Source organism: Actinotalea soli, assembly GCF_017565425.1.
Lineage (GTDB): Bacteria > Actinomycetota > Actinomycetes > Actinomycetales > Cellulomonadaceae > Actinotalea > Actinotalea soli.
Window position 1 is genome coordinate 336552 of the sequence record NZ_JAGEMK010000003.1, and the last position, 114168, is coordinate 450719.

A 114168-nucleotide genomic window follows, 5' to 3' on the forward strand; every position below is an offset into this window, starting at 1 on the left:
AGATGTCTGCGATGACGCTCCCGATGGTGGGGGCGAGCAGCGGCGCCGCGGCGATGACGAGCATGAGCCGCGAGATGATGCGCGCGGCCTCGGCCCCGGAGTACCGGTCCCGCACGACAGCCATCGCCACGACCGTGGCCCCGGCGCTGACCAGACCCTGCAGCACCCGCAGGGTCGCGAGCTGCTCGATCGACGTCGCGACGACGCACAGCAGCGAGATCACCACGTGCAGGGAGACGCCGATGAGCACCGGGCGACGGCGCCCCACCCGGTCCGAGAACGGCCCGACCAGCAGCTGCCCGAGGGCCGCGCCGATGAGCATCCCGGTGATGGTGAACTGGGCGCCGGCCTCCGAGGTCCCCAGGTCACGGGCCACCTCGGGCAGCGAGGGCAGGTACATGTCGGTCGTGACGGCCGGCAGGAGGGTCAGCGAGCCGATGAGCAGCACGAAGAGCGCGGTCCGCTCGCGCGGGGGCCCGACGGGGGCAGGCTCGGGGGTCGTAGGTCGCACTGCTCCATCATGCCATCAAATCGATTCGACCGTCGTGGTGATCCCCGCCACGCCGGTCGTCACGCGTGTGTCGGCGGGCCGCGGGATGCTGGACCCATGTGCGGACGCTACGCCTCGTTCCGCGAGGCCCAGGACCTCGCCGACACCTTCGACATCGCCCCCGGCGCGGTCGCGGAGGACGCCGCCGGGCTGCCCCCGTCCTGGAACCTCGCCCCGACCGACCCGGTGCGGATCGTGGTCGAGCGCGCACCGCGCCCGGAGCCAGGGGACGGCGCCTCCGAGGCCCCGCCCGAGGTCGAGCGGTCGCTGCGACTGGCCAGGTGGGGCCTCGTCCCGGGCTGGGCCAAGGACCCCTCGGTCGGGGCCCGGATGATCAACGCCCGCAGCGAGTCCCTGGTCGACAAGCCCGCCTTCCGCAAGGCCCTCGCGGTGCGGCGCTGCCTGGTCCCTGCCGAGGGCTACTACGAGTGGCAGCAGCCCCCCGCGGGGTCACCGCGTCGCACGCCCAAGCAGCCGTTCTGGATCCACCCCGCGCAGGACGAGCCGATGGCCTTCGCAGGGCTCTACGAGTTCTGGCGGGATCGCACCCGCGCCGACGACGACCCGGACCGGTGGCTCGTCACCACGACCATCGTGACCGCGTCCGCCGAGGGAGACCTCGCCGCGATCCACGACCGTCGGCCCGTGGTGCTGCCCCGCAGCGCGTGGGACCAGTGGCTGTCCCCGGCCCGGCAGGACCCCGAGGGGGCGGTCGCCCTCCTGGGCCGGACGCCCCCTCCCCTGCTGCCGACCGCGATCTCGACCGCGGTCAACAAGGTCGGCACCGACGGACCCGAGCTTCTCGCCCCCGTCGAGCCGGCGGGCTGACCACGCCCCCGAGGACGAGACGCCCTGGGGCTAGGCCTCGTCGAGGAGCACGGGCCGCAGCACGCCCAGCCCGGGGACCTCGCGACCCTCGAGCACCGTCCGGGTGTAGCGCGGGCCGGCCGCGAGGAGCACCGCCGTCGCCTCGTCGAGGAGGACGGTGCCCGGCTGCGCCTCGTCGGTCAGCCGGGCCGCGAGGTTGACCGAGGGGCCGAACACGTCCCCGAAGCGGGACAGCACCCGGCCCCACACCATGCCGACCCGCACGGGGGACTCCGTGCCCCGGAAGGCGTGGGCGAGACCGACGGCCACGCGTGCCCCGGTCACCGCGTCGTCGGCGACGAAGAGCACCGCGTCACCGATGGTCTTGACCACCCTGCCCCCGGCCGCGGTGACGACGTCTCGCGCCCGGGCCTCGAACTGCTGGACGAACTCGGCCAGCTCGTGCGGCCCGAGCTCGGCCGTCCGGCGGGTGAAGGACACCACGTCCGCGAAGCCCACCGCCCGTGCGAGCGGGAGCTCGTCCTCCCCCGGCCCCTCGACCCGGGCCGAGCCGAACTCTGCCGCGAACCGGCCGGCGATCGCCGCGAGCTGGCGACGCCAGGCATGGATCAGCTGGTCCTCGAGCACGGGCACGATGTCTCCGAGCCTGTCGAGCAGCGCCAGGCGGGCGCTCACGTCGTCCAGGCCGTGCCGCTCGGCGAGCTGCTCGACCAAGGCCTCGACCTGCCACAGCACGAGCCGGTCGGTGGTGTGCCCGATGGCCCGGACCAGGGACACCGCGGTGCGCGGAGAGACCTCGTACCGACCCGCGACCTCGTGGAGCCGCCGCAGGGCCTGGGCGTCGGCCTCGGTGTAGGCAACGGCCTCGGCCTCGCCCGTCGGCAGCCCCAGCGTGTGCCAGAAGAGCCGGGCCTCCTCGACGCTGGTCCCCGCCTGCTCGGCCATGGCCGTCAGGGTCAGGGTGCGCGGCCCGCCCAGCAGCCGGTCCTCGAGCTCCGAGATCGTCGACGAGAGCCCCGCCCCCCGGGCGTCCTGGGTGTGGTCCGCGTCACTCACGCCGCCAGGCTAGTTCACCCCGCCGGCTCACCCGGGCGAGCGGACGTGGTGCACGTCCCCCGCCAGCACCACCCGGCGCCGCCCCCCTCTGTCGATCACCTCGAGGGCCCCGTCCCCGGCGAGGCCGCTCGCGGTGCCCTCGAGGCTCTCCCCCCCGGGGAGGTCCACCACGACGGGCTCACCCAGGGTCGAGCAGACTGCCGCGCAGTCGCTCGCGAGCTGCTCGTGCCCGCCCGCCCGCCACCGCGCGTCGATCGCGAGGAGCCTCCCGACCACCGCCCCGAGGAGGTGCGCCCGGTCAACGCCGCGGCCCCCGGCGAGCGCCACCGAGGACGCGCTCGGCACGGGGAGCTCGTCGCGGGTCTGGTCGACGTTGATGCCGATCCCCACGACCACCGCGGGCCCGGCCGGGGTCGTGACCAGCTCGCTGAGGATCCCCGCGACCTTGCGCCGAGCCCCCCATCCGGCCTCCGGAGGCAGCCCCGGCACCTCGACCAGCACGTCGTTGGGCCACTTGACGGTCGCGACCACGCCGACCTCGCGCAGCGCCTGGACCACCGCGAGGCCGGTGAGCAGCGGCACCCAGCCCCACCGCTCGACCGGCCCGGTGGGTCGGAGCACCATCGAGAAGGTCAGGGCCGCGGCCCGCGGCGTGGTCCAGGTCCGTCCGGAACGACCGCGGCCCGCCTCCTGGTGGTCGGCCACGAGCACCGCGTGGTCGGGCCACGCGTGGGGCTGCGCGGCGAGCCCCGCGACCAGGTCCGCCGAGGTCGAGGCCGCCCGGTCGACCACCTCGACGCGCCCGGCCCCGAGGGCCAGCAGCATCTCGGTGACGGTGCTCGCGTCGAGGGGAGGACGCCCCGAGCCGCCGTCGGGCCCGTCGGAGACGGCTGGCCCGTCAGGGCCGTCAGGGCCGTCAGGGCCGGGCTCGGGGTGGGTGCTCATGCCGCCCACGGTAGCCAGCACGCAGCCCGCGGGCGCGACCTGAGGACCGGTGTTGTGGGAAGCCCTGCACTGCAGGGCCACGACACGGTCGGGTGCCGCACCCGGCATGTCGGGACCCGACAACTACCCTCGTCCACGTGACCGACGCACAGACCCCAGCCACGCCCGCGGACCGCGGGCCCGGGGCCGGCCCGACCGGCACCGCCGCCAAGCTCGCCGACCTCGAGGCCCGGACCGCCGCCGCCGTCGACGAGCACGAGGAGGCCGCACGCGCCAAGCAGCACCCCCGCGGCAAGAAGACCGCCCGCGAACGCATCGCGGCCCTGCTCGACGAGGGCAGCTTCGTCGAGCTGGACGCCTTCGTCCTGCACCGCTCGACGAACTTCGGCCTCGACGCCCGGCGCGTCCCGGGCGACGGCGTCGTCACCGGTCACGGCACGATCGACGGTCGCCAGGTCGCCGTCTACAGCCAGGACTTCACCGTCTTCGGCGGATCCCTCGGCGAGATGCACGGCCACAAGATCACCAAGGTGATGGACCTCGCCCTGCGCACCGGGGTCCCCCTGATCGGGATCCTCGACGGCGGCGGCGCCCGCATCCAGGAGGGGGTCGCGGCCCTCACCCAGTTCGCCGAGATCTTCCGTCGCAACGTCGCGGCCTCCGGGGTGATCCCGCAGATCTCGCTCATCCTCGGCCCGAGCGCGGGCGGGGCGGTCTACTCCCCCGCCCTGACGGACTTCATCGTCATGGCCGACGGGACCTCGAACATGTTCATCACCGGCCCCGACGTGATCCGTGCGGTCACCGGCGAGGAGGTGGGCTTCGAGGAGCTCGGCGGCGGCCACACGCACAACGCGACCTCGGGGGTCGCGCACTACCTGGGCACCGACGAGGACGACGCGATCGACTACGTCAAGGCCCTCGTGGGCTACCTCCCGTCGAACAACCTCGCCGATCCCCCGCTGTGGGAGGAGGAGCACGGCGAGCTCGAGGTCACCGACCTCGACCGTGAGCTCGACGCCGCCGTGCCTGACGCGGACTCCCAGCCCTACGACATGCGCGCCGTCGTCGAGCACGTGCTGGACCATGGTGAGCTGCTCGAGGTGCAGCCCCTGTACGCGCAGAACGTCCTGGTGGGCTTCGGCCACGTCGAGGGGCACCCGGTGGGCGTGGTCGCGAACCAGCCCCTGCACATGGCCGGGACCCTCGACATCAACGCCGCCGAGAAGGCCGCGCGCTTCGTCCGGACCTGCGACGCCTTCAACATCCCGGTGCTGACCTTCGTCGACGTGCCGGGGTTCCTGCCCGGGACGGACCAGGAGTGGAACGGGATCATCCGGCGCGGGGCCAAGCTCATCTATGCCTACGCCGAGGCCACCGTCCCGCTCGTCACCGTCATCACGCGCAAGGCCTACGGCGGGGCGTACATCGTCATGGGGTCCAAGCAGCTCGGGGCCGACGTCAACCTGGCGTGGCCCACCGCCCAGATCGCCGTGATGGGCGCCGGCGGCGCGGTCAACATCCTGCAGCGCGGCGCCCTCAAGAAGGTCGCCGAGGCGGGCGGGGACGTCGAGGCCGAGCGGGCCCGCCTGACCCAGGAGTACGAGGACGCGATCGTCAACCCCTACGACGCGGCCCAGCGTGGCTACGTCGACGCCGTCATCGCCCCCTCCGAGACCCGGCTGCAGGTCCTGCGCGCCCTGCGCGCGCTGCGGACCAAGCGGGCCAGCCTGCCCGCCAAGAAGCACGGGAACATCCCGCTGTGAGCCCCGACGTCCGCGTCGTGCGCGGCGCCCCCGACGACGACGAGCTCGCAGCCCTCGTCGCGGGGCTCGCCGCGGGGGGGCAGCCCGGGGCCGCGGACTCCGGGGCCGACGTCGTCGCGGCGCGGACGGTCCACGAGGCGGCGGCGCGGCGGCGCTGGCGGGACCACGCGGCACCGCACCCGGGACCTCCGCGACCCGGTCCGGACGCCTGGCGGTGGAGCCTTCGCGGCTGAACGCACGGGCCTCGCCACGCGCGGACCGACCAGGGGGTCCCGCTGACGCCCGGATTGTCCTATTCTCTGCCCATGTCCACACCGAGCGCCGCGGCCTTCGCCCCCACGGCCTCCGGCCACCTCCCCGACACCACCTCCTCCGCGCCGAGCACGCCCCCGGCGATCACGTCGGTCGCCGGCTGGCAGCCCGGGATGCCCCCGCTGCAGCACGTCCTGGCCGACGACGTCCGCTTCGCCCGCTTCCGCACCACCCCCGAGGGCGGCTACGTGCAGGAGGACGTCGACGCCTTCCTCGACCAGGTCGAGGGCACCCTGCGCCGGTGGGAGGAGCAGCACGCCTCGCCCGGGGGCGCGACGGGGACCTCGAGCGGACCGGGCGCCCACGGCGACCCTGCTGCCACCGCGGGCCCGGTCTCGCGCCCGGCCGGGACCTCGGGGCTGACGCGGGTCGTGAGCGGTCCGGGCTACGCCGAGGAGGAGGTCGACACCCTGCTCGAGCACGCCGCGGTCGCCCTCGAGCTGCTGCGCCAGGGCGTGGCCCCCGAGATGACCGCGGCGATGGTCGACGCGGCTCGGTTCCGGACGACCTGGAACTCGGGCTACGACCAGCGCGAGGTCGACGTCCTGCTCGACCAGGTGGCCGCCGTCCTCCGCGGCTGACCGAGACCCCGAGGGTCGGCCTCCCGCTGCACCTAGGCTCTAGGCCCATGAACTCTGCGCGCCCCACCCGCACCCCCAGCGCGATCGACGCGATCGCCGACGCCTACGTCACCACCGCGGCCCGCCTCAACCCCCTGGCGGCCACCGCGATGGGCCTCGACGGCTACGACCACCTCATGGTGGACCTCTCCCCGGCGGGCTGGCAGGCCCAGGCCGACGCGGCCCGTGCGGTGCTGGCCGAGCTCGACGAGCAGACCCCCGTCGACGAGGTCGACCGCGTGACCCTCGCCGCGATGCGTGAGCGGCTGGGCCTCGAGCTCGAGCTGCACGAGGCCGACGAGCTGCTCGGCGCCCTCAACAACATCGCCTCCCCCGTGCAGGAGCTCCGCGACGTCTTCGACCTCATGCCCACCTCGACCCCTCGACACTGGGAGAACGTCGCGGCCCGCCTGCACGCCCTGCCGGGGGCCGTGGCGGGGGTCGTCGAGTCGCTCCGTCTCGCGGCCTCCCGCGGACGGGTCGCGGCCGTGCGTCAGGTCGACGAGTGCGTGCGCCAGTGCGAGGAGCTCGCCGGGGCCGGGTCCTTCTTCACCGAGCTCGTGACGAGCGACGCCCTCGAGCAGGCCCTCGAGGGGGCCGCCCAGGGCGAGACCCTGCGCGACGAGCTCGCCGCCGGGGCCGGCGCGGCCCGCGAGGCCTACGCGACCCTCGGAGCCTTCCTGCGCGAGGAGCTCCGCCCGCAGGCCCCCGAGGCCGACGGCGTGGGCCGCGAGCGCTACTCCCTGTGGTCGCGCTACTTCCTCGGGGCCACGGTCGACCTCGAGGAGACCTACGCCTGGGGCCTGGCCGAGCTCGACCGGGTGATCGCCGAGCAGGAGGCCGTCGCAGCCCAGGTCGCCGGCCCCGGGGCGAGCCTCGAGCAGGCCATCGCGGTCCTGGACGCCGACCCCAGCCGCGTCCTGGACAGCACCGAGGCGCTGCAGGCCTGGATGCAGTCCACCTCCGACGCCGCCCTGCACGCCCTCGACGGGGTGCACTTCGACATCCCCGAGGCGCTGCACGCCCTCGAGTGCCGGATCGCCCCGACCCAGACCGGCGGGATCTACTACACCGGCCCCTCGGACGACTTCTCCCGGCCAGGCCGGATGTGGTGGTCGGTGCCGGCCGACGTCACGAGCTTCACCACCTGGCGCGAGAAGACGACCGTCTACCACGAGGGGGTCCCGGGGCATCACCTGCAGATCGCCCAGGCGGTCCACGAGCGGGACAGGCTCAACCGCTGGCGCCGGCTCGCCTGCTGGGTCTCGGGCCACGGCGAGGGCTGGGCCCTCTACGCCGAGCGGCTCATGGCGGACCTGGGCTTCCTCGACGACGCCGGCGACCGCCTCGGCATGCTCGACGGCCAGCGCATGCGCGCGGCCCGCGTGGTGCTCGACATCGGCGTGCACCTGGGGCTGCCGCGCCCCGAACGCTGGGGCGGGGGCACGTGGGACCACGACACCGCCTGGGAGTTCCTGGTCGCGAACGTGGCCATGCCCGAGGCCTTCCTGCGCTTCGAGCTGACCCGCTACCTGGGCTGGCCGGGACAGGCGCCCGCGTACAAGATCGGCCAGCGGCTGTGGGAGACCGCCCGCGACGAGGCCGCCGAGGCCGCGAGGGCGCGCGGCGAGGCCCACGACCTCAAGGCCTTCCACGCCCGCGCGCTGGGCCTGGGCTCGGTCGGTCTCGACGTGCTGCGTGAGGCACTGCGCGCGCCCCGCTGATCCTGGCGCGCGCCCGAGGACCGTGCCCACCGGCCGGCCCTCGCCCAGCGACGGGGTGGCTGACCGGCCGGTCGGACCACCCCGTCGCAGGACGTAGGATGACTCCGCCATGCGCAACCCCTGGAACCTCTCCGCACGCCTGCACGTCGATCTGCGACGTCAGGCGAGCGCGTCGTGTCCGGGTGCCCCGGCCGTCCGGCCCGCCTGAGCGACCCCCGCTCGCGAGCCCGCCCGACGGCCTTCCCGCACCCTCGACACGACCCCGGAAGGTCCACCATGGCTTCGCCCCGCTCTCGTCTGCGCCTGCCCTCCTTCGGCGTGCAGATCCTCGTCGCCCTCGTCCTGGGCATCGGCCTCGGGCTGCTCGCCCGAGCGATCCAGGTCCCTGACGCGCCCGACAACGGGCTGACCGTCACGCTCCAGACCATCGGCAGCTCGTTCGTCCAGCTCCTGCGTGCCCTGGTCCCACCGCTGATCCTCACCGCGATCATCGCCTCGATCGCCAACCTCGGGAAGGTCACCAACGCGGCACGGCTCGCGGGCCGCACGCTGCTCTGGTTCGGGATCACCGCCCTGGCCTCGGTCGCGATCGGCATCACCCTGGGCCTGGTGCTGCGCCCCGGCCTGAGCACCACCCTGTCCCCCGAGTCGGCGGCGCCTCCCGCCCGCACCGGCTCCTGGCTCGACTTCATCACCGGCCTGCTGCCCGCGAACTTCCTCGGCCTGAGCGCGAGCACGACCCTCCAGACCGGCGACGACGGCACGATCACCGGCGCCGGGACCGGGCTCACCTTCAACGCCCTCCAGCTCGTCGTGATCGCCCTCGTCGTGGGCTTCGCGGCCCTCAAGGTCGGTCCGGCCGCCGAGCCCTTCCTGTCCTTCAACCGCTCGGTCCTCGCCGTGGTGCAGAAGGTCCTGTGGTGGCTGATCCGCCTGGCCCCTCTCGGCACCCTCGGCCTCCTGGGCAACGCCGTGGCCACCTACGGCTGGGAGTCCCTCGCCCCGCTGGGGACCTTCACCCTCGCGATGTACCTGGGCCTGGCCCTCGTGCTGTTCGTCCTCTACCCCGTGGTCCTCACGGCGAACGGCCTGTCCCCGATCCGCTGGTTCGCCGGTGCCTGGCCGGCCATCCAGCTGGGCTTCGTCTCGCGCTCCTCCCTCGGCACGCTGCCGGTGACCGAGCGGGTCACGGTGCGGAACCTGGGAGTGCCCCGCGAGTACGCCTCCTTCGCGGTGCCCTTCGGAGCGACCACCAAGATGGACGGCTGCGCCGCGGTCTACCCGGCCCTCGCGGCGATCTTCGTGGCCCAGTTCTTCGGCCTCGAGCTCACGGTCTGGGACTACCTGCTCATCGCCTTCGTCTCGGTGGCCGGATCGGCCGCGACCGCCGGGCTCACCGGCGCGCTGGTCATGCTCACGCTGACGCTGTCGACCCTGGGACTCCCGCTCGAGGGGGTCGGGCTGCTCCTCGCGATCGACCCGATCCTCGACATGGGGCGCACCGCGGTCAACGTCGCCGGGCAGACGCTGGTCCCGACGGTCGTGGCCAAGCGCGAGGGCATCCTCGACCAGGCCGCCTTCGCGGCGTCCAACGCCGCGGACCCGTTCGCCGAGGAGGACGATGCCGAGGTGCACCAGAGGACCGGGGACGAGCCCCCGGCCGAGCACGAGACGACCGCCGAGGCGCAGACCGGCCGCTGAGGTCAGGCCCGGTCCGGGCACGCGGGGAGGTCCTCCGGGCGCTAGCCTGCCGCGGGTGACCTCCCTGCTGCTCGCCTCTGCCTCCCCGGCCCGTCTCGAGACCCTTCGCCGCGCCGGCATCGACCCGCACGTCCAGGTCTCCGGGGTCGACGAGGACCTCGTCCTGGCCGAGGCCGCCCGGCGGTTCGGGTCCCTCGAGGTCGCCGACGCCGTGCTCGTCCTCGCCCAGGCCAAGGCACAGGCCGTGACAGCCCGCATCGAGGAGCTCGGGCTGCCCGAGGACGTCCTGGTGCTCGGCTGCGACTCCTTGCTCGAGCTCGACGGCGAGCCGTGGGGCAAGCCGACCGACGCCGCGGACGCGGTGAGCCGCTGGCAGCGCATGCGGGGCCGCAGCGGCGTGCTGCACACCGGGCACTGGCTGGTCGACACGCGCCCCGGCACGGAGGAGGGCGGTCAGGGCACGGGGGCGACCATCGGCACGACGGCCTCGACCACCGTGCACTTCGCCGACCTCACCGACGAGGAGGTCCGCGCCTACGTGGCCACCGGCGAGCCCCTCGCCGTCGCCGGCGCCTTCACGGTCGACGGCCTGGGCGGGCCCTTCGTGGACCGGGTGGACGGCGACCACCACAACGTGGTCGGACTGAGCCTCCCGGTGCTCCGCAGCCTGCTCGCCGAGGTGGGCCTGACGGTGCCCGACCTGTGGCGCAGCACAACGCCAGCCCCCTGACCAGCCCTCTGAGAGCTCCTGAGACCGGCCGCGCTGGGGAACTCGACAAAGCGCAGCGCACCCGCGTTGCCGATTCGACCAAACCTGGGAACCGCCCCGAGCCATGGGTGATCCCCCGGGCCCGGTGACGTTACGGTGAGCCGTGCCCGAGATCCGCAAGGTCCTCATCGCCAACCGCGGCGAGATCGCCGTCCGCATCGCCAGAGCGTGCGCCGACGCGCGCATCGCGAGCGTCGCGGTCTACGCCGACCCCGACCGCGAGTCCCTCCACGTACGCCTGGCCGACGAGGCCTTCGCGCTCGGCGGGAACCGCGCTGCCGAGACCTACCTCGACGTGGCGAAGCTGCTCGAGGTGGCCCGGCGCAGCGGCGCTGACGCCGTCCACCCGGGGTACGGCTTCCTCGCCGAGAACGCCGGGTTCGCCCAGGCGGTCCTCGACGCCGGCCTGGTCTGGATCGGACCGCCGCCGTCGGCGATCGACGCCCTGGGCGACAAGGTGAGCGCGCGGCACATCGCCCAGCGGGCGGGCGCGCCCCTCGTGGCCGGCACGCCGGATCCCGTGACCGGGGCCGAGGAGGTCGAGGCCTTCGCGGCCACGCACGGCCTGCCCATCGCGATCAAGGCCGCCTTCGGCGGCGGAGGGCGCGGCCTCAAGGTCGCCCGCGAGGCGGACGAGATCACCGAGATGTACGACTCGGCCGTCCGCGAGGCCGTGGCGGCCTTCGGCCGGGGCGAGTGCTTCGTCGAGCGCTACCTCGACTCCCCGCGCCACGTCGAGACGCAGTGCCTCGCCGACGCCCACGGGACCGTCGTCGTGGTCTCCACCCGGGACTGCTCGCTCCAGCGGCGCCACCAGAAGCTCGTCGAGGAGGCACCTGCCCCGTTCCTGACTCCCGAGCAGGAGCAGCTGCTCACCGAGTCCTCGATCGCGATCCTGCGCGAGGCAGGCTACGTGGGGGCGGGGACCTGCGAGTTCCTGGTCGCGGCCGACGGCACGGTCTCCTTCCTCGAGGTGAACACCCGCCTGCAGGTCGAGCACCCGGTGACCGAGGAGGTCACGGGGATCGACCTGGTGCGCGAGCAGCTGCGGATCGCCTCGGGTGAGCCCCTCGGCTACGAGAGCACCACGGTGCGTGGTCACTCGATCGAGTTCCGGATCAACGGCGAGGACCCTGCCGCGGGCTTCCTCCCGGCCCCGGGTCGGATCAGCAGGCTCCGCTTCCCGGCGGGCCCTGGCGTGCGCGTCGACAGCGGGGTGGTCGAGGGGGACACGGTCTCCGGGGCCTTCGACTCGATGATCGCCAAGCTCGTCGTGACCGGCGCCACCCGCACCCAGGCCATCGAACGTGCCCGCCGGGCGCTCGCCGAGCTCGAGATCGTCGGGCTGCCCACCGTGGTCCCCTTCCACCGGGCGGTGCTCGACGCCCCGGCCTTCGCCCCGGCCGACCCGGACCAGCCCTTCAGCGTGCACACCCGCTGGATCGAGACCTCCTTCACCGAGGAGCTCGCCGCCCTGGGCCGGACCACCGGCACCGCGGGCGCCACCGAGGAGCCGGCGGCCGAGGAGGCCGTGACCGAGCGCGTCGTGGTCGAGGTCGGCGGCAAGCGGATCGAGGTCGTGCTGCCCGCGGGCCTGGGCGGACTGGGCGGCGGCCGCGGACGTCCTGCGCCCGCGCGGTCCTCCCGGGCGCGGCGCACCAGCACCCGGAGCGCGGCGAGCGCCAACGGCACGACCCTGGCCTCCCCCATGCAGGGCACGATCGTCAAGGTCGCGGTGGCCGAGGGCGCCGAGGTCGCCGAGGGGGACCTGGTCGTCGTCCTCGAGGCGATGAAGATGGAGCAGCCCCTCGTCGCGCACCGCGCCGGCACCGTGCAGAGCCTCGCGGCCGGCGTCGGGGCGAGCGTCAGCGCCGGCACCGCGATCTGCGAGATCGTCGGCTGAGGTGAGCGGGCCACCGCGCCAGGGCACGCACCGTCAGCCCGGCGACGGCTGGCTCGACTGCGCCTGCGGCGCGCAGCACTGGGGCCTGCTCGGTGCGGCGGGCCTGCTCCTGCACCGCCGCACCGCCGCGGGGGCGCAGGTGGTCCTGCAGCACCGGGCGACGTGGAGCCACCACGGCGGCACCTGGGGCATCCCCGGGGGCGCGCTGGCCCCAGGGGAGACCGCCGTCGAGGGGGCCGTCCGCGAGGCGACCGAGGAGGCCGGGGTCGACCCCGAGGCCCTCGAGGTGCTGGCCACCCGGGTCCTGGACCACGGCACCTGGGCCTACACGACGGTGGTGGCACGGGCCACCGGCGTGCAGAACCCTCGCGCGACAGACCCCGAGAGCCTCGAGGTCCGGTGGGTCGACGTCGAGGAGGTCGCCACGCGCCCGCTGCTCCCGGCCTTCGCCGAGGCCTGGCCGGCGCTGCGGGCGCTGCTCGACTGAGCCGCCTCGGGGCTCAGGCCCCGGGCCCGCCGCTACGCCCGGCGCTGGTGCAGCACCCGCGCGACCTCCGCGATCGAGCCCGAGAGGGACGGGTACACCGTGAAGGACTGCGCGACGTCGTCGGCGGTCAGCCGGTGGCTCACCGCAAGGGTCAGCGGGAAGATCAGCTCCCCGGCCCGCGGCGCGACCACCACGCCGCCGAGCACGATGCCCGTGGTGGCGTGGGCGAAGATCTTGACGAACCCGTCCTTGATCCCGAGCATCTTGGCGCGCGGGTTCCGGGCCAGCGCGAGGGAGGTCGAGACGTACCGCACCCCGGACTCCTCGAGGGAGGCCTGGGAGGCACCGACCGTGGCGATCTCGGGGGCGGTGAAGATGTTGGCCGCGACCGTCTCGAGGTCCAGCGGCACGACGGCGTCGCCCAGGGCGTGCGCCATCGCGATGCGCCCCTGCATGGCCGCGACCGAGGCCAGCGGCAGCACCCCGGTGCAGTCCCCGGCCGCGTAGACACCGCGCACGCTCGTCCGCGAGACGCGGTCGACGTCGACGTGGCCCCGCTCGGTCAGCCGCACCCCGGCCTCGACCAGTCCGATGCCCTGCGTGCTCGGCACCGAACCCACGGCCATGAGGCAGTGCGACCCGGTCACGACCTCGCCGCCCTCGAGGGTGACCTCGACCCCGGTGGCGGTGCGCCGGGCGGACACCGCACGGGACTGCCCCTTGACCACCATGCCGCGATCCCGGAAGACGTCCTCGATGACCTGCGCGGCGTCGGCGTCCTCCCCCGGGAGCACGCGGTCCCGGGAGGAGATCAGCACGACCTCCGAGCCGAGGGACCGGTAGGCCCCGGCGAACTCGGCCCCGGTGACCCCCGAGCCCACGACGATGAGGCGCTCGGGCAGCGTGTCGAGCCCGTAGAGCTGGGTCCAGGTGAGGATGCGCTCGCCATCGGGCTCGGCCTCGGGCAGGGTCCGCGGGGTCGAGCCGGTCGCCAGGAGCACGACGTCGGCGTCACAGCGGCGCTCCGGGGCCTCCCCGTCGCTCGGGGTGATGACCACGCACTGGGGCCCGTCGAGGCGACCTGTGCCGTCGACGACGTCGACCCCCTCGTCGACCAGACGGGTCCGGATGTCTGCGGACTGCGCGCGGGCCAGGCGCACCACCCGCTCGTTGACCTGGTCGAGGAGCACCTGGTGCCCGCTCGCCGGGCTGTCGGCGTGCTGCCCCAGGCTGCGGATGCCGAGCTCGGGGGCGCGGTCCGCGATGGTCATCCACTCAGCGGTCGCGATCAGCGTCTTGGAGGGCACCACGTCGGTCAGCACCGTGGCCCCGCCCAGCCCTTGACGCTCGACGAGGGTGACGTCGGCACCGGCACGGCGCGCCACCAGGGCGGCCTCGTAGCCCCCGGGGCCGCCTCCGACGACCACCACCCGCGGGGAGCGCCTGCCGTCCGGGACCTCGGGGGTGGTGGGGGGCTCGGCCAGGCCAGGGGTCGTCGCAGTCACCCGGCCATTGTGCCGTGGGTGGCCAGCCGGTGCTCCGCGGGGCCGATAGCCTCGGGGCATGAGCGCTCACGGAGGAGCCGGCACCCCGGCGATCGACGACCCGACCACCGATCCCCTCGAGGTGGCCCGCGAGGCCGCGGCGACGATCGCCGAGCGGACGGGGGTGACCCAGCACGACGTCGCCCTGGTGCTCGGCTCCGGCTGGGGCGCCGCCGCCGAGCTGCTCGGCGAGACCGTCGCCGAGATCCCGAGCCACGAGATCCCCGGCTTCAGCCGGCCCGCGGTGGCAGGTCACGTCGCGACGACCCGGTCCGTCCGCCTCGCCGGGACCGACCGGCACGCCCTCGTCCTCGGCTCGCGCACCCACCTCTACGAAGGCCTCGGCGTGCGCCGCGTCGTCCACGGCGTGCGGACGGCCGCCGCCGCCGGGGCCCGGTGCGTGGTCCTGACCAACGGGTGCGGCGGCCTGCATCCTGACTGGGCACCGGGCACCCCGGTGCTCATCCGCGACCACCTCAACCTCACGGCCACCTCGCCCCTCGAGGGCGCGACCTTCGTGGACCTCACCGACCTGTACGCCCAGCGCCTGCGGGACGTGGCCCGTGAGGTCGATCCCAGCCTCCCCGAGGGGGTCTACGCCCAGTTCCGCGGCCCCCACTACGAGACCCCGGCCGAGGTCACCATGGCCGGCCGCCTCGGTGCGGACCTGGTCGGGATGTCCACGACGATCGAGGCCATCGCGGCCCGGCACGTCGGGCTCGAGGTGCTCGGCATCTCCCTGGTGACCAACCAGGCGGCCGGCATCAGTCCGGTGCCGCTGTCCCACGCCGAGGTGATCGAGGCCGGTCAGGCGGCTGCGCCGCGGATCAGCCGACTGCTCGCCGACATCACGGGGAGGATCTGACCGTGGCAGACCTGATGGACCCCGACCTGACCGCGACCGTCGAGGCGTGGATCACCGATGACCCGGACCCTCGGACCGCGGAGCACCTCCGTGAGCTCCTCGCCGTCGCGCAGGACGAGGACCCCGAGGACCGCGCGCTGCGCGACGTGGCCCGTGCCGAGCTCGCCGACCGCTTCCGGGGCACCCTCGAGTTCGGCACCGCGGGTCTGCGCGGGGCCCTGGGTGGCGGGCCGAACCGGATGAACAGAGCCGTCGTGATCCGGGCGGCGGCCGGGCTCGTCCGCTACCTCACCGACGCCCTGCCGCCACGGTCGCCCGAGCACGGCTTCGACGTCGCCGGCCCGCGCGTCGTCATCGGGTACGACGCACGCCACAACTCCGACGTCTTCGCCCGGGACACCGCCGCCGTCGTGACCGCCGCGGGGGGGCACGCCCTGCTGCTGCCCGATCCGCTGCCCACCCCCGTGCTGGCCTTCGCCGTGCGGCACCTGGGGGCCGACGCCGGCGTCATGGTCACCGCGAGCCACAACCCGCCGCAGGACAACGGCTACAAGGTCTACCTGGGCGGGCGGGTCGTGACCGACAGCGGTCAGGGGGCCCAGATCGTGCAGCCCTACGACGCCGAGATCGCCGCCCGCATCGCCGCGATCCCCTCGGTGGCCTCCGTGCCGCGCACCGAGAGCGGGTGGACCGTCCTCGGCGAGGAGATCCTCGAGGCGTACCTGGGCGCCGTCGGCGCCCTGGCCGAGCCCGAGACCCCCCGCGAGCTGCGGGTGGTCCTGACCCCCCTGCACGGGGTCGGCGGACGGGTCGCCGAGCTCGTGCTGCGGGGGGCAGGGTTCAGCGACCTGCACGTGGTGCCCGAGCAGGCCGTTCCCGACCCGACCTTCCCGACCGTGGCCTTCCCCAACCCCGAGGAGCCCGGGGCGATCGACCTGGCTCTCGCCCTGGCCCACGAGCTCGACGCCGACGTGGTGCTCGCCAACGACCCCGACGCGGACCGGTGCGCGGTCGCGCTGCGGGACGCACGGACCATGACCCACGCGGGCCCCGGGGACGCACGGGCCGAGGGGTGGCGCATGCTGCACGGGGACGAGGTCGGCGCCCTGCTCGGGGAGGAGGTCGCCCGACGGGTCGCCGGCACGTCCCACGACGGAGGGGTCCTCGCGAGCTCGATCGTCTCCTCGCGCCTGCTCGGCAAGATCGCCGCGGCCCACGGCCTGACCCACCGGGCGACCCTCACGGGGTTCAAGTGGATCTCCCGGGTCGAGGGCCTGGTCTTCGGCTACGAGGAGGCCCTCGGGTACTGCGTGGACCCGGCCCAGGTCCGCGACAAGGACGGCCTGAGCGCCGCCCTCCTGCTCGCCCAGCTCGCCGCGAGGGTCCGCGCCGAGGGCCGCACCCTGGTCGACCTCCTCGACGACCTCGCCCGAGAGCACGGCCTGCACCTCACCGACCAGGTCTCGGCGCGGTTCTCCGACCTCGGGCAGATCCCCGCGACCATGGCCCGGGTCCGCGAGCAGCCCCCGGCGACCCTCGCCGGGTCCCCCGTGGTCGAGACCACCGACCTGTCCCTGGGGAGCCTCGACGGTCCCGAGGGCCTGCCGCCCACCGACGGGCTGCGCCTGGTCGCCGAGGACGGCACCCGCGTGATCATCCGGCCGAGCGGCACCGAGCCCAAGGTCAAGTGCTACCTCGAGGTGATCGTGCCGATCCCGACCGGGCGGGACGGCGAGCCGTCCGACCTGGTCGGGGAGGCCCGGCGCACGGCCCGGGAGCGGCTCGACGCCGTCCGCGCAGACGTCACGGCAGTCCTCGGGCTCGCGGGATGAGCGGCAGCCCGAGGCGCGCGGCGCGGGGTGAGGTGCGAGGAGCTCGGCGCCGCCGCTAGGAGCTCGGCGCCGCCTCGCCCTCGTCGGCGGAGGAGCGCTCGCGGAGCCGCTGCTCCTCGCGACGCACCTCGGCGAAGCTCGCCCGCTCGCGCCGCAGCCATCCAGGCGGGTCGGCCATGAGCGCGTCGAGCTCGGCGGTCGTCAGCGGATCGGTCATGCCGGCACGGGCGAGCCCGCTCGTCGACACCCGCAGCCGCGCCGCGACGACCTGGCGCGGGTGAGGGCCCTCCTTGCGCAGGGCGCTCAACCAGGCCGGAGGGTTCTGCTGCAGCTCGTCCAGCTCGTCGCGGCTGATCACGCCGGCCTGGAACTCCTCAGGGGTCGCGGGCAGGTAGACCCCGAGCTTGGCCGCCGCCGTCGCGGGCTTCATGGTCTGGGGCTTCCGGTTCCGCCGGGGCGCGCTGTCGCTCACCCGCCCAGGATAGGTGCCCGCGCGGCTACCCTGGCCCCAGCCTCACCGGTCCCGCCTCAGATCCTCGCGGCTCGGGTCACGCGAGGGACACGGACGGGACCGGGACGGTCCGGACAGGGGGATGGACGTGGTGGAGGACGGCGACGGGACGACCCAGGCACCAGCGCCCGCGGCCTTCCGGCTCGCGATGGTGCCAGGCACCACCCCCGGTCGCTGGTTGCGGACCTGGGGCGAGCGCAGCGACCTCCCGGTCGAGCTGGTCCACGTCGAGGTCGCCGACCAGCTCACGGCCCTGCGCGAGGGCCTGGCCGACGCCGCCCTGGTCCGGCTGCACGAGCGCCCCGAGGACCTCAGCGCGATCCCGCTCTACACCGAGACCTCGGTCGTGGTGGTCCCCCGCGACCACCTCGTGACCGCGGCCGAGGAGGTCACCGCGCAGGACCTCACCGAGGAGACGCGCCTGGTCCCCGCGGACGACGTGCTCGCCTGGACGGACGGACCGGGCGAGCCGAGCCTGCTCCCGACGCCGCCGAGCACCGCCGAGGCCGTCGAGCTCGTCGCAGCGGGGGTCGGGGTCCTCGTGGTGCCGCAGTCCCTCGCCCGCCTGCACCAGCGGCGCGACCTCGCCTCCCGGCCCGTCGCGGACGCCCCCACCTCGACGGTGCAGCTCGCCTGGTGCACCGACCGCACCACCGAGGAGGTCGAGACCTTCGTGGGGATCGTGCGCGGGCGCACCGCGAACAGCTCGCGCGGACCCCGCCCCACCAGCTCGGACGAAGGCCCCAGCACGCCGGCCACGGGTCGGGGCAGCGCCTCGGCCGGCCGAGGGAGACGCGCCGCGACGACCCGCCGGGGCGGTGCGGGCCGGTCGGGCGGGACCACGGGCCGACGCCGGTCACGCTAGCCCGGGAGCGGAGCACGCACCGCTCCACACCCGCGGCCCGGGACGGGCGGCCGCGGACGGTCCGTCGTCGTCAGTACCCCGAGGTCGCGGCACCGTCCTCGACGGCGGGCTCGTCGAGCCCGTCGAGCACGGCTGCGGTGCCCGAGAGGCCGAGGCGCGTCGCACCGGCGGCGATCATCTCGCGGGCCGCCGCCCCGGTCCGGACCCCTCCCGAGGCCTTGACCCCGAGGCGCCCACCCACGGTCTGGGCCATGAGCCGCACGGCGTGAGCCGAGGCGCCCCCGGCAGGGTGGAACCCGGTCGAGGTCTTGACGAAGTCCGCCCCCGCGGCCTCGGCGGCACGGCAGGTGCCCACGATCTGCTCGTCGCTGAGGGCCGCCGACTCGATGATGACCTTGAGCACGACGGGCGCGGGTGCCGCGGCGCGGACTGCGGCCACGTCGCGCTCGACGGCGGCGAAGTCCCCGGCCCGGGCCGCGCCCAGATCGATCACCATGTCCACCTCGTGCGCGCCGTCGGTGACGGCGCGAGCAGCCTCGGCGGCCTTGACCTCGCTGTGGTGCTTGCCCGACGGGAACCCGCACACCGTCGCGACGAGCACCGGCCCCGCGTCGACCGGCAGCATCGAGGGCGAGACGCAGATCGAGTAGACGCCCAGGGCCTGGGCCTCGGCCACGAGGGCCTCGACGTCGGCCTGCGTCGTCTCGGGCTTGAGGAGGGTGTGGTCGACCATGCGGGCGACCGCTGCACGGTCCAGGGGGGTGGGGGTGGTCATGCGCGGTGCCGTCCGTTCGAGGTGGTGTAGGCGGGCAGGAGGACGTCCTCGACGAGAGCCTCGCGCTCGTCGTGGTGGATGAAGGCGTTCCAGGCGGCTGTGAGCGTCGCGTCACGCAGGTCGACCAAGGACCAGCCCGCCTCCTCGACGAGGCGGGTCATCTCCCGGGTCATCGAGGTGGCTGACATCAGCCGGTTGTCCGTGTTGACGGTGACCGCGAAGCCGAGGTGCGCGAGCAGGGTGATCGGGTGATCGGCGACCGAGGAGGCCACGCCGGTCTGGAGGTTGGAGGTCGGGCAGAGCTCGAGGGGCACCTGCTGATCACGCACCCAGTGCGCGACCTGGCCCAGCCGGGTCTCCGCGATCCCGCTCGGGTCCTCGGCCGTGGGCTCCCCCGGCGTCAGGTCCTCGACGAGCCGCGCGCCGTGCCCCAGGCGCAGGGCGCCGGCGAGGTGCAGGGCGTCGGCGACCGACTCGACCCCCGCCGCCTCACCGGCGTGCACGGTCACGGGGAAGCTCGCCGCGCGCAGCATCCGGAAGGCGCGCTCGTGGCGCCCGGCCGGGTGCCCCGACTCCGCCCCGGCCAGGTCGAACCCGACCACCCCCCGCTCCCGGTTGGCCAGCGCCAGCTCGGCGACCTCCCGGCTGCGGTCGGCGTGCCGCATGGCGGTGAGGAGCTGGCCGACGCGGATGCTGCGCCCCTGCTCGGCGGCCAGCGCGACTCCCTCGTCGATGCCGGCGCCGACCGCGTCGACCACCTGCTGCAGGCTGAGACCTCCAGCGAGGTGCTGCTCGGGTGCGTAGCGCTGCTCGGCGTACACCACGCCGTCCTCAGCCAGGTCGACCACGGCCTCGCGGGCGACGCGCCGGAGGTTCTCCGCGGTCTGCATCACGGCCACCGTGTGCGCGAAGGTCTCCAGGTACCGCTCGAGGGACCCTGCGCTCGCGGTGGCCTCGAACCACGCGCCCAGCTCGGGGGCGTCCGCAGCCGGGAGCGGATGGCCGATCTCTGCGGCCAGCTCGAGCACCGTGCCCGGGCGGAGCCCTCCGTCGAGGTGGTCGTGCAGGACCACCTTCGGCAGTGCGGCGATCTCCTCGGCGGTGGGCGGGGCTGCTGCACGACTCATGGGCACCACGCTACTGCCCGTCGGGCGGGGGCCGGGCCCCGCTGCGACTCCCTCGCCGCAGCGCGGCCCCGTCCCGGTCAGCTCTCGGGGTACTCGTCCGCGTCGTCCTCGGCCAGCACCTGCGCCTGGTCGACGACGTCGGGCTCGTCGGCCTCGCCGCGCAGGTCGGGCCGGGGAGCGGCGGGCTGGTGCTCAGGCTCGACCGGGACCGTCGTCCGGCTCGGGTCGGGGACCTCGGAGCTCTCCGGGGGGACCAGGCCCGCGTCGGCCCAGGTGCTGTCGCCGGGGGTCGTGCTCATGATGGCTCCCTTCACTCGCTCGAGCCTCCATCGTGACGCCGCGGCACCGGGCCCGCCAACGCTGGGCCTAGCGGGGCAGGACGACCCAGGCGCTGTGCCGCCACCCGCCGAGGGCTGCGCTGCCGAGGGCGTCCGCGACGAGACGCGCCCCGGTCGCCGGGCAGGTCCTCCCGCCCGCCGGCTCCCAGACGACGGGGCCCTGCGGCGCGGGCAGGACGAGGACGACGTGCCGCGGCAGCACCGGGGCCGGGCCACGCACCGCCGACCGTCCCCCGCTGTAGAGCAGGACGGGGCCCCCGGCGTCCAGGGCGTGCGCAGCCTGCTGCAGACCCACCGACCCCGTGCCGGTGACGGGCCGGTGGGCGAACCGCAGGCCTACCCACCGCGCGACCGCGGCGGCCCCCCAGGGCGGGGTGCCCCACCGTCGGGGCCAGGGCGGCGTCGGGGGCCGAGCAGTCGTGGTCGCCCGGTGCGCGGCGCGGTGCAGGGCGGCTGCCCGGGCGGTGACCGTGCGGCGGGCGAGCCCGTCCAGCTCCTCCGCGGTGGCCCGCGCGAGCTCAGGGGGCAGGTGCGGTCGACCTCCGGGTTCGACGAGCAGCGTGCCGCTGGCGAGCCACAGCGCGAGCGCAGGGTCCCCGGTGGCCGCGAGCATGGTGAGGACCGCCGAGCCGCAGGTCGTCCCGTCCTGCTGACGCAGGGCAGGGCCGATCCGCAGCGGGTCGAGCACCGCGGCCTGGGTCTGCCGCCCGAGGCCCGACCACACGGAGGCGAGCCCCTCGACCGCCCCGACCGACGCCCCGGCAGCGAGCATGCGGTGGACCAGCCCTCGCGCGGCGGGCGGCAGGCGCTCCTCGGCCGTGTCGACCTGCTCCCGCTGGTCGGCGGGGAGCAGGGCCCGCCGCCGCGCCCCCGTCAGGACCGGCAGGTCCGGCCGGGCGGGGCGTGCGGCGGGCGAGCCCATGCGACCTCAGTCGGGGACGACGCGGTCGATGATGAGGGGCCTCTCCGGGGCGCGCGATCCCTCGGGCAGGATGGTCACCGCGTGGGCGAGCGCCTCGCGGGCCCGCTCGAAGCGCTCCGGGGTGTCGGTGTGCAGGGTCATGATCGGCTGGCCGGCCCGCACGACCGCCCCGGGCTTGGCGTGCATCTCGACCCCGGCACCGGCCTGCACCTGGTCCTCCTTGCGGGCACGGCCGGCACCCAGTCGCCAGGCTGCGACGCCCACCGCGAGGGCGTCGAGCTCGGCCATGACGCCGTCAGCCGGGGCCAGGACCTGCTCGGTCTCCCGGGCCGTGGGCAGCGCGGCGTCAGGGTCTCCGCCCTGGGCCGCGATCATGCGGCGCCAGGCGTCCATGGCCCGCCCGTCCTGCAGCGCGTCGGCCGGGTCGACGTCGGTCCGTCCGGCGCCGGCGAGCATCTCGCGGGCCAGGGCGAGGGTCAGCTCGACGACGTCGGCCGGTCCGCCCCCCGCGAGGACCTCGACCGACTCGCGGACCTCGAGGCCGTTGCCGGCCGTGAGCCCGAGGGGGGTCGACATGTCGGTGAGCAGCGCGACGGTCCGGACCCCGGCGTCGGCCCCCAGGGCGACCATGGTGCGGGCGAGCTCCGAGGCCTGCTCGACGTCCTTCATGAACGCCCCCGAGCCGACCTTGACGTCCAGGACGAGGGTGTCGGTGCCCTCGGCGATCTTCTTGCTCATGATCGAGCTCGCGATGAGCGGGATGGCCTCGACCGTCCCCGTCACGTCACGCAGCGCGTAGAGCTTGCGGTCGGCGGGGGCGAGCCCCGAGCCCGCCTGGCAGATGACCGCGCCGACGTCCTCGAGCTGGCGCATCATCTCCTCGTTGCTCAGGGCCGCGCGCCAGCCGGGGATCGCCTCGAGCTTGTCGAGGGTGCCCCCGGTGTGGCCGAGCCCTCGGCCCGAGAGCTGGGGCACCGCCACGCCGCAGGCCGCGACGAGCGGGGCCAGGGGCAGGGTGATCTTGTCCCCCACGCCACCCGTCGAGTGCTTGTCGGCGGTCGGCCGGCTCAGCCCCGAGAAGTCCATCCGCTCGCCCGAGGCGATCATCGCGCTGGTCCAGCGGGAGATCTCCGCGCGGTCCATCCCGTTGAGGAGGATCGCCATGGCGAGGGAGGCCATCTGCTCGTCGGCGACCACGCCGCGGGTGTAGGCGTCGATCACCCAGTCGATCTGGCCGTCGGTGAGCCGGGCGCGGTCCCGCTTGGCGTGGATCACGTCGACGGCGTCGAAGAGCTCGGGGGTCGTGCTGGTCATGAGGGGCCTCTCAGGCTCGTTCAAGCAGGTCGTCCGGGCCGAAGGCGTCCGGCAGGACCTCGGTCATGGGCTTGATGCCGCTCACGGTGTCCACCAGGAGCGCGGCGCCCCCGTGCTCCCACAGCAGCTGGCGGCACCGGCCGCAGGGCATCAGGGCGTTGCCGTGGCCGTCCACGCACGCGAAGGCGACGAGGCGGCCGCCCCCCGAGCCGTGCAGAGCGCCGATGAGGCTGCACTCGGCGCAGAGGCCGACCCCGTAGGAGGCGTTCTCCACGTTGCACCCGACGACCACCCGACCGTCGTCGACGAGGGCCGCGGCGCCGACCGGGAAGCGGGAGTACGGCGCGTACGCCGTGCTCATCGCCTCCCGGGCGGCGGCCCGCAGGGCGTCCCAGTCCACCGTGGCGGCAGGGTCGGTCATGAGGTGCTCCCGTCAGGACTTGGCATAGTGCGTGCCGTTCGCGGCCGGGGGGCGTACCCGACCCACCAGGCCGGCGACGGCGAAGATGGTCACGAGGTAGGGCGTCATCAGCATGAACTGGCTGGGGATCCCGGTACCGACGATCCCGAGGGAGATGCGCAGCTGCTCGGCGAAGCCGAAGAGCAGCGCCGCCCCCAGGGCACCCTTGGGGCTCCACCTGCCGAAGATCATCGCGGCGAGGGCGATGTACCCCTTGCCCGCCGTCATCTCCTTGCCGAAGGCCAGCCCGGCGCCGATCGTGAAGAAGGCGCCACCCAGGCCCGCGATGGCCCCACCGAGCAGCACGTTCTTGAACCGTGTCGCGTTGACCTTGATCCCGACGGTGTCCGCAGCGCGCGGGTGCTCCCCGACGGCCCGGACCCGCAGGCCCCACTTGGACCGGAAGAGGGCGATGTTCGCGACGATCACCGCGGCATACATCAGGTAGACGATGAGGTTCTGCCGGAAGAGCACCGGGCCGAGCACGGGGATCTCGGAGAGCAGGGGGATCGCGATGCGCTGCAGGCCGGGGGGCTGGTTCCAGCTCGAGGCGTTGACCGTGAGGACCGTCGAGTACAGGAAGCCGGTCACTCCGACCACCAGCACGTTGAGCACCACGCCGACGATGATCTGGTTGACCGCGTAGGTGATCGTGAAGACCGCGAGCAGCAGGGCCACGAGCACCCCGGCGATCGGGGCGGCGATCAGGCCCGCGTAGACGTTCCCGCTGAGCGAAGCCGCGACCGCGGCGAGGAACGCCCCCGCCAGCAGCTGGCCCTCGATCGCGATGTTGATGACGCCCACCCGCTCGCACATCACGCCCGAGAGCGCACCGAAGACGAGCGGTACCGCCAGGAAGAGCGTGCCCTGGAGCAGGCCCGTGAAGGGGATGCTCTCCCCTGCGACCGCCCAGGTCAGGAACGCCAGGACGAAGGCGGCGGCGAAGGTGCCGGCGACCCAGCCGGGGGTGCGCCGCCCCTCCTTGGCCCGGAGCGCCGCGAAGGCCGCCAGGCCGAGGCAGACGAGGGCCAGGACGATCGCCGTCAGACGGGAGGGGACCCCGATCGGCGTGATCTGGAAGAGGTCCGTCCGGGTCGAGACGCTGAAGGTCGAGGAGCCTGGCTGACCGAGCAGGCCGAAGACGACGAGGGCGAAGAGGCCCAGGACCGCGTAGGTGATGGGAGCCTTGCGGGAGCCTGGCGTGGACCCGCCGACGGCGCCCTGGCTGGCAGCCCCTTGGGTGGGTGCGGTGACGGTGCTCATGCCTGCGCCTCCTTGACGGCCGCGGGGCGCGCGGACCGGGGCCTGCTGTTCGGTGCGGGTAGCCGGAAGATCGCCCGGACCAGCGGCGGTGCCGCGATGAGCAGGACGATCACCGACTGGACCACCAGGACGATGTCGATGGGGGTGCCGGTGCGTGCCTGCATGGTCACGCCGCCGGCCCGCAGGGCCCCGAAGAGGAGCCCGGCGAAGAAGACCCCGATCGGGCGCGAACGGCCGAGCAGGGCCACCGTGATCGCGTCGAAGCCGAAGCTCGCCGCGATGCCCGCGGTGAGGTACTTCTCGGTGCCCATCACCTGCGCCGTGCCCGCGAGGCCCGCGAGGCCGCCGGCCACGATCATGACGAGGACGTAGGCCCACTCGACCTTGATCCCCGCGGTCCGTGCGGCGTGCGGGTTGAGCCCGACCGCCCGGAACCGGAAGCCGACGGTGCTGCGGTTGAGCAGCCACCAGACGAAGGCCGTGGCCGCGATGGCGACGAGGAACCCGGCGTGCAGCCGGAAGCCCGAGCCGAGGAGCAGCGGGTACAGGGCCGTGTCGTCGAGCAGCGGGCTGACCGGGTTGGACGAGCCGGGGCGCTGGAAGGCGGGGGTGATCAGCAGGTAGGAGATCAGGTAGACGGCGATGTAGTTGAGCATGATCGTGACGATCACCTCGTGCGCGCCGGTGCGTGCCCGCAGGAAGCCCGGGATCGCCCCCCAGAGGGCGCCGCCGAGGATGCCCGCGAGGACCGCGACGACCACGTGCACGCCGACCGGCAGGTGCCAGGTGAAGCCGACCCAGGCCGCGAAGGTCGCGCCCATGATGATCTGGCCCTGGGCGCCGATGTTGAACAGGCTCGCGCGGAAGGCGAGGGCCACGCCGAGACCCGCGAGGATCAGCGGGGTCGAGACCGTGAGGGTCTCGGTGACCGAGCGGATGGACCGCGTGAAGGTCGCCGACTGACCGTCGAAGACGGCCCCGTGGAACAGGGCGACGTAGGCCTCGGAGACTGCGCTCCACGCGGCGCCGATGAAGTCGGTCGGCCGGGCGAAGAGGTAGCCCGCGGCCTCCTGCACCTGCTCGTCGGCTGCCGCGATGAGCACACCGCCGACCGCGAGGGCGACGACGAGGGCGAGCAGCGACAGCAGCCACGAGCTCGAGAGGATCTCGTGGACGAGGTTCGCCGAGCGGTCCTCCTCGGACCGTCCGACATGCCCGGGCTGACCGGACCCCGTCTGCGCCGGGGCCGCCTGCTCGGCCGAGGTCTGGGCGGTGCCCTCCCGCGCGGCTCCGGGTCGTGGCGCTCCCGGCATGGGCTCCCCCGCGTTCTGGTGGTCCTCGGGGGTGCTCACAGCACTCCTCCCTGCTCGGTGCCTGCTGCTGTGGTCTCGGTGCGGTGCACGGCTGCCTGGGCGACGGCCTCGTCGACGGGGACGCCGGCCATCATCAGGCCGAGGACGTCGCGGTCCGTGCTCCCCGGGACGAGACCGACGATGCGACCGCGGTACATCACGAGGATCCGGTCGGCCAGGGCCACGACCTCGTCGAGCTCGGTCGAGACGATGATCACGGGGGTGCCGTTGTCGCGCTCGGTCACGATGCGCTCGTGCACGAACTCGATGGACCCGACGTCGAGCCCGCGGGTCGGCTGGCTCGCGATGAAGAGCTCGAGGGGCCGGGAGAGCTCTCGGGCGAGGACGACCTTCTGCTGGTTGCCCCCCGAGAGGTTGGCGGCCGCGAGCTCGACCCCCGTGGTGCGGATGTCGAACTCCTGCACGCGGCGCTCGGCGTTCTCACGGATCACCCGCGGGCGCATCGACCAGCCCTGGGCGTAGGGCTGCTTGTCGTGCAGGTCGAGGACCAGGTTCTCGGCGATCGAGAACTCCTTGACCAGTCCGTCCTTGCTGCGGTCCTCGGGGACGAACCCGACCCCGGCCTCGAGGACCTGGTCGACGGTGCGCCCGACCAGCTGCGTGCCACGGAGCTCGATCGAGCCGTGGACGTGCGCCTGCAGGCCGAGGATCGCCTCGGTGAGCTCGGTCTGACCGTTGCCCTGGACCCCCGCGACCGCGAGGATCTCGCCGGAGGCGACGTCGAAGCTGATGCCGTCCACCACGCGCTGCCCGGTGGCCGAGCGCACGACGAGGTCACGGACCTGGAGGCGGACGTCGCCGGCCCGGGCCGGGGACTTCGCGACGCCGAGGGAGACCGCCCGGCCGACCATGAGCGAGGCGAGCTCGGTCTCGGCGGCATCGGGCCGTGCCGAGCCGACGACCGCACCGCGGCGGATCACCGTGATCCGGTCGGCCACGGCGCGGACCTCGCGCAGCTTGTGGGTGATGAAGACGATGGAGGTGCCCGCGGCCTTGAGCTGGCGCATGATGCCGATGAGCTCGTCGGTCTCCTGCGGGGTCAGCACCGCGGTCGGCTCGTCGAGGATGAGGACCTTGGCGTCGCGGCTCAGCGCCTTGATGATCTCGACCCGCTGCTGGACACCGACGGGAAGGTCCTCGACGAGGGCGTCGGGGTCGACGTCGAAGCCGAAGCGGTCGGAGATCTCCCGGACCAGACGCCGGGCCTCGGCCAGGTCGAGCAGCCCGCCACCGCGGGTCGGCTCGTGGCCGAGCACGACGTTCTCGGCCACGGTGAAGACCGGGACGAGCATGAAGTGCTGGTGCACCATGCCGATGCCCGCGGCCATCGCGTCCCCGGGGCCGGCGAAGGTCCTGGCCGTCCCGTCGACGAGGATCTCGCCCTCGTCGGGGTCGTAGAGGCCGTAGAGCACGTTCATCAAGGTGCTCTTGCCCGCCCCGTTCTCGCCGAGGAGTGCGTGGATCTCGCCCGGCTCGATCACCAGGTCGATGTGGTCGTTGGCCACGAGCGGTCCGAACCGCTTCGTGATACCGCGAAGCTCGAGCTTCACCGGTGGGTCCTCCTCAGCAGGGGCCGCTGTCGGTACGCCGTCGTACCTCGGCGACAGGATATCCACGCCGCGGTGGCGGGCCGGGGACCCCCGACCCGCCACCTGGCGTCGTGCACGTGCTAGCCGCGATGTGCGGCAGGCGTCACGGGGTCGACTGCGACTCCACGACGATCTCACCAGCGATGATCTGCGCCTGGATCTCCTCGAGCTCAGACTTCAGCTCGGCCGAGACGCTGCTGTCCAGGTCGTGGAACGGTGCGAGGGCGACGCCCTCGTTCTCGAGCGTGCCGACGTAGGCCTCGTTGCTGAAGTTGCCCTGGACCGACTCGTTGATGACGTCGAAGACGGCCGGGCCCATCTGCTTGAGCACCGAGGTCAGGATGATGTCGGCGTACTCGGGCGAGGTGTCGAACCAGTCGGAGTCGACGCCGATGAAGGCGACGTCCCCGGCCTCCTGGGCGGCCGAGGCCGCGCCACCGCCGACCGGGCCGGCGACCGGCATGATCACGTCGGCACCGGCGTCGATGAAGGCGTTCGCCACGTTCTGACCCGCGGCGATGTCCTCGAAGTTGCCCGTGAACTCGCCGGACTGCTCGTCCTTGTTCCAGCCGAGCACCGTGACCTCGGCGCCCTTGACCTCGTTGTAGTGCGCGACCCCGTCGACGAAGCCGTCCATGAAGATGGTGACGGGCGGGATGGCCATGCCACCGAAGGTCGCCACGGTGCCCGTGGTCGAGTAGCCCGCGGCGAGGTAGCCCGCGAGGAAGGCGGCCTCGGCCGTGTTGAAGACGATGGGCTTGACGTTCGGCAGGTCGATCGACTGGTCGTCGATGATCGCGAAGGTCGCGTCCGGGTTGGCCTCGGCGGCCTCGCCCGTGGCCCCGGCCAGCAGGAAGCCGACCGTCACGGTCAGGTCGCAGGCCTGGTTGACCATCGAGTCGATGTTCGGGACGAAGTCGGTCTCGGCGGTCGACTCGGCCTGGGCGGTCTCGATGCCGAGGGACTCCTGGGCGAGCTGGAGCCCCTCGTACCCGGCCTGGTTGAACGAGCGGTCGTCGAAGCCGCCCTGGTCGGAGACGATGCAGCCCTTGAAGTCGATCTCGTCGACCGTCTCCTCCTCGCCGCCCGCCGTGGTCTCTTCGGGCTCGTCCTCGGGGGCAGCACCGCAGGCCGCCAGGGCCAGAGCCGAAGCGGTGACCAGCACCGCTGCTCGAGTCGCAATCTTCACGTCGTCACTCCTGTTTCATCCGTCGACGCCGGGGCTGACCAGGACAGATCGCGGCGCACCCGTGACGCGTCGTCGCGATCCGGGGGCAGCCCGCACCTGACCAGCGGCTGTGGGTCGAACAGTAGCCGGGCGTCGTGTCGCGGGTGTTACCGACGCGTAGCACGGCCCCTGTTGTTACGCATTCGGAATGTTCCGAGGCACGGCGTCGGTCGAGCCGGCGAGCAGCGCGGTGCGCGCGAGCAGCCTCGCCCCGACCCCGATGGCCCGCTCGTCGACCTCGAAGTCGCCCTGGTGGATGTCGAAGGTCCGTCCCCCGGGGGTGCGGGTGCCCAGGCGTGCCATCGCCCCGGGGGCGCGGGTCAGCAGCCACGCGAAGTCCTCCCCGCCCAGGGACTGCTCGGTCAGCGTGACCGCGTCAGGACCCAGCACCTCGCGCGCAGCGGCGTCGAGCAACCGGGTCGAGGCCGCGTCGTTCTCGACCGGAGGCACCCCGCGGTGGTGGTGCACCTCGACCTGCACGTCGTAGGCCGCGACCGCGTGGTGCACCGCATCGCGGAGCACGCGGGCGGCGTCCTCCCACGAGCGGCCCTCGAGGCAGCGCAGCGTGCCGCGCAGGGTCCCGCTGCCGGGGATCACGTTGTGGGCCGAGCCGGACTGCACGAGCCCCCACGTGAGGTTGACCCCGGCCCGGGGGTCGAGCCGGCGCCCCAGGACGGCCGGCACCTGGGTGATGACCTGCCCGAGGGCGAAGACCACGTCGCCGGTCAGGTGCGGGCGGGAGGTGTGCCCTCCTGCCGCGGTGAGGACGACCGTCACGGCGTCCGAGGCCGAGGTGATCGGTCCGATCCGCGAACCGATCTGCCCGACGTCGAGCTTGGGGTCGCAGTGCACCGCGAAGACCTGGGCCACGCCGTCCATCGCCCCCGCCTCGACGGCGTCCAGGGCGCCCCCGGGCTGGACCTCCTCGGCGGCCTGGAACAGCAGCCGCACCCCCGTGGGCAGCTCACCGGCCTCGGCGGCCTCGGCCAGGACCAGGCCCGCGCCGAGGACGGCCGCGGTGTGGACGTCGTGCCCGCAGGCGTGGGCGACCCCCGGGACGGTCGAGCGCCAGGGCTCGGTGCACTCGTCGGGGATGGGCAGCGCGTCGAGGTCGGCCCGCAGCGCGATGCGTCGACGACCGGTGGTGACCGCCCCCGGTCCGATGTCGCAGATCAGACCGGTCCCGGGCAGCCGCTGCGGCTCGAGGCCCGCGGCACGCAGCCGGTCCAGCACCAGATCGGTCGTGCGTCGCTCGGTCCGTCCCACCTCGGGGTGGGCGTGGATGTCGCGGCGCAGGGCCACGAGCTCGTCGTCGAGGGCGTCGACACGCGCGTTGACGCGGTCGGCGGTCATGGTCCTGGCGTCGTCGAGCACCCCCCGAGACTAGGCGCCCCCGGCGCGGACCGTCGTCAGAGCAGGTCCTCGCGACCCCGCTCGCGCACGGCGTCGACCACGGAGCGCAGCTCCTGGGCCCGGGCCCGCGTCGTCACGAGCAGCGCGTCCGGCGTGTCGACCACCACGACGTCGTCGAGCCCGAGGACCGTCACGACGCGACCGCTGCCGGCCACGACGACCCCGCCCTCGGCGTCGAGGCTGACCACGTCCGCGGCGTCACCGAGGACCCTCGGCCCGGTGCCGCGCTCGGGCAGCAGCGTCGAGAGCGAGGCGAAGTCACCCACGTCGTCCCAGGCGAAGTCCCCGGGCACGACCGCGACCCCTCCGGCCGCGGCGACGGGCTCGGCGATCGCGTGGTCGATGGCGATCTTCTCGAGGGTGGGCCAGGTCTCGGCCAGCAGGCGTCCTCGTCGGTCGGAGTCCCAGCCCGAGGCGATCCGGAGCAGCCCCTCGTGAAGGGCGGGCCGCTGCTCGGCCAGGTGGTCCAGCAGCACCTGGGCCCGGGTGACGAACATCCCGGCGTTCCAGCGGTACTCCCCCGTCGCGAGGTACGCGGCCGCGGTCTCGGCGTCGGGCTTCTCGGTGAAGCCGCGCACGTGCCGGGCCGACGGCGCCCCGGCCACGCCCAGGGGCTCCCCCGCTCGGACGTACCCGAAGGCCGTCGACGGGCCCGTGGCCCGGATGCCGACCGTCACCACGTACCCCGCCCGGGCAGCGACGACAGCCTCGCGCACCGCGGCGGCGAACCCCGGACCCTGGTCGACGACCTGGTCGGCGGCGAAGGACCCCAGGACGACGTCGCCCTCCCGTTCGAGCAGCACGGCGGCGGCCAGGCCGATCGCCGCCATCGAGTCCCGGGGAGAGGGCTCGGCGAGGACCGCGGAGGCGTCGAGGCCGGGCAGCTGGGCCAGGACGGCCTCGCGGTGCCGCTGGCCGGTGACGACCACCACCCCCCCGGGACCGGTCAAGGGCTCGAGCCGGTCGACCGTCGCCTGGAGCAGGGTGCGCCCCGAGCCGGTGAGGTCGTGCAGGAACTTGGGCGCGCCGGCCCGGGACAACGGCCACAGTCTCGTCCCGGCACCACCGGCGGGGACGACGGCCCGGAAGCCGAGGGCAGGGTCGGTGGCGTCGGCGGAGGCCTCGCGGGGGGTCATGCCGAGGCATCCTGCCACCGGGACGTCACGGGCCCAGCAGCCTGTGGGATTGGTCACAATGCATGCCGCGGAGGGACCGAAGACCCATGCCCACCACGGCGGGGACGCCCGGGGCAGTTAGAGTCGAGACGTACAGTGACATGACCCGGGAGACGCAGACGTCTCCTCGACCTGCCGGGAGGACCCCCAGTGCCCGAAGCGCCGGCTGGCACGCTCTACCGCGGCCGCGAGGGGATGTGGTCCTGGGTCGCCCACCGGGTGACCGGGTTCCTGATCTTCTTCTTCCTGCTCGTCCACGTGGCCGACACGTCCTTGGTCCGGGTCTCTCCCGAGGCCTACAACGTCGTCATCGGCGCCTACAAGAACCCCGTCATGGGTCTGGCCGAGGCCGGCCTGGTCGCCGCCATCGTCTTCCACGCCTTCAACGGCATCCGGGTGATGCTCGTCGACTTCTGGTCCTCGGGTCCGCGCTACCAGCGCGTCATGCTGTGGATCGTGCTCGGCCTCGTCGTCGTGACGATGGCCGCCTTCCTGCCCCGCCACCTCATGAACGTGTTCGGAGGGGGGCACTGATGAGCGACACCACGACGGCTCCCGAGCTCGCGGCGCCCCGCGCCCCGCGCAACCGCAGGTCGACGAGGACCAACTACGAGCTCTACGGCTGGCTCTTCATGCGAGCGTCCGGCGTGCTGCTGCTCGTGCTGATCTTCGGCCACCTCTACATGAACCTCATGGTCGGGGACGGCATCAACGCGATCGACTTCGCGTTCGTCGGCGGCAAGTGGTCCTCGCCCCTGTGGCAGACCTGGGACCTGCTGATGCTGTGGCTCGCGATGATCCACGGCACCAACGGGGTCCGCACGATCATCAACGACTACGCCGAACGCAGCGGGACCCGCGTGGTGCTCAAGAGCGCCCTCTACCTGGCGTTCACCATCACCGTCGTGCTCGGCACCCTGGTGATCTTCACCTTCGACCCGTGCCCGGTCGGCGCGGATCCCGAGCTGCTCGCCTCGATCTGCTTCCCCTGAGCACCGGTGCCCCTGGCCCTGAGATGCCCCCGCTGACCTACCCGATCGACGAAGGACTGATCCCCTGATGCAGACCCACCAGTACGACGTCGTCATCGTCGGCGCGGGGGGCGCGGGGATGCGAGCAGCGCTGGAGTCCTCCACGCGCGCCCGCACCGCGGTGCTGACCAAGCTCTACCCCACGCGGTCCCACACCGGCGCGGCCCAGGGCGGCATGTGCGCAGCCCTCGCCAACGTCGAGGAGGACAACTGGGAGTGGCACACCTTCGACACCGTCAAGGGCGGCGACTACCTGGTCGACCAGGACGCCGCGGAGGTCATGGCCAAGGAGGCCATCGAGGCGGTCCTGGACCTCGAGCGGATGGGCCTGCCCTTCAACCGCACCCCCGAGGGTCGCATCGACCAGCGACGGTTCGGCGGCCACACGCGCAACCACGGCGAGGCGGCCGTCCGCCGCTCCTGCTACGCCGCGGACCGCACCGGCCACATGATCCTGCAGACGCTGTACCAGCAGTGCGTCAAGCAGGAGGTCTCGTTCTTCAACGAGTTCTACGTGCTGGACGTCCTGCTCACCGAGGACCTCTCGACCGGGGAGGTCCCCGAGGGCACCCCCGTCCGGGCCTCGTGCGTGGTCGCCTACGAGCTCGCCACGGGCGAGATCCACGTGTTCCGGGCCAAGTCGGTGGTCTTCGCGACCGGTGGTGCGGGCAAGATCTTCAAGACCACCTCGAACGCCCACACCCTCACCGGGGACGGCATGGCCCTGGCCCTGCGCCGGGGCATCCCCCTCGAGGACATGGAGTTCTTCCAGTTCCACCCGACAGGCCTGGCCGGGCTCGGCATCCTGCTGTCTGAGGCCGCCCGCGGCGAGGGCGGGATCCTGCGGAACAGCGAGGGCGAACGCTTCATGGAGCGCTACGCCCCGACCATCAAGGACCTCGCCCCGCGGGACATGGTCGCCCGGGCGATGGCCAACGAGGTCAGGGAGGGACGCGGGTGCGGTCCCGAGAAGGACTACGTCCTGCTCGACCTGACCCACCTCGAGCCGGCCCACATCGACGCCAAGCTCCCGGACATCACCGAGTTCGCCCGCACCTACCTCGGCGTCGAGCCCTACACCGAGCCGGTGCCCGTCTACCCGACGGCCCACTACGCGATGGGCGGGGTGCCGACGACCATCGACGCCGAGGTGCTGCGCAACCCGACGGACGTGGTCGGCGGGCTCTTCGCCGCCGGCGAGGTCGCCTGCGTCTCGGTGCACGGCGCCAACCGGCTGGGGACCAACTCGCTGCTCGACATCAACGTCTTCGGCAAGCGGGCCGGCATCGCCGCCGCGGCCTACGCCGCGACCGCCGACTGGGTCGACCTGCCCGAGGACCCGACGGCCCTCGTGATCGGGGAGATCGAGCGGATGCGGGACAAGGCCGCGGGCGAACGGGTCGCCGACGTGCGCCGTGAGCTGCAGGAGACGATGGACGCCAACGCCCAGGTCTTCCGCACCGCCGAGTCCCTCGAGAAGGCTCGGGACGACGTCCGTGCCCTCAAGAAGCGCTACCTCTCGGTGAGCGTCCAGGACAAGGGGCGGCGCTTCAACACCGACCTGCTCGAGGCCATCGAGCTCGGCTTCCTCCTCGACCTCGCCGAGGTCGTCGTCGCCGGGGCCCTGGCTCGTGAGGAGTCGCGAGGAGGCCACTTCCGTGAGGACTTCCCCACCCGCGACGACGAGAAGTTCCTGCACCACACCATGGCTTACCTGCGCCGGGGCGCGACCCCTGACGAGACCGAGGTCACCCTCGGGACCAAGCCGGTGACCATGACCCGCTACCAGCCGATGGAGCGTAAGTACTGATGACCGCAGTCCTGGAGAACTCCGCAGCGCCCGACGCCACGCCCGAGGTGGGCGCCGTGCCGAGCTTCGACGTCACCCTGCGCATCCGCCGCTTCAACCCCGAGGCGAGCGAGGCTGCGGCCTACTGGGAGGAGTTCACGGTCACGGCCTACGGCACGGACCGCGTGCTCGACGCCATGCACAAGATCAAGTGGGAGGTCGACGGCTCGTTGACGTTCCGTCGGTCCTGCGCCCACGGCATCTGCGGCTCGGACGCGATGCGCATCAACGGGCGCAACCGCCTGGCCTGCAAGGCCCTGCTGAAAGACCTCGACCCGAGCAAGCCGATCACCATCGAGCCCATCAAGGGCCTGCCCGTGGTCAAGGACCTCGTCGTCGACATGGAGCCGTTCTTCGCCTCCTACCGCGAGATCATGCCCTTCCTCATCACGAGCGGGAACGCCCCCTCGGCCGAGCGGCTGCAGTCCGCCGAGCAGCGTGAGCGCTACGACGACACCACCAAGTGCATCCTGTGCGCGGCGTGCACCTCGGCCTGCCCGGTCTTCTGGAACGACGGCCAGTACTTCGGGCCCGCGGCGATCGTCAACGCCCACCGCTTCATCTTCGACAGCCGCGACGAGGGTGCCGAGCAGCGCCTCGAGATCCTCAACGACAAGGAGGGCGTGTGGCGCTGCCGCACGGTCTTCAACTGCACCGAGGCGTGCCCACGGGGCATCGAGGTCACCAAGGCGATCCAGGAGGTCAAGCGGGCGATGATCACCCGCGCCTTCTGAGCTCCCTCAGCACCCCCTGAAGGGCCCGTCAGCAGCCGCTGACGGGCCCTTCAGCGCTCCGCGGCGAGGCGGAAGGACCGCACCGGTCGCCACACGCCGTCATCGCCGTGCTCGTAGACCTGGATGCTGTCCACCTGGAACGAGGCGTCGAAGCCCGCGAGGTCCTCGAAGGCCTTGTCCAGGGCCTCCTCGGGGACGTCGTGGGCCACCGTGACGTGCGGGTGGTAGTTGAAGCGGGTGTCCTGGGCCAGCGGGCCCGAGCGGACGGCGCTCTCGAGCTGCTCGCACTCCGCGATCCCCTGCACCACCTGGACGAAGACCACGGCCGAGACGGGGCGGAAGGTCCCCGTGCCACGCAGGTGCACCGTGAACGGCGCGTGCCGCTTCGCGACGTCGGTCAGGTGGTGCCCGACGACCTCGAGCTCCTCGGGGTCCACGACCGTCGGTCCCAGCAGGGTCACGTGGGGCGGGATGTCCTGCGCGAGGGGATCGCCGCAGGCCGCGCGGGCACGCTGCAGCGCAGGGCCGTAGGGCGGCGGGACCTCGAGGGCGATCCCGATCCGCACCTGGCCCTGAGCGCGCTCCGGAAGCCTCACGCGCGGGCACCCCGGGCCGGCAGCAGCCCGATCCGGTCGTACACCCGGGCCAGGGTGCCCCGGGCGACGGTCCGGGCCTTCTCCGCCCCCTCGGCGAGCACGTCGTCCAGGGCGTCGGGGTCGTCCAGGTACCCGTGCACCTTCTCCTGGAAGGGGGTCACGAAGGCCACGACGAGGTCGGCGAGGTCGACCTTGAGGTCGCCGTAGCCCTTGCCCTGGTACTGCTCCACGAGGGTCTCGACGGGCGTGCCGCTCAGGGCCGAGTGGATCGTCAGCAGGTTCGCGATGCCCGGCTTCGCCTCGCGGTCGAACCGGATCTCCCGCTCGGTGTCCGTGACCGCCGAGCGGATCCGCTTGGCGATGGTCTTGGGCGGGTCGAGCAGGTCCACCAGGCCGTTGGGGGTCGAGGTCGACTTGCTCATCTTCGCCGTCGGGTCCTGCAGGTCGTAGATCTTCGCCGTCTCCCGCACGATGTGGGACTCGGGGACCACGAAGGTCTCGCCGAACCGGCTGTTGAGGCGCTGCGCGAGGTCACGGGTGATCTCGAGGTGCTGCCGCTGGTCCTCGCCGACCGGGACCAGGGCGGCGTCGTAGAGCAGGATGTCGGCGGCCATGAGCACCGGGTACGTGAAGAGCCCGACCGTGGTGCCCTCAGCCCCCTGCTTGGCGGACTTGTCCTTGAACTGCGTCATGCGCGAGGCCTCGCCGAAGCCCGTGTGGCACGAGAGCACCCAGGCGAGCTCGGTGTGCTCGGGCACGTGGCTCTGCACGAAGAGCACCGAGCGGCCGGGGTCGACGCCCGCGGCCAGGTACTGCGCGGCGGTGCGGCGGGTGCGCTCGCGCAGGGCGGTCGGGTCCGGCCCGACGGTGAGCGCGTGCAGGTCCACGACCGTGTAGTAGGCGTCGTAGTCGTCCTGCAGGGCCACCCAGCTCGTCAGTGCGCCGAGGTAGTTGCCCAGGTGGAGCGAGTCCGAGGTGGGCTGCATCCCGGAGAGGATGCGTGGCCGTGCCGAGGTCGAGTGCGCCGCGTTGGACATGCAGAGCATTCTGACAGGTCCGGGCCGAGCTCCAGGACACGGCCGGGCTCAGGTGGCCTCGTCGTCGAAGGGGGCGCCTGCGTCGCTCGGGACCTCCTCCTGGGGGTGGCCCGCCGTCACGGCCGCGCCGGCACCGACGGCCGCGGCGGCGCCGGCCGACCTCGAGCCGTGCCCCCAGGGCCGGGGCTGGGCGGGGGGCGCGGGGTCGTCGAGGAGCGCCTCGCGGACGATCCGGCGCGGGTCGTAGCGCCGCGGGTCGAGGGAGGCCCAGTCGACGTCCTCGGCCTCCTCGCCCAGCTCGGCGGCGACGCGCTCCTTGGCCGTGCCGACGAAGCCGCGCGCCGACCGGACCCAGGTCCCGAGCTGCTCGGCGTAGCGCGGCAGCCGCTCCGGGCCCACCACCAGGAGACCGACGACGAGGAGGACGACGAGCTCCGCCCCGTTGATCCCGAACACCGCGTCAGCCTAACCCCGTCACGCCGTCACCCTCCGGACAGCTCGGAGAGCACCACGCGGACCTCGCGCGCCTCGTCCTCCGAGCGCAGGGTCAGGACGACGGCGTCGCCCGGGGCCTTGGCGCGGATCGCCACGATCAGCTCGTCGGCCTCGGTGACGGGTCGTCCGTCGATCGCGAGGATCACGTCCCCCGGCTGGATCCCCGCGCGGTCGGCGGGGCCGTCGGGGGTCACCGGCTCCTGACCCTGCTGGGCCTCGGTCGAGACCTGGACCCCCTCCCCCGTGTACCGCGAGTCGAGGAGCACGCCGATCACGGGGTACGTCGCCGTCCCGGTCTCGATGAGCTCCTCGGCGGTCCGGCGTGCCTGGTTGGAGGGGATCGCGAAGCCGAGGCCGATGCTGCCCCCGGTGGCGCTCAGGCCGGGGGGCTGGGCGATCGCCGAGTTGATGCCGATGACCTCCCCGGTCGCGTCGACCAGCGGGCCTCCCGAGTTGCCCGGGTTGATCGCGGCGTCGGTCTGGATCGCGTTGATGAAGGCGGTCTCCTCCGCGTCACCGGCCGAGACCGGCCGGTTGAGGGCGCTCACGATGCCCGTCGTCACGGTCCCGCGCAGGCCGAGCGGCGCACCGATCGCCACCACCGGGTCACCCACCACCACGGCGTCCGAGTCGGCGAGGGCGAGGGGCGTGAGGCCCTGGAGGTCGACCTTGAGCACGGCGAGGTCGTACTCGCTGGTCCGACCCACGAGCTCGGCCGGGTGCTCGCTGCCGTCGGAGAAGAGCACCGCGATCTGCGCCCCGCCCTCAGCCGCGGCACTCACCACATGGTTGTTGGTGAGGATGTACCCGTCCTCGCGCAGCACGAACCCCGAGCCGGTGCCGGCCCCCGCGGAGCCGCGCACCTCGATCGACACGACCGACGGGAGCACCTGGCTGGCGATGTCCGCCACCCCGGTCAGCTCGGGGGCGCGCTCCCCGTTCGCCGAGACGGGCAGGGGGACGTCGCGCGGGGCCGCGTCGAGCGCGAGCTGCTGGAAGCCCCAGCTGCCCAGGGCCCCCGCGACCAGTGCGAGCACCACCACGAGGACGACCGCGCCAGCACCCAGCCCACGGCTGGCCTGCTCGCGGGGACGAGGCTGGGGACGGCCCCAGCTGTCGAGCGGCGGCATCGGCGCACCCGGGACGCCCTCCTCGGGGGCGTCCCGCGTGCCGGACTGCTGCCACGTGGTGCTCGCCCAGCCGGTGCTCGTCGCCGGGCCCGGCGACGCCTGCCCGGCCGGCGCTGCTGGGCTCGACAGCGGTGCAGGGGCCGGCCCGCGCGCGGGCTCCTCCTGCCGGGGGTAGCCCGACGGCGGGGCGAAAGGGTTGTTCTCGGTGCTCACGGGTTCCATGCTCCTGCCACGGTGCGCCACCCGCGCGAGATGCGGGCCGGGACGCCGGAATCGTAGGTGCGGTCGGGGTGCGCGGCGATGAGGAGGTTGACGTCGGCCTCGGGCACCTCGGCGACCACCGAGATCACGGTGTCCCCCGACTGCCAGACCCCGTGCCAGGGCGAGGTGGACAGCACATGGACCTCGCGCCCCTCGACCTCGACCACCCGTGTCCCCGCCAGGGCCGCCGCGTCGAGGAGACCGTGCTGCTGGGTCAGCACCACGGTGCCGCGGCTCCCCCGGAGGTCGAGCTCGAGCTCCCGCGCGCCGTCCTCCTCGACCCTGAGGTCGGTGACCTGGTAGCCCTCGGGCAGCCCGACCGGGCAGGTCCAGCCGTGCTCGCGCATCCATGCCAGGACGCCGTCCACCGAGTCGACGGCGTCGAGGCTCCCGGGCTGCTGGCCCCCGGCTCCCGAGGAGACGGGCACCACGCCGCCGGTCGAGCCCGGACCGGAGGGGGCCTGGGCCAGGAGCGTGAGTGCTGCCGCGCGGTGGGTCTCCGGGGTCACCGTGGGCTGCTCCCCGAGGGAGAAGAGACCCGCGGCGACGACCCCGACCCCCAGCGCGGCGGCGCCCAGCACCCGGCCGGGGACACCACGTCGGCGTCCGAGGGTGCCGTCGAGGCACCCGGGCGGCATCCCCGGTCCGTGGGACCCGGGAAGGGGGATCGAGTCGTCGGTCAGGCGCGCGGCCGACCGGGGTGCTGCCCGTCGGTGGTCGGCGCGGGTGGGGCCCGGCGCGCTGTCCGTGCGGTCCGCCGCCCCGAGGGCCACCAGACGTGCCGTGAGGCCGGGGGCGACCGGGACGTCCATCGCCGCGGCCAGGGCGCGGTGCGCGGCGCGGGCCGCGGCGAGCTCGGCCGCGCACTCGGGGCACCCCGCCACGTGGGACATGGCCTGGTCGGTCTCGGCAGCGCTCAGCTGCCCGTCGGCGAGGGCGCTCACCCGTGTGCCGAGGTGCGTCATCGCGCACCTCGCGAGGTGGGCTCGAGCTCGACGGGCTCGACGGCGGCCGGGTGCGGGTCGCGGTGCGCGAGGGTCGTGCGGAGCTGGGCCCGGGCCCGGTGGATCCTGGACCGCACGGTGCCGAGCTTGATGCCCAGGGTGGCGGCGATCTCCTCGTAGGACAGCCCCTCGATGTCGCACAGGACGACGGCGGCGCGGTACTCGGGGGACAGCAGGTCCAGGGCCCGTTGGACGTCCTGGTCGAGGTTCGCGTGCTCGAACCCACGCTCAGGGGTACCCGGGCCGGCCGGTCCGGCGACGCCGTCGGCGTCGTCCCCGAGGGGATCCATGCGGATGCGTCGGCGACGGCGCACCTGGTCCAGGAAGAGGTTCGTCGTGATGCGGTGCAGCCATCCCTCGAAGGTCCCCGGGGTGTAGCTCGACAAGGACCGGAAGACCCGGACGAAGGTCTCCTGGGTGAGGTCCTCGGCGTCGTGCTGGTTGCCGGTGAGCCGGTAGGCGAGGCGGTACACCCGGGCAGAGTGCTCGGTGACGATCTGCTCCCACGACGGCGGGACGTACGGCTCGTCGGGACCGACGACCGGACGGACGTCGTCCTCGGCCCGAGGCTCGGGTGCCGCGGCACGGGGGGTGCGCAGTGGCCGCACGCGTGCTCCCTCCCTCGCCGGACGGTCGTCCTCGCCGCACCGTGCGACGAGACCCATCCTCCCAGACCCAGAACGCGTGGCGCGGTCGGCGTGTTCCAGCCCGGCGGTAGCATCGGGGCACGTCGATCGCACCTGCCCCGGGAGGGACACCATCTCCACCGACAAGTCCGCGAGCTGGGCCTTCAGCGAGGACTTCCTCCCCTCTGACGACGTCCTGCTCCGCGCCACGGACCGCGCGGCCCAGCTGGGGTGCACCCCGGTGTCGACCGGTACCGGGGCGCTGCTGCAGCTTCTCGCCTCGGCCCTGCGCGCCTCGACGGTCGTGGAGATCGGGACCGGGGCCGGGGTCTCCGGGCTGTGGCTGCTGCGCGGCATGACCCCCGACGGAGTGCTCACGAGCATCGACAGCGAGGCCGAGCACCAGCGGGCCGCGAAGCAGGCGTTCACCGAGGACGGGGTCCGGCCCACGCGGGCACGCACGATCACCGGCCGCGCCCTCGACGTCCTGCCGCGCCTGACCGACGGGGCCTACGACCTGGTCCTGGCGGACGGGGACCCGCTCGAGCTGCCCGAGCACGTCCGGCAGGGCCTCCGCCTGCTGCGTCCGGGGGGAGTCCTGGCGATCGCGCACGCCCTGCACCACGACCGGCTGCCCGACCCTGCCCGCCGGGACGAGGTGACCACGACGCTGCGGGAGGTGGTCCGCGGCCTCCGCGACGACGAACGGGTCATGCCCGCCCTGGTGCCGAGCGGAGACGGACTGCTGCTCGCCTCGCGTCGCTGACCCCTCGAGCCACGAGGGTCGGGGTGCCGCCGACCGAGACCGCGAGAGGGGCTCAGCGCAGCTGGGACAACCAGCGGAGCAGGACCCTCGTGCCGAAGCCGGTGGCCCCTTCGGGGACCTCGTGGGAGGCCGCAGCCGCCCGGGCCGGTCCTGCGACGTCGAGGTGCGCCCAGCGTCGGCGCCCGACGAACTCCCGGAGGAAGAGCGCCGCGGTGATCGATCCACCGCCGATCGTGGGGTCGCTCGGCACGTGGCGCAGGTCGGCGACGGTCGAGGCCGTCGCCGGGAGGTAGTCCTCGACGAGGGGCATGCGCCACAGGCGCTCGCCGCTCTCCAGGCCGGCCTGGACGAGGGCCGACGCGAGGCGCTCGTCCGGGCTGTAGAGGGCGCCGTGCTGGCGGCCGAGGCCCAGGGTGGCGGCTCCGGTGAGGGTCGCGACGTCGATCAGGACGTCAGGGTCGAGGTCGCGGTCGGCGTGGGCCAGGGCGTCAGCCAGGACGAGGCGCCCCTCGGCGTCGGTGTTCGCGATCTCCACCGTGGTGCCGCCGTACAGGCGCAGCACGTCCCCGGGCCGGTAGGACGAGGCACCCACGGCGTTCTCGGCGAGGGGCAGCAGAGCCGTCACGCGGTGGCGGACCCCCGCCGCGGCGGCTCCGAGCACGGTGGCCAGGGCGACCGCCGAGCCTGCCATGTCGGTCTTCATCGCGACCATGGACTCGCGTGGCTTGATCGAGATGCCACCCGTGTCGTAGGTGATGCCCTTGCCCACCAGGACGACGTGCCGGGGCAGCGCCCCGGAGCGCGACCCCTCGGGCCGCGGCTCGTAGCGGACGGTCACGAGGCGCGGCCCCGAGTCGGAACCCGCACCGACCGCCACCAGTCCCCCGAAGCCGCGGGCCACGAGCTCCTCGGGGCCGAGGACCTCGACCTCGAGGCCGGCCGCAGCCCCCAGGGCCACGGCCTGCTCGGCCATCCACGCAGGGTTCTTGGTCGAGGAGGGCGTGACGGTCAGCACCCGCGCGGTCCAGGTGGCCGCGGCCACCTGGCGTGCGGAGTCGATCGCTGACTCGGCGTACCTCCCGAGCAGGACGAGAGCCCTCGCGGCCGCGGGGCCTGACGCCCGGTCCGTGACCCGGGGGTGCCTGTACGCGCCGAGCAGGTAGCCCTCGACCAGGGCCCGCACGCCGACCGCACCGGCGTCGGCGCCGACGGTCGTGACGACCCGTCCGAGCCCTCGGGTCGACCGGGCGATCGCCGCGCCGGCGCGGCGCAGCGCCACCGGGGATCCGTCCCCCAGGCCGACGAGGAGCACACGAGAAGGAAGATCCGACCACGGGAGGTCGGCTCCGCCGCCGATCGCCCGCGGCAGCGGCAGGACGTGGGCCTCCCCCGCCGTCCCGCGCACGCCGAGACGCTCGGCGATCTCCGCGAGGTCGATGCCGTAGCGGACCGCCGCGTCGACGGTCCCGCTGCGTGGCTGCACGCCGTCCTCGCCCTCGGCCGCCGGCGCGACCGGCAGGACCAGGGCGTCGACGTCGGGCTCGGTCAGCAACGTGCTCGTCGCGACGACTCCGCGGGCGGCCTCGACACGAGGCAGCTCGGGGGGCCAGGGCGCGGTCACGTCGGCCTCGGCCGACCGGCGACGGTGGGATCCGGGCACAACGCTCCTTCGACGCTCGGGGTACGACCCTCGTGCAGAGGTGGCGCGCTCAGCTCACGACGGAGCCGAGGGCCTCCCCGAGCTCGCGGGCCTCGGTCGCGTTGAGCTCGACGACCAGGCGACCTCCACCCTCGAGGGGCACGCGCATCACGATGCCACGACCCTCCTTGGTGACCTCGAGCGGCCCGTCACCGGTCCTCGGCTTCATCGCAGCCATCGGTGAATCCTCCCCGTCCGTCCTTGCCCGCCCCCAGGTCGGCCTGTTCCGGGCGCCGCTCCGGCACGGGCCGGGCGCCGTCACCGGGCCTCGAGAGGACGGATGTCCGAGATCAGTCTAGTTCACCACGCGGGCTCCTCGGTCTCACGGCGGCCAGCCCGAGGGCGGCACCAGTCGCCAGAGCAGGGCCACCCAGGCGACCTGGGCCACGACGCCGGCCGTCACGAGGCCCGCCAGGGCCAGCCGGCGCGCCCAGGGTCTGCCCAGGTCGAGGACCACGAGAGCCACCATGACCGCGACCGGGAACGCCAGGAGAGAGAACCGCACCAGGCTCGTGCCGGGCTCGACGACCACGAGCAGGTAGGCGGCGTAGGCCCCTGTCCACGCGCTGAGCTCCGGCCCCACCCGTCGCGCCGGCCGCGAGGCCAGGGCCAGCCCCACCACCAGGACGAGCCCGCCGAGGAGGACGGGGCCGAACCCGCCCAGCAGCCAGGTGGCCACGTCGATCCAGGGCAGGACGGGCAGCACCTCCTGCCGGGCCCGCCAGGCCGCCTGGGTGAGCACGTACGCCTCGCGCTCGCCCGTGGCGAGCCCCACCCAGGTGGGCCAGAGGACCCCCGCGAGGGCAGCGGCCAGCGCGAGGACCAGCAGCCGCCACCGGTCTCGGGGCGAGAAGCCGGTCACCCCGTCGGGCACGAGGGTGACCGACCCCGGCACCGGACCGCTCGTCGGCGACCCGTGCGGCGGCACCTGCGCCGTCCAGGACCGGGCCCTCCAGGAGCGCGCCGCCCGGTACCGCACCAGGGCGTGCACGACCACCACGACGAGCACGGGCAGGGCGACCGCCCGGGTCAGACCCAGGGCCAGCACCAGCGGGACCGCGAGCAGGTAGCGGTGGCTCAGCACGCACCAGAGCACGGCGGCGAGGAGCAGCAGCGCGAGGGACTCGGTGTAGGCCACCTGGAGCACGGGCGAGGCTGCCGCGGTGCTGAGGAGCATCACGGCGACCAGACCCGCCCGCGTGGCCCTGGGCGAGTCCACGGCGGGCCCACCGCTCCCCGTGGGCCTGGTCAGGGCCAGCACGACGACCCGGTGCACGACGAGCACCGCTGCGGCACCGAGGACCAGGGCCAGGGTCGGTGCGAGCACCTGCCACGGCAGGCCGGTGAGGGCGGACCCGGCCCGGACCAGGGTCGGGAAGAGGGGGAAGAACGCCCAGGCGTTCTGCAGCACCCGGCCGTCCTCGCCGCGGGGCAGACCCTCGGGATAACCGCCCTCGGCGATCTGCCGGTACCAGCTCCCGTCCCACATGAGCCCCGCGTACTCGAGGTAGGACGGCGCCGCGCCGGTCCACGGGTTCGTGGCCTGCGTCCTGGCCACCGCGGCGAGCACCCCGGCGCTGAGGAGGCGGGCGAGCCCGTGCACCACGAGGACCTGCACCCACCACGGCCAGGTGCGCGGCCGCAGCAGCCCGGCGGGCCGTCCCGGGGCGGGCCCGACCGGAGGCGGCTGCGTCACACCAGACCGCGCACGGCTCGCGCCGGGGGCAGGTCGCCCCGCAGCACCGCGACCATCTCCACGAGGCGACGGGTCGGGCGCACGTCGTGGGTGCGGAAGACCGTGGCCCCCTGCCAGGCGGCCACGGCCGTCGCCGCGAGGGTGCCCTCGAGCCGCTCCTCGACGGGCAGGTCGAGGGACTCCCCCACGAAGTCCTTGCGGCTCAGCGCCATGAGCACCGGGTGCCCGAGGGCGACCAGCCGCTCGGTCCGACGGGTCAGGTGGACCGAGTGCCAGGTGTTCTTGCCGAAGTCGTGGGTCGGGTCGACGAGCACCGAGGCCGGGTCGACCCCGGCGGCGACGGCCCGCGCAGCGCCGGCTCCCACCGTCGCGAGGACGTCCTCGAGCACGCCGTCCAGCGGGTCCTCGGCCTCGGGCCCCGCCGGGTAGGCGGGCCGGAGCGGGTCGGTGCGTGGGGCCAGTCCTCCGGTGTGCGAGCACACGACCCCCACGCCGTTCCGGCCGGCGACCTCGACGAGGCGAGGATCGTGCCCGGCCCAGGTGTCGTTGATCAGGTCGGCCCCGGCCGCGACGACCTCCTCTGCCACCTCCGCGCGCCAGGTGTCGACGCTGATGGGCAGGTCAGGGAAGGCGGCGCGCACCGCGAGGACCACCGGCAGGACCCGGTCGAGCTCCTCGGCCACCTCCACGACGGCGCCACGACCCGCCCGCACCCCGCCGATGTCGACGAGGTCCGCACCCGCCTCGGCAGCCTGCTCGACGGCCCGCAGCGCCGACTCGTCGTCGGCCGAGCGCGCCGCGGGGTAGAAGGAGTCCGGCGTGCGGTTCACCACAGCCATCACCGCGGGCCGGCCCGGGGCGAGGACCCGGCCGCGCAGGCGCAGCGGGACGCCCTGGGCCGGCACGCCGACCCGCGTGCTCATCCCAGCTCTGAGGCCCGCTCGGCCTCCTGCTCGGCCGCGGCGTTCTCGGTGACCGCGGCCTCCTCCTCGGCACGCAGCTCCGCACCCCGCTGGCACACGAGGCGGACGGCCTCGGCCGGGTCGTCGACCAGCTCGATGAGGTCGAGGTCCCGCGCGCTGATCGTGCCCTGGTCGAGCACGGGGCCCCGCAGCCAGTCGAGCAGGCCCTGCCAGTAGGAGCGGCCGACCAGGACGATCGGGAACTCGGTCACCTTGTGCGTCTGCACCAGGGTGAGCGACTCGAAGAGCTCGTCGAAGGTGCCGAAACCCCCGGGCAGGACGACGAAGCCCTGCGAGTACTTGACGAAGCACGTCTTCCGGGCGAAGAAGTACCGGAAGTTGACGCCGAGGTCGACCCATCGGTTCATGCCCTGCTCGAACGGCAGCTCGATGCCCAGCCCGACCGACAGGCCGCCGGCCTCCTTGGCGCCACGGTTGGCGGCCTCCATGATGCCTGGCCCACCGCCCGTGATCACCGCGTAGCCGGCCTCGACGAGACCGCGGGCGACCTCGCTGCCGATCCGGTACTCGGGCTGGTCCGGCTTGGTGCGGGCCGAGCCGAAGACGCTCACCGCCGGGCCCACCTCGGCCAGGGCCCCGAACCCCTCCACGAACTCGCTCTGGATCCGCATGACCCGCCACGGGTCCGCGTGCACCCAGTCGGCCCCGCCACCGCGGGCGAGGAGGTTCTGGTCGCTCGTCGTCCGTGGGACCTGCCCGCCGCGCAGCAGCACCGGCCCCCGCCGGTACCCGTGGTGCTGCTCGCGCTCGACGTCACGGTCCTGCTGCGTCCCTGCGTTCCCCTGGTCAGCTGTCATGGCTCGACTCTAGGAGGTCAACCAGGCCTCGAGCCCCTCGAAGCACGCCGTCACGTCCTGCACGGGGCACCGCTCGTCGTCGGCGTGGGCCAGGCTGGGGTCGCCGGGACCGAAGTTGACCGCCGGCACCCCCAGGGCGGAGAAGCGCGCGACGTCGGTCCACCCCTCCTTGGCCGCCGGCGCACGACCCGTGAGGTCGGCGACCGCCGCGGCGAATCGGGCCGCGGCGGGATGGTCGAGTCCGGGCCTCGCCCCCGGGGCCAGGTCGGTCACGGTGACCTCGAACCCTGCGAAGACCTCACGCACGTGCGCCTCGGCCTGCTCGGGGCTCGAGGCCGGGGCGAAGCGGTAGTTGACCGTCACCACGCACTCGTCCGGGATGACGTTCCCCGCGATGCCCCCACGGATGCCGACCGCGTTGAGGCCCTCGCGGTAGTCGAGCCCGTCGACCGTGACGGTGCGCGGGCGGTAGTCGGCGAGCCTGCTGAGGACCGGGGCCGCGCCGTGGATCGCGTTGACCCCGAGCCACGCCCGGCCGGAGTGCGCCGCCCGGCCCGTGGTGCGGACCTCGGCGCGCAGCGTGCCGTTGCACCCGCCCTCGATCGCCGCGCGGGTCGGCTCGCAGAGCACCGCGAAGTCGGCGGCGAGCCAGTCGGGGTGGTCCCGCACGAGGCGTCCCAACCCGTTCCTCTCGGCCTCGACCTCTTCCTGGTCGTAGAACACCCACGTGACGTCGCGGACCGGCGCGGTGACCCGTGCCGCGAGGGCGAGCTGGACGGCCACCCCGCCCTTCATGTCGACGGTGCCGCGCCCCCAGAGCTCGACCGTGCCGTCGGTCTCGCGGAGCTCGGTCGGGAGGTTGTCGGCGATCGGGACCGTGTCGAGGTGCCCGGCGACCACGACCCGCTCGGGGTGGCCGACGGAGGTGCGCGCGACCACCGCGTTGCCGTCCCGCAGCACCTCGAGGTGGTCGTACCCGCGCAGGGCGGCCTCGACCAGGTCAGCGAGCGGCCCTTCGTCGCCGCTCACCGAGGGCAGGTCGCACAGGGCCCGGGTCAGGTCGACCAGGTCCCCGTGGAGGTCGAGGGGCGGGTGCGCGGGCACGGTGCGGGAGGAGGTGCTGGTCACGCGCAGGACCCTACGCCCGCGACGTCTCGGAGTGCAGGACACCGGAGGCGTGGCCCGTAGGCTGGACCGCATGACGCAGCGCACCGCCTGGGCCCACGGACTCGCGACGGTCACCGGCACCGCCGGTCCGGGAACCACCCTCGACGTCTGGTTCCCCGAGCCTCGCCTGGGGGACGGTCCCGGGACCGAGCACGACGCCGAGCGGGACCGGTTGGTCGAGCTCGAGCGCCCGGACCCCGCCCGCGGTGTGCGGACGACGGTGGTCACGACCGTGATCGACCTCGACGCCGCGCCGGCCGACACCGCCGACGCGTACCTGCGGCTCCACCTGCTGTCCCACCGCCTCGTCGCCCCCCACGGGCAGAACCTCGACGGCCTCTTCGGCGTCCTGCCCAACGTGGTCTGGACCGACCGTGGGCCCTGCGCGGTCGACGGCTTCGAGCAGACCCGTCTGCGTCTGCGCGCCGAGCACGGGGTCGCCCCGACCGTGCACGGCGTCGACAAGTTCCCGCGCATGGTCGACTACGTGCTGCCCACCGGCGTCCGCGTGGCCGACGCCGACCGCGTCCGGCTCGGCGCGCACCTCGCCGAGGGCACCACGGTCATGCACGAGGGCTTCGTGAACTTCAACGCCGGGACCCTGGGCACCTCGATGGTCGAGGGACGCATCTCTGCCGGGGTGGTGGTGGGAGACGGCAGCGACATCGGCGGCGGTGCCTCGATCATGGGCACCCTCTCGGGAGGCGGGAAGGTCACCATCTCGGTCGGCCGGCGCTCGCTCCTGGGTGCCAACGCCGGGCTCGGGATCCCCCTCGGCGACGACTGCGTCGTCGAGGCGGGCCTGTACGTCACGGCCGGCACCAAGGTGACCCTGGTCGGGGCCGAGCCGACGGTGGTCGCGGCCCGGGAGCTCGCTGGCACCGACGGGCTGCTCTTCCGCCGCAACTCGGTGACCGGCGCCGTCGAGGTGCTGCGCCGTGACGGCACCGGCGTGACCCTCAACGCGGCGCTGCACGCCAACTGAGCAGCCCGTCGAGATCGATGACCCACCACTCCCCCGCGTCCCGGCGCCGTCGTGCGCAGCGACGCCGGCGCACCCTTGTGCGGGTGACCCTCGGCACCGCGGTCTTCGGAGGCCTCGTGGCGCTGGCCGGCATCGGCGTCTCGGCGGGCCTGGGCGCCCTGACGGGGGACGCGCAGGAGCCGGTGCGTTGCGCAGCCTCCGCCGAGGGCACCTCGTGGTACCTGGCCACCGACCAGGCCGAGACGGCTGCCCTGCTGACGGCGACGGCCGTGCGGCGCGACCTGCCTGCCCGCGCCGCGACGATCGCGATCGCCACGGGGCTGCAGGAGTCCAAGCTGCGCAACATCGACTACGGGGACCGCGACTCGGTCGGCATCTTCCAGCAGCGCCCGTCCCAGGGCTGGGGCACCGTCGAGCAGATCATGGACCCGGTGTACTCGACGGGGGCCTTCTACGACGGACTCGTGACCGTCGACGGGTACCAGGAGATGGCGGTGACCGAGGCGGCCCAGGCCGTCCAGCGCTCAGGGTTCCCCGACGCGTACGCCCAGCACGAGGTGAGGTCGCGGGCCTGGGCCTCGGCCCTCACCGGGTACTCCCCGGCCGCGCTCACGTGCACGCTGCCCGAGCCCGAGGCCACCGGGGACCCTGACCTCCTCGCGGCTCGCGTCGAGCGCGACTACGCGGGACTGCTCACGACCACCGCCGAGGCGCAGACCGTGAGCATCTCCGTCGCCGGCTCGGCCCTCGAGGTCGCGGTCGACGAGGCGGGGACCGAGAGGCTCGGCTGGGGAGTCGCCCAGTGGTCCGTCGCCCTCGCCGACGCGCACGAGGTCACCGAGGTGTCCTACGGCGACCAGACCTGGAGCCGCGGGACGGCACAGTGGCAGACCGCCGAGGATCCCGTCCCCGCCGGACTGGTGCGCGTGACCCTCGCTGACTGAGGGCCTCGCCCTCAGCGCTGCTCGGCAGCGACGTAGTCGCGGCTGGTGGGACCCGTGTAGATCTGACGGGGGCGGCCGATCTTCGTGGCCGGGTCCTGCATCATCTCTCGCCACTGCGCGATCCACCCGGGCATGCGACCCACGGCGAAGAGCGGTGTGAACATGGAGGTCGAGAAGCCCATGGCCTTGTAGAGCAGCCCCGTGTAGAAGTCCACGTTCGGGTAGAGCTTGCGCTCGATGAAGTACTCGTCGTTGAGGGCGATCTCCTCGAGCCGCATCGCGATGTCGAGCATCTCGTCGCGCTTGCCGAGCTTGGACAGCACCTCGTCGGCGGCCTTCTTGACGATGGCGGCGCGCGGGTCGTAGTTCTTGTAGACGCGGTGGCCGAAGCCCATCAGCCGGACGCCGTCCTCCTTGTTCTTGACCTTGGTCATGAACTCGGTGGCGTCACCGCCGCTGGCCTGGATCTGGGTGAGCATCTGCAGCACGGCCTCGTTGGCCCCGCCGTGCAGCGGGCCGGACAGCGCGTTGATCCCCGCCGAGACGGAGGCGTAGAGGTTGGCGTGGCTCGAGCCGACGATCCGCACGGTCGAGGTCGAGCAGTTCTGCTCGTGGTCCGCGTGCAGCAGCAGCAGGACGTCGAGGGCCTTGACCATCACCGGGTCGACCTCGTACGGGGTGCCGTTGGGCTGGAAGGCCATCCGCAGGAAGTCACCCACGTAGCCCTTGCCGCGGTCCGGCCCGATCATCTCCTGGCCGAGGGCCCGACGATGGGCGTAGGCCGCGATCGTGGGCGCCTTGGCCAGGAGGAGCACCGAGGCGAGCTCGACGGTCTCGGGGTCGAACGGGTCCACGCTCTCGGGGTAGTACCCGGGCAGCGCCGACACGGCGGAGGAGAGCACCGCCATCGGGTGCGCATTCGTCGGGAAGGCACCGATCAGGGCCTTGAAGTTGTCGTGCAGGTGGGTGTGCCGCTCGATCCGCTCGATCCATCCGGAGAGCGCGTCGGAGGACGGGAGCTCTCCGTGGGTCAGCAGGTAGGCCACCTCGAGGAAGGAGGACTGCTCGGCGAGCTGCTCGATCGGGTAGCCGCGGTAGCGGAGGATCCCCGCGTCACCGTCGATGTAGGTGATCTCCGACTCGCACGAGGCGGTGTTCATGAACCCGGGGTCCACGGTGACGAGGCCGGTCTCCTTGAGGAGCGACGAGACGACGATGCCGTCGTTGCCCTCGCTCGCCCGCACGACCGGCAGGTCCAGGGACCGCTCGGCCACAGACAGGGTGACTGCCTGGGTCTGGGACTGCGTCATGCTTCCTCCTTGCAGGACCCAAGCCCGGCGGTCACCTGGCTGGTCCGGTGCGAGCTCGTGGGCGTCGTCGGCCATCGCTGACGGTACCCGTGCGCGGACGCCCCGACCCAATCGAGCCAGGGCGGAACGTCCCATTTCGTCAGTGATCCGTGTCACACCGGAACATCGACTCCATCTCCCGAGGAGCCCACGGATTCGCCAAGGATAGATCAAGACGCGCCCTTGGCAAGGGGGTCTGGGCCACGACGTCCAGGCCACGCACCGATCGGGGTCGCCGGGCTGCCGGGGCTCAGGCGCCGGCGAGCCGTGCCGCTGCCCGGGCGACGGCGTCGTCGGACGCCGTCAGGGCGACACGGACGTGCCGCGCGGCCGCAGGGCCGTAGAAGGCTCCGGGGGCCACGAGGATCCCGAGCTCGGCGAGGTCGGCCACGGTCTGCCAGCAGTCCTGCCCGAGCCCTGGCGCACGGACCCAGAGGTACAGACCGGCCGGTGAGGGGTCCACCTCGAGGCCTGCGGCCTCGAACCCCGCCAGCAGGCTCGCGCGGCGTCGGCGGTAGCGCTCGTGCTGCTCGGCCACGTGCTCGTCGTCGCCCAGTGCCGCGACCATGGCCGCCTGGACCGGCGCAGGCACGATCATGCCGGCGTGCTTGCGCACCTCGAGCAGGCGGCTTACCAGGACCGGGTCACCCGCGACGAAGGCTGCGCGGTAGCCCGCCAGGTTGGACTGCTTGGACAGCGAGTGCACCGCGAGCAGCCCGTCGTGGCTGCCCCGGGCGACCGCGGGGTCGAGCACGCTCGGCACCCCGGTCGAGAGCCAGGGCTCCTCCCAGGGGAGCAGCGCGTAGCACTCGTCGCTCGCGACGACGGCGCCGATCCGCCGGGCAGCCTCGACCACGCGGCGCAGCTCGCCGACGTCGCGCACCTGCCCGTGCGGGTTGCCCGGGGAGTTGAGCCAGACCAGGCGCACGTCCTCGCGGCCTGCCCACACCTCCACGTCGTCGGCGGGCAGGGGGGTCGCGCCCGCGAGCCGGGCCCCCACGTCGTAGGTCGGGTAGGCGATCTCAGGGTGGACGACGACGTCACCGGGCCCGAGGCCGAGGAGGGACGGCAGCAGGGCCACGAGCTCCTTGGAGCCGACGGTCGGCAGGACGGCTGACGGGTCCAGGTCAGGCACGGCCCGGCGGCGGGCGAACCACCCGGCCACGGCCTCACGCAGGGCCGGGGTGCCGTGGGTGGTGGGGTAGCCCGGGGCGTTCGCCGCGGCCGCGAGGGCGTCGCGCACGACCGCAGGGGTCGGGTCGACGGGGGTCCCGACCGAGAGGTCGACGATCCCGTCAGGGTGGGCCCGCGCCCGCTCGGTGACGGGGCCCAGCGAGTCCCACGGGAAGTCGGGCAAGGCCCCTGCGAGCAGTCCCACCCGCTACCCGCCGACGCGTCGGGAGGTTCGGGCGCCGTCCTGCCGCCCGCTCACGCGGTGCCGGCCTGCGGGGGCAGGGCCGCGATGATCGGGTGGTCGCTGTCGATCTCGCCGAGCTTGGCCGCGCCACCGGGCGAACCGAGCACGTCGAAGAACTCGACGTTCGCCTTGTAGTACTCGCTCCACTGCTCGGGGACGTCGTCCTCGTAGTAGATCGCCTCGACGGGGCAGACCGGCTCGCAGGCTCCGCAGTCCACGCACTCGTCAGGCTGGATGTACAGCGAGCGCTTCCCCTCGTAGATGCAGTCGACCGGACACTCCTCGATGCACGCCTTGTCCTTGACGTCCACGCAGGGCTGGGCGATCACGTAGGTCACGAGCGGGTCCCTCCAGGTGCCGAGAGCACGCCATCGGCGTGCGCACCTAGTATCCCTCAGGTGAGCCCGTCCGCGACGCCAGGTCCAGAACCCCGGCGCCGGCCGCCCTGGACGACGTGGGAGGTCGGCCAGCGCGTGGTGGTCAGACGGCGGCTCGCCACGGGCGGCTTCACCGACGTCCTGGGCGATCTGGTGCAGTGCGCACCCGACGCCCTGGTGGTCCGGACCCGCCGGGGTGAGGTCCGGGTCCCGACCGACGAGATCGCCCTGGGCAAGCTGGTCCCGCCTCCTCCCGCGCCCCGGCACCCGCGCGGGACCTGAGGGCTCAGGGGAAGGCCTCGGAGGTCAGCCTTCCTCCTCGGGCGCCGCCTCCCGCGTGCCGGGGGCCGGACCGCAGACGATCGCGTCCTGCGGACGGTAGCTCCACGTGTCCGTCTCCTCGGACTGGAGCTCGCCGTCCAGGAGCAGCCGTCGTCCGACGGTCACGGTGAAGCCTGGGTTGCCGGCCGACTGCGAGATGCAGTCGGGGCGGGTGTTGTAGACGGTCTTGGGCGAGACGACGTTGGAGCGTCCGCTCGTCCAGGACTCGACCTCCCAGTACTCGGTGCTCCAGATCCGCACGTGCAGCTGGCCACCACCGACCCATGACTGCAGGAGCACCCCGTACGGCGTGGTGTTGCGGAACTTCACGTCCAGCACGCCCTCGTGGATGGTCGCCTCGCGCCCCTCGGGGTAGCGGCTGAAGTAGTAGCTGTGCGGCTGGTGCTCGACGTCCTCGAGCCCCGCGAGGAACGAGGCGTTGTAGACGGTCGTGCCCATCTGGGACAGCCCCCCGCCGGTCCCGTCCGTCAGCACGCCGTTGACGACCACGCCCGCCTGGCGGTAGCCCGTCTCCGCGGTGATGGGGCCGATCACGTCGGTCAGGCTGAAGACCTCGTCGGGGCGCACGAGGGTCCCGTTCACGCGCCCGGCGCCGACGGTCAGGTTGTGCGTCCGGTCCGCGTGGGCCGTGAGCGCGGTCGAGAACTCGGAGACCACCTCGACCACGCCGAGCCCTTCGAGCTCGGCGGTCGTGCGGGCCGGGTCCGTCTCGACCAGCTCGACCCGCGCGGTGCGGTCGTCGCCGGTGCCGGCCGCAGCCACGGCCTCGCTCAGCTCGGCAGCGTCCAGGGTGGTCCCGGCCTCCCCCGGGACGACGACGGGTGCGTCCCCCTCGAAGGCGAACCGGGCGTCCGCGGCGTCGGTGAGCAGGTCCGTGGTGCGTGCCAGGACGGCCTCGACGAGGGCCTCACCGTCCATCGCCAGGTCGAGGGTGCCCTCGTTCGGCACGAAGGAGGCAGCGCCCGTCACCACGTCGACCGGGAGCTCGGCACGCTGGTCGTCCACGACGACCGTCACCGGCGCGCCCGCAAGGGGCCGGGCGACCTCCTCGACCACGCGCTCGACCTCCTCCGTGGTGATCGCGGCGGTCGTGGCCTGGGCGGGCAGCTCGACGGGGCGGGCCGCGGTGAGCCACTCCTCGGCCAGGAGCTCTCGGCTCGCCTCCGCGTCGATCGCGCTGCCCTCGGTCGCCCCCGTGCTGACGGGTTGGGCGTCGACGAACGCGACCGTGCCGTCCACGGGCTCGGTCGCGAGGGAGTCGCTGAGCTCGGCGATCGTGGCGTCGAGCGCCTCGTCGTCGATGGTGCTGACGGGGTCGATCTCGGCCCCGCCGAAGATCTGGTGCCACAGGCGGGCAGGCTCCAGGCCGAACCCCGTGACCTGGTCGATCGTCGCCTCCGCGTCGAGGGCGAGCCCGGCGGCCTCAGGGTCGAAGGTCGTGCGCTTCTCGCCGGCGGCGACGGCGATCGGCTCGGTGGTCACGCTGCTCAAGGAGTCGGCGAGGTGGTCGACGGCCGACGCAGCGGTGAGGCCGCCGACGTCGACCCCGGCGACCGTCGAGCCGGGCGGGACGCGGTCCGACCACAACCAGAGCGCGCCGACGTACAGACCACCGAGGACCACCACCACCGCCGAGACGGTCGCGAGGACCCGGGGCCAGCGGCGGGAGCTCTCCTGCTCGGGGAACACGTCCATCGGCGAGGCCGAGGCGTTCCCACCGGCGTGGCCGCCCGACCGCGCGGGGGGCGTGCGGTCCGGACCGGGGGCGGCAGGGGCGGCAGGGCGCTGCTGGGTGGCCGGCGCGGGCTCGGCGCCGAGATCCACCTCGGTCGCGTCATCCGCGTCCGCCTCGCCAGCCGACGAGGCCGGGGCGTTGCGGAAGGAGCGACGGACGGGGGTCTCGGCGGCGGGCTCAGCGGTCGCCTCGGTCTGCGCCACGCCCTCACCGAGGGTGTCGGTGTCGGCGGGTTCGACGGGAGCAGCGCGGACCTCGCGGTCGACAGGGTCGGGGCGAGCAGGGTCAGCAGGGTCAGCAGGGTCAGCAGGGTCAGCAGGGTCAGCGTCGGGCTGACCAGCGAGGTCGGCGACACCTGTCGCCTCCGGCAGGTCCTCGGCCTCGGCGCCCGCCACGGACCCGGCGCTCGTCGCGGACGAGGCGGCCTCCGGGTCGGTCTGAGCAGCCGCGGGCGCCACGGGCTCGCCCTCCTCGACAGGCCCGGGAGCATCCGCAGGCTCCTCCGAGCCGGTCACGTCAGCAGTCGCGGGCGACTCGGACGTCTCGGCCCGCTCGGTAGCCTCGGCCGGCTCCACGGGGCCGTCGTCAGCAGGCTCGTTCGCGTCGGCGGCCTGCTGCTCCTCGGAGGCTCCGTCCGGCTCGTCCGGCTCGTCGGACTCAGCCGGCTCGGAGGCTCCGGCCGGCTCGACGGACTCGGCCGGCTCGTCCGGCTCGTCGGACTCAGCCGGCTCGGACGCTTCGGTGGCCTCCGGCGTGACGGCGGACTCCGCGGGGTCGGCGGCTGCGGCAGGCCCGCTCGGCTCAGCGGCTTCGGCAGCCTCGGACGCGTCTCCCTGCGTGGGGTCGACGGCGTCGTCGGGCTGTCGTCCCTGGGTCATCGGTGGTGCTCTCCCCTGCGGCGGTGACGGGCGCGTTCTCGCCCGGCGCGAGTCTACGTCCCTTCCGGGCGCATCTCCGGGACGTGCCGACAAGCCCGCCTGGGGGCAGGCACGTCAGGGCTGCGCCCCCTGGCTCACGGGGTCTGCGCTGAACCAGCGCCGAGGCAGCACCGCGGCGAGACCGGCCGCGAGGGCGCCCCCGTACCAGATGACGCCGATCGGTTCGAGGGCCACGAGGACGTCACCTCCGGGGCCCTGGCCTGCGAGGACGCTGACCGTGGTGAAGACGCCCAGGGCGATGACCAGGATCCCGACCCCACCGACCCAGGCCCGGGCGAGAACCCCGGCCGCGGCGACGGTGACGAGGGCGAGGACCAGGCCCCAGGGCGTCTCGGCCCGGTGCACCCCGGTACCGACGACTCCGACCACGACCCCGACGAGGAGCAGGGCGAGGTAGCGGCCGATCTGCCGTCCCGAGATGAGGTCCACGCGGTCAGGCTACCCGCGGGCGGACGCCCTCCGGCCACCCCGTCGGCGCCGGACCGGGCCCGGCCGCCACGCGATAGGTCTCGGTCGTCAGGACGGGCTGGAGCATGGCGTTGCTGAGTGCGAAGCGCGCCAGGTGCGTGCTGCGAGGGGTCGCGCTGACGGCCTGGACCTGGGTCGCGTGGCTTCGCATCGCGGAGAGCACCCGGTCGAGCACGGGGGCGACCTCCACCTCGACGTCGACCTCGACCGAGGGGACAGCCGCCGAGGGCATCGGACCGGCCGGATCTGGCAGGGCCAACCCCTCGGGGGTCGCCTCCTCGGCGAGGGTGTCGTACGCGGCACGCAGGTGCTCGAGGTCCAGCACGGACCACAGCACCGTCGGGGCGACGGCCAGATGAGGGGTCGCGAGCTCGACCGCGCGGGTCATCACGTGGTGGGCGTGGACGTGGTCCGGGTGGCCGTACCCGCCGCCGGGCTCGTAGCCGACGACGACCGTCGGCTCCTGCCTCCTGATCAGGCCCGCCAGGCCGGCTGCTGCGACGTCCACCGCGACCCCGACGAAGGCGTCCTCGGGCAGGTCTGCGACCGCGGTCGCCTGCCCGGTCCCGAGCCACGCCATCCCCGAGTCGGCGTAGCGGACCTGACCGACCGCCCCGCCGCCCGGGGCGACGAGCTCGTCGAGGAAGGCGTGAGCCTGGACCCCCAGCGCGGCCAGCGCACCCGCGAGCTCGACCTCGCGGTGGTCTGCGAGGGCCCGACCGTTCCCCTCGAGGGCCGCGCGCTCAGGCCCGATGACCTCTCCCTGCTCGCCCCGCGTGCAGGTCACGACGGTCGTCGGCAGTCCGGCCGCCGACCACGTCGCGAGCAGGGCACCGGTCGCGAGGGTCTCGTCGTCCGGGTGCGCATGGACCGCGAGCAGCCCCCCGGTCACTCCTCGGTGCCCGCGGTCGGACGCCGTCGCCGCAGCCGCATCCGGGACGAGGACGCGCCCCGTCCGGAGGGGTCAGGGGTCCGGTCGGCGGGGGCACCCTCACCGTCCTGACGGTCCAGCATCGTCGACACGTGCTCGGTGACGTGCTCGGTCACGTGCGCGGTGAGTCTCGCCCGGAGCTCACGCCGCTGAGCCCGGAGGAAGTCCTGGTGCTCCCGGTGCAGAGCCTTCGAGATGGCCACAGCCATGGCGATCATCACGAAGGAGAACGGCAGAGCGATGAGGATGGCTGCGGTCTGCAGGGCGAGCAGACCACCGGCCAGCAGCAGGGCGATCGCGAGGAGGCCCTCGAGCACCGACCAGGTCACCCGGATACCGGTGCGCGGGGCAGGGTTGCCCCCGGTCGAGAGCATCGCCACCACGAGCGAGCCCGAGTCGCTCGAGGTGATGAAGAAGAGGCTCACCAGGACGATGGCCACGACGGAGAGGAACGGCCCCCAGGGCAGGCCGCCCAGCACGTCGAACAGGGCGTTCTCGGGGACGATCGACCCGTCGGCGGGGACCAGCCCGCCCTCGCCGAAGAGCTCGCGGTAGATCGCGCTTCCGCCCAGCACCGAGAACCACAGGAAGGTGATCAGGGTCGGGACGAGCAGCACGCCCCCGACGAACTCCCTCACGGTGCGTCCGCGCGAGATCCGCGCGATGAAGACGCCGACGAACGGCGCCCACGACATCCACCAGCCCCAGTAGAAGGTCGTCCACGCCGCCTGCCACGCCTCGCCGTCGGCTCCTGAGAAGGCGCTCACGTTGAAGGTCATCGGGAGGACGTTGGCGAGGTAGACGCCGAGGGACTGGACGAACTCCCGGAGCAGGAAGAGGGTGGGCCCGAGGACGAGCAGGGCGACGAGCAGCAGCCCGGCGAGACTGACGTTGATGTTCGAGAGCCACTTGAGGCCCCGGTCGAGCCCCGAGACCACCGAGGCCGTCGCGAGGATCGTGATCACCACGATGATGCCGACCTGGACGGTGGAGCTCGACTCGATCAGCCCGATGTGCTCGAGACCTGCCGCGATCTGCAGCACGCCCAGACCCAGCGACGTCGCGACGCCGAAGACCGTCCCGACCACCGCGGCGACGTCGACGGCGTCACCGATCTTGCCCTCGACCCGCCGGCCGAGGAGGGGCTCGAGGGCCCACCGGATCGACACCGGACGCTTCTTCCGGTGGATCGCGTAGGCGAGCGCCAGCCCGACGACGACGTAGATCGCCCAGGCGTGGACCCCCCAGTGCAGGTAGGTCTGCGCCATCGCGGTCTCGGCGATGCGCTCGGGCGGCCCGGTGACTCCCGGCTTGGGTGAGGTGAAGTGCATGAGCGGCTCGGCCACGCCGTAGAAGACCAGTCCGATGCCCATGCCGGCGGCGAAGAGCATCGCGAACCACGCGCCCAGGGCGAACTCGGGGCGGTCGTCGTCATCCCCGAGGGTGATGTCACCCCAGCGGCCGAGACCCACCCACAGCGCGAAGGCCACGAACGCCGCGACGAGCAGCACGTAGTACCAGCCGAACGCCCCGATGACGTTGGACTGGATGGCTCCGATCGCCTCCTCGGTCTGCGCCGGGAACAGGATCGCGACGGCGGAGACGAGGAGGACGATCGACAGCGCTGGCCAGAACACCTGGCGCCGCACGCCCCCGCGGCCTCGGCCGTACCGCGGGGCCGGCGCAGGCTGCGGGACGGGGGCCTCGGGGCCGGTGGTGCTGGTGCTGGTCATGGTCACTCCAGGTGCCGTCGCGGTTCTGGACGGCCCCTACAGTGGCAGAGGTCGTCGTCGGGCGCCCGACCTCAGGCGCGCTTGGCCCGCGAGGCGCTCCGGGCGCGGTCGTTCTGGTCGAGGATGACCTTGCGGATCCGCACGAACTCGGGGGTGACCTCGACGCACTCGTCCTCGCGGGCGAACTCGAGGGACTCCTCGAGGGTCAGCTTGCGCGGCGGGGTGAGGTTCTCGAACGTGTCGCTCGAGGCGGCACGCATGTTCGTGAGCTTCTTCTCCTTGGTGATGTTCACGTCCATGTCGTCGGCGCGCGCGTTCTCGCCGACGATCATGCCCTCGTAGACCTCCTGCGTCGGGTCCACGAAGAACGTCCCGCGGTCCTGCAGGTTGATCATGGCGAAGGGCGTGACCTTGCCCGCACGGTCGGCCACCAGCGAGCCGTTGTTGCGCGTCTCGATGGCCCCCTGCCACGGCTCGTAGCCGTGGGCGATCGACGAGGCGATGCCGGTCCCGCGGGTGTCCGTGAGGAACTGGGTGCGGAACCCGATCAGGCCGCGGGCGGGGACCACGAACTCCATGCGGACCCAGCCGGTGCCGTGGTTCGCCATGGTCTCCATGCGACCCTTGCGCTGGGCGAGGAGCTGGGTGACCGAGCCGAGGTACTCCTCGGGCACGTCGATGGTCATGTGCTCCATCGGCTCGTGCACCTTGCCGTCGATCGACCGGGTGACGACCTGGGGCTTGCCGACGGTCAGCTCGAAGCCCTCACGGCGCATCTGCTCGACGAGGATCGCCAGCGCGAGCTCTCCACGGCCCTGGACCTCCCAGGCGTCGGGACGCTCGGTGGGCAGCACCTTGAGCGAGACGTTGCCGATTAGCTCGGAGTCGAGGCGGTCCTTCACCTGGCGCGCGGTGACCTTGTGGCCCTTGCCGCCCTTGCCCGCGAGGGGTGAGGTGTTGATGCCGATGGTCATCGAGATGGCCGGGTCGTCGACGGTGATCAGCGGCAGGGGCCGCGGGTCGTCGATGTCGGTCAGCGTCTCACCGATGGTGATGTCGGCGATGCCCGCGACGGCGACGATGTCGCCGGGTCCGGCGGAGTCGGTGGGGACGCGCTCGAGGGCCTTGGTCTCGAGCAGCTCGGTGATCTTGACGCTGGTGATCGAGCCGTCCGACCGGGCCCAGGCGACCTGCTGACCCTTGCGCAACGTCCCGTTGAACACGCGCAGCAGGGCCAGGCGGCCGAGGAAGGGCGAGGCGTCCAGGTTGGTGACGTGGGCCTGGAGCGGGGCGCCCTCGGTGTAGGTCGGGGCCGGGATCTTGTCCAGGATCATCTGGAAGAGCGGCTCGAGGTTCTCCGAATCCGGCAGACCGCCGTCGGCCGGCTGGGTGAGGGAGGCGCGCCCCGCGCGGGCCGCGGCGTAGACCACGGGGACGTCGAGGATCGCGTCGAGGTCGAGGTCCGGCACGTCCTCGTGGAGGTCGCTCGCGAGGCCGAGCAGGAGGTCGGTCGACTCGTGGACGACCTCCTCGATCCGCGAGTCGGGACGGTCGACCTTGTTGACCAGGAGGATCACGGGCAGCTTGGCCGCCAGGGCCTTGCGCAGCACGAAGCGGGTCTGCGGCAGGGGGCCCTCGCTCGCGTCCACGAGCAGCACCACGCCGTCGACCATGGACAGGCCCCGCTCGACCTCTCCGCCGAAGTCGGCGTGGCCCGGGGTGTCGATGACGTTGATGGTGATGCCGTCGGGCTCCCCCGCGGCAGCAGCGGCGGGTCCGCGGTACCGGATCGCCGTGTTCTTGGCGAGGATCGTGATGCCCTTCTCACGCTCCAGGTCCCCCGAGTCCATCGCACGCTCGTCGATGTGGGCGTGGGAGCCGAAGCTGCCCGACTGCCACAGCATGGCGTCGACGAGGGTGGTCTTGCCGTGGTCGACGTGGGCGACGATCGCGACGTTGCGCAGGTCGGAGCGCACAGGCATGGGAGTACTCATCTCAGAAGACGGGGAGCGCGCCGGACATGGGGCGCCAGTCGATTTTACACGCCGACGCCCCGGTCACCGCGCAGGACGACGGACGGCCCCTGGCCGGGAGGGTCAGGGGCCGTCCGTCTGCCGGGGTGGCGGGTCCTCAGACGCCGCCTCCCGTCGCGCCCTGCTGCCCGGTGCCGCGCTGCTGCACGTCGGTCGTCATCCGGTTCTCGGCCTGCTCGATCTCGGAACGGTCCGCAGGGTGACCCGTCGAGGTGTGCACCCCGATACGGACCAGCTCCTCCTCGAGCAGGCGGTCGCGCTCCTCGCGGCGGATCTTCTGCTCGGCCGGGTCGGGGACCGGCACGGCCGAGAGCAGCCGGCGGGTGTAGTCCTGCTGCGGGTTCCGCAGGATCTGGTCCCGCGGCCCCTGCTCGACGAGCTTGCCCTTGTGCATCACCGCGATCCTGCTCGAGAGGATCTCGACGACCGCGAGGTCGTGGCTGATGAAGAGGCAGGCGAAGCCGTGCTCGTGCTGCAGCTCCTGGAAGAGGTCGAGCACCCGGGCCTGGACGGAGACGTCGAGGGCCGAGGTGGGCTCGTCGGCGACGAGCAGCCGCGGGCTCAGCGCGAGGGCGCGGGCGATGCCCACACGCTGACGCTGACCACCCGAGAGCTCGTGCGGGTACCGGTTGCGCATGGTGCGGGACAGGTGGACCTGGTCCAGGAGCTCCTCGACGCGACGGTCGAGCTCGCCCCCCGCAGCCACCTTGTGCAGCTTGAGGGGCTCGCCGATCGACTCACCGATCGGCAGCCGGGGGTTGAGCGAGGACCCGGGATCCTGGAAGACGATCGAGACGTGGTTGCGCACCTCGCGCAGGTCCTTGCTCGAGATGCCCGCCATCTCCTGGCCACCGATGCGCAGGGACCCACCCGCGACGGGCAGCAGCCCGACGGCGGCCCGTCCGACCGTGGTCTTGCCCGATCCGGACTCCCCGACGAGGCCGACGACCTCGCCACGGGCGATCGTGAGGTCGATCTCGTCGACCGCACGGAAGGCCGGGGTGCGGCCACGGCTGGGGTACTCGATGACCATCTTCTCGGCGACGAAGGCGGCAGCCGTCTCGCCGTCGGTCGTCGAGGGGGTGGCGACCGGTGCCGTCGTCGTGCTGCTGGCGCGGGTCTCCTCCCCCGAGGTTCCGCCCTCGATCCCGCGGCCCAGGTGGGGCACGGCCTCGAGGAGCTGGCGGGTGTACGGGTCCTGCGGACGGTTGAAGATGTCGTCGGCGAGCCCGGACTCGACGATCCGTCCGTTCTTCATGACGATCACGCGGTCCGCGAGGTCGGCGACCACGCCCATGTCGTGGGTGATGAGGATGATGCCCGAGTCGATGCGGGTCCGCAGGTCCCGCATGAGCTTGAGGATCTCCGCCTGGACCGTGACGTCGAGGGCCGTGGTGGGCTCGTCGGCGATCAGCAGCTTGGGGTCGCAGGCCAGGGCCTGGGCGATCATCGCGCGCTGGCGCTGCCCGCCCGAGAGCTGGTGCGGGTACTTGTCCACCGACTTGGCCGGCTGCGGGATGTCGACGAGGGTGAGCAGCTCGATGGCGCGCGCGCGGGCCGCCTTGGGCCCGAGGTCGAAGTGGGTCCGCAGGGTCTCGATGATCTGGAAGCCGACCGTGTACACGGGGTTCAGGGCCGTCATCGGCTCCTGGAAGATGACCGAGACGTCCTTGCCGCGCACGCGCGAGAGCTGCTTGTGCGGCAGGCCGAGCAGCTCCCGCCCCGCGAGCTTCGCGCTGCCCGTGGCCCGTCCGTTGCGGGGCAGGAGCCCGATGAGGGACATCGAGGACTGGGTCTTGCCCGAGCCCGACTCGCCGACGATCGCGAGGACCTCACCAGGGTGGACGTCGTAGCTGACGTCGACAGCAGCGGGGAACCACTCGCCCTCGACGTAGAAGTCGACCCCGAGGTCGCGGACCTCGAGGATCGGCGTCTGGTCGGTGGTGGGGGTGTCAGTAGCCACGGTGAGGCCCTGTCCTTTCACGACGGCGCGCGGTCCGGGTACGGAGGCGCGCGTGGGGGCACGGGAGGCGGTCGGTCGGGACGGACCCGCCTGCTGGATCTGGGACGATGACCGGGTGGAGTCGCAGACGGTCGAGTTCAGAGCACGGAGCGGACGCATCCTGACCGTCGCGGTCGGCGTGCTGTGCGGCGTGGCCTTCGTGGCCACCACGATCGAGGACCCGGTGGTCGGCCTGCGGTACCTGCCGGCACTGCTCGTCCCGGCCGTCCTGGTGTGGACGATCCTGGGACGCCCGGCAGTCCTGGTCGACGACAGCGGCGTCGAGCTGCGCAACGTCCTGCGCACGGTGCACCTGCCCTGGCCGGCGATCCTGCGGATCGACACCAAGTACGCGCTGACCCTCGAGACGGCCTATGGCACCTACTCCGCGTGGGCCGCCCCCGCACCGGGACGCATGCAGGCCCTCGGCGCCGGCCCGGAGGACCTCGCGCACCTGCCCGAGTCCACGTACGGCGCAGGTGGCGTGCGTCCTGGTGACCTGATCACCTCGCCCTCCGGCCAGGCGGCGGCCCACGTGCGCCGCCGCTGGGAGGAGCTTCGTGACGCCGGGCACCTCGACGACCCCAGGCTCGAGGCAGCACGTCCCGGGGTGCGGTGGCACGTCGTGCCCGCCCTGGCCGTGGGCCTGCTCTCGGCCCTGGCCCTCGTCGCCGTTCGCCTCTGACGGGCTGGCCACCGGGCTCAGCCCTTGGCCATCTTGCGCTGGCTGGGGATCTTCCGCTGGCGCGGGTCGAAGGCGTCCCGCAGCCCGTCACCGATGAAGTTCACGCACAGCGCGATCAGCACGATGAACAGCCCGGGCCACCAGAACAGCCACGGCCGGGTCGCGAAGGCGGTCTGGTACTGGTTGATGAGGTTGCCCAGGGACACGTCCGGGGACGTGATGCCGAAGCCCAGGTAGCTGAGGGCGGTCTCGAGGAGGATGGCCGAGGCCATGAGGAGCGTGGCGTTGACGATGATCACGCCCACCGCGTTGGGCAGCATGTGCTTGAACATGATCCGTCCGCTGCTCGCCCCCGCCACGCGGGCCGCGTCGACGAACTCGCGCTCGCGCAGCGAGAGGAACTCGCCACGCACCAGACGCGCCATGGAGGTCCAGGTGACGAAGCTGAGTGCCAGCGCCAGGGTGATCGGGCTCGCGCCCCCGACGAGGACACCGAGGATCGCTCCGATCATGATGATCGGGATCGTGATGATCATGTCGGTGAACCGCATGAGCAGGTTGTCGAGGCGACCGCGGAAGTAGCCCGCGAGGGCCCCCATCACGATGCCGATGGTGCTCGCGACCAGGCCGATGATCGTCATGACCAGCAGAGACTGCTGGGTGCCACGCATCACCAGCGCGAAGACGTCCTTGCCGATGTTGTCCTGGCCGAACGGGTGGTCACCGATCGAGATGCCGCCGTCGAAGGACATGGTCGGAGCGCCGCCGGCGTTCACGATCGGGAGGTTCTCGCGGTAGTTGAACTGCCACCAGCCGGGGATGGGCCCCCAGCCGATCGAGGTCGTCGCGAGCAGGACGATCCCGGTCAGCACCACGGCTGCGGTCATCGCTCCGCGGTGGCGGAGGAAGCGGCGCAGGACGATGCGCCCCTGGGAGAGGCCCTCGACCTCCTTGAGCTCGATCGCGTTCTCGACGTTCTCGGCCGGGTCGGCGTGCCCGCCGGGCTGCGGGTTCGTGGGCGTGGGGGTACTCATGCGTTCACCCGGATCCTGGGGTCGAGGGCTGCGTAGACGAAGTCGACGACGATGTTCGCGAGGACCAGGAGGGTCCCGACGACGATGAAGTAGCCCATCACCGGGTCGACGTCGTGGCGGTTCATGCCCTGGATGAAGAGGGTGCCCATGCCGGTCCAGCCGAAGATCCGCTCGGTGATGATCGCCCCGCCGAAGAGGTTGGCGATGTCGAGGGGCACGATCGTCGCGAGCGGGATGAGCGCGTTGCGGAAGGCGTGCCGGACCGTCACCACCCGCTCCGAGAGGCCCTTGGCCCGCGCGGTGCGGATGTAGTCCTGGTTCATCACCTCGAGGAGGCTCGCCCGCGAGTACCGCGTGTAGGAGGCGAAGGAGATGAGGATCAGCGCGATCGTCGGCAGGATCAGGTGCGTGTAGGTGTCGAGGGTCTCGACCCAGAAGTCACCGGTCAGGCCAGGGGTCTGCGACCCGATCGTGGCGATCGGTCGTCCGGCGATCCTGCTCGAGTTGCTGTAGACCTCCCACACGCCCATCAGACGGTCCACGAAGATGAGGATGGCGACGAAGACCGCGGTGATCGCCGCCGCGCGCATCGACTGCCCGCGGTCCGGCCCACCGAAGAGCCACCCGATGACGACGCCCGAGAGCACCGTGAGCAGACCGAAGCCGACGATCATCAGCGCGCTGGCGTTCACGAAGGCGAACTGGAGCGGGTAGTAGAGAGCGAGACCGAGTCCGACGGCGGTGAGCGCGGAGTAGAGGGCCTTGCGGTTGCGCAGGCCGGCCGCGATCGCCGTGACCCCGAAGGCGATGGCCGCACCCAGGATGCCGATCACGACGGGCCCGAGGCTCGGGTCCAGCAGCCAGCCCGTGGTCGTGATGAAGGTCAGCATGGCCGCGGTCGCAGCGCCGGCGATGACGAAGGTCGTGGCGCGACGTCGCGCGTTCCCTCCGACGATCGCCTGCCACACCAGACCGCCGAGGAGCGATATCCCTGCGATCACCGGCGGAGATATCCGTGGGTCGGCGAGGAAGTCGTTGAACCCGATCGCGCCCCAGAGCTTGAGCAGCACCGCGACCCAGAAGGAGGGCAGCGAGTACAGCACGAAGGACATGAAGGTCACGCCGTAGTCGAAGCCCGTGTACTGGCGGAGCGCCGAGGCGATGCCGACCGTGACACCGAGGGCGAGAGCCACGACGACCGACATCCCGATGAGGGTGACCGTCTGGGGGATCGCCGAGGACAGCATCGTGACGACCGGCTGGTTCGTCACCCAGCTGCTGCCCAGGTCGCACTGTCCGACGAGGCAACCGGCAGCTCCACCGAGCCACGAGAGGTACCGCACGGGGGCGGGGGTGTCGAGGTTCAGCAGGTCGATCCGCTGCTGGATGAGCTGGTCGCGGTTGGGCGCCGAGCTCGCGTAGAGCTCCTCGAGCGGGTCGAGGGAGTACGCGAGGAGCATGTAGACGATGAAGGTGGCTCCGAGGAGCACGATCGCCGAGGACAGGAGGCGCCTGCCGATGAAGGCGAGCATCGGCCCGCTCGCTCGGAGACGGGCGCGTGGGCCGGTGGCGGAGACCGGAGCGGCAGAGACCGCTTCGTCACCGCTCGCGCGGCTCGACACTGAGGTTGCCATGGGGTGCTGGACCTCGCTGGACGTGGGTCATGGTCGGCGTGAGTCTACGCGGACCGTCGGAAGGGAAGTTCACCCGGGGTTCTCCTGGGGACCTCCACCCGGTCGGCGACTGGCGCCACCAGGCAGCCCGAGGGGCGGGGGCCCGTCTCGGGTGAGCGGAGGCGTCGACGGACCGCCCTCACGCTCGGTGGGGTACCGCGGCGGACCGCGGTACCCCACCGGTCATGCACTCAGTGGTTCAGCAGGGCTGAACCGTGGTCACTCGGTCTCGGCGTCAGCGCCGGGGGCCTCGATCGAGTCCTCCGCGCTGATGTCCCACTCCCAGTAGTTCCAGAAGATGGTCGGCGAGAGCGGGATGGTCGAGGTGCCACCCAGCACGTCACGCCAGGCCATCACGCCCGGGTGCTGGAAGATCGGCACCGAGAAGCCGGCCTCGTTGAGCTCGGTCTCGATCTGGATGAGCAGCTCGGTCTCGACCTCGGGGTCGGTGTTGGTCGAGAGCTCGTCCCAGTAGGCGTCCATCGTCTCGCTCGAGAAGCCACCGAAGTTGTTGTTGCCGTCGGTGATGAAGTTCGCCTGGCCGTTGAGCGCGAAGGTGCTCGTGGACTGCCAGCCGAACAGCGAGGCGTCGTACGTGTTGGACTGCGCCAGGCGCGGGCCCCAGTCGACGTCACCCTCGTCGATCACGTTGAAGCCGACCTCGGAGGCCGAGTTCGAGATGAGCTCGTACTGGTTCTCGCGACGGACGTTGCCCTCGCCGTAGAGGAAGCGCACGTCGATCGGGGTCTCGACCCCGGCCTCGGCGAGTAGGTCGGCGGCCGCGTCCCGGTTGGCCTGGTCGTCCTCCGAGAAGAGGTCAGAGCCGTTGCTGGAGACGACCTCCTCGTAGTTCGGGGCGTCCGGGACGAGGTTGTGCGAGTTGCGCAGCACGGCGTCCGGCTGGATCGGCTGGATCAGCTTCTCCATGATCTCGGTGCGCGGCACCGAGAGGAGGAAGGCCTGACGCACGAGGCGAGCGGTCTCCTCGTCACCACCGTAGGTGGCGGGGTCGAACGGGCCACCGTTGTTGAAGACGACGTCGACGTGCTCGTAGGTGCCCTCGGACGTGCCCTCGAACTCGACGCCGTCCATGCCCTCGAGGGTCGCGACCAGGTCGACCGAGGCCTGCGGGGAGATCAGGTCGACCTCACCGTTCTGCAGCGCGGTGGCCGAGGCCAGCGGGTCCTCGTTGTAGCGGACCGTGATCGCCTCGACCTGCGGGGTCGGGCCCCACTCGTAGTCGTCGCGCGCGGTGACCGTGAGGTACTGGCCCTCGACGAAGTCGGTCATGACGTAGGCGCCAGAGGAGAGGTAGAGACGCTCGTCGTCGGGCAGCGAGGTGAAGTCGAAGCCGGTGTTCCACGCCGCCGAGATGGCCGACAGGTCCTCGGTGACGTCGTTCGCGAACGCGTCGTACAGGCGCTCCTTGGCCTCCTGGGCGTCCTCGACCTCGAGGGCGACGCCGACGAGGGCGTGCGCCGCGACGGGAGAGGGCTGGATCGAGACCTCCCAGTCGGAGCGGGGCTCGTCGTACTCGAAGGTGACCGTGCGCCCGTCGTCACTGATCTCGGGCATGCCCGAGATCAGGTTGGCCGCCGGGGTGGTCGAGCTGAAGTAGACGCCTGCGTCGATCGCGTCCTGGTTGGTGATCTCGCCGGTCTCGGGGTCGTACTCGGGCGCGACGTTGTCCCAGCGGTCGTTGTTGGCAGCCCAGTAGAGGAACACGTCGTAGGCGTCGACAGGCGCGCCGTCCGACCACGTGACGCCCTCGTTCACGGTGTACGACACCGTGAAGGGGTCCTCCGAGGTGACCTCGTACGAGCCGAAGTCCTCGTTCTGGGCGACGTTGAGGTCGCCGTCGTAGTAGTTGAACTGAGCGTTCGTCAAATACAGGATGTTCGCGTTGGCCGTCGCGTTGCCGGTGTCCGTGAGGTTGTTCTGCGAGTAGAACGACTGGTTCCAGCCGATGCTGACCGAGGTGTCCTCCTCGATCTCGCTCCCCTCGGGGGTCGAGCACGCACTCAGTACGAGCGCACCCGTCGCGACGATGGCGCCTGCGGCGCCGATTCGCCTGATCTTCACTGTTCCTCCTGACAAGGATGCGGTAGGGCCGCGCACGACCTGTGTCTTCGAACCGCGAGGGGTGCGAGGAGCACGGGCCACCCGTGTCCACCATGGATGACCGTGACCATACAACCGCCGAATGAGGCTCCCGGGACACGTCACGAGCCGGAAGTCCGATCGTTACGCATTCGATACTGGCCAGTAGGTCTCACATCGTGGAACGCGACGCTGGCCGCCCTCGCAAGGAAGCCGTCGGGCAACCCTGCTTCGGCGACGGTTTCTAGCGCGAGACGGACCCACGGGCAACGAATCGGTGGCACAGCCCGGCCTCCCCGGTCCCTAGCACGTCACGACTCGAGATGTCGGTGGGTGAGACCCCTCAGGGCGCCGAGGCCTCACCGGACGACACCCGCTGCACCGACCGGTACACGTCCGAAACATCGCGCAGCACCCTCAGCCCGGACGGCCCCGCCTAGCCTGCCGCCCGGACGCCCGGGAGCCTTCCCTGCGCGACGTCGCACATCTGCACCGTGGACGCACAGGCGCACCGACGTCCTCGGTGCAGACGTGCGACCCGGACAGGTCGACGCCGGGACCATGCCGCGCGCGCGGCGCCTGCCGCCGGGCTGGGTCAGCTGGTAGGTCCCACCACCCATGGCGGACCTGAGCGGTCAGTCGGACGTGCCCTCGTACTCGAACCCGGGAACTGCCGCCGGGTCGATCACCAGCACCTCGCCCGGCTGGATCGGCTCATCAGGAGCGTGCCCGTTGAGCATCCCGAGCAATCCCCCGTTGTCGACGCAGAGGCGCTCCCCGATCACACCCTCGACGTCCCCCGCTGCAGCCGTGTAGGTCGCGATGCGCCCCTCACCGTCATAGCCGACCTCTCCGTCGGCGAACCTCCGAGACCCCGTGTCCGCAAGGTTCTCCGGAAGGAGGAGCTCGGCCACGCCCTTCCCCCCTGCGGTGCCGATGGACAGGTAGGCGGATCCGGTGCAGTCGCCGGGACCGCCGGCCGGGATCCACGAGCCCTCGCCCACCTCCACGTAGCCGGCCAGCGGATCGAGGTCGCCACCTGCCGCGTCGGGGGATGCCGTCTCCGCCCGCATCGGCGCGGCGAGTGGCTCGAGGGCCGTCACCGCGGCTGTGGCGTCCGGCTCCTCAGACGCCGACGGTGCGCTCGACATCGAGCACCCTGCGATGGCGGCGCCGAGCGCGACAGAGCCGAGTGTCCGGCCCAGTGGCAGGATCCCCCGCACGCGACGCCCCCTCGGTCCTCGCCCGCGCAACGACAGGCACGCATACGCGGCCGCACCCTGGGCGTAGCACCCATGGTAAGGACGGCCACCTGCCCTGACTACACGTTGAAGCGGAACTCCACGACGTCGCCGTCGGCCATGACGTAGTCCTTGCCCTCGATGCGGGCCTTGCCGGCGGCGCGGGCGTTGGCGATGGACCCCGCCTCGACCAGGTCCTCGAAGCTGATGACCTCGGCCTTGATGAAGCCGCGCTCGAAGTCGGTGTGGATCACGCCAGCCGCCTGCGGGGCGGTCCACCCCGTGCGGATGGTCCACGCACGGGCCTCCTTGGGCCCTGCCGTGAGGTAGGTCTGCAGGCCGAGGGTCTCGAACCCGACCCGCGCGAGCTGGTTCAGACCGGGCTCGTCCTGCCCGGTCGAGGCGAGCATCTCGGCCGCGTCCTCGGGGTCGAGGTCGACCAGCTCGGACTCGAGCTTGGCGTCGAGGAAGATCGCCTCCGCCGGGGCCACGAGCTCACGCATGCGGGCCTTGAGGCCCTCGTCGGCCAGGCCGGCCTCGTCGGTGTTCACCACGTAGATGAAGGGCTTGGAGGTCATGAGCTGGAGCTCGCGCAGCGCCTGCGGGTCCACACCTGCCTTGGCGAGGCGGTCGCGGGCCGCGAAGAGGGTCGAGCCCTCGGCGAGCACCTCGTAGGCGCGCTGCGCCGCGGTCAGGACGGCGGCGTCGGTCTTCTTGCCGCGCACCTCCTTCTCGAGGCGGGGCAGAGCCTTCTCGACCGTCTGCAGGTCGGCGAGGACGAGCTCGGTGTTGATGGTGTCGAGGTCGTCAGCCGGGTCGACCTTGCCCGCGACGTGGTGCACGTCCTCGTCGACGAAGGCGCGCACCACCTGGCAGATCGCGTCAGCCTCACGGATGTTGGCGAGGAACTGGTTGCCCATCCCCTCGCCCTCGCTCGCACCGCGCACGATGCCCGCGATGTCCACGAAGGACACCGTCGCCGGCACGACCCGCTCGCTGCCGAAGATCCCCGCCAACGTGTCGAGGCGCGGGTCAGGCAGGGAGACCACGCCGATGTTGGGCTCGATCGTCGCGAACGGGTAGTTCGCGGCGAGCACCCCCGCACGGGTCAGGGCGTTGAACAGGGTGGACTTGCCGACGTTGGGCAGTCCGACGATGCCGATGCTGAGAGCCACGGGGGACGAGTCTACGGGTCGAGCCCGGGGCGGCGCGCAGCGGACCACGGTGAAGCCGGTGTCGGTGGTCCCTGGGAGGGTGCTCGTCATGGAGATCCTGCTGGTCCTCGTCGGCCTGGTCCTCGGCGCAGCCCTGGGCTGGCTCGCTGCGCACCTGAGGCTGGGACACCGCACCCGTCGGCTCGAGGGGCGTCTCACCCAGGCCACGGCCCTGCTCGACGCCGAACGGCGGGTCGCCGCGGAACGGGTCGCGAACGCCCAGGGTGACCAGCAACGGCTCCTCGAGCAGTTCCGCACCGTCGCCTCGGACGCGCTCTCCGCCAACAACCAGCAGTTCCTCGGGCTCGCCGAGCAACGGCTCCGGGCCTCCGAGCAGCAGCACGACGCGACCCTCGCCCAGCGTGAGCAGGCCGTGCGCGCCATGGTCGACCCGCTGACCCGCGTGATCGACCAGGTGAAGGCCGAGATGACCACGGCCGAGCAGGCCCGCACCGCGGGCCAGGCCGCCCTGGGTGAGCAGCTGCGGTCGATGCACGAGGTCTCCGAGCTGCTGCGCAACGAGACGGGCCAGCTCGTCACGGCGCTGCGCTCCTCCCAGGTCCGGGGCCGGTGGGGCGAGCTGCAGCTGCGACGCGTGGTCGAGGCTGCCGGCATGCTCGACCACGTCGACTTCCTCGAGCAGACGGGGACCCGCACCGACGACGGTCTGCAGCGCCCGGACATGGTGGTGCGGCTCAGCGGCGGCAAGCAGGTGGTGCTGGACGCCAAGGTGGCCTTCCTCGGCTACCTCGAGGCCGTGCAGGCGACCGACGACGCCGTGCGGCGCGAACGGCTCGCGGCTCACGGTCGCCACCTGCGCAAGCACGTGGACGACCTCGCGGCCAAGCAGTACTGGGAGCAGTTCTCCCCCGCCCCCGAGTTCGTCGTGATGTTCGTGCCGGCCGAGCCCTTCTTGCACGCCGCCCTCGAGGTCGACCCCGGGCTCTACGAGTACGCCATGGAACGCAACGTGGTGCTCGCCACCCCGATGACCCTCGTCGCGCTGCTGCGCACCGTGGGCTACGCCTGGCGGCAGGAGGCCCTCGCCGCCAACGCCCAGCAGGTGCTGACCCTCGGCCGAGAGCTCCACGGCAGGCTCGCCACCCTCGGCGGCCACGTCGGACGGCTCGGGCGCCAGCTCGACGGAGCCGTCAAGGCCTACAACGAGTCCGTGAGCTCGCTCGAGTCCCGGGTGCTGGTCAGCGCGCGCCGCATGGCCGACCTCCAGGTCACCGACGCCGAGCTCGAGGCGCCTGCCCAGGTGGACCGTGCCGCGCGCCAGGTCCAGGCCCCCGAGCTCGTCGCCGCGCAGGACCACCGCGTCGTCTCCCTCGAGGACCTCACGCCGAGCGCAGCGCCAGGTCGGCCCGAGGCTGAGCGACGCGCCGGCTCGGCCTGAGCGAGGTCAGGCCGGCTCGACCGAGAGCGAGCGGCGGCCACCACGGGTGGGGCGGGGAGGCGCCTGGCCCGCGGCCTTGAGGTCGGCACGCAGCTCGCGCGGCAGCGAGAACATGAGGTCCTCGGTCGCCGTCCGGACCTCCTCGACCGTCGCGTAGCCGCGCGCGGCGAGATCCTCGAGCACGTCGCGCACGAGGATCTCGGGGACCGAGGCCCCTGAGGTGACCCCGACCGTCGAGACGCCCTCGAACCACGCGGGGTCGATCTCCGCAGCACGGTCGATCCGGTAGGAGGTGCGCGCCCCGGCGTTGAGGGCCACCTCGACCAGACGGACCGAGTTCGACGAGTTCGCCGATCCGACCACGATCACGAGGTCGCAGTCCGGGGCGAGCTTCTTGACCGCCACCTGCCGGTTCTGGGTCGCGTAGCAGATGTCGTCGCTGGGCGGGTCCTGCAGGCTCGGGAACCGCTCGCGCAGCCGACGCACCGTCTCCATGGTCTCGTCCACGGACAGCGTCGTCTGCGAGAGCCACACGACCTTGTCCGGGTCCCGCACGGTGACCTTGCCGACCTCGTCCGGGGAGTTGACCACCTGGATGTGGTCCGGGGCCTCGCCTGCGGTGCCCTCGACCTCTTCATGACCGTCGTGGCCGATGAGCAGGATGTCGTAGTCGTCGCTCGCGAAGCGCACGGCCTCCTTGTGCACCTTCGTGACCAGGGGACAGGTCGCGTCGATGGTCTGCAGGGAACGAGCGGCGGCCGAGGCGTGCACGGCTGGGGAGACGCCGTGGGCGGAGAAGACCACGCGGGCGCCCTCGGGCACCTCGTCGGTCTCCTCGACGAAGATCGCACCGCGCTCGGAGAGGCTCTCCACGACGTACTTGTTGTGGACGATCTCCTTGCGGACGTAGACCGGGGCCCCGTAGTGGTCCAGGGCCTTCTCGACCGCGATCACCGCCCGGTCCACTCCCGCGCAGTACCCACGCGGTGCGGCGAGCAGCACACGCTTGGTGTCAGTGGTGGCAGAGGGATTCACCGCCTCAGTCTACGGACCTCGTCCACCCGGGTCCTGCGCGTGCCGCGTCGGTGGCAGATGGCAGGCTGGGCGCGTGACCTCGACCACCGGCGCGCTCCCGGCCCGCGCCCTCGACACCACCGCGGGGACGCCGTGGCCCGTCCGTCACCTCTCGGCCAAGATCGCCGAGTACATCCAGCGCATGCCCAGCGTCTGGGTCGAGGGGCAGGTCGTCCAGCTCAACCGCCGCCCCGGCACCACCCTCGCCTTCCTCACCCTGCGGGACACCGACACCGACGTCTCGGTCCCCGTCTCCCTGCACACCCGGGTCCTCGAGCAGGCCACCACCGAGATCTCCGAGGGCGCGCACGTCGTCGTGCACGTCACGCCGGCGTTCTGGCCCAAGCGCGGCTCGCTGCAGATGCAGGCCGACGAGATCCGCGCTGTCGGCGTCGGGGAGCTGCTCGCGCGCATCGAGCACCTCAAGCGCATCCTCGCCGCCGAAGGGCTGTTCGAGCCCTCCCGCAAGAAGCCGCTGCCCTTCCTGCCACGGGTCGTCGGCCTGATCTGCGGGCGCGAGTCCAAGGCCGAGCACGACGTCGTGGTCAACGCCCGGGCCCGGTGGCCGCAGGTCCGGTTCGAGATCCGGGAGGTCGCCGTCCAGGGCACCCAGGCCGTGAGCCAGGTCTCGGCCGCCCTCGCCGAGCTGGACGCCGACCCCGCCGTGGAGGTCATCGTGGTCGCCCGAGGAGGGGGCGCGGTCGAGGACCTGCTCCCGTTCAGCAACGAGACCCTCGTGCGCGCGGCCGCCGCGTGCCGCACCCCGCTGGTGAGCGCCATCGGGCACGAGACGGACGCGCCGCTCCTCGACCTCGTGGCCGACCACCGCGCCTCGACACCGACGGACGCCGCCAAGCAGATCGTGCCCGACATCGGTGAGGAGCGCGCGCGCCTGCAGCAGGCCCGCAGCCGCATCCGGGCCGCCATCACCCATCGCCTGCACCGCGAGGAGGAGGGCCTCGCCGCGATGCGGAGCCGCCCGGTGCTGGCCCGGCCGCACACGGTGCTCGACGCCGAGGCCGAGCAGGTGGCTCGCCGGCGTCAGGCCGGGCGCCGCGCCCTCGAGGACCGCCTGCACGCCGGCGCCGCCGACGTCAGCCGGCTCGCGGCCCAGGTGCGAGCCCTCAGCCCGGCCGCCACGCTGGACCGCGGGTACGCAGTCGTCCAGCACGGGGACGACCTCGTGCTGCGGGACCCCGCGGAGGTCGAGGTCGGGCAGGCCCTGCGCATCAGGGTGGCCCGCGGCGAGCTGCCGGCGACGGTCGCCCCGGCGACCCCGCGGTTTACTGGACCCGAGCACGAGGACGAAGGAGCGACGTGACAGCCGACGGAAGCCAGGGCGAGGCCATCGCCGACCTCAGCTACGAGCAGGCCCGCGACGAGCTGGTCACGGTCGTCGCCCGGCTCGAGACGGGAGGCGAGACCCTCGAGGGCTCCCTCGCGCTCTGGGAACGCGGTGAGGCTCTCGCCCAGCGCTGCCAGGAGTGGCTCGACGGCGCCCGCGAGAGGCTCGACGCCGCCCGCGCCGCAGGACCCGATCAGACCCCTCCCTCGACGACGAGCAAGGACCAGACATGACCGAGCCCACCGCCCCGCCCGAGCACCCCGACGGCCCCGCCGCACCGGACCAGCCCGGGCCCGAGCCCGTCGGCCTCGACGCACCCCCCTCCGGGGTGATCGAGCGTGACCGGACCGAGGGCGAGATGGACCCGGGCATCGAGCCCTCCCCCGAGGTGATGGTCGACGAGTCCGAGCGCCGCGCCCTGGTCATCGGGGAGGCGCTGATCGACGTGGTGCGCCGACCCGACGGCTCCGCCGAGGAGCACCCCGGGGGGAGCCCGGCCAACGTAGCCCTGGGCCTCGCGCGGCTCGGCCGCCCCGTCGACCTGCTCACCTGGTTCGGCCCCGACGCCCACGGTGACATGCTGCGAGGCCACCTGAGCGGCAACGGGGTGACGATCAGCCCCGGCAGCGACTCGGCCGCACGGACCTCGGTCGCGACCGCGACCCTCGACGAGCAGGGCACGGCCGGCTACGAGTTCGACCTGTCGTGGCAGGTGCCGGAGCGGTGGACGGCCCCGGTGACACCTCCGCTCGTGGTGCACACCGGCTCGATCGCCGCGGTCCTCGAGCCCGGTGGCCCCGACGTCGCGCACGTCCTCGAGGCCCGCCGGGACTCGGCGACGATCACCTACGACCCCAACCTCCGGCCCTCGCTCATGCCTCCCGCGGACCAGACCCGCGAGGTCGTCGAACGGATCGTGGCCCTCGCCGACGTGGTCAAGGTCAGCGACGAGGACCTCGCCTGGCTCGAGCCCGGCGTCGACCCCCTCGAGATCGCACGACGGTGGGCTCAGGCCGGGCCCGCCCTGGTCGTCGTCACACGGGGTGGCGAGGGCGCGACGGGGGTCCTGGCGACCGGCCACGAGGTCGACGTCGCTGCGCCCAGGGTCACCGTCGCCGACACCGTCGGCGCGGGCGACTCCTTCATGGGCGGCCTGATCGACGGCCTGTGGTCGGCGCAGCTCCTCGGCGCCGAGAACCGTGAGGCCCTGAACGCGGCCCCCGCCGAGACCCTGCGCGGAGTCCTCGAACGGTGCGCGGAGATCGCGGCGATCACGGTGAGCCGGGCAGGGGCCAACCCCCCGAACCGGAGCGAGCTCACCGAGCTCTGAGAGGACCGCATCGCGCTCCGCTCACGATCGGTCCGCGCGCGAGCGGCCCGATCCCGAGCGGCCCGGTCCCGATCAGCTGGCCTGCGCGGCCCTGCGCTCTCGACTCAGCCTGTCTCCTCGAGCCGGTCGAGCTCGTCGAGGGTGATGAGGACGGTCGAGGCGGTCCAGGCCAGCGGGGCCACGGCCGAAGGGCTGCCGTCCCAGAGCACCTTCTCGGGCAGGGCCCCACGCTCGGTCCGGTGCTCGTCGAGCCAGTCGAGCCAGTGCTCGGCCTGCTCGACGTCCCCCGAGGCCGCAGCCGTGAGGGCCCAGATCGCGGTCTCCGGGGTCCAGGAGATGCCGTCGGACTTCCATCCCTCCCCGGGGGCGAGCCCGCCCCCCGGGCGCGCCATCCCCTCGGCAGCCGCGGTCCAGGCCTCGGCCACCTCGGCCTCGAGGGGGGCGAAGGGCGGCATGAGGAAGGCCACCGAGGTGTCACGGTGCCTTCCGCCGAGGTGTCGCGGGTAACCGTCTGGAGCGAACTCCTCGTCCACGGCGCGGCTCAGCAGGGCCTCGAGGTCCGCCGCTGACGGCTCCCCCAGCGCCTCGAGGACCGGCTCGGCCGCGCGGACCCCGGCCAGCAGCGGCGCGAGGGTGCCGAGGGTGGGCGCCGTCTCCCGGACCTCCCAGTAGTCGGAGAACACCCCGGGTACCCCGGTGGCCGGATCGATGTTCGACCGGATGGCCGTCACGGACCGCTCGACCAGCGGACGAAGGCGCTCCAGGTCGGCGTCGCGCTGCGCACCGGGCTCGGCCTCGGCATACCACTCGGCCACCGCCCACAGCACCCAGCCGTTGCCGTCGAGCTGCAGACCTCGTTGGTCCGGGACGGCCCCCGTCCCGTCTGGCAGGTACCGAGCCTCGAACACTCCCCCGGTCGAGGTGACGTCCTGCATGACCCGCAGGTAGTCGAGGACCTCGAGAGCATCCTCGGTGTGGCCGGTCCGGGCGAGGGCCACCGCGGTGAAGGAGGCGTCCCGCGGCCAGACGTAGCGCCAGGCCGGGTTGGCCCCGGCGATCGCCGCCCCTCCGGGCAGGACCAGGGCGTCGAGGTCGCGCAGAGCCTGCTCGGCCATGTCGGCGTAGGACTCGGGACCGGGCACCGTGCCGCGCTCGATCCACAGGTTCTGCTCGACACGGTGCGCGGGATCGTCCTGAGCGGTCGGGTCGCCGAGCACCACCTGCGGCAGGCCCGCGGCGTCGACCACGATCCCGTCGGCGTACAGCGGGATCTCCTCGTACCGGGAGTCCACGTGCCACACCGCGACCCCCGCCGTCGCCAGCGCGACGACCGCGGCTGCCGCCCCCACCGTCACCGCACGACGAGAGGGGGCCCAAGACATGGCGCGACGATAGTCGCTGGGTCAAGGAGGTTCCGCCACCGCCGGGGCGCGGTGGGTCAGGAGGCGGCTCGCTCACCTCCGCCGGAGGCCCGTCCGGCCTCGCGCTGCTCCTTGCGCTCGGCGATCCTCTTCTCGCGGGCCTGGGCGCGCTCGAGCGCTGCCTTGCGGTCGGCCTCGTTCTCCTCCTCGATACGAGCCACGGCCTCCTCGTCCCGGGTCAGGTTCTCCCCCGTCTCGGGGTCGAAGACCATCAGACGAGCCGGGTCGAACCAGAGCTGGGCCTCGTCGCCGTCGCGCACGTCGCTCTCGGAGCTCAGGGCCACGATCACCTGGGTGCGCATGCCCTCGCCGTCGAGGTCCCGGTCCAGCTCCTCGAGCTTGGCCGCGACGTCAGGGTGCGTGTCGAAGGGGATGTAGGCGTAGAGCTCGGACCCCAGCCACTCGGTCACGTCGATCTCGGCGTCGAACCGCACCCCGCCCGCGATCTTCTCGCCCTCGAGCAGGGCGGCGTCCTCGACGTGCTCGGGTCGCAGGCCCACGATGACCAGCTTGCGGTCACCGATGCGCTCGCGCAGCGGGCCGTCGATCGGCACCTCCGCGAAGGGCAGACGCATCGTCCCCCCGTCGACCTCGCCCGGCAGGAAGTTCATCGGCGGGGAGCCGATGAACCCCGCGACGAAGAGGTTGGCCGGCTGCTCGTACAGCCCGCGAGGGCTCGCGACCTGCTGGAGCTCGCCCTTCTTGAGGACTGCGACCCGGTCCCCGAGGGTCAGGGCCTCGGTCTGGTCGTGGGTCACGTACACCGTCGTGGTGCCGAGCCGACGCTGCATGCGCGCGATCTCGGTGCGCATCTGCCCGCGGAGCTTGGCGTCGAGGTTGGACAGCGGCTCGTCGAAGAGGAAGGCCTCGGCCTCGCGCACGATCGCTCGCCCCATCGCGACCCGCTGCCGCTGCCCGCCCGAGAGGTTGGCGGGCTTGCGCTCCAGGTGGTCCCGGAGCTCGAGGGTGTCGGCCGCGAGGTTGACCTTGCGGTCGATCTCCTCCTGGCTGAACTGGCCCTTGGTGAGCCGCAGCGGGAAGGCGATGTTCTCGTAGACGGTCAGGTGCGGGTACAAGGCGTAGTTCTGGAAGACCATCGCGAGGTGGCGGTCGCGCGGGGCCTTCTCGTTGACCCGCTTGCCGCCGATCTCCAGGTCCCCCGAGGTGATGTCCTCGAGCCCGACGATCATCCGCAGCAGCGTGGACTTCCCGCAGCCCGAGGGGCCCACCAGGATGACGAACTCACCGTCGGCGATGTCCAGGCTCACGCCCTTGACGGCCGGGAAGCCGTCGCCGTACTTCTTGACGATGTCCTTCAGGACGATGGAAGCCATGGGATCTCCTCGCGGTCTGGGCGGGCGGGTCGGGGCTGATCTGGTGGGCGGTCTGGGCCTGGTCGATCGGGAGGTCAGCCCTTGACCGCGCCCTGGGTGAGGCCGGACACGATCTGACGCTGGAACAGCAGCACGAGCACGACCACGGGGACGGTGACCACCACGGCCGCGGCAGAGATGGAGCCGGTGGGCTCCTCGAACTGCGAGGCACCGGTGAAGAACGCCAGGGCCGCCGGCACGGGTCGGGCTGCCTCGGTCGAGGTCAGCGAGATGCCGTAGACGAAGTCGTTCCAGGCGATGAAGAAGGCGATCAGGGCCGTGGTGAAGACCCCCGGGGCGGCGAGGGGCACGATCGCCTTGCGGAAGGCCTGCCAGCTGGTCGCGCCGTCGACCTGGGCCGCCTGCTCCAGCTCCCAGGGGATCTGCCGGAAGAAGGCCGAGAGGGTCCAGATCGAGATCGGCAGGGTCAGCGAGAGGTAGGGGATGATCAGCCCCGCCCAGGTGTCGTACAGGCCGATGCTCCTCCACACGTTGAACAGCGGGGTGACCAGCGAGATGATCGGGAAGATCGAGACCCCGAGGGCCGTGGTGAGAACGACCCGCTTGCCCGGGAAGTCGAGCCGCGCGATCGCGTAGGCCGCCAGCGTCGCCAGGACGACCGCGATCGCCGTCGCGATGAGCGAGATCCCCACCGAGTTGCGCAGAGCCGACAGGAACAGGCCCTGGGCGTCCCCGACGAGGATCTGCTCGTAGTTGCCCCAGGTCGGGTTCGGGGGGAGGAACGTCCCCGAGTTGAGCTCGCTCGGGCGCTTGAAGCTCGTCGCGGCGACAGCCGCGACGGGGAAGAGCGCGTACACGAGGACGAGGACCGTGATGACCCCCCACCACACACGCTGCTTGGTGCTGAGCCCTGTCATCAGCCCTCCCCCCTCGCGCCGGCCAGATCGACCTTGAACAGCTTGATCGCGGCGAAGCAGATCAGCAGCACGCACAGGAACAGCAGCACGGAGATCGCCGATCCGAGGCCGATCTCGAGCCGCGAGATCGACTGGTCGTAGGCGAGCAGCGAGAGCACCTGGGTGTTGTTCGCGCCACCGGTCATGATGAACACGTTGTCGAAGATGCGGAAGGCGTCCAGGGCCCGGAACAGGACCGCCACCATGATCGCGGCCTTCATGTTCGGGATGACCACGCGCTTGAGCCGCTGCCACCACGTGGCGCCGTCGACCTCGGCGGCCTCCTCGAGGTCGCCCGGGACCTGCGCGAGCCCGGCGAGGAGCAGCAAGGAGATGAACGGGGTCGTCTTCCAGATCTCCGAGGCCATGATGACGAACAGGCTGGGCCCGGTCTCGGCGAACCAGTTGAGGTTCTCGTCGATCCCCGGGACCCACGAGAACCACGAGTTCACGAAGCCCGAGTTGATGTCGAAGGCGTAGAACCACGCGAAGGCCGAGACCACCGTGATGATCCCGTACGGCACCAGGATCGCGGTCCGGAGCAGCCCACGGAGCTGGCGGACCGCCCTGTGCATCACCAGCGCGAGGGCGAAGCCCAGCACCAGCTCGACCAGGACGGTCACGACGGTGATGAGCAGGGTCACCCACATCGAGGACCAGAAGACCGGGTCGGTGAGGATCATGGAGTAGTTGCCCAGCCCGATGAACTCACGCTCGTCCTGGGCGGTGAGCTTGAACCGGAACAGGGAGTCGAACGTGGCCTGGAGGATCGGGTAGGCCGTGACGGCGAGCATGACGACGAAGGCGGGCCCGGCGAGGTACCAGCCGAGGCGGGCCTCCGCCCGGGTCCGGTCGCTGCGCTCGGCCTCATGACCACGACGGACCTCGGCCTCCTCCTGGTCGGCGGCGGCCTGGGGGGTTCGCCCGCCGGCCGCCGGGGTGATCTGGGTGCTCACAGCAGGCGCTCCCCTCGCAGGACGGCGGTGATGAAGTCGGCCGAGCTGGCCGGTGTCGAGTCCGAGACCGCCGAGGCCGGGTGCCAGGTCTCCTGCAACCCGGTCGAGACCTCGTTGTAGAACGGCGTCTGGGGCCTGGGCTCGGCCTGCTCGAGAGACTCACGGATGAGGTCGGCCATCGGGAAGGCGTCCTGCACCGCAGGGTCGTCGTAGGCCGCGGTCGAGGCGGGCGGGTTCCCGTTGGTCGCGAAGTACTCGGCCTGGTTCTCCGGGGCCACGACGCACTCGGCGGCCTCGAGGGCCAGGTCGGTGTGGTTCGAGAAGGCGCCGACGCCGATGTTGATGCCCCCGTACGGCGGACGGCTCTCCTCACCCTCGACCACCTGCGGGTAGATGGCCCAGCCGAAGTCCTCGAGAACCTCGGCGTCGAGGGTCCCGGCGTCCACGGCGTCGACCGTCGCGGTCCACACGAAGGGCCAGTTGACCATGAACGAGGCCCGGTCCCCCTGGAAGACCGAGAGGTTGGCGTTCTCGTCCGCCGTGGGCAGCCCTGGCCCGCCGAGCCCGCCACCACCGATCTCGCCCATGATCCTGGCGGCCTCCCGGCCCGCCTCGGAGTCGAGGCCGAGGGTGATCTCGTCCGTCGGCGCCTCGGGGTTCTCGACGATGGTGCCCCCCGCCGAGGCGACCAGGGCGTTGATCCACACGGTCATCGACTCGGCCTTGGTCCCCTGCACGCCCAGGACGAGGTCCTGCTCCTGGGCGACCTCGATGAGCTGGTCCCAGGTCACCGGCTCCGACATGTCGAGCCCGGCCTCCTCGACCACCGACTCGCGGTACCAGAGCAGCTGGGTGTTGGCCCAGAAGGGCACCGTCACGAGCTCGTCCTCCCAGGTCGCCCCGGCCAGGGCTCCGGCCACGACGTCCTCGCTCACGCGCTCGGCCATCTCGGCGGGGATCTCGGCGAGGAAGCCGGCGTTGGCGAACTCGGGGATGAAGGGCGGGTCCAGGCTCATCAGGTCGATCGAGGCGTCCTCGGCCGCCAGCCGTCGCGCCAGCTGCTGCCGCTGCTCGCTCGCCTCACGGGGCAGCGTCGAGACCTCGATGCGGTAGGCCCCGTCGGCCTCCTCGGTGCACCTCTGGGCGATCACCGCCTGCCCGCCCGCGTCGGGGTTGGTGTACCAGGTCAGGGTCGGCGGCCCGTCCTCGCCCCCGCATCCCACCAGCACCATCGCGGCCGTGAGGCCGAGGGCCCCCGCCGCTGCTCTGCGTCGTCGCACCGCCACTCCTGCCGTCCGGGGGCCGTCGCCGTCGACCGCCCTGCGACATGGCTACACCGCCACCGGGCGGCCCGCCACCCGAGACGGCCTCGGCCCAGGTCGGGGTCGGCCTGCCAGGATGTGCTCATGCCACGGACCCTCACCCCTGCCCAGGCGTGGACCGCTCTCGTCGAGGGCAACGACCGCTTCGTCCGCGGAGACATGGAGCACCCCTCCCAGGGGGTCGACCACCGCACCGAGACCAGCACCGCGCAGTACCCCTTCGCGGTCGTCTTCGGCTGCTCGGACTCCCGCGTCGCCGCCGAGATCGTCTTCGACCAGGGGCTCGGGGACCTCTTCGTGGTGCGCACGGCGGGTCACGTGGTCGACACCACGGTGATCGGCTCGATCGAGTACGGCGTGACGGTGCTCGGCGCCCCGATCGTGATCGTCCTGGGCCACGACTCCTGCGGGGCGGTCGGTGCCGCGGCCGAGGCCCTCTCGACCGGGCGGATGCCCAGCGGGTTCGTCCGCGCGGTCGTGGACCGCGTCATCCCCAGCATCGTCAACCTGCCCGAGCCCGGCACCCAGGACGCGACAGAGCACGACGCCGACCGCCCGATGCTCCCTCCCACCCCGGCGGGTCTCGGCCGTGAGCACGTCCGGCACACGGTGCGGATGCTGCAGAGCTACTCGGCAGCGCTGAGCGAGGCCGTCGCCGAGGGGCGCTGCGCCGTCGTCGGGCTCGAGTACGCCCTCGCCGAGGGGCGGGTCCGTCTGGTCGAGGCCGCAGGCGAGCTGGGCGAGACGACGACGGCACCCCGGCCGGGCTGATCGCGCGCCGCGTGGGGTGCGAGGATGGCGAGCATGACTGAGGAGAGCTACCGCACCGAGCGCGACACGATGGGCGAGGTCCGGGTTCCGGCCGACGCCCTGTACCGCGCCCAGACCCAGCGCGCCGTCGAGAACTTCCCCATCTCGGGGACCCCGCTCGAGCGCGGCCACATCGAGGCCCTGGCCCGCGTCAAGAAGGCCGCGGCGCGCGCCAACGCCGAGCTCGGCGTCCTGCCGGCCGACGTCGCCGACGCGATCGTCTCGGCAGCCGACGAGGTCGCGACGGGGCGGCACGACGCCCACTTCCCGGTCGACGTGTTCCAGACCGGCTCGGGCACCTCGTCGAACATGAACATGAACGAGGTCCTCGCGACCCTCGCCTCACGCACCCTCGGCCGCGAGGTGCACCCCAACGACCACGTCAACGCCTCGCAGTCCTCGAACGACGTCTTCCCCACCTCGGTGCACGTCGCGGCCGCGGCGGGGGTCGTGCGTGACCTCGTCCCGGCCCTGCAGCACCTCGAGGCGGCCCTGAGCCGCCAGAGCGAGGCCCTGGCCGAGGTCGTGAAGTCCGGCCGCACCCACCTCATGGACGCGACCCCCGTGACCCTCGGCCAGGAGTTCGGCGGGTACGCGGCGGCCGTGCGCTACGGCGTCGAACGCCTCGAGGGCGCCCTGCCGCGGGCGGCCGAGGTGCCCCTGGGCGGGACCGCCGTGGGCACCGGCATCAACACCCCGGCCGGCTTCGCGCAGCAGGTCATCGGCTTCCTCCGCGAGGACACCGACCTCCCGATCACCGAGGCGCGGGACCACTTCGAGGCCCAGAGCGCGCGCGACGGCCTGGTCGAGCTCTCGGGGGCGCTGCGCACCATCGCCGTGAGCCTGACGAAGATCTGCAACGACCTGCGCTGGATGGGGTCGGGCCCGAACACGGGCCTGGCCGAGATCTTCCTCCCGGACCTCCAGCCCGGCTCCTCGATCATGCCCGGGAAGGTCAACCCCGTGGTGCCCGAGGCCGTGCTGATGGTCGCCGCCCGCGTGGTCGGCAACGACGCGACCGTCGCCTGGGCCGGGGCCACCGGGACCTTCGAGCTCAACGTGCAGATCCCGGTCATCGCCCAGGGGGTGCTCGAGTCGATCCGGCTGCTGGCCAACGCCTCGCGGGTGCTGGCCGACCGGACCATCGACGGCATCGTCCCGAACGTCGAGCGGGCCCGTGCCTATGCCGAGTCCTCTCCCTCGATCGTCACCCCGCTCAACCGTGTGATCGGGTACGAGGCCGCGGCCAAGGTCGCGAAGCACGCCGTCGCCGAGAAGGTCACCGTGCGGCAGGCCGTGGTCGACCTCGGCTTCGTCGAGCGCGGCGAGGTCACCGAGGCCCAGCTCGACGAGGCCCTCGACGTCATGTCGATGACCCGGCCGCCGGTCGTCTGAGCCGCATCGGCCGCGTGGACCCGGCCGGACGCGTCGGCCCGGTCAGCCCTCGTCGTCCTCCGGGAGGTCCGCCTCCCCGAGGACGACGAGGTCGGCCTCGCGCCGGGTGTCGACCGTCCCCGTGACCCCGCCGGACTCCCAGTCGATCTCGAGGGCCTGGACCGAGCCGAAGAGGTACAGGCCCCGGTCGACCGGGCCGCTCACCCCCCATCCGCGGCCGCGGAGCGCCTCACCCACCTCGCCAGGCGGCAGGGCCTCGAACTGCACCTCGCCGTCGGAGGCGAAGAACCGCGGTGCGGCGATCGCCTCCTCCAGGCTCTGACCGTGGAGCGCCCAGCGGGACAGGACGTCTCCCAGCACCATCGGGATCCGCTCACCCCCCGGTGAGCCCAGTCCCAGCACCGCCCGGCCCTGGTCGTCCAGGACGACGGCGGGCAGCCCCCAGCTGACCGATCGCCGGCCGGCCTCGGGGGTGTTCTGCCCGCCGGCCCCGACCGCGAAACGCACCATCTGGTTGTTGAGGAAGTAGCCGTCGACGTACTGCTCCGAGCCCCAGAAGTACGTCAGGGTGTTCGTCATCGAGACGAGCATCCCGTCCCGGTCGACGATCGTCAGGTGGGTGGTCTCCCCCGGCTTGTCGGCGAGCGCTGAGCCAGGGTCCAGGCCCTGGTCCGCGGGGTCCAGCCCCTCCAGCCCTCCGACGTCCGGCGACCCGGGCCCGAGGGCGTCGGCCGAGGCTCCTGAGGCCCCGGCGAGGGAGGCGGCGACGGCCGCGTTGGCCGCCTGGTCGGTGATCTCCTCGACCGGGACGTCGACGAAGTCCGGGTCGGCGAGCTCGGCGTCGACCGTCGCGGCGGCGTGGTCCCAGGCGGCCGCGAGCTGGTGCACGTAGTCCGCCGAGCCCGGGGCCGCGATCCCCACCCCGAGGGCCTCCGCGACCTGGAGCATCTGGATCAGCGCCACGCCGGGCAGGGCGGGGGCCGCACCGACCACCTCGTAGCTGCCCACGGTGCCGCTAGGTGGCTGGCCGACCTGGACCTCGTACGACGCGAGGGAGGTGGCGTCGATCCCTCCGACCGCGCCACTCACCGCGGCGCCGAGGGAACCGTCGTAGAACGCGTCCGGCCCCTCCTGGGCGAGGGCGTCGATCGTGCGGGCCAGGTCCTCCTGCACGACGGCCTGGCCCACGGCGAGGGGCTGACCGCCGGGGTAGAGGTGGGGCAGACCGCTCGCGGCACGACCACCGGCGGTGCTCCGGAGCTGGTCGGCGAGCATCTGCGAGGCGGGGTGACCCTCGCGGGCCAGCTCGGCGGCGGGCTCCAGGAGCCGGGACCACGCGAGCACCCCGTGCTCGGCGTGCAGCACCTCGAGACCTCGCACGAACCCCGGGACCCCGGCGTCGCTCTCGGGGACCGCACCCGAGGCGGGCACGACCTCGCGGAAGTCGTACCAGACGGGCTCCTGCCCGGCGGGCACGAGGATCGCGGACCCGCCGCCTCCGATCCCCGAGGCGAAGGGCTCGACCACGCTCACCGCGAAGGCGACCGCGACCGCGGCGTCGGCCGCCGTGCCACCGTCGGCGAGCACCTCGGCCCCCACCTGCGTCGCCAGGGGGTGCCCGGCGTTGACCGCGGCGTTCTGCAGGCCCACGGGGCCGGGCGCGGGCTCCGCGGCGGGCGGTGCGCTGCGCTGCGGGGTGGTCTCCGGGGTCTGGGTCAGCACGGGAGGTGCGTCCGGGGCACCGGGGCTGCACGCGGCGAGGAGCACGGCGACGGCGGTGCCGAGCACGACGGTCGAGGCGCCGCGGGGACGGCCGGACAGGCCGGTGGGCCACGCGGGACGGTGGCCCTGCGGAGCTGTCGGGCAGGTGACGGGCGCGGGTCGTCGACGGTGCACGGAGGTCCCCCTCGGGTCGGCTCGGGCCCACGCTACGTGTCCGCCGGCCACGGCGCGCCACCCCCGGACGAGCCGCAGCGCGCGCCTGACGCTGCTCCGGCGCCTATCGTCGAGCACGGGCGTGGATCGGAGGGCTCGTGAGGCACGCAGGGCTCGGGACGGCAGCCGGGAGCGGCTCCCACCTGCCTGGGCGTGCCCCGCGGGCGGTCGCCCACCCGGCCGCGACGCGGGCTCCAGGGCACCCTCCGGTCCTCCCGACGCCCCGGACCGCCGCGGCACGGCCGCGGCCAGCCCCCGTCGAGCCCCCGGCCGACCCTGCAGTCCCGCGCCCGTCCACCCGCCTGGTCGGCATCGACGTCGCGCGGGCGGCCGCCGTGATCGGCATGCTCCTCGTCAACAGCGGCCCCAAGGAGCTCGAGGGACCCGCGACGACGGCCTGGGCGCTGGCCCACGGGAGGGCCTCTCTGCTCTTCGTGCTGCTCGCCGGCGTCGGCATGACCTTCCTGACCCGGCGACGGCGTGGACGTGCCCTCGCCGGTCTGCTGCTGTGGCGGGCCGCCCTCCTCCTGGTCCTCGGCGTGCTGCTCGGCATGCTCGACCACCGGGCCCAGGTGATCCTGCCGACCTACGCCGTGCTCTTCGTCGTGGCCCTGGGCCTCGTGCACCTCCGGAGCCGCTGGCTCGCGCTGCTCTCGGCATCCCTGGCCCTCCTCGGTCCGCTCGCGATCCTCGTGGTGCTGCAGGCCACCGGACGCGAGTACGTGCGGGACGACGCCGCGGCGGCCCCCGACCTGCTCGAGACCCTGGACCGGCTCGTGCTGACCGGCCCCTACCCGCTGGTGACCTGGGCGGCTCCGTTCGTGCTGGGTCTGGCCCTCGGGCGGCTCGACCTGGGCGCGACCAGGGTGCAGCGAGCGCTGGTGCTCGGGGGCGCGGGTGGCGCGCTCGCCTCGATCGGCCTGTCGGAGCTGCTGGTCGCCGGGGTGGGCATGCCGACGAGCCCGGCCGGCTTCGACCACCTGGTGGTCATGACGGCGCACAGCCAGATGCCTCTGTGGCTCGTGGGGGGCACCGCTGCGGGGGTGGCCGTGCTCGGGCTGTGCCTCCTGGCGGCCAGGCGCCCGGCGTCGTGGCTGTGGCCCCTGGTCGCGACGGGCCAGGTGGCCCTCACCCTCTACGCGGCGCACCTGGTGGTCCTGCACCTCGTGCCGGAGCGGCCGCACCTCGACGCGTTCGGGTTCGAGGTGCCCCTGGCCGTGGTGATGACCTCGGGGGCCGTGCTTCTCGCGGTCCTGTGGGCCCGGCTGCGGCAGGACGCCGGTCCCGGGCCGGTCGGTCCCCTCGAGCGACTGATGCGTCCGCCGTGGGAGCATCGACCCGCATGAGTGCCGCCCACGTCTCGATCCCCCGCCACGCGCGCCTCGCCACCGTGGCCATGAACCCCGTCCTGATGGTCCTCGGGCTGGTGGCCGTCGTCGCAGGGCCGTTCCTGGACGTGCCGTGGGCCCCGCTCCTCCCGCTCGCGGGCGTGCTGCTGATCGCCCTCTACCTCGCCGCGACCTTCCTGCCCCGACGGCTCGAGGTCCCCGTCCTGCTGCTCGACTCCCCCGTGCAGGGGCCGTGGGAGGCCTTGAACAGTCCGACCACCAAGACTCCGAGCCACGGCACCCACGGCTACGGTCAGACCTACGCCGTCGACCTCGTCCACACCCCTGCGGACCCCTCACGCCCCACCTTCGGCCAGGGCCCCGCGATGCGCCCTCCGACGGACTACCCGGCCTTCGACCGACCCGTCCACGCCGTGGCGGACGCCGTGGTCGCCCGGACCTCGGACCGGTACCGGGACCACCGCAGCCGATCGAGCTGGCTCGCGGTCGTCTTCATGATGGCCGAGGGCATGGTCCGCGAGCTCGGCGGCCCGGGGCCGGTCCTGGGGAACCACGTGGTGCTGCGCCTCGCCGACGGCACCCACGCGGTGTACGCGCACCTGCGGCGGGGCAGCCTCGAGGTGAGCACCGGGCAGGAGGTGCGTGCCGGGCAGGTGATCGCCCGGTGCGGGAACTCGGGCAACTCGAGCGAACCGCACCTGCACGTGCAGCGCTGCGACGCGGCGCGGGTGTCCCGGGCTGTCGGGCTCCCCTGGGCGGTCCGAGGCGGACGTCCCGACGGCACCGACGGGCTGCCGGCCGACGGCGAGGTGCTCGACGGCCGGCCGGCAGACCCTCAGGCCACACGCCCGTAGGTCACCCCTCGATCCCCTCGAGCATCTCGGTCACCAGCGCCGCGACGGGCGAGCGCTCGGAGCGGTTGAGGGTGACGTGCGCGAAGAGCGGGTGGCCCTTGAGCGCCTCGATGACCGCCGCCACGCCGTCGTGCCGTCCGACTCGGAGGTTGTCCCGCTGCGCGACGTCGTGGGTGAGCACCACGCGTGAGCCCTGGCCGATCCGCGACAGCACGGTGAGCAGCACGTTGCGCTCGAGGGACTGGGCCTCGTCGACGATCACGAAGGCGTCGTGCAACGAGCGTCCACGGATGTGGGTCAGGGGCAGCACCTCGAGGAGGTCGCGCTCCATGACCTCCTCGACCACCTCAGGGGCCACGAGGGCGCCGAGGGTGTCGAAGACCGCCTGGGCCCACGGGTTCATCTTCTCGGCCTCGGAGCCCGGCAGGTAGCCGAGGTCCTGACCACCGACGGCGTAGAGCGGACGGAAGACCATCACCTTGCGGTGCTTGCGGCGCTCGAGGACCGCCTCAAGCCCGGCGCACAGGGCCAGGGCCGACTTGCCCGTCCCGGCCCGGCCGCCGAGGGACAGGATGCCGACCTCCTCGTCGAGGAGCAGGTCGATCGCGATGCGCTGCTCGGCGCTGCGACCGTGCACCCCGAAGAGCTCCTGGTCACCACGGACCAGGCGCAGCTGCTTGTCGGCCGTGACCCGGGCGAGGGCGGATCCGCGCGGGGACTGCACGACCACGCCGGTGTGGCACACCAGGGGCCCGACGTCCTGCCCCGTGAGATCGACGTCGGCCAGGTCGAGACCCTCGGCCTCCCACATCGCGGCCATCTGCTGCTCGGGCACCTGGATCTCGGTCATCCCGGTCCAGCCGGAGTCGACGGCGAGCTCGGCCCGGTACTCCTCGGCGGCGAGCCCGACCGCCGAGGCCTTGACCCGCAGCGGGAGGTCCTTGGAGACCAGGGTCACCAGGTGTCCCTCGTCCGCGAGGTTCTTGGCGACGGCGAGGATGCGGGTGTCGTTGTCCCCGAGGCGGAAACCGGCAGGCAGCACCGTCGGGTCCACGTGGTTGAGCTCGACCCGGAGCGTGCCGCCGACCTCCCCCACCGGCACGGCCTCGTCGAGCCGCCCGTGGGTGACCCGGAGGTCGTCGAGCATGCGCAGGGCCGACCGCGCGAAGTAGCCGAGCTCGGCGTGGTGCCGCTTGGCCTCGAGCTCGGTGATGACGACGACCGGGAGGACGACGGCGTGCTCGGCGAAGCGAAGGATGGCCCGCGGGTCGGACAGGAGCACCGAGGTGTCGAGCACGTAGGTGCGCGGCCCCTCCTCGCTGCTCCGGTCCTGCTCCGTACCGGTCGACGTGCGAGTGGTCGTGACCACGGCGGGCTCCCTTCGGCGCGACGGCGCCGTGCTGGCTACCTCACGCCGGCGCGCGGCCGACGCTCGGGTGCTGGGTGAGGGCGGTCGACCGGCCAGGCCGGGGACCGGCCCTCCTCCCGGAGCAGATGCTCCATGGGCTGGCCTCCCGTGGGCGACGGTTGCCGCCCGTTATCGCCGGACGCTACGCCGCGATCGGGGGAGGTCCACCACGACACGCGCCGTGACACGAGATGTTCATCGCGGGGTCACCTGAGGCCGCTCGGGACCACCCGGACGGCGCAGCGCCGCGTGCGCGACAGACGAGGGCGTCAGCGCCCGAGCCGTCGCTCGCGGGCGGCGTAGGAGCGCAGGGCCCGCAGGAAGTCCACGCGCCGGAACGCCGGCCAGTAGGCCTCGCAGAAGTAGAACTCGGAGTGGGCCGACTGCCACAGCAGGAACCCGCCCAGCCGCTGCTCCCCCGAGGTGCGGATCACCAGGTCGGGGTCGGGCTGGCCCTTGGTGTAGAGGTGCTCGGCGATGTGCTCGACGTCGAAGCCCTCGGCGAGCTCCTCGAGGCTCGTGCCGTTGCCCGCGTGCTCCCGGAGCAGGGAGCGCACGGCGTCGGCGATCTCGCGGCGCCCGCCGTAGCCGACCGCGACGTTGACGTGCAGGCCCTCGACGTCGGCCGTGCGCTCCTGGGCACCACGCAGGGCGGCAGCGGCGTCCTCGGGCAGCAGCTCGAGGGCCCCCATCACCTGGATGCGCCAGCGTCGGGTCGCCGCGAGGTCGGTCACGGCGTCGCAGATGATGGCCAGCAGCTCGGTGAGCTCGTCGGCCGAGCGCGAGAGGTTGTCGGTCGAGAGCATCCACAGGGTGACGACCTCGACCCCGACCTCCTCGGACCAGGTCAGCAGGTCGGCGATCTTGTCCGCGCCCCGCCGGTGCCCGGTCGAGGCCGTCTCGCCCAGGGTGCGGGCCCACCGGCGGTTGCCGTCGAGGATGACGCCGATGTGCCGGGGTCGACCGTCGGCAGGCAACGAGGCGGCCAGGCGACGTTCGTACAGGCCGTAGAGCGGGTGAGGCAGGTGCATGCAGCGGTCCTCGGGCGTGGATGGGCGGAGCCGAGCGGACGTACCGTCGGTCACCGTACAGCCAAGGATGCCGCGACAGCAGGCACGTCAGGTACCTACGGCGTAGTAACCTACGGTCCCGTAAGTACGGTGCGCGACCATCGGGAGCACGACGTCGTCCCGACGGACCAGACGAAGGAGGGCTCCATGGGTGCCGAGGCGATCGCGGACGCGGTCAAGCCACGTCTGCGCGGCTGGATCCATGCCGGGGTGGCCCCCGTCGTCCTGGTGGCCGCGGTGGTCCTCGTCCTGGTCTCGCCGACACGAGACGCGGTCATGGCCAACACGGTCTTCGGCGTCAGCGCGATCCTGCTCTTCGGCACGAGCGCCGTCTACCACCGGGGCACCTGGTCCCCGCGCGTCACCGGGGTGCTGCGACGGCTGGACCACACGAACATCTTCCTCATCATCGCGGGGACCTACACCCCCCTCGCGGTCCTGCTGCTCCCCGGCTCGACCAGCAGCACCCTGCTCCTCGTGGTGTGGGCCGGGGCCCTGGCCGGGCTCCTGGCCCGGGTGTTCTGGCTCGGTGCGCCCCGGTGGTTCTACGTCCCCGTCTACATCGCCCTCGGCTGGGTCGCCGTGTGGTTCCTCCCGGACTTCTGGGACCTGGGCGGGCCGGCGGTGGTCTGGCTCGTCGCCGCGGGTGGGCTGGCGTACACGGTCGGGGCCGTGGTCTACGCGACCAAGCGTCCCAACCCCAGCCCGCGTTGGTTCGGCTTCCACGAGATCTTCCACGTCCTGACGGTCGTCGGCTTCGGGTGCCACTTCGCCGCCGTGGCCCTCGCCACCGCGGCGGCCTGAGCCCCCGTCACGCCGCAGCCACCGCCAGCGCAGCAGCGACGGCAGCCCCGGCCACCGTCACCAGGACGAGGTCGGCCCGGCCCACCGCGGCGGGGTGCCAGACGGTGCGCGTCCGCCGGTCCAGGGCCCCCAGCCCACGGCTCTCGAGGGAGATCGCGATCCGCTCGGCACGGCGGATGCTGGTCACGAGCAGCACGAAGGCCGCGCGGGCCAGGTCCGTCGGCCGCCGCGAGAGCTGCGCACCGTGCCGGCCCTGCCCCCCCACCAACCCGTGCCGCACCGCGTGGGCACGACGGATGGTGAGCCACTCCTCGGGCAGGTCGTCCAGCAGCCGGTGGGCAGCGAGGAAGGCCGCCGTGATCCGGACGGGCAGGCGCGCGACCTGGTGCAGCGAGGAGAGCAGCCGGTCAGGACGGACCGCCGCGAGGAACCCGATCGCGCAGGTCCCGATGAGCATCGTCCGCACCGCGAGCGCGAGGCCCATCCGCAGCCCCGTGTCCGTGACCTCGAGCCCCCACCACGAGGCGACCGGGGTACCAGGCCGGGTCACGGCGTTGACGACCACCAGGCTCAGGCCGAAGGACAGGAACGGCAGCTGGGCCAGGGTCAGGCGCCGCCACGGGACCTGCGCCGCGACCCGCACGGCGAGCAGGGCCCCTGCCCACAGGGCGAGCAGGGGGACGGGCTCGTAGGTCCGCACCAGCACCAGCGGCACCGCGACGACGACGGCGAGCAGCACGCTCGGGTCGCACCGCGCGAGCACGGGCGACGCGTGAGCGCTCGACGCGAGCGGGGACGGTGCGAGCGAGGCCGCCGCACCCATCACGCCACCTCGGGGGTGCGAGCCGAGGCCTCGAGCCCGGCGGCCTGCAGCAGGCCGCCGTCCTCGAGGAGCTCGCGGCCCCCCCGGGCGAGCACGGTCCCGCCGCGCAGGACCAGGACCTGGTCAGCCAGCTCGCGGGCGAGCTCGAGGTCGTGGGTGGCCAGTCCGAGGGCCGTCCCCTCGGCGGCGAGCTCGTCGACCAGGTCGGCCACGACGTCGGTCTGGACGGCGTCGAGCCCGAAGGTCGGCTCGTCGAGGAGCAGCACGGGCCGACCCAGGAGGGCGACCGAGCCGACCGACAGCCGCCGCTGCTGGCCCCCCGAGAGGCGGAACGGGTCGGCCTCGGCCAGCTCGGTGAGCCCGAGGCGCTCGAGCCACGGCTGCACGGCCCGGGTGACGGCCTCGTCGAGGGCGGCGCCCCGCGGGGACCTCCGACGTCGACGGTCCCGCGGCAGCAGCCCGGCAGCGAGATCCCGGGCGACGGTGCGCCCGAGGAGCTGGTGCTCGGGGCGTTGGAAGACCAGCCCCACCGCGCCGTCGGTCGGGGACGATCCCGCGCCGGGGACGGCGGCACCCCCCGCGGGGCCGGAAGGAGCGACCCGACGCTCCCCCGACCCCGCGAGAAGGCCTGCGGCGCCCAGCAGCAGCGAGGACTTGCCGCTGCCGTTGCACCCGAGCACGACCGTGACCTGCCCCCTGCGCAGGTCGAGGTCGATGTCGCGCACCACGGGCGCACCGCCCTGGTGGAAGGTCGCCCCACGCAGGCGCAGCGCGACCTCGTCCCCGCCCCCGGGGGCCGTCCCACCCGCGCGCCGCCGCCGGGCTCCGCCGCGGCGTGCCGGGTGCTCGGCGAGCACCCGGTCGGTCGGTCCGTCGAGGCTGAGTCGTCCGTCGGCGCCGATCAGGACAGCCCGTTCGGGCTGCCACGGCATCGCGGCCAACCGGTGCTCGACCAGGACGGTGGTGCGGTCGGTGCGCGCGGACTGCTCGCCCAGCACGTGCAGCACCTGGGCGGCCCCGACGGGGTCGAGCATCGAGGTCGGCTCGTCGAGCACGAGCAGGTCGGGGTCACCCACCAGCACCGCGGCCAACGCGACCCGCTGCTGCTCTCCCCCGCTCAGGGCGCCCGCGCGGCGGCCCCGCAGGTGCGCCGCGCCGACCGCAGCCAGGGCGGCGTCGACCCGTGGGCCGATCTCGGCGCGGGGGACGCCCCGGTTCTCCAGGGAGAACGCGACCTCGGCCTCGACGGTCGGCAGCGCCACGCCGGCGGCCGGGTCCTGCCCGAGCCAGCCCACCCCCAGGGCGAGCCGCGCGACGGGGACCCGCCGCGGGTCCTGACCGAGCACCTGCAGGGCGCCGACCACCTCGGCGTCGACCGACTGCGGGACCACGCCGGTCAGGCAGTGCAGCAGGGTCGACTTGCCACCCCCCGAGGGCCCCAGCACGAGAACGCGCTCGCCACGGCCGATCTGCAGAGCTGGGACGTCGAGGCCGAGACGCTCCCGCGCGGGGTACCGGACCCGGACGCCCTCGAGCTCGACCGCGCGAGCTGCGGCGGGCCCGCGGCTCACGGGACCCTGGCGCTGCGGCGTGCGGCGCGACCGGCGGCGAAGTTGTCCAGCACCCCGGTGCGGAGCAGCGCCTCGGAGATCACCTTGGCCAGGGCCCCGGTCAGCAGCAGCCCGCTGGCCAGCTGCAGCACGATCCGGAGCGCGAGCAGGTCCTGGGTCCACCAGTCGTACAGGGTCCCCGCCCAGAGGAAGTTCGCGACGGCCGCGGTCAGCCCCGAGACGAGGAAGGTCGGCCAGCCGAAGCGCCGGTAGCGGGTGGCCGCGAAGGCGATCTCGGCGCCGCCCCCCTGGACCAGCCCGGCGATGAGCAGCATCGGTCCCGCGGGCGAGCCGAGGAAGGCGAACTCGACGAAGGCCGCCCCGATCTCGGCGACGATCCCCGCGCCGGGGCGACGCACGATGAACACCGCCAGCGGGGCGACCGTGATCCAGCCGCCCATCAGGACGTTCTGCGCGAGGTCACCGAAGGGCCCCATCGCGACCTGCAGGCCGCCCCAGGCCTGGACCAGGGCCCAGTAGAGGAAGCCGAAGACCGCCGCGAGGACCGCGAGCACGACGAGGTCCTTGAGGGGCCAGGCGAAGGCCTCCCGCCAGCCGCCCTCCCGGGGGGGCAGCTCGGTCTGCGTCCCGGTCATCGGGGCTCCCCCGCCCGGGTCACCGCAGGCCCTGACGTCGGGGTCGCTGTCGGGGAACCGAGGCTGACGGTCGCGTGGGCCGCGACGTGGGCCACGCTGCGGCCGACCACCGTCCAGGTGTCGAGCAGGGTGCTGAGGACCTCGCCCAGGTCCCCGTCGAGGCGGGTCGCGAAGTTCTCGGGGCCGGACCACGTCCCCGCGGCCTGGGCGGCGGCGATGGCCTGCTCGATCGGGCCCATCGCGTCCTCGGTGCCGAGCGGGTACAGGGCCCAGTGGGCGGCCGCCCGACGACCCGTGGCTGCGAGCGAGACCGGGGCCACGTGGGCGAGCTCACCCGTGGGGAGCGTGCAGCCGACCTCCCCCGGGCAGCCCCTCGACAGCGCCAGGGTCGCGACCACGTGGCCGGAGGGGGTGAGCTCGGCCGCACGGTCGACCGCGGCGAGCAGGAAGCGCCCGATCTGCTCCTCGCTGCCGCGCAGCAGCGTCGAGACGTCGTCGGTCCGCACGGTCACCTCGGGGGCCGCCGCACGGGCCGCCTCGAGGGCGCCGAGGATGACGGGGATGAAGTCGTCGGCCGCGGGGTGCAGGGTGAAGCGGGCACCCACGCCCATCCGGACGTGGTCCGGGGCCCCGGGGGCCGCGGCGGCGGGCTCGGCGGGCGGGCGCGGGCAGGTGGACTGCTGAGTCATCAGGGTCGCCTCCAGGGAGTGCACGGACCCCCGGACAGCACGGCACCCTCGAGTGCCAGCACCCCGGCGCGCGGACGCGTCGGCACACGGTGCCTTGCCCATCTCCCTACGCCGGTATCAACCGGATCAGGTTCCACGGGTCAGTGGCTCGACCTCTCGGTCCGACCACACTCTCAGCGCGTCCGCGCTCCCCGGGGGCTTGTCATCGCCGACCCTACGCCCGAGTCATCCCACGTCACAAGGCCGACCCGGCACGACGACGTAGCGACGGTTGCTCAGCGCCGGGTTGCGCTCACGGACCGAGGCGACCAGCGCCGGGTCGAGCTCGGCCGAGGCGGGAGACGGCCCCTCGGTCGCGGACAGGAGGATCCCCTGCGGGTCGACCAGCACCGACCGGCCGGTCACCCCCGGCCCGGTCTGTGCCGCCCCGAGCACGTAGGCGCAGCTCTCGATCGCCCGCGCGCGCAGCAGGGTCTCCCACTGGTCCGCCTTGTGCTCGCCCGCTGCCCAGGCGGCGGGCACGGCCAGCACGGTGGCCCCGGCGTCCACCAGCCGACGGGCCGACTCGGGGAAGCGCAGGTCGTAGCACGTCATGACGCCCAGGCGCAGCCCGTCGATCTCGACGACCAGCGGCTCGGCCTCGGGGGCCCCGGGCTCGAAGCGGTCCGACTCGCGCTGGCCGAAGGCGTCGTACAGGTGGACCTTGCGGTAGACGCCACGCGGGTGGCCCCCCTCGACCAGGACGGCGGCGTTCACCGCGCGGTCCCCCGTGCTCCCGGGCAGGACCGTCCCCGCCAGCACCGCGAGGTCCCGGCCGGCGGTCAGGGCCTCGAGCAGCGCCACGAACGGTCCCTCGAGAGGCTCGGCGGCCGAGGGCTCGACACCACCGGGGTCGAAGGTGCTCGCGTACTCGGGCAGCACGACGAGTCGCGCACCACGCGCGGCCGCGGACTCGACCGCATCCGCGACGGCAGCCCGGTTGACCGCGGCATCCCGCCCCGAGGAGAAGGGCACGACCTCGACGAGCACGTCAGTCCTCGGTCGGCCCGGAGGCGCCCGGCGGGCGGCCGTCGGACGGGGTGCTCGAGGGGCTCGACGCGCCGGGTGCCCGGGCGGCGTCCGGGGACCCGGGCTGGTCCGGCTCTGAGCCCGCCCCCTCCTCGGTGTCCTCACGCCGTCGTCGATGCTCGACCCGGCGCAGCTTGCCGGTCATCGAGAGGAAGAGCGGGATGCACACGAGGACCGCGAGGAAGATGACCAGGAAGCCCAGCAGACCCGGGGTCACCGCCTCGGGGTTCAGTCCCTCGCGGAGCTCGGGCTCGGCCGGCGACAAGGCCAGCACCCCGACCCCGGTGTGGACGACGACCTCGTGGAGAAGGCTCATGGGCGGTCCTCGGGGTGGATGCCCGCGAACAGGTCGTCCTCGGGCAGGGAGACGGGCACGTGGGAGGTCGCGAGCTCGTACTCCTCGACCGGCCACACCTCGACCTCGAGGTCCCGCGGCACGGCGAAGAAGAAGCCCGCCGGGTCGATCTGCGTCGCGTGGGACACCAGGGCGGCGTCCCGGGCCGAGAAGTGGTCCGAGCAGGGGATACGGGTGGTCACCTCGCGCTCGGGGATCTCACGCATGGCACGCGAGGCCACCCAGTCCCCGAAGGGAGACTCGAGCCCGGCACCGGTGACCGCGTCATGGATGGTCTGGATCCGGTTCAGCGAGAAGTCGTGGTTGTAGTAGAGCTTGAGCGGCTGCCAGGGGTCGCCGGCCCCGCGGTAGCGCTCGGCATCACCGGCGGCCTCGAAGGCCTCGGCCGAGATCCGGTGGCACATGATGTGGTCGGGGTGGGGGTACCCCCCCGTGGGGTCGTAGGTCGTGATGACGTGCGGCCGGAAGCTGCGCACCAGCTCGACCAGCGGCGCGGCGGCCTCCTCGAGAGGGACCAGGGCGAAGCAGCCCTCGGGCAGGGGCGGCAGGGGGTCGCCCTCGGGCAACCCCGAGTCGACGAAGCCGAGCCAGCGGTGCTGGACCCCGAGGGCGCGGGCCGCCCCGGCCATCTCCTCACGGCGCACCTCGGCCATCGCCTCGGGGCTCGAGGGCGCGTCGCCGTAGCTGGGGTTGAGGATGCTGCCGCGCTCGCCGCCCGTGCACGTGACGACGAGCACCTCGACCCCCTCGGCCGCGTAGCGTGCGGTGGTCGCGGCTCCCTTGCTCGACTCGTCGTCGGGGTGCGCGTGCACCGCCATGAGCCGCAGCCCGGCGCGGGTCGGTGCCTCCCCGGCTCCCGGGCCCCCACCGGCCTGCGTCCGCCCGACGTCGGCACCCGTGAGGGGAGCCCTCTGATCAGCCGCGCTGTCGTCCACCTGCAGTCCTCCGTCGTCGCGTGCTCGCCGTGAGCCGGCGTCCGTGGCTACCACCGTGCCAGGGACCAGGGACAATGGTCTCGCACGCCTGAGCCTGACCGTACCCCGACGGCCCCGGAGCACCACCAGTCGCGCCGGGCGGACCGAGGAGAGCCCGATGACCGCCCCCCTGCAGCCCCCCGCCGGCCGCTACGGCCCCGAGAGGCGTCCTACCTCGCCGCGGCGTCGGGTGGTGGCGCTCTCGGCCCTGGGTGCCGTCGCCCTCGCCGGTGGCCTGTGGCTCGGCATCGGCGCCGCGCGCACTCCCGTGACCTGGAACGACGTCGGGTTCACCCTGGGCGACGGCGAGGTCGAGGTGGTCTACGAGGTGGTCCGGCTGGACCCGCAGACCGTCGTCCACTGCACGATCGAGGCGCTCAACGGCTCGTACGCCCAGGTCGGGGTGCTGGACGTCCGCGTCCCGCCCGCGGAGGGCCTGTCGGTGCGCCTCGCGAGCACCGTCCAGACCTCGGAGCCCGCCGTGACCGGCGTGGTCTCGGAGTGCTGGATCCCCTGAGAGCACGGCTCCCCGGGGCCGACCCGGCCCGGGCGTGGGTCACCTTGCTACACTCGTCGTTTCCCCCACGCCGTCGGCGGCCCAGGCCGCGCGGAGTCCTCGAGGGAGTCCTGACGAGGGACACCTCCGGATGACGGACGACACGCGCAGTGCCGCGCCATCGCGGACGAGCGCAGGCGTGACTCCCCACGGGACGACCGTCCCAGGCACCGGGTGCCGCACGGCCCGGAGCACCAGCACACGACGAGACTTCACCGAGGGCTCGGAAGGAGCGACCGTGACAGACACCAGCGCAGTCACCTGGCTGACCCAGGAGGCGCACGACCGCCTGACCGCCGAGCTCACCGAGCTCACGACGGTGGGACGCTCGGACATCGCGGCCAAGATCGAGTCGGCGCGCTCCGAGGGCGACCTCAAGGAGAACGGCGGCTACCACGCGGCCCGCGAGGAGCAGGGCAAGCAGGAGGCGCGGATCCGCCAGCTCGAGGACCTGCTGCGCCGTGCCGTGGTCGGCGAGGCCCCGCCGGACGACGGTGTCGTCGAGCCCGGCATGGTCGTCACCGCGACCGTCGCCGGGGACAAGATGACCTTCCTGGTGGGCTCCCGCGAGGTCGCCGAGGGCACCGGCCTCGAGGTCTACAGCGAGAAGTCCCCGCTCGGCTCGGCCATCATCGGTCGTTCGGCCGGCGAGGAGACCTCCTACGAGGCCCCGAACGGCGCGACCATCAAGGTCACGATCCACGAGGCCAAGCCCTTCCAGCTCTGAGAGCACTCCCCGCAGCCGCGCTGCGGGGCATGAGGACGGCCCCGGACCTGGTGGTCCGGGGCCGTCCTCATGCCCCCACAGACCTCGTGTCAGAACCTGGGGGTGCCCTGGGTATCCCACGTTCTGACACGAGAGCGGGGGTCAGGCCTCGCTGGCTCGGTAGCCGGCCGAGCGCAGGTGGGTCAGGAGCTCGGCGCAGTGCGCAGGGCCCCGTGTCTCCACCTGGACGCCGATCTCGACCTCGTCGATCGCGAGATCCACCCCGGTCCGCACGTGGCCGACCTGGACCACGTTGGCCCCGGCGGTGGCGAGCTCACCGAGCAGGCTCGCCAGGGTTCCCGGCTGGTCGTCCACCCGCACCCGCAGCTGCAGGTACCTCCCGGCGGCGACCAGGCCGTGCCGGACCACCCGCAGCAGCAGCAGGGGGTCGATGTTGCCCCCCGAGAGGACCACGACCGCGGGGGTCTGCACCACGGCCCCCGCGAGGATCGCCGCCACGCCGGCCGCCCCCGAGGGCTCGACGAGCATCTTGGCCCGCTCGGCCACGAAGAGCAGCGCCCGGGAGAGGTCCTCCTCGGAGACGGTGCGCACGGGGACGTGGCGCCCGTGCAGCAGCGCGAAGGGCACGTCCCCCGGCCGCCCGACGGCGATCCCGTCCGCCATCGTCGCCATCCGCCCCGCGGGGATCGGGTGCCCCGCGGCGAGGGATGCCGGGTACGCAGCGGCGCTCGCGGCCTGGACCCCGAGCACCCCGACCTCGGGGTGCTCGTCGCCGAGGGCTGCCACCACTCCCGCGGCCAGCCCCCCGCCGCCGACGGGGGCCACGACGGTGCGGACGTCGGGGACCTGCTCGAGGATCTCCAGGCCCACCGTCCCCTGCCCGGCCACGACGTCGGCGTGGTCGAAGGGGTGGATGAGCACGGCGCCGCTGCGCTCGCTGTGGGCCTGGGCGAGCCGCAGGGCGTCATCGACCGAGGTGCCGTCGAGCACGACCTCGGCCCCGTACTCGCGCGTCGCCGCGACCTTGGGCAGGGCGGCCCCCGAGGGCATGTACACGGTCGCGGAGACCCCGAGCATCCGGGCGGCGAGCGCGACCCCCTGGGCGTGGTTGCCCGCGCTGGCGGCGACCACGCCGCGGGCCTTCTCGGCGTCGGTCAGCCGGGACATGCGCACGTACGCGCCACGCAGCTTGAAGGACCCGGCGCGCTGCAGGTTCTCGCACTTGAGCAGCACGGGGCCACCGACCAGGTCGCTCAACGCACGGCTCAGCTCGATCGGGGTGCGTGTCGCCACCCCGTCGAGGAGCCGGGCCGCGCTCGCCACCTCCCGCGGGCCCACGTGCTGCTGGGCGGTCGCCCCGGGACCGCTCGCGCTGTCGGTGCCCACCGGGCTCACGACTCGCGGCTGCGACGGCGCAGCTGGGCGGGCGCGCCCTCGAGCTTGCGCAGCTCGGCCTCGAAGGATCCGGGGTCGAGCCCGAGGTAGGGGAACTTGTCCCGACCGTGCAGGTAGAGGACGACCGTGTTGATCGTGGCGACCGCCGGCACCGCGAGCAGGGCGCCGATGATGCCCGCGGACAGGGAGCCGGCCGCGACCGCCAGCACGACGGCCACGGGGTGCAGCGACACCGCGTGGCCGAGCAGGAGGGGCTGCAGGACGTTGCTCTCGAGCTGCTGCACCCCCACCACGATCAGGAGCATCGCGATGGCCGTGCCGACGCCCTGGTCGACCAGCGCGACCAGGACGGCGACGATGCCCGTCGCGATCGCCCCGACGAAGGGGATGAAGCTCGCGAGGAACACGAGAACCGTCAACGGCACCACGAGCGGCAGGCCGAGGATCGCTGCACCGATGCCGATGCCGACCGCATCCGCGAGGGCCACGAGGATCTGCGCCCGGGTGTAGGAGCCGAGGGTGACCATGCCACGGCGCGAGGCCTCGTAGGCGCGCTGGCGCCCGTCCTGCGGCAGCAGGCGCAGGAGCCACGCCCAGATGAGCGAGCCGTCCTTGAGGAAGAACAGCAGGCAGAAGAGCGCGATGACCATGCCGATGAGGACCTGGCCGATGGTCGTCGTCACCGACAGCGCGCCGCTCACGACCATGCCGCTGTTGTCGCCGATCTGGGTCCCCAGCTCGGAGAGCAGCTCGTCGATCTGTGCGCTGTCGATGCCCAGCGGCGTGTTCTCGAGCTGGTTGAGCAGCTCCTGGAAGCCGCTCTGGACCTGGTCCCACAGGTCGGCGAACCCCTGGATGATCTGCTGGCCCGCGAGGGTCAGCAGCCCGCCCACCACCGCGATCAGACCGACCACCGTCAGCCCGGCGGCCAGACCTCGGGGGAACCGCAGACGCTTGACCAGGACGTCGACCACCGGGTTGAGCAGCACGGTCAGCAGCAGGGCCACGATGACCGGGACCCACAGGACCTTGGCGACCGCGAGTCCCAGCACGAGGACCGCGATCCCCAGGCCGATGAGCAGCACCCGCCACGACCAGGCAGCGGCGATGCGCACCGAGAGCGGCACCGAGTCGCGCGCCATCACCGTGGTCGACGAGAGGGGCGCGGCCGGGGGCACGGCCGGGAGCTCCGGGGCGGCGCCGCGTCCCGGGCGCCGACGGCGCCCCGGACCCTCACCGCTCACGCGAGGGCCTGGCCGAGGTCGGCGACCAGGTCCGCGACGTCCTCGATGCCCACCGAGAGGCGCACCAGGTCGTCGGGGACCTCGAGGGCAGAGCCGGCGACCGAGGCGTGGGTCATCTCGCCTGGGTGCTCGATGAGCGACTCGACCCCGCCGAGGGACTCGGCGAGGATGAAGACGTGGGTGCGCGAGCACACCTCGAGGGCCTTCTCCTTGCTGCCCGTGCGGAAGGAGACCATGCCCCCGTAGCCGCTCATCTGCCGCGAGGCGACGTCGTGCCCGGGGTGCTCGGCCAGGCCCGGGTAGATGACCTGGGTCACCGCAGGGTGGGACTCGAGGAAGGCCGCGACGGCCGCCGCGTTGCTGCAGTGCCGGTCCATGCGCACCGCGAGGGTCTTGAGACCGCGCAGGGTGAGCCAGGCGTCGAAGGGCCCCGCCACCGCGCCCGAGGCGTTCTGGTGGAAGCCGACCGCGTCCGCGAGCGCGCTCGAGCCCGTGGGCCCCTCGAGCCCGACCGGGAGCTGGGCGCCGTCGGCCACCACGAGGGCCCCGCCGACGACGTCGCTGTGCCCACCGATGTACTTGGTGGTCGAGTGCACGACGACGTCGGCCCCCAGGGCCAGGGGCTGCTGCAGGTAGGGCGTCGCGAAGGTGTTGTCCACGACGAGCACCGCCCCCGCGGCCCGCGCGAGGGCCGAGAGGGCCGCGACGTCGCTGATGCCGAGGAGCGGGTTGGTCGGCGTCTCGACCCAGACCGCCTTGGTGCGCCCGGGCTGGATCGCCGCGGCGACCGCGTCCAGGTCGGTCAGGTCCACCGGGGTGTGGTCGATGCCCCAGGCCCCGAAGACCCGGGCCACCAGGCGGTACGTACCGCCGTAGGCGTCGTCGGGCACGACGACGTGGTCGCCGGGGCGCAGCACGGCCCGCAGCAGGGTGTCCTCGGCAGCCAGGCCCGAGGCGAAGGCGAAGCCCGCGGCCCCCCGCTCGGCCGAGGCCAGCGCGTCCTCGAGGGCGGTCCGCGTCGGGTTGGCCGAGCGGGAGTACTCGTACCCGCCGCGCAGCCCTCCCACGCCGTCCTGCTTGTAGGTCGAGACCTGGTGGATGGGCGGGACGACGGCACCCGTGGTGGGGTCGGGGTCCTGGCCCGCGTGGATGGCTCGGGTCGAGAAGCCCGAGTGGGTCCAGTCGTGCTCGCTGGGAACGTCTGCGGTGGTCACGGCACCAGGCTAGAGGGTGCGGACCGGGAACACCCGACCTCGCTCCCGACGTTCTCCCAGCAGCGGCGCGCGAGGCGCCGTGCACCACGACGGAGAGGGGACGACCGTGTTCGGATCGTTCGGATCGGCGCTGCGCACCACGATGGTCACCGAGGAGCGCGCCCTCAGCGGGCGGGAGGCCCCGGCCTTCGTCGTCCCGGAGCAGCACGCCGTCCTGGGGACCCCTCTCGCGGGGCCCTGGCCCGAGGGCACCGCGGTGCTGCACCTGGCCCTGGGCTGCTTCTGGGGGGCCGAGAAGGAGATGTGGCAGCTGCCCGGCGTCGTCACCACCGCGGCCGGGTACCAGGGCGGGTACACGACCTACCCCACCTACGAGGAGGTCTGCACAGGGCTCACCGGCCACACCGAGACCGTGCTGGTCGCCTACGACCCGACCGTGCTGAGCGACACCGAGCTGCTGCGGACCTTCTGGTCCCTGCACGACCCGACCCAGGGCTACCGCCAGGGCAACGACGTCGGCACCCAGTACCGCTCGGCCGTGTTCACGACCACCGAGGCCCAGGCCGAGGCGGCACGGGCCACCCGTGAGGCCTACGCCCCGGCCCTGCGCGAGCGCGGCTACGGGGACATCACCACCGAGATCCGCAGCGCGGCGGAGGCCGGCCCCTTCTACTACGCCGAGGCCGACCACCAGCAGTACCTGCACAAGGTGCCTCACGGCTACTGCCCGGTGCACTCGACCGGGGTCGCCTGCCCGCTGCCGAGCTGAGCCGCCCGGTTCGAGGTCATCCTTGCGGCGTACGCCCCAGCCCTGGGGCGTACGCCGCTCTCGTCCCCGGATCGTTCCTGCGACGGGTGCCCCGCGACCCCCGTGGTCCCTAGGCTCGACGTGTCACCACGGACGAGGAGAGACCATGATCGAGGCCACTGGCCTGACCAAGCGGTACGGCTCGAAGGTCGCCGTCGACCACATGACTTTCACGGTCGCCCCGGGGAAGGTCACCGGGTTCCTGGGCCCCAACGGGGCCGGCAAGTCGACCACCATGCGCATGATCGTCGGGCTCGACAGGCCCACGAGCGGCTCGGTCACGGTCAACGGCCGTCGGTACGCCGAGCACTCCGCCCCGCTCCACGAGGTCGGCACCCTGCTCGACGCCAAGGCCGTCCACACGGGTCGCTCGGCCTACAACCACCTCCTGGCCCAGGCAGCCACTCACGGCATCGGCCGCAAGCGCGTCCAGGAGGTCATCGAGATGACCGGGCTCGACGCCGTGGCGCGCAAGCGGGTCGGGGGCTTCTCCCTCGGCATGGGGCAGCGGCTCGGCATCGCCTCGGCGCTGCTCGGTGACCCGCAGACCCTCATCCTGGACGAGCCGGTCAACGGGCTCGACCCCGAGGGCGTGCTCTGGGTCCGCAACCTCGTGCAGTACCTGGCCCGTCAGGGGCGGACGGTGTTCCTGTCCTCGCACCTCATGAGCGAGATGGCCGTGACCGCCGACCACATCATCGTGGTCGGGCGCGGGCGGCTCATCGCCGACGCCCCGGTCGCCGAGATCGTGGCCCGCGCGGCGGGCACCACGGTCCGGGTACGCACCCCCCAGGCCGGCGCCCTCGAGGAGCTGGTCCGCGGCCCCGAGGTCACCGTCACCTCGGCCGAGCCGGGCCTGATCGAGATCACCGGCAGCACCGCCCCCGCGATCGGCGAGGCCGCCGCCGCGGCCGGCATCGTCCTGCACGAGCTCACCCCGCTGCACGGCTCCCTCGAGGACGCGTACATGCAGCTCACCGCGGACTCGGTCGAGTACCACTCCTCCGACGTCGGGCAGCCCGCAGCGCCCGCGACCGCCCCCTCCCCGACCACCCCGGGCGCCACGTCGTCCGCGACCGAAGGTGCTGTGCGATGACCACCCTGTCCCCCACCGCCGACCCGTCCACGAGCCGCAACCGTCCCCGGGCCGGCGCCCCGGACCGCCTCGGCGTGACCTTCCCCCGCGTGGTCGCCTCGGAGTGGATCAAGTTCCGCACCGTCCGCGCCGCAGCCTGGACCCTGCCCATCACGGCGCTGCTGATGGTGGGGCTAGCGTTCCTGAGCGCCTGGGGGACCAGCCAGCTGCCGGCGGACGGGGACTTCATGACGCCGAGCGCCGCCACCCTCGTCACCAACGGCTGGCTCCTCGCGCAGCTCGCCGTCGCGGTGCTCGCGGTCCTCACCATCACCGGCGAGTACGGCACCGGGATGGTCCGCTCGACCTTCGCCGCCAACCCGAAGCGTCTGGCGAGCCTGGGCGCCAAGGCCCTGGTCCTCGCGGTCACCGTGGCGGCGACCTCCGCCATCGCCCTGGCCCTGGCCTGGCTCGCGGTGCAGCCCTTCGCGAGCGATCTCGACCTGGCCCTCGACCTCGCAGACGGCGAGACCGTCCGGATCCTGCTCGGTACGGTGCTCTACCTCGCGACCATCGCCGTGTTCGCCTTCGCGATCGGCGCTCTCCTGCGGCACTCCGCAGGAGCCATCGCGGTCGTCGTCGGACTGCTGCTGGTAGTCGACCAGGTCCTGCCCAACCTGCCCCTGCGCTTCTTCGAGGTGACCAGCCCGTTCCTGCCGTCCGTCGCCGGGACCAGGCTGCTGTACGACGCGGACACGCTCGCCTTGATCGACGCTGGTCGCGACACCGTGAACCTCACGCCCTGGGAGGGCTACGGCGTCCTGGCGCTGTGGACGGTCCTCCTCCTCGTCGCGGCGGCCGTCCTGGTGCGACGCCGGGACGCGTAGGTGCCCACCCCTGCACGGCTCGCGCACCCCGCCGCGCCCCTCCCCGGGGCCCGGCGGGGTGTCGTGCTGCGCCTGGGCGATCGGACCCACTCGTGACCCCTGCCTTCACCGAGCTCGACACCCGGCGTCTCGGGCCGCTCCGGCGGTACTTCCTGCGCCGGCCGGTGGCCATGGACGTCGTCGTCATGGCGCTGTTCGCCCTGCCGGCCCTGGTCACCCTGCTGCTCGAACCCGTGCTCGGGGTGCGCCAGGACGGCACGGACCGTGTCATCGCGATCGCGCTCGCGCTCGCCGGTACCGCCGCGCTGTACTGGCGGCGACGACGACCGGTCCTCGTCTCCGGCTGCATCGGGGCCCTCGGGCTCGTGTGCGTCGGGGCGACGGGCAGCATCGACGGCTTCGACCTGGGCCTGGGGTTCATGGTCTACGCCGTCGCGGCGTCCCGTCCCGCCCGCACCGCGTGGCTCACCCTGCTCGCGCTGTGCGCGGTCCTCGGGGTCGGGGTCTGGCTCTGGGAGGCCCCGATGACCGAGCTCGACGTGCCGGCGGGCCTCGTCGCGACGGTCGGCGAGCCGGGGGATGCTCAGCCAGGCGTGACGATCGAGAGCGACCAGCGCGCCGGCACGATCACCTCGATGGTCATGATCGGTCTCATCGCGATGGCGATCGGCTCGAGCGTCCGGAACCGCCGGCTCCACGTGGCCGAGCTCGTCGCACGCGGCAACGCCCTGGCCCGGGAGCGCGACCAGCAGGTCCTGCTGGTCCGGGCAGCCGAGCGCAGCCGCATCGCCCGCGAGATGCACGACGTCGTCGCGCACAGCCTCTCGGTGATGATCGCCCTCGCCGACGGCGCCGGGGCAGCCCTGGACCGCGCCCCCGACCGCTCCCGGGCGGCTCTGGACGAGCTCTCCGAGACGGGGCGCTCGGCCTTGGCGGACATGCGGCGCGTCCTCGGCGTGCTGCACGAGGACGCCCCGTCCGACCCCCAGCCCGGGAGTCCCGACCTCGCTGAGCTGGTCGAACGGTTCCGGACCGCCGGCCTCGGGGTCCGCACCGTCGGCCTGACCACCGAGCTCCCCGAGGACGCAGGCTTCCGGCTCGCCGTGTACCGGGTCGTGCAGGAGGCGTTGACCAACGCGCTGCGTCACGCCCCGGGCACCCCTCCGGTCGAGCTCACCCTGCGCCGGGACGAGCACGCCGTCACCGTCGAGGTGCAGGACCACGGGCCGGCCGTCCCGGTCTCCCAGCCGGCGGCGACCGAGGGCAGCGGGCGCGGGCTGATCGGCATGCGCGAGCGTGCCGGGGTGTACGACGGGACGGTCGACGCCGGACCCTGGCTGGACGGGTGGCGCGTCAGGGTGACGCTGCCGTGGGACGGTCTGCCCGGGGAGAGAGGGGCGTCATGACCGACGTGCTGCTGGTCGACGACCAGGCACTCCTGCGGATGGGCTTCCGCCTCGTCCTCGAGGCCGAGGACGACCTCACCGTCGTCGGGGAGGCCAGCGACGGCCAGGCCGCGATCGAGCAGGTCGCCGCCCTCCGGCCCGACGTCGTGCTCATGGACGTGCGCATGCCCGGGACGAACGGGATCGACGCGACCGCGCAGATCGTGGCCGAGCACCCACGGACCAAGGTGCTGATCCTCACGACCTTCGACGTGGACGAGTACGCCTTCGCGGCCCTGCGCGCCGGGGCCAGCGGGTTCCTGCTCAAGGACGCCCGCCCGGCCGAGCTCGTCACGGCGATCCGCTCGGTCGCCTCAGGGGATGCGGTCGTGTCCCCCCGGGTCACCCGGCGCATGCTCGAGATGTTCGCGGGGCGCCTGCCGACGCCCCAGGACGGCCCACCCACCGACCTCGACCCGCGCCTGGCGGAGCTGACGCCGCGCGAGCTCGAGGTGCTGCGCACCGTGGCCCAGGGACTGTCCAACGCCGAGATCGCCGCGCGGCTCTTCCTCTCCGAGGCCACGGTCAAGACCCACGTGGGTCGCATCCTGGCCAAGCTCGAGGTCCGCGACCGGGTCCAGGCCGTCGTCCTCGCCTACGAGACAGGACTCGTGACGGTCCACGGCTGATGCGAGAGTGGCCCGGTGACGACGACGTTGACGAACTGGGCCAAGAACCACACCTACCGGGCCGGCACGGTCCACGAACCACGCAGCGTCGAGGAGGTCCAGACCCTCGTCCGCGGGGCCCGGTCCCGCGGGGTGCGGGGGCTGCGGGCCCTGGGCAGCCGGCACTGCTTCAACGACGTGGCTGACGGCGCCGAGCTGGTCGCCCTGGGCTCCCTCGACCCTGAGATCGAGGTCGACACGGAGGCGCGCACCGTCCGGGTGGGTGGGGGCGTCCGGTACGGGACCCTCGCCGAGCACCTGCACGCCGAGGGCTGGGCCGTGCACAACCTCGCCTCCCTCCCGCACATCTCGGTGGCGGGGGCCGTCGCCACCGCGACCCACGGCTCGGGGGACGCACGGCGGAACCTCGCAGCCGCCGTGGTCGGGCTCGAGGTGGTCGCGGCGGACGGCGGGCTGCGGCACCTGCTCCCGCAGGACGGCGACCTCGCGGGGGCCGTGGTCTCCCTCGGTGCGCTCGGTGTGATGACGGCCGTGACCCTCGAGATCGAGCCGACCTTCGACGTCGCGCAAGAGGTGCGGACCGCTGTCCCGTGGGACGCGGTGCTCGGGGCCTTCGACCAGGTCACCGCGAGCGCCGACAGCGTGAGCCTGTTCACCCGGTGGGAGGGCGAGGTCGTCGACCAGCTGTGGCGCAAGAGCCGGGTCGGGCGCCCCGAGGGGGCCTGGGCCCCGGGCCCTGAGCTCGTGGCCGGGACGGTGGCTACCGAGAACCTGCACCCGCTGGACCTGGACGCCCGGAGCACCACCGAGCAGCTCGGCCGTCCCGGCCCGTGGCACGAGCGGCTGCCGCACTTCCGGATGGCCTTCACACCCAGCAACGGTGCCGAGCTCCAGTCGGAGTACCTGGTGCCGCGCGGGCACGGGCCCGCCGCGATCGAGGCGCTGCGAGGGCTCAGCCACCTGATCGCTCCCCTGCTGCTGGTCAGCGAGGTGCGCACCATCGCCCAGGACGAGCTGTGGCTCTCTACCGCCTACCAGCAGGACAGCGTGGGCCTGCACTTCACGTGGAAGCCGCTGCAGCCCGAGGTCGAGGCGCTGCTGCCGAGGATCGAACGAGCCCTGGCGCCGTTCGGGGCCCGCCCGCACTGGGGCAAGCTGTTCAGCGCGACCGAGGCCGGGGAGCCGGGGCGTCTGGCCGAGCTGTACCCGAGGCTCGGGCAGTTCCGCGAGCTGGCGGCGGCGTTCGACCCCGAGGGGCTGTTCCACAACGACTACCTGCGGCGGCACGGGCTCGTCTCCCCGGTCTGACGCCGGGCGGCACCCTCAGGGGCGGCCACCCGAGGATCTTCGGTGGCCGGACGCACGAGAGGCGGGCCCGGTGCTCCGGGCCCGCCTCTGCTGCGGCGGCGCGGGGCCGCGTGGTGCTGCGCTCCGGCTCAGCGGCTGGTGCCCCGGATGTCGACCACGAAGACGAGGGTGTCGGTGCCGCCGATGCCCGCCTGGGGCATGCCGCGCTCGCCGTAGCCCAGGTGCGGCGGGATCGACAGCAGGACCCGCGAGCCGACCTGCTGGCCGACCAGACCCTCGTCCCAGCCACCGATCACGGCACCGGTGCCGATCGGGAAGGTGATGGACGAGCCGCGGTCGTAGGAGTTGTCGAACATGCGACCGCCCCACACCTGCCCGTAGTAGTCGACCTCGATGTCGTCCCCGGCCTCGACGAGCTCGCCCTCACCGCGCGAGAGCACCTGGACGGCGAGGTCCTGGGGGGCGGGGGTGTCGGGGAACGTCAGGGCGGGCTTGTCGCCGAAGGACCCCGACGCGGTGGGCAGGGGCGGCAGGTTCTCGGTCATCGAAGGCCTCTCGTTCGGGACGGACGGCGTCCGCGGCTGCGCGGCACCGCCGTCCATCGTGCCCGATCCTGCAGAGTGGGGCACGCCGTCAGACGCGCTCGCGCAGCCAACGCAGCTGGGCCTCGACCTGATGGGCCTGGCCGCCCTCGTGCTGGTTGAAGGGATAGGTCAGGATCTCGGTGGCCGGCCTGGTGCCGGGAACGGCCGCGCCGGGACCCTGCGCCGTCGTCGGAGCTGTGCCGTAGTGGTTGTACGCCGCGTACACGGTCGACGGCGGGCAGGTCTGGTCCATCAGGGCGACGGAGAACAGGGCCGGGGCGGTCGCGCGGCGGGCGAAGTTCACGGCGTCGAGGTAGGACCACGTGCGGAAGACCGCCTCGACCGCGTGCCGGTGCACGGACAGGTACTGGGTGATCTCGCCGTAGGGCAGGGCGTCGGTGATCTCGACGGCCCGGCGCACGTGGCACAGGAAGGGCACGTCGGGCATGACGGCCACGAGGTCGGGCACCAGGCCGCTCACCGCGAGGGTCACCCCGCCACCCTGGCTGATGCCCGCGATCGCGACCCGTGCCGGGTCGACCCCGGGCAGCTGCCGCGCGGCGTCCACGGCTCGGACGGCGTCGGTGTAGAGGCGCCGGTAGTAGTGCTCGGCCGGGTCCTCGACGCCACGGGTCATGACGCCGCGGGCCGCGGGGCCGCTCCCGCCGGGGTCCTGCGTGGCGCCGCCCGCCCCCCAGCTGCTGCCCTGGCCGCGGGTGTCCATCACCAGGTGCGCGTAACCCGCCGCGGCCCAGGTCAGACGCTCGTGGGGCAGGCCTCGACCGCCGCCGTACCCGAGGTACTCCACGACGACCGGCAGGTCCTCCTCGACCCCCGCGGGCCGGGTGAGCCAGCCCTTGACCGGGTGCCCGCCGAACCCGGCGAAGGTCACGTCGAAGGCCTCGACGACGGTCAGCGGGGTGTCGACCGGGACGACCTCGAGGGCCAGGTCGTGACCGCGGGCCTCGGCGAGGGTCAGCTCCCAGAAGGCGTCGAAGTCCTCGGGCTCGGCGACGTCGGGGCGGTAGTCACGGAGCTGGTCGAGCGGGAGGTCGAACAGGGCCACAGGAGCTTCTCCTCATCGAGATCGAACATCCCCAGGTCTCGTGTCAGACGCTGAGGGGGCCATAGGTATCCCAGGTTCTGACACGAGACCTGCGGCGTCGGGTGGGTGGGGCGCCGGGGGTCAGCGGGCGAGGTAGCCCAGGAGGTCGTGGCGGGTGAGGACACCGACGGGGTCCCCGTCCTCGACGACGACGAGGGCGTCGGCGTCGTGCAGGGCCTCGCGGGCGGCCTCGATGCTCTCCCCCGAACCGATCAGCGGCAGCGGCGCGGCCATGTGCTGGGCGACCGGGTCGGTGAGGGCGCTCTCGTCGTGGAAGACGGCGTCGAGCAGGGCGCGCTCGGCCACGGACCCGGCGATCTCCCCCGACTTCACGGGCGGCTCGGCCGTCAGGACCGGCAGCTGGGAGACGCCGTACCGACGCAGGATCCCGATCGCGTCGTGCACCGTCTCGGCAGGGTGGGTGTGCACCACGGCGGGCAGGGAACCGGTCTTGGTGCGCAGCAGGTCCCCGACGACGGCGCCGCCGTCCTCGCGCAGGAACCCGTAGGACCGCATCCAGGCGTCGGAGAAGATCTTGGACAGGTACCCGCGACCGCCGTCGGGCAGGAGCACCACGATGACGGCCCGGGCGGCCGCGGCGGGGTCCTCCTCCTCGAGGCGCCGGGCCAGGCGCAGCGCGGCCTCGACGGCCATCCCGCAGGAGCCACCGACCAGCAGCCCCTCCTCGCGGGCGAGACGGCGGGTCATCGAGAAGGAGTCCGCGTCGTTCACGGCGATGATCTCGTCCGGGACGGTGGGGTCGTAGGCCCCGGGCCAGAAGTCCTCACCGACCCCCTCCACGAGGTACGGGCGACCGTCTCCCCCCGAGTACACCGAGCCTGCGGGGTCGGCGCCGACCACGCGGACGCGACCGCCCTCGTCCGCGGGGCGGTCCGAGCTCACGTCCTTGAGGTAGCGGCCGGTGCCCGCGATGGTCCCGCCGGTACCGACCCCGGTGACGAAGTGCGTGAGCCGGCCGTCGGTGTCGGTCCAGATCTCCGGGCCCGTGCTCTCGTAGTGCGAGGCGGGACCGTTGAGGTTGAAGTACTGGTTGGGCTTCCAGCCACCCTCGATCTCGGCGGCGAGCCGGTCGGAGACCGAGTAGTAGGAGTCGGGGTGGTCGGGGGCGACGGCGGTCGGGGTCACGACGACCTCGGCCCCGTAGGCGGTGAGGACGTCGCGCTTGTCCTGCGAGACCTTGTCGGGGCACACGAAGACGCAGCGGTAGCCCTTGCGCTGGGCCACCAGGGCGAGCCCGACGCCGGTGTTGCCGCTGGTCGGCTCGACGATGGTGCCCCCGGGCCGGAGCTCCCCCGAGGCCTCGGCGGCCTCGACCATCTTCAGGGCGATGCGGTCCTTGACCGAGCCTCCGGGGTTCAGGTACTCGACCTTCGCGAGGATCGTGGCCGAGAGGCCCTCGGTCACCCGGCTCAGCCGCACCAGGGGCGTGCCCCCGACGAGGTCGGAGATGTGCTCGGCGTACTTCACGGTGACGGACTCCCTGGAGCTGGGGGACGGCGTGGTGCGGCAGGACCGCTGGGCGGCTGAGCGGCTGGGCGGTGAGGCGAGCGGCGGGACCGTGCGCGCACCGGAGCCGGACGCAGGACCGCCCGGGTGCGATCATCGCACCCGGGCGGTTCTCCGTGCTGGGGGTCTCGACCCGCGAGCCGAGCCCGTGAGACGCGCTACTCGCGGTTGAACATCGCGAGCAGGCGCAGGATCTCGAGGTACAGCCACACCAGGGTCACGATCAGGCCGAAGGCCGCCGACCAGGCGAACTTGGCCGAGACGCCCTGCTCGACGCCACGCTTGATCGCGTCGAAGTCCATGATCAGCGAGGCAGCCGCGAGGCCGACCGCGAAGAGACCGACCGCGACGCCCATCCAGCCGTTGCGCAGCGGACCGAAGCCCTCGCTCGCGACGAAGAAGGACAGCCCGAAGTTCAGCAGCGAGAAGACGAGGTAGCCGCCCATCGCGATGAGCAGCCAGCGCGTGAACTTGGGGGTGACCCGGACCTTGCCGGACCGGTAGAGGAACAGCGCGACACCGAAGGTCGCGAAGGTGCCGAGGATCGCCTGGAGCACGATCGGCTGGACCTGGGTGCCGTCCCAGGTCATGTTCTGGAAGAGGAAGCTGATCCCGCCGAGGAACACACCCTGAGCCACCGTGTAGGCGATGATCAGGGGCGGGCTGGGCTCCTTCTTGAAGGCGTTGATCAGGCCCAGCACGAGGCCCACGATCATGCCGACGAAGAAGAGCCCCGGCGCGACGTACCAGGTCACGGCCGCGACGGCGACGAGCAGCGCGAGCAGCCCCCCGGTCTTGACGATGACGTCGTCGTAGGTGAGGCGGCCCGTGTCCCGCGAGGTGGCGGTCGGAGCGCCGTACATCTGCTCGAGGCTCCCGGCCTCCTGGCCGGGCATGGTGGCGGTCCCTGCGCCCGAGGCCGCGTACGGGCCTCGCTGCTGGGCGGCACCGCGACCGCGGCGGTTCTCGCCGAAGATCGCGCTGCTGGTGAAGACGGGGTTGGTCACTGTGCCTCCTGGTCGCGGCGGCCACCCGTCGCGGGCGGCTCGAGATGTCGCTGGCCGGTACTCAGTCTAGGCAACGTCCGGGGGGCCGTGGGCGTTCCCGCCCACGGCCCCCGGACGTCGGTCAGCTCACCAGGGCCACGGGAACGGCCACCACGGCGGCTTGGGCGGCAGCGGCGGGGTCACCAGGACCCGCTGGGAGTCGGTCAGGTCGCCGTCGCTCGCGACGACGTCGTAGATCCCGACCTTGGTACCGCGCGGCACCGTCAGCGTCGCCGCCCCCGAGCCGTCCGCACCGACGGTGACGGCACCCAGGACGACGGGCGTCCGACGTCGGGCCTCGAGGGTCACCTCGACCTCAGAGCCCGGCAGGTAGCCGCTCACCTGGACCTCGAGGGCCCGCCCGGCGGAGACGAACCACCGGTCGAGGGCGAGCTGCGGGTCCACCGCCGGCGGCGGCGGCTCCTCCTCGTCGGCCTCGACCAGCTGGGCGACACCCCAGCGGGCCGTGCTCTGGTATCCGAGCCCGGTCGGGTCGGCCCAGGTCCGGACAGCGGTGCGGGCGCCGGCGGTCGCGTCGTTGACCTGCACGTCGAACCCGTGGAACGTCCCGGGGCCGCCGTCCTCGAGGAGGCTGATCGCGGCCTCGACCACGTACCCGCCCTCGACCGTGCTCGTGGCGCTCTCCAGCCGGTTGGCCTGGAACGTCTCGTCGCCCGTCCCGAAGGAGACCACGTTGTCGACGTTGATCCGGATCTGGGTGTCGTCGTAGCGGTAGGGGCCGTTGCGGTACGCACCGGCGTCGAGGAAGATCTCGACCGAGTCCTGGACCCAGGGGTCCGAGCCCGTGAGGTCGAGCTGGGCGTCGGCGACCTCGGCGAGCACGTAGAGCGTCAGCCCGTCCCCTGACCACAGGATGCGGACCTCGGCGGTCGCGCCGCCGGTGCCCTCGATCTGGGTGTCCGTGGCGACCGGCTCGGCCAGGGCCCAGACCTCGTCGACCGTGCCGTCGATGCTCGGGGACTCAGGGGCCTCGGCCACCTCGAGGAAGGACAACGGCTCGACCAGGGTCAGCGTGCCGAGCTCCCCCGGGGTGTTCCAGCCGGTGACCTGCTCCCCGTCGGTGACCTGCAGGTCGAGGTCGACCGAGTCACCCTGGGTGGCCCCGCCGAGCGGCAGGTGAGCCACGGCGACCCAGCCCTCGTCGGTCTCGGTCACCACCGCGTCGACCTCTCCCGACCCGTCCCGCGACAGGGTGAGGGTCTGCTCCCCGAGCAGGAAGGTCAGTGCGTCGCCTGCCTCAGGGCTCGTGTCCGACACCTCGACGTAGACCGTGAGGTGGTCGGCCTCCCAGCGGGTCTGGAACTGGGCGACGTCACCGACCTGGTGCAGGGGCAGCCGGTCCCACACGGGCGAGGCGGCCGCACCCTCGTCGAGGGGTACCGAGCCCGCGAAG

At 73.1% G+C, this 114168-nt stretch carries 106 protein-coding genes, 1 pseudogene and 1 riboswitch (2 of these 108 running past the window's edge); of the genes and pseudogenes, 39 read left to right on the forward strand and 68 right to left on the reverse strand.

Annotation, left to right across the window (positions count from 1 at the left end):
- On the reverse strand, positions 1 to 511 hold the start of the coding sequence (locus J4G33_RS08575; protein WP_208055509.1) for a multidrug effflux MFS transporter. The gene continues 767 nt to the left of window position 1, outside the view; 511 of the gene's 1278 nt are visible here — the first part of the coding sequence; it begins with the start codon at positions 509 to 511; the stop codon falls past the left edge of the window.
- 96 nt (positions 512 to 607) lie between these two features.
- Between J4G33_RS08575 and J4G33_RS08580 the strand changes: the two genes are divergently transcribed.
- Positions 608 to 1378 carry an SOS response-associated peptidase gene (locus J4G33_RS08580; protein ID WP_208055510.1) on the forward strand — a complete coding sequence of 257 codons (771 nt, stop codon included), beginning with the start codon at positions 608 to 610 and terminating at the stop codon, positions 1376 to 1378.
- A gap of 30 nt (positions 1379 to 1408) precedes the next feature.
- Here J4G33_RS08580 and J4G33_RS08585 read toward each other — a convergent pair whose 3' ends face one another.
- Together J4G33_RS08585 and J4G33_RS08590 are read right to left on the reverse strand one after the other, a co-directional pair.
- On the reverse strand, positions 1409 to 2434 hold the full coding sequence (locus J4G33_RS08585) for an adenylate/guanylate cyclase domain-containing protein (protein WP_307793818.1): 1026 nt from the start codon (positions 2432 to 2434) through the stop codon (positions 1409 to 1411).
- Between the two features lie 27 nt (positions 2435 to 2461).
- Complete coding sequence (locus J4G33_RS08590) at positions 2462 to 3379, reverse strand: biotin--[acetyl-CoA-carboxylase] ligase (RefSeq protein WP_208055511.1); 918 nt, start codon at positions 3377 to 3379, stop codon at positions 2462 to 2464.
- Between the two features lie 137 nt (positions 3380 to 3516).
- On the opposite strand from J4G33_RS08590, the gene J4G33_RS08595 reads away from it, so the two are divergent.
- From J4G33_RS08595 to J4G33_RS08630, 9 genes are all read left to right on the forward strand, one after another.
- Positions 3517 to 5145: an acyl-CoA carboxylase subunit beta gene (locus J4G33_RS08595; RefSeq protein ID WP_208055512.1), complete on the forward strand. Its 1629-nt coding sequence runs from the start codon at positions 3517 to 3519 to the stop codon at positions 5143 to 5145.
- Positions 5142 to 5378 carry an acyl-CoA carboxylase epsilon subunit gene (locus J4G33_RS08600; RefSeq protein ID WP_208055513.1) on the forward strand — a complete coding sequence of 79 codons (237 nt, stop codon included), beginning with the start codon at positions 5142 to 5144 and terminating at the stop codon, positions 5376 to 5378. The genes J4G33_RS08595 and J4G33_RS08600 overlap by 4 nt, the downstream gene beginning before the upstream one ends.
- A 72-nt stretch (positions 5379 to 5450) precedes the next feature.
- The gene (locus tag J4G33_RS08605; protein WP_208055647.1) at positions 5451 to 6038 is read left to right on the forward strand and encodes a DivIVA domain-containing protein; all 588 of its coding nucleotides are present in this window, start codon (positions 5451 to 5453) and stop codon (positions 6036 to 6038) included.
- Between the two features lie 47 nt (positions 6039 to 6085).
- The gene (locus J4G33_RS08610) at positions 6086 to 7801 is read left to right on the forward strand and encodes a DUF885 domain-containing protein (RefSeq protein WP_208055514.1); all 1716 of its coding nucleotides are present in this window, start codon (positions 6086 to 6088) and stop codon (positions 7799 to 7801) included.
- Between the two features lie 109 nt (positions 7802 to 7910).
- Positions 7911 to 8009 carry a putative leader peptide gene (locus tag J4G33_RS17925; RefSeq protein WP_372435039.1) on the forward strand — a complete coding sequence of 33 codons (99 nt, stop codon included), beginning with the start codon at positions 7911 to 7913 and terminating at the stop codon, positions 8007 to 8009.
- 68 nt (positions 8010 to 8077) lie between these two features.
- Positions 8078 to 9502, forward strand: a complete 1425-nt coding sequence (locus tag J4G33_RS08615) for a dicarboxylate/amino acid:cation symporter (protein WP_208055515.1) — start codon at positions 8078 to 8080, stop codon at positions 9500 to 9502.
- A 55-nt stretch (positions 9503 to 9557) separates the two neighbouring features.
- Positions 9558 to 10232, forward strand: coding sequence for a Maf family protein (locus J4G33_RS08620; protein WP_208055516.1), 675 nt, complete (start codon positions 9558 to 9560; stop codon positions 10230 to 10232).
- Between the two features lie 142 nt (positions 10233 to 10374).
- Positions 10375 to 12174: an acetyl/propionyl/methylcrotonyl-CoA carboxylase subunit alpha gene (locus J4G33_RS08625; protein WP_208055517.1), complete on the forward strand. Its 1800-nt coding sequence runs from the start codon at positions 10375 to 10377 to the stop codon at positions 12172 to 12174.
- A 1-nt stretch (position 12175) separates the two neighbouring features.
- Complete coding sequence (locus J4G33_RS08630) at positions 12176 to 12661, forward strand: NUDIX domain-containing protein (protein ID WP_208055518.1); 486 nt, start codon at positions 12176 to 12178, stop codon at positions 12659 to 12661.
- Positions 12662 to 12693: 32 nt separating this feature from the next.
- On the opposite strand, the gene J4G33_RS08635 is transcribed toward J4G33_RS08630, so the two are convergent.
- Complete coding sequence (locus J4G33_RS08635) at positions 12694 to 14166, reverse strand: NAD(P)H-quinone dehydrogenase (protein ID WP_372435040.1); 1473 nt, start codon at positions 14164 to 14166, stop codon at positions 12694 to 12696.
- 58 nt (positions 14167 to 14224) lie between these two features.
- On the opposite strand from J4G33_RS08635, the gene J4G33_RS08640 reads away from it, so the two are divergent.
- Positions 14225 to 15070, forward strand: coding sequence for a purine-nucleoside phosphorylase (locus J4G33_RS08640; RefSeq protein WP_208055520.1), 846 nt, complete (start codon positions 14225 to 14227; stop codon positions 15068 to 15070).
- Between the two features lie 14 nt (positions 15071 to 15084).
- Positions 15085 to 16902: a phospho-sugar mutase gene (locus J4G33_RS08645; protein WP_208055648.1), complete on the forward strand. Its 1818-nt coding sequence runs from the start codon at positions 15085 to 15087 to the stop codon at positions 16900 to 16902.
- Between the two features lie 55 nt (positions 16903 to 16957).
- Here the strand turns inward: J4G33_RS08645 and J4G33_RS08650 are convergent, their stop codons facing one another.
- A complete protein-coding gene (locus tag J4G33_RS08650; RefSeq protein ID WP_208055649.1) occupies positions 16958 to 17332 on the reverse strand; it encodes a DUF5997 family protein in 375 nt (124 codons plus the stop codon).
- A 163-nt stretch (positions 17333 to 17495) separates the two neighbouring features.
- Here J4G33_RS08650 and J4G33_RS08655 point away from each other — a divergent pair, with 163 nt between their 5' ends.
- Positions 17496 to 18278 carry a LysR substrate-binding domain-containing protein gene (locus tag J4G33_RS08655; RefSeq protein ID WP_208055521.1) on the forward strand — a complete coding sequence of 261 codons (783 nt, stop codon included), beginning with the start codon at positions 17496 to 17498 and terminating at the stop codon, positions 18276 to 18278.
- Between the two features lie 70 nt (positions 18279 to 18348).
- Here J4G33_RS08655 and deoC read toward each other — a convergent pair whose 3' ends face one another.
- The 12 genes from deoC to J4G33_RS08715 form a co-directional block, all read right to left on the reverse strand.
- On the reverse strand, positions 18349 to 19053 hold the full coding sequence (gene deoC, locus J4G33_RS08660; protein ID WP_208055522.1) for a deoxyribose-phosphate aldolase: 705 nt from the start codon (positions 19051 to 19053) through the stop codon (positions 18349 to 18351).
- Entirely contained in the window at positions 19050 to 20180 is a 1131-nt protein-coding gene (locus J4G33_RS08665) for an adenosine deaminase (protein ID WP_208055523.1), read from the reverse strand. Before J4G33_RS08665 ends, deoC begins: the two co-directional genes overlap by 4 nt.
- 77 nt (positions 20181 to 20257) lie before the next feature.
- On the reverse strand, positions 20258 to 20479 hold the full coding sequence (locus J4G33_RS08670) for a hypothetical protein (RefSeq protein WP_208055524.1): 222 nt from the start codon (positions 20477 to 20479) through the stop codon (positions 20258 to 20260).
- 67 nt (positions 20480 to 20546) lie between these two features.
- A complete protein-coding gene (locus J4G33_RS08675; RefSeq protein WP_208055525.1) occupies positions 20547 to 21440 on the reverse strand; it encodes a hypothetical protein in 894 nt (297 codons plus the stop codon).
- A gap of 6 nt (positions 21441 to 21446) precedes the next feature.
- Positions 21447 to 22754, reverse strand: coding sequence for a thymidine phosphorylase (locus tag J4G33_RS08680; protein ID WP_208055526.1), 1308 nt, complete (start codon positions 22752 to 22754; stop codon positions 21447 to 21449).
- 10 nt (positions 22755 to 22764) lie between these two features.
- Positions 22765 to 23175 carry a cytidine deaminase gene (locus J4G33_RS08685; protein ID WP_208055527.1) on the reverse strand — a complete coding sequence of 137 codons (411 nt, stop codon included), beginning with the start codon at positions 23173 to 23175 and terminating at the stop codon, positions 22765 to 22767.
- A 12-nt stretch (positions 23176 to 23187) separates the two neighbouring features.
- On the reverse strand, positions 23188 to 24477 hold the full coding sequence (locus tag J4G33_RS08690; protein ID WP_208055528.1) for an ABC transporter permease: 1290 nt from the start codon (positions 24475 to 24477) through the stop codon (positions 23188 to 23190).
- Entirely contained in the window at positions 24474 to 25790 is a 1317-nt protein-coding gene (locus tag J4G33_RS08695) for an ABC transporter permease (RefSeq protein ID WP_208055650.1), read from the reverse strand. Before J4G33_RS08695 ends, J4G33_RS08690 begins: the two co-directional genes overlap by 4 nt.
- 35 nt (positions 25791 to 25825) lie before the next feature.
- Complete coding sequence (locus J4G33_RS08700) at positions 25826 to 27400, reverse strand: ABC transporter ATP-binding protein (protein WP_208055529.1); 1575 nt, start codon at positions 27398 to 27400, stop codon at positions 25826 to 25828.
- Positions 27401 to 27542: 142 nt separating this feature from the next.
- Complete coding sequence (locus tag J4G33_RS08705) at positions 27543 to 28628, reverse strand: BMP family lipoprotein (RefSeq protein ID WP_208055530.1); 1086 nt, start codon at positions 28626 to 28628, stop codon at positions 27543 to 27545.
- A 174-nt stretch (positions 28629 to 28802) separates the two neighbouring features.
- Entirely contained in the window at positions 28803 to 30020 is a 1218-nt protein-coding gene (locus tag J4G33_RS08710; RefSeq protein WP_208055651.1) for an amidohydrolase, read from the reverse strand.
- 56 nt (positions 30021 to 30076) lie between these two features.
- Complete coding sequence (locus J4G33_RS08715) at positions 30077 to 31216, reverse strand: mannose-1-phosphate guanylyltransferase (protein WP_208055531.1); 1140 nt, start codon at positions 31214 to 31216, stop codon at positions 30077 to 30079.
- 189 nt (positions 31217 to 31405) lie between these two features.
- On the opposite strand from J4G33_RS08715, the gene sdhC reads away from it, so the two are divergent.
- From sdhC to J4G33_RS08735, 4 genes are all read left to right on the forward strand, one after another.
- Positions 31406 to 31789 carry a succinate dehydrogenase, cytochrome b556 subunit gene (gene sdhC / locus J4G33_RS08720; RefSeq protein ID WP_208055532.1) on the forward strand — a complete coding sequence of 128 codons (384 nt, stop codon included), beginning with the start codon at positions 31406 to 31408 and terminating at the stop codon, positions 31787 to 31789.
- The gene (locus tag J4G33_RS08725) at positions 31789 to 32247 is read left to right on the forward strand and encodes a succinate dehydrogenase hydrophobic membrane anchor subunit (protein ID WP_208055533.1); all 459 of its coding nucleotides are present in this window, start codon (positions 31789 to 31791) and stop codon (positions 32245 to 32247) included. Before sdhC ends, J4G33_RS08725 begins: the two co-directional genes overlap by 1 nt.
- Positions 32248 to 32314: 67 nt before the next feature.
- Positions 32315 to 34096 carry a succinate dehydrogenase flavoprotein subunit gene (sdhA, locus tag J4G33_RS08730; protein ID WP_208055534.1) on the forward strand — a complete coding sequence of 594 codons (1782 nt, stop codon included), beginning with the start codon at positions 32315 to 32317 and terminating at the stop codon, positions 34094 to 34096.
- Positions 34096 to 34869 carry a succinate dehydrogenase iron-sulfur subunit gene (locus J4G33_RS08735; RefSeq protein WP_208055535.1) on the forward strand — a complete coding sequence of 258 codons (774 nt, stop codon included), beginning with the start codon at positions 34096 to 34098 and terminating at the stop codon, positions 34867 to 34869. The genes sdhA and J4G33_RS08735 overlap by 1 nt, the downstream gene beginning before the upstream one ends.
- Before the next feature lie 50 nt (positions 34870 to 34919).
- On the opposite strand, the gene J4G33_RS08740 is transcribed toward J4G33_RS08735, so the two are convergent.
- From J4G33_RS08740 to sigE, 6 genes are read right to left on the reverse strand one after another with little or no spacing between them, the layout of a single operon-like run.
- Positions 34920 to 35465, reverse strand: a complete 546-nt coding sequence (locus J4G33_RS08740) for a 2'-5' RNA ligase family protein (RefSeq protein ID WP_208055536.1) — start codon at positions 35463 to 35465, stop codon at positions 34920 to 34922.
- A complete protein-coding gene (gene trpS / locus J4G33_RS08745) occupies positions 35462 to 36502 on the reverse strand; it encodes a tryptophan--tRNA ligase (protein ID WP_208055537.1) in 1041 nt (346 codons plus the stop codon). Before trpS ends, J4G33_RS08740 begins: the two co-directional genes overlap by 4 nt.
- A gap of 48 nt (positions 36503 to 36550) precedes the next feature.
- Positions 36551 to 36958: a twin-arginine translocase TatA/TatE family subunit gene (locus J4G33_RS08750; RefSeq protein ID WP_208055538.1), complete on the reverse strand. Its 408-nt coding sequence runs from the start codon at positions 36956 to 36958 to the stop codon at positions 36551 to 36553.
- A 26-nt stretch (positions 36959 to 36984) separates the two neighbouring features.
- The gene (locus tag J4G33_RS08755) at positions 36985 to 38349 is read right to left on the reverse strand and encodes a S1C family serine protease (RefSeq protein ID WP_208055539.1); all 1365 of its coding nucleotides are present in this window, start codon (positions 38347 to 38349) and stop codon (positions 36985 to 36987) included.
- A complete protein-coding gene (locus J4G33_RS08760) occupies positions 38337 to 39353 on the reverse strand; it encodes a zf-HC2 domain-containing protein (protein ID WP_208055540.1) in 1017 nt (338 codons plus the stop codon). Before J4G33_RS08760 ends, J4G33_RS08755 begins: the two co-directional genes overlap by 13 nt.
- Positions 39350 to 40000, reverse strand: a complete 651-nt coding sequence (gene sigE / locus J4G33_RS08765; RefSeq protein ID WP_307793820.1) for an RNA polymerase sigma factor SigE — start codon at positions 39998 to 40000, stop codon at positions 39350 to 39352. The genes J4G33_RS08760 and sigE overlap by 4 nt, the downstream gene beginning before the upstream one ends.
- Before the next feature lie 151 nt (positions 40001 to 40151).
- Between sigE and J4G33_RS08770 the strand changes: the two genes are divergently transcribed.
- Positions 40152 to 40784: an O-methyltransferase gene (locus J4G33_RS08770; protein WP_208055652.1), complete on the forward strand. Its 633-nt coding sequence runs from the start codon at positions 40152 to 40154 to the stop codon at positions 40782 to 40784.
- 52 nt (positions 40785 to 40836) lie between these two features.
- Here J4G33_RS08770 and J4G33_RS08775 read toward each other — a convergent pair whose 3' ends face one another.
- The 6 genes from J4G33_RS08775 to dapE form a co-directional block, all read right to left on the reverse strand.
- Complete coding sequence (locus J4G33_RS08775) at positions 40837 to 42444, reverse strand: leucyl aminopeptidase family protein (RefSeq protein ID WP_307793821.1); 1608 nt, start codon at positions 42442 to 42444, stop codon at positions 40837 to 40839.
- Positions 42445 to 42493: 49 nt separating this feature from the next.
- The gene (locus J4G33_RS08780) at positions 42494 to 42661 is read right to left on the reverse strand and encodes a DUF3117 domain-containing protein (RefSeq protein WP_208055542.1); all 168 of its coding nucleotides are present in this window, start codon (positions 42659 to 42661) and stop codon (positions 42494 to 42496) included.
- A gap of 144 nt (positions 42662 to 42805) precedes the next feature.
- Positions 42806 to 44179 carry a hypothetical protein gene (locus J4G33_RS08785; RefSeq protein WP_208055543.1) on the reverse strand — a complete coding sequence of 458 codons (1374 nt, stop codon included), beginning with the start codon at positions 44177 to 44179 and terminating at the stop codon, positions 42806 to 42808.
- Positions 44176 to 45102, reverse strand: coding sequence for a dihydropteroate synthase (gene folP / locus J4G33_RS08790; protein WP_208055544.1), 927 nt, complete (start codon positions 45100 to 45102; stop codon positions 44176 to 44178). The genes J4G33_RS08785 and folP overlap by 4 nt, the downstream gene beginning before the upstream one ends.
- Positions 45099 to 45959 carry an LOG family protein gene (locus J4G33_RS08795; RefSeq protein ID WP_208055545.1) on the reverse strand — a complete coding sequence of 287 codons (861 nt, stop codon included), beginning with the start codon at positions 45957 to 45959 and terminating at the stop codon, positions 45099 to 45101. The genes folP and J4G33_RS08795 overlap by 4 nt, the downstream gene beginning before the upstream one ends.
- Before the next feature lie 9 nt (positions 45960 to 45968).
- Entirely contained in the window at positions 45969 to 47087 is a 1119-nt protein-coding gene (gene dapE / locus J4G33_RS08800) for a succinyl-diaminopimelate desuccinylase (RefSeq protein ID WP_307793822.1), read from the reverse strand.
- Positions 47088 to 47157: 70 nt separating this feature from the next.
- Here dapE and dapD point away from each other — a divergent pair, with 70 nt between their 5' ends.
- Entirely contained in the window at positions 47158 to 48111 is a 954-nt protein-coding gene (gene dapD / locus J4G33_RS08805; RefSeq protein ID WP_208055547.1) for a 2,3,4,5-tetrahydropyridine-2,6-dicarboxylate N-succinyltransferase, read from the forward strand.
- Between the two features lie 17 nt (positions 48112 to 48128).
- Positions 48129 to 49055, forward strand: a complete 927-nt coding sequence (locus tag J4G33_RS08810; RefSeq protein WP_208055548.1) for a hypothetical protein — start codon at positions 48129 to 48131, stop codon at positions 49053 to 49055.
- A gap of 11 nt (positions 49056 to 49066) precedes the next feature.
- Here the strand turns inward: J4G33_RS08810 and J4G33_RS08815 are convergent, their stop codons facing one another.
- From J4G33_RS08815 to fdxA, 3 genes are all read right to left on the reverse strand, one after another.
- Positions 49067 to 50365 carry a citrate synthase gene (locus J4G33_RS08815; protein ID WP_208055549.1) on the reverse strand — a complete coding sequence of 433 codons (1299 nt, stop codon included), beginning with the start codon at positions 50363 to 50365 and terminating at the stop codon, positions 49067 to 49069.
- A gap of 289 nt (positions 50366 to 50654) precedes the next feature.
- On the reverse strand, positions 50655 to 51782 hold the full coding sequence (dapC, locus tag J4G33_RS08820; protein WP_208055550.1) for a succinyldiaminopimelate transaminase: 1128 nt from the start codon (positions 51780 to 51782) through the stop codon (positions 50655 to 50657).
- 50 nt (positions 51783 to 51832) lie between these two features.
- The gene (fdxA, locus tag J4G33_RS08825) at positions 51833 to 52159 is read right to left on the reverse strand and encodes a ferredoxin (protein ID WP_208055551.1); all 327 of its coding nucleotides are present in this window, start codon (positions 52157 to 52159) and stop codon (positions 51833 to 51835) included.
- 60 nt (positions 52160 to 52219) lie between these two features.
- Between fdxA and J4G33_RS08830 the strand changes: the two genes are divergently transcribed.
- On the forward strand, positions 52220 to 52480 hold the full coding sequence (locus J4G33_RS08830) for a putative acetyltransferase (protein WP_208055552.1): 261 nt from the start codon (positions 52220 to 52222) through the stop codon (positions 52478 to 52480).
- 24 nt (positions 52481 to 52504) lie between these two features.
- On the opposite strand, the gene J4G33_RS08835 is transcribed toward J4G33_RS08830, so the two are convergent.
- The 6 genes from J4G33_RS08835 to J4G33_RS08860 form a co-directional block, all read right to left on the reverse strand.
- Entirely contained in the window at positions 52505 to 55153 is a 2649-nt protein-coding gene (locus J4G33_RS08835) for a VanW family protein (RefSeq protein ID WP_208055553.1), read from the reverse strand.
- 114 nt (positions 55154 to 55267) lie between these two features.
- A complete protein-coding gene (locus tag J4G33_RS08840; protein ID WP_208055554.1) occupies positions 55268 to 55642 on the reverse strand; it encodes a hypothetical protein in 375 nt (124 codons plus the stop codon).
- Between the two features lie 4 nt (positions 55643 to 55646).
- On the reverse strand, positions 55647 to 56573 hold the full coding sequence (locus tag J4G33_RS08845) for a PIG-L family deacetylase (RefSeq protein ID WP_208055555.1): 927 nt from the start codon (positions 56571 to 56573) through the stop codon (positions 55647 to 55649).
- Positions 56570 to 58345: a BCCT family transporter gene (locus J4G33_RS08850; RefSeq protein WP_208055556.1), complete on the reverse strand. Its 1776-nt coding sequence runs from the start codon at positions 58343 to 58345 to the stop codon at positions 56570 to 56572. Before J4G33_RS08850 ends, J4G33_RS08845 begins: the two co-directional genes overlap by 4 nt.
- A gap of 71 nt (positions 58346 to 58416) precedes the next feature.
- Positions 58417 to 60327: a translational GTPase TypA gene (typA, locus tag J4G33_RS08855; protein WP_208055557.1), complete on the reverse strand. Its 1911-nt coding sequence runs from the start codon at positions 60325 to 60327 to the stop codon at positions 58417 to 58419.
- Between the two features lie 148 nt (positions 60328 to 60475).
- Positions 60476 to 62500 (reverse strand): ABC transporter ATP-binding protein, encoded by a 2025-nt coding sequence (locus J4G33_RS08860; protein ID WP_243758783.1) that lies wholly within the window; start codon positions 62498 to 62500, stop codon positions 60476 to 60478.
- Between J4G33_RS08860 and J4G33_RS08865 the strand changes: the two genes are divergently transcribed.
- Complete coding sequence (locus J4G33_RS08865) at positions 62457 to 63065, forward strand: PH domain-containing protein (RefSeq protein ID WP_307793824.1); 609 nt, start codon at positions 62457 to 62459, stop codon at positions 63063 to 63065. The two genes, J4G33_RS08860 and J4G33_RS08865, sit on opposite strands and share 44 nt — an antisense overlap.
- 17 nt (positions 63066 to 63082) lie before the next feature.
- Here J4G33_RS08865 and J4G33_RS08870 read toward each other — a convergent pair whose 3' ends face one another.
- The 5 genes from J4G33_RS08870 to ychF all read right to left on the reverse strand — a co-directional run bounded on the left by J4G33_RS08870 (position 63083) and on the right by ychF (position 70288).
- Positions 63083 to 64099: an ABC transporter permease gene (locus J4G33_RS08870; protein WP_208055559.1), complete on the reverse strand. Its 1017-nt coding sequence runs from the start codon at positions 64097 to 64099 to the stop codon at positions 63083 to 63085.
- Positions 64096 to 65631, reverse strand: a complete 1536-nt coding sequence (locus J4G33_RS08875) for an ABC transporter permease (protein WP_208055560.1) — start codon at positions 65629 to 65631, stop codon at positions 64096 to 64098. Before J4G33_RS08875 ends, J4G33_RS08870 begins: the two co-directional genes overlap by 4 nt.
- Positions 65632 to 65991: 360 nt before the next feature.
- Complete coding sequence (locus J4G33_RS08880; protein WP_208055561.1) at positions 65992 to 67854, reverse strand: ABC transporter substrate-binding protein; 1863 nt, start codon at positions 67852 to 67854, stop codon at positions 65992 to 65994.
- Between the two features lie 653 nt (positions 67855 to 68507).
- Entirely contained in the window at positions 68508 to 69023 is a 516-nt protein-coding gene (locus J4G33_RS08885; protein ID WP_208055562.1) for a hypothetical protein, read from the reverse strand.
- Positions 69024 to 69193: 170 nt separating this feature from the next.
- A complete protein-coding gene (ychF, locus tag J4G33_RS08890) occupies positions 69194 to 70288 on the reverse strand; it encodes a redox-regulated ATPase YchF (protein WP_208055563.1) in 1095 nt (364 codons plus the stop codon).
- Between the two features lie 88 nt (positions 70289 to 70376).
- On the opposite strand from ychF, the gene J4G33_RS08895 reads away from it, so the two are divergent.
- Positions 70377 to 71726 (forward strand): DNA recombination protein RmuC, encoded by a 1350-nt coding sequence (locus tag J4G33_RS08895; protein WP_208055564.1) that lies wholly within the window; start codon positions 70377 to 70379, stop codon positions 71724 to 71726.
- A 6-nt stretch (positions 71727 to 71732) separates the two neighbouring features.
- Here the strand turns inward: J4G33_RS08895 and J4G33_RS08900 are convergent, their stop codons facing one another.
- Entirely contained in the window at positions 71733 to 72761 is a 1029-nt protein-coding gene (locus tag J4G33_RS08900) for a 4-hydroxy-3-methylbut-2-enyl diphosphate reductase (protein WP_208055565.1), read from the reverse strand.
- A gap of 73 nt (positions 72762 to 72834) precedes the next feature.
- Here J4G33_RS08900 and xseA point away from each other — a divergent pair, with 73 nt between their 5' ends.
- Genes xseA through J4G33_RS08915 form a run of 3 tightly spaced genes read left to right on the forward strand, consistent with a single transcriptional unit; the run spans position 72835 to position 75475 of the window.
- Positions 72835 to 74121, forward strand: coding sequence for an exodeoxyribonuclease VII large subunit (xseA, locus tag J4G33_RS08905; RefSeq protein WP_208055566.1), 1287 nt, complete (start codon positions 72835 to 72837; stop codon positions 74119 to 74121).
- On the forward strand, positions 74118 to 74378 hold the full coding sequence (locus J4G33_RS08910; RefSeq protein ID WP_208055567.1) for an exodeoxyribonuclease VII small subunit: 261 nt from the start codon (positions 74118 to 74120) through the stop codon (positions 74376 to 74378). The genes xseA and J4G33_RS08910 overlap by 4 nt, the downstream gene beginning before the upstream one ends.
- Positions 74375 to 75475: a carbohydrate kinase family protein gene (locus J4G33_RS08915; protein ID WP_307793825.1), complete on the forward strand. Its 1101-nt coding sequence runs from the start codon at positions 74375 to 74377 to the stop codon at positions 75473 to 75475. The genes J4G33_RS08910 and J4G33_RS08915 overlap by 4 nt, the downstream gene beginning before the upstream one ends.
- A 104-nt stretch (positions 75476 to 75579) precedes the next feature.
- Here the strand turns inward: J4G33_RS08915 and J4G33_RS08920 are convergent, their stop codons facing one another.
- The 5 genes from J4G33_RS08920 to J4G33_RS08940 form a co-directional block, all read right to left on the reverse strand.
- Complete coding sequence (locus tag J4G33_RS08920; protein ID WP_208055568.1) at positions 75580 to 76857, reverse strand: glycoside hydrolase family 15 protein; 1278 nt, start codon at positions 76855 to 76857, stop codon at positions 75580 to 75582.
- Between the two features lie 56 nt (positions 76858 to 76913).
- Positions 76914 to 78230, reverse strand: coding sequence for an ABC transporter ATP-binding protein (locus tag J4G33_RS08925; protein ID WP_208055569.1), 1317 nt, complete (start codon positions 78228 to 78230; stop codon positions 76914 to 76916).
- A gap of 74 nt (positions 78231 to 78304) precedes the next feature.
- Positions 78305 to 79147, reverse strand: a complete 843-nt coding sequence (locus J4G33_RS08930) for a carbohydrate ABC transporter permease (RefSeq protein WP_208055570.1) — start codon at positions 79145 to 79147, stop codon at positions 78305 to 78307.
- Complete coding sequence (locus J4G33_RS08935) at positions 79147 to 80142, reverse strand: carbohydrate ABC transporter permease (protein ID WP_307793826.1); 996 nt, start codon at positions 80140 to 80142, stop codon at positions 79147 to 79149. Before J4G33_RS08935 ends, J4G33_RS08930 begins: the two co-directional genes overlap by 1 nt.
- Positions 80139 to 81374, reverse strand: coding sequence for an extracellular solute-binding protein (locus J4G33_RS08940; protein ID WP_208055657.1), 1236 nt, complete (start codon positions 81372 to 81374; stop codon positions 80139 to 80141). Before J4G33_RS08940 ends, J4G33_RS08935 begins: the two co-directional genes overlap by 4 nt.
- 174 nt (positions 81375 to 81548) lie before the next feature.
- Between J4G33_RS08940 and J4G33_RS08945 the strand changes: the two genes are divergently transcribed.
- Positions 81549 to 82235, forward strand: a complete 687-nt coding sequence (locus tag J4G33_RS08945; protein WP_208055571.1) for a carbonic anhydrase — start codon at positions 81549 to 81551, stop codon at positions 82233 to 82235.
- 33 nt (positions 82236 to 82268) lie between these two features.
- A complete protein-coding gene (locus J4G33_RS08950; RefSeq protein ID WP_243758784.1) occupies positions 82269 to 83669 on the forward strand; it encodes a class II fumarate hydratase in 1401 nt (466 codons plus the stop codon).
- A 42-nt stretch (positions 83670 to 83711) separates the two neighbouring features.
- Here J4G33_RS08950 and J4G33_RS08955 read toward each other — a convergent pair whose 3' ends face one another.
- Positions 83712 to 85565, reverse strand: coding sequence for a gamma-glutamyltransferase (locus J4G33_RS08955; protein WP_208055573.1), 1854 nt, complete (start codon positions 85563 to 85565; stop codon positions 83712 to 83714).
- 137 nt (positions 85566 to 85702) lie between these two features.
- Between J4G33_RS08955 and J4G33_RS08960 the strand changes: the two genes are divergently transcribed.
- Positions 85703 to 86950 carry a DUF418 domain-containing protein gene (locus tag J4G33_RS08960; protein WP_208055574.1) on the forward strand — a complete coding sequence of 416 codons (1248 nt, stop codon included), beginning with the start codon at positions 85703 to 85705 and terminating at the stop codon, positions 86948 to 86950.
- Positions 86947 to 87807 (forward strand): M23 family metallopeptidase, encoded by an 861-nt coding sequence (locus J4G33_RS08965; protein ID WP_208055575.1) that lies wholly within the window; start codon positions 86947 to 86949, stop codon positions 87805 to 87807. The genes J4G33_RS08960 and J4G33_RS08965 overlap by 4 nt, the downstream gene beginning before the upstream one ends.
- A gap of 1 nt (position 87808) precedes the next feature.
- Here J4G33_RS08965 and phoH2 read toward each other — a convergent pair whose 3' ends face one another.
- Both phoH2 and J4G33_RS08975 read right to left on the reverse strand, forming a co-directional pair.
- Complete coding sequence (gene phoH2, locus J4G33_RS08970; protein WP_307793832.1) at positions 87809 to 89104, reverse strand: RNA 5'-3' helicase PhoH2; 1296 nt, start codon at positions 89102 to 89104, stop codon at positions 87809 to 87811.
- 380 nt (positions 89105 to 89484) lie between these two features.
- Positions 89485 to 90246: an isoprenyl transferase gene (locus J4G33_RS08975; RefSeq protein ID WP_208055577.1), complete on the reverse strand. Its 762-nt coding sequence runs from the start codon at positions 90244 to 90246 to the stop codon at positions 89485 to 89487.
- A 186-nt stretch (positions 90247 to 90432) separates the two neighbouring features.
- Here J4G33_RS08975 and trhA point away from each other — a divergent pair, with 186 nt between their 5' ends.
- Complete coding sequence (gene trhA, locus J4G33_RS08980; protein ID WP_208055578.1) at positions 90433 to 91089, forward strand: PAQR family membrane homeostasis protein TrhA; 657 nt, start codon at positions 90433 to 90435, stop codon at positions 91087 to 91089.
- Positions 91090 to 91096: 7 nt separating this feature from the next.
- On the opposite strand, the gene J4G33_RS08985 is transcribed toward trhA, so the two are convergent.
- The 8 genes and pseudogenes from J4G33_RS08985 to mca form a co-directional block, all read right to left on the reverse strand.
- Positions 91097 to 91912 carry an energy-coupling factor transporter transmembrane component T family protein gene (locus J4G33_RS08985; RefSeq protein ID WP_208055579.1) on the reverse strand — a complete coding sequence of 272 codons (816 nt, stop codon included), beginning with the start codon at positions 91910 to 91912 and terminating at the stop codon, positions 91097 to 91099.
- Complete coding sequence (locus J4G33_RS08990; protein WP_443592330.1) at positions 91912 to 92946, reverse strand: ATP-binding cassette domain-containing protein; 1035 nt, start codon at positions 92944 to 92946, stop codon at positions 91912 to 91914. The genes J4G33_RS08985 and J4G33_RS08990 overlap by 1 nt, the downstream gene beginning before the upstream one ends.
- Positions 92938 to 93483, reverse strand: a pseudogene (locus tag J4G33_RS17935) (ABC transporter ATP-binding protein); the annotation flags it as partial. The pseudogene J4G33_RS17935 and the gene J4G33_RS08990, both read right to left, overlap by 9 nt.
- Complete coding sequence (locus J4G33_RS08995) at positions 93480 to 94118, reverse strand: ECF transporter S component (RefSeq protein WP_208055581.1); 639 nt, start codon at positions 94116 to 94118, stop codon at positions 93480 to 93482. The gene J4G33_RS08995 and the pseudogene J4G33_RS17935, both read right to left, overlap by 4 nt.
- Entirely contained in the window at positions 94115 to 94807 is a 693-nt protein-coding gene (locus J4G33_RS09000; RefSeq protein WP_208055582.1) for a YkoF family thiamine/hydroxymethylpyrimidine-binding protein, read from the reverse strand. Before J4G33_RS09000 ends, J4G33_RS08995 begins: the two co-directional genes overlap by 4 nt.
- A gap of 84 nt (positions 94808 to 94891) precedes the next feature.
- Positions 94892 to 95011: riboswitch (TPP riboswitch) on the reverse strand.
- Positions 95012 to 95032: 21 nt separating this feature from the next.
- A complete protein-coding gene (locus tag J4G33_RS09005; protein WP_208055583.1) occupies positions 95033 to 95836 on the reverse strand; it encodes a carbon-nitrogen hydrolase family protein in 804 nt (267 codons plus the stop codon).
- A 1-nt stretch (position 95837) separates the two neighbouring features.
- Complete coding sequence (locus J4G33_RS09010; protein WP_208055584.1) at positions 95838 to 96191, reverse strand: hypothetical protein; 354 nt, start codon at positions 96189 to 96191, stop codon at positions 95838 to 95840.
- Entirely contained in the window at positions 96188 to 97048 is an 861-nt protein-coding gene (gene mca, locus J4G33_RS09015; protein ID WP_208055658.1) for a mycothiol conjugate amidase Mca, read from the reverse strand. The genes J4G33_RS09010 and mca overlap by 4 nt, the downstream gene beginning before the upstream one ends.
- Positions 97049 to 97322: 274 nt before the next feature.
- Between mca and J4G33_RS09020 the strand changes: the two genes are divergently transcribed.
- Complete coding sequence (locus J4G33_RS09020) at positions 97323 to 97721, forward strand: DUF4307 domain-containing protein (RefSeq protein ID WP_208055585.1); 399 nt, start codon at positions 97323 to 97325, stop codon at positions 97719 to 97721.
- A 277-nt stretch (positions 97722 to 97998) separates the two neighbouring features.
- Positions 97999 to 98487 carry a transcription elongation factor GreA gene (greA, locus tag J4G33_RS09025; protein ID WP_307793827.1) on the forward strand — a complete coding sequence of 163 codons (489 nt, stop codon included), beginning with the start codon at positions 97999 to 98001 and terminating at the stop codon, positions 98485 to 98487.
- 141 nt (positions 98488 to 98628) lie between these two features.
- Here greA and ilvA read toward each other — a convergent pair whose 3' ends face one another.
- From ilvA to J4G33_RS09040, 3 genes are read right to left on the reverse strand one after another with little or no spacing between them, the layout of a single operon-like run.
- A complete protein-coding gene (ilvA, locus tag J4G33_RS09030; protein ID WP_307793833.1) occupies positions 98629 to 99873 on the reverse strand; it encodes a threonine ammonia-lyase in 1245 nt (414 codons plus the stop codon).
- A gap of 5 nt (positions 99874 to 99878) precedes the next feature.
- Entirely contained in the window at positions 99879 to 101126 is a 1248-nt protein-coding gene (locus J4G33_RS09035; protein WP_307793828.1) for an AI-2E family transporter, read from the reverse strand.
- Complete coding sequence (locus tag J4G33_RS09040; RefSeq protein WP_208055587.1) at positions 101123 to 102340, reverse strand: cystathionine gamma-synthase; 1218 nt, start codon at positions 102338 to 102340, stop codon at positions 101123 to 101125. Before J4G33_RS09040 ends, J4G33_RS09035 begins: the two co-directional genes overlap by 4 nt.
- A gap of 142 nt (positions 102341 to 102482) precedes the next feature.
- Between J4G33_RS09040 and msrA the strand changes: the two genes are divergently transcribed.
- The 6 genes from msrA to J4G33_RS09070 all read left to right on the forward strand — a co-directional run bounded on the left by msrA (position 102483) and on the right by J4G33_RS09070 (position 108492).
- Positions 102483 to 103109 (forward strand): peptide-methionine (S)-S-oxide reductase MsrA, encoded by a 627-nt coding sequence (gene msrA / locus J4G33_RS09045; protein ID WP_208055661.1) that lies wholly within the window; start codon positions 102483 to 102485, stop codon positions 103107 to 103109.
- A gap of 145 nt (positions 103110 to 103254) precedes the next feature.
- Positions 103255 to 104244, forward strand: a complete 990-nt coding sequence (locus J4G33_RS09050; protein ID WP_208055588.1) for an ABC transporter ATP-binding protein — start codon at positions 103255 to 103257, stop codon at positions 104242 to 104244.
- Complete coding sequence (locus J4G33_RS09055; RefSeq protein ID WP_208055589.1) at positions 104241 to 105110, forward strand: ABC transporter permease; 870 nt, start codon at positions 104241 to 104243, stop codon at positions 105108 to 105110. The genes J4G33_RS09050 and J4G33_RS09055 overlap by 4 nt, the downstream gene beginning before the upstream one ends.
- A gap of 92 nt (positions 105111 to 105202) precedes the next feature.
- Complete coding sequence (locus J4G33_RS17770) at positions 105203 to 106516, forward strand: sensor histidine kinase (protein ID WP_208055590.1); 1314 nt, start codon at positions 105203 to 105205, stop codon at positions 106514 to 106516.
- Positions 106513 to 107184 (forward strand): response regulator, encoded by a 672-nt coding sequence (locus J4G33_RS09065; RefSeq protein WP_208055591.1) that lies wholly within the window; start codon positions 106513 to 106515, stop codon positions 107182 to 107184. The genes J4G33_RS17770 and J4G33_RS09065 overlap by 4 nt, the downstream gene beginning before the upstream one ends.
- A 15-nt stretch (positions 107185 to 107199) precedes the next feature.
- The gene (locus J4G33_RS09070; protein WP_208055592.1) at positions 107200 to 108492 is read left to right on the forward strand and encodes a D-arabinono-1,4-lactone oxidase; all 1293 of its coding nucleotides are present in this window, start codon (positions 107200 to 107202) and stop codon (positions 108490 to 108492) included.
- Positions 108493 to 108620: 128 nt separating this feature from the next.
- Here J4G33_RS09070 and J4G33_RS09075 read toward each other — a convergent pair whose 3' ends face one another.
- The 5 genes from J4G33_RS09075 to J4G33_RS09095 all read right to left on the reverse strand — a co-directional run.
- Complete coding sequence (locus J4G33_RS09075; RefSeq protein ID WP_208055593.1) at positions 108621 to 109037, reverse strand: FKBP-type peptidyl-prolyl cis-trans isomerase; 417 nt, start codon at positions 109035 to 109037, stop codon at positions 108621 to 108623.
- Positions 109038 to 109125: 88 nt separating this feature from the next.
- Positions 109126 to 110142 carry an acetylxylan esterase gene (locus tag J4G33_RS09080; protein ID WP_208055594.1) on the reverse strand — a complete coding sequence of 339 codons (1017 nt, stop codon included), beginning with the start codon at positions 110140 to 110142 and terminating at the stop codon, positions 109126 to 109128.
- Between the two features lie 120 nt (positions 110143 to 110262).
- Entirely contained in the window at positions 110263 to 111669 is a 1407-nt protein-coding gene (locus J4G33_RS09085; RefSeq protein WP_208055595.1) for a cystathionine beta-synthase, read from the reverse strand.
- A 197-nt stretch (positions 111670 to 111866) separates the two neighbouring features.
- Complete coding sequence (locus J4G33_RS09090) at positions 111867 to 112715, reverse strand: Bax inhibitor-1/YccA family protein (RefSeq protein WP_208055596.1); 849 nt, start codon at positions 112713 to 112715, stop codon at positions 111867 to 111869.
- Positions 112716 to 112841: 126 nt separating this feature from the next.
- Positions 112842 to 114168, reverse strand: partial view of an endo-1,4-beta-xylanase gene (locus tag J4G33_RS09095; protein ID WP_208055597.1) — the end only. It continues 2105 nt past the right edge of the window; 1327 of the gene's 3432 nt are visible here — the last part of the coding sequence; its start codon lies beyond the right edge, outside the window — the gene reads right to left on this strand; it ends in the stop codon at positions 112842 to 112844.

Coding starts and splice junctions, on each gene's coding strand:
- J4G33_RS08850 (WP_208055556.1), bottom strand. CDS start 58,345: ATGACCAGCACCAGCACCACCGGCCCCGAGGCCCCCGTCCCGCAGCCT.
- J4G33_RS08925 (WP_208055569.1), bottom strand. CDS start 78,230: ATGGCTTCCATCGTCCTGAAGGACATCGTCAAGAAGTACGGCGACGGC.
- J4G33_RS08685 (WP_208055527.1), bottom strand. CDS start 23,175: ATGACCGACCCTGCCGCCACGGTGGACTGGGACGCCCTGCGGGCCGCC.
- J4G33_RS08590 (WP_208055511.1), bottom strand. CDS start 3,379: ATGAGCACCCACCCCGAGCCCGGCCCTGACGGCCCTGACGGCCCTGAC.
- J4G33_RS08940 (WP_208055657.1), bottom strand. CDS start 81,374: ATGGTGCTGGTGGGATGCGGGGGCGAGGACGGGCCGCCGACCCTGACC.
- J4G33_RS08975 (WP_208055577.1), bottom strand. CDS start 90,246: ATGCACCTGCCTCACCCGCTCTACGGCCTGTACGAACGTCGCCTGGCC.
- J4G33_RS08815 (WP_208055549.1), bottom strand. CDS start 50,365: ATGACGCAGTCCCAGACCCAGGCAGTCACCCTGTCTGTGGCCGAGCGG.
- J4G33_RS08835 (WP_208055553.1), bottom strand. CDS start 55,153: ATGACCCAGGGACGACAGCCCGACGACGCCGTCGACCCCACGCAGGGA.
- J4G33_RS08930 (WP_208055570.1), bottom strand. CDS start 79,147: ATGACAGGGCTCAGCACCAAGCAGCGTGTGTGGTGGGGGGTCATCACG.
- J4G33_RS08875 (WP_208055560.1), bottom strand. CDS start 65,631: ATGCTCGCCTTCATCGGCAGGCGCCTCCTGTCCTCGGCGATCGTGCTC.
- J4G33_RS08735 (WP_208055535.1), top strand. CDS start 34,096: ATGACCGCAGTCCTGGAGAACTCCGCAGCGCCCGACGCCACGCCCGAG.
- trhA (WP_208055578.1), top strand. CDS start 90,433: ATGGGTGCCGAGGCGATCGCGGACGCGGTCAAGCCACGTCTGCGCGGC.
- msrA (WP_208055661.1), top strand. CDS start 102,483: ATGGTCACCGAGGAGCGCGCCCTCAGCGGGCGGGAGGCCCCGGCCTTC.
- deoC (WP_208055522.1), bottom strand. CDS start 19,053: ATGACCACCCCCACCCCCCTGGACCGTGCAGCGGTCGCCCGCATGGTC.
- J4G33_RS09065 (WP_208055591.1), top strand. CDS start 106,513: ATGACCGACGTGCTGCTGGTCGACGACCAGGCACTCCTGCGGATGGGC.
- J4G33_RS08945 (WP_208055571.1), top strand. CDS start 81,549: ATGCCACGGACCCTCACCCCTGCCCAGGCGTGGACCGCTCTCGTCGAG.
- J4G33_RS08610 (WP_208055514.1), top strand. CDS start 6,086: ATGAACTCTGCGCGCCCCACCCGCACCCCCAGCGCGATCGACGCGATC.
- J4G33_RS08615 (WP_208055515.1), top strand. CDS start 8,078: ATGGCTTCGCCCCGCTCTCGTCTGCGCCTGCCCTCCTTCGGCGTGCAG.
- J4G33_RS08690 (WP_208055528.1), bottom strand. CDS start 24,477: ATGAGCACCGTCACCGCACCCACCCAAGGGGCTGCCAGCCAGGGCGCC.
- sdhA (WP_208055534.1), top strand. CDS start 32,315: ATGCAGACCCACCAGTACGACGTCGTCATCGTCGGCGCGGGGGGCGCG.
- J4G33_RS08870 (WP_208055559.1), bottom strand. CDS start 64,099: ATGAGTACCCCCACGCCCACGAACCCGCAGCCCGGCGGGCACGCCGAC.
- J4G33_RS08950 (WP_243758784.1), top strand. CDS start 82,269: ATGACTGAGGAGAGCTACCGCACCGAGCGCGACACGATGGGCGAGGTC.
- J4G33_RS08725 (WP_208055533.1), top strand. CDS start 31,789: ATGAGCGACACCACGACGGCTCCCGAGCTCGCGGCGCCCCGCGCCCCG.
- J4G33_RS08650 (WP_208055649.1), bottom strand. CDS start 17,332: ATGAAGCCCGCGACGGCGGCGGCCAAGCTCGGGGTCTACCTGCCCGCG.
- J4G33_RS08995 (WP_208055581.1), bottom strand. CDS start 94,118: ATGACCGGGACGCAGACCGAGCTGCCCCCCCGGGAGGGCGGCTGGCGG.
- folP (WP_208055544.1), bottom strand. CDS start 45,102: ATGAGCACGCGGGTCGGCGTGCCGGCCCAGGGCGTCCCGCTGCGCCTG.
- J4G33_RS08795 (WP_208055545.1), bottom strand. CDS start 45,959: ATGACAGCTGACCAGGGGAACGCAGGGACGCAGCAGGACCGTGACGTC.
- J4G33_RS08665 (WP_208055523.1), bottom strand. CDS start 20,180: ATGAGTCGTGCAGCAGCCCCGCCCACCGCCGAGGAGATCGCCGCACTG.
- J4G33_RS08710 (WP_208055651.1), bottom strand. CDS start 30,020: ATGACCGCCGACCGCGTCAACGCGCGTGTCGACGCCCTCGACGACGAG.
- J4G33_RS09000 (WP_208055582.1), bottom strand. CDS start 94,807: ATGACTCAGCAGTCCACCTGCCCGCGCCCGCCCGCCGAGCCCGCCGCC.
- J4G33_RS08810 (WP_208055548.1), top strand. CDS start 48,129: ATGACCCACCACTCCCCCGCGTCCCGGCGCCGTCGTGCGCAGCGACGC.
- J4G33_RS08640 (WP_208055520.1), top strand. CDS start 14,225: ATGAGCGCTCACGGAGGAGCCGGCACCCCGGCGATCGACGACCCGACC.
- trpS (WP_208055537.1), bottom strand. CDS start 36,502: ATGTCCAACGCGGCGCACTCGACCTCGGCACGGCCACGCATCCTCTCC.
- J4G33_RS08990 (WP_443592330.1), bottom strand. CDS start 92,946: ATGCTCGACCCCGTCGGGGCCGCCCAGGTGCTGCACGTGCTGGGCGAG.
- J4G33_RS08670 (WP_208055524.1), bottom strand. CDS start 20,479: ATGAGCACGACCCCCGGCGACAGCACCTGGGCCGACGCGGGCCTGGTC.
- mca (WP_208055658.1), bottom strand. CDS start 97,048: ATGGCGGTGCACGCGCACCCCGACGACGAGTCGAGCAAGGGAGCCGCG.
- dapD (WP_208055547.1), top strand. CDS start 47,158: ATGACGCAGCGCACCGCCTGGGCCCACGGACTCGCGACGGTCACCGGC.
- J4G33_RS08965 (WP_208055575.1), top strand. CDS start 86,947: ATGAGTGCCGCCCACGTCTCGATCCCCCGCCACGCGCGCCTCGCCACC.
- J4G33_RS08985 (WP_208055579.1), bottom strand. CDS start 91,912: ATGGGTGCGGCGGCCTCGCTCGCACCGTCCCCGCTCGCGTCGAGCGCT.
- J4G33_RS09020 (WP_208055585.1), top strand. CDS start 97,323: ATGACCGCCCCCCTGCAGCCCCCCGCCGGCCGCTACGGCCCCGAGAGG.
- J4G33_RS08580 (WP_208055510.1), top strand. CDS start 608: ATGTGCGGACGCTACGCCTCGTTCCGCGAGGCCCAGGACCTCGCCGAC.
- J4G33_RS08780 (WP_208055542.1), bottom strand. CDS start 42,661: ATGGCTGCGATGAAGCCGAGGACCGGTGACGGGCCGCTCGAGGTCACC.
- J4G33_RS08860 (WP_243758783.1), bottom strand. CDS start 62,500: ATGCGTCCGCTCCGTGCTCTGAACTCGACCGTCTGCGACTCCACCCGG.
- J4G33_RS08680 (WP_208055526.1), bottom strand. CDS start 22,754: ATGACCAGCACGACCCCCGAGCTCTTCGACGCCGTCGACGTGATCCAC.
- J4G33_RS09010 (WP_208055584.1), bottom strand. CDS start 96,191: ATGAGCCTTCTCCACGAGGTCGTCGTCCACACCGGGGTCGGGGTGCTG.
- J4G33_RS08645 (WP_208055648.1), top strand. CDS start 15,085: ATGGACCCCGACCTGACCGCGACCGTCGAGGCGTGGATCACCGATGAC.
- J4G33_RS08605 (WP_208055647.1), top strand. CDS start 5,451: ATGTCCACACCGAGCGCCGCGGCCTTCGCCCCCACGGCCTCCGGCCAC.
- J4G33_RS08920 (WP_208055568.1), bottom strand. CDS start 76,857: ATGTCTTGGGCCCCCTCTCGTCGTGCGGTGACGGTGGGGGCGGCAGCC.
- J4G33_RS09050 (WP_208055588.1), top strand. CDS start 103,255: ATGATCGAGGCCACTGGCCTGACCAAGCGGTACGGCTCGAAGGTCGCC.
- J4G33_RS08675 (WP_208055525.1), bottom strand. CDS start 21,440: ATGGGCTCGCCCGCCGCACGCCCCGCCCGGCCGGACCTGCCGGTCCTG.
- J4G33_RS17925 (WP_372435039.1), top strand. CDS start 7,911: ATGCGCAACCCCTGGAACCTCTCCGCACGCCTGCACGTCGATCTGCGA.
- J4G33_RS08655 (WP_208055521.1), top strand. CDS start 17,496: ATGGACGTGGTGGAGGACGGCGACGGGACGACCCAGGCACCAGCGCCC.
- J4G33_RS08760 (WP_208055540.1), bottom strand. CDS start 39,353: ATGACGCACCTCGGCACACGGGTGAGCGCCCTCGCCGACGGGCAGCTG.
- typA (WP_208055557.1), bottom strand. CDS start 60,327: ATGCCTGTGCGCTCCGACCTGCGCAACGTCGCGATCGTCGCCCACGTC.
- J4G33_RS08755 (WP_208055539.1), bottom strand. CDS start 38,349: ATGGAACCCGTGAGCACCGAGAACAACCCTTTCGCCCCGCCGTCGGGC.
- J4G33_RS08915 (WP_307793825.1), top strand. CDS start 74,375: ATGACCGAGCCCACCGCCCCGCCCGAGCACCCCGACGGCCCCGCCGCA.
- J4G33_RS08715 (WP_208055531.1), bottom strand. CDS start 31,216: ATGACCCCCCGCGAGGCCTCCGCCGACGCCACCGACCCTGCCCTCGGC.
- J4G33_RS08695 (WP_208055650.1), bottom strand. CDS start 25,790: ATGCCGGGAGCGCCACGACCCGGAGCCGCGCGGGAGGGCACCGCCCAG.
- J4G33_RS08895 (WP_208055564.1), top strand. CDS start 70,377: ATGGAGATCCTGCTGGTCCTCGTCGGCCTGGTCCTCGGCGCAGCCCTG.
- J4G33_RS09075 (WP_208055593.1), bottom strand. CDS start 109,037: ATGACCGAGAACCTGCCGCCCCTGCCCACCGCGTCGGGGTCCTTCGGC.
- J4G33_RS09055 (WP_208055589.1), top strand. CDS start 104,241: ATGACCACCCTGTCCCCCACCGCCGACCCGTCCACGAGCCGCAACCGT.
- J4G33_RS08885 (WP_208055562.1), bottom strand. CDS start 69,023: ATGTCGAGCGCACCGTCGGCGTCTGAGGAGCCGGACGCCACAGCCGCG.